The organism is Ruegeria sp. I1, from assembly GCF_056532675.1.
Map to the genome: position 1 here is coordinate 1 of NZ_JBQFNM010000002.1, position 114,179 is coordinate 114,179.

The window sequence follows — 114,179 nt, forward strand, 5'->3', positions numbered from 1 at the left end:
CCAACGCAAAGTGTCGCGGGATGGAGCAGCCCGGTAGCTCGTCAGGCTCATAACCTGAAGGTCGCAGGTTCAAATCCTGCTCCCGCAACCAACGTCAGAAAACCTCAGAACAGCCACGTCGAGCCACAAACAGTCAAATAAACTGTTCGCATCGCAATCAAACATCGACGCATCAGGGCTTGTCTACAAGTGATCGTAAGACTCGACTCTGTAAAGGGAGAAACTTAAAAGGAACAAAAGAAGAACACGGAAGCTAACATGTTCGATGAGATGCAGCGGCGCATCATTTCATTGTGGTTTCCCCGGTTGGCGACTGACCGGGTTTTGCGTCAGTGCCCGATGGACGGACCTTTTGTTCTGACCCTCAAGCAACGGAATGCCAATCGCATTTACTGCATGAATGTCGCGGCGGCAGAGCAAGGGCTGCATAATGGTATGGCGTATGCGGATGCGCGTGCTTTTTGCCCGACCCTGCAAAGCGGTATCGCTGATCCTCAGTCAGACTTGCGCTTTCTACATATTCTGCGCCGATGGGCGATGCGATATTGCCCTTGGGTGGGGCTGGAAGGTGACGACGGGCTGGTGCTGGATATCACCGGGTCGGCGCATCTGTTTGGCGGTGAGGCAGCGATGCTGGCCGATTTACGCGGGCGGCTTGCGCGCGCAGGGCTGTCGGTGCAGATCGGGGTCGGCGATACGCGGGGTGCGGCTTGGGCGCTGGCTCATTACGGTGAGGGGCAGGCACCTATCGGTGATATGTTGGGGGCATTGGCCCCATTACCCGTGGCGGCTTTGCGTCTGAATGAAGAGACATCGGTCACTTTGCAGCGTATGGGGTTGCGTACAATCGGCGCGCTGGCCGCCGACCCGCGCGCACCATTGGCGCGTCGCTTTGGGGCCGGGGTGTTGCTTCGGCTGGATCAGGCCTTAGGAGCGCAGCCGGAAGAAATTACACCTCTGGCCGAACCGTCCCGTTATGCCGTGCGTATGACCTTGCCAGAGCCGATCGGGTTGCTGACCGATGTTATGGCCGGGACCGAACGGCTGTTGGTGCAGCTCTGCGCCAAGCTGAAGGCGCAAGAGATGGGCGCGCGCAGGCTTTGCATGACATTGCGTCGGGTAGATCAGGGGCATCAGCAGGTTGAACTGCGTCTAGCCCGGCCCTTGCGCGATCCTCATCGCATTTTGCCCCTGTTCGAACGCGGGCTAGGGGAAATAGATGCGGGGTTTGGCATCGATCAGCTGCGGCTGGAGGCTGCGGAGGTCGAAGAGCTACCCGTGCAACAGCTCAGCCATGCTGTGGGGTGGGGGCAGGGTCAGTTAGAGGACCTGATCACCCGGCTAGGCACTCGGGTTGGGCTCGAGAATATTCAGCGGGTTTTACCGGCGGATAGCCACATCCCCGAGCGTAGCTTTATCATTGCGGCAGCAGCCTATTGTGAAGCCTCAAGGGGGTGGAGCAGCCAGCACCCGCGCCCCCTTTGCCTGTTCCCACCCGAGCCGATTGCTGCAACAGGTCCACAGCCACCCAGGCGTTTCCGCTGGCGGCGCATGTCGTTGACAGCAAGCCTCGCGACTGGACCAGAGCGCATTGCCCCTGAATGGTGGTTGGCCGATGAAAGCTGGCGCTCTGGCCTGCGCGATTACTGGCGGGTGGAAACCCTGCAAGGGCGCAGGCTCTGGCTGTTTTACACGCCGCAGAATCCGGGCTGGTTTGTGCAGGGAGAGTTCGCATGATCGAAGTGAACCGCACCCACCGTCCGGTAGAGGCCTTTCGCCGTGATACGCTGGAGGCCAATGCGCAGGGCACCGGGTATGCCGAACTGTGCGTCACCACGAATTTCACTTTTCTGACTGGGGCGTCACATCCCGAAGAACTGGTACTGCGCGCGGCTGAACTGGGGCTGTCCGCGATTGCCGTTACGGATCACAATTCGCTGGCAGGTGTCGTTCGCGCGTGGTCTGCACTGAAAGAGCTGAAGCGGCAGACGGGGCAGCCGTTACAGATTCAGTCTGAGCAATGTGTGGATTCATCGTCGCGGCAGGAGGTTGGACACAAGCAAGCCCTAGCCCGACCAGACTGCCCGGTATTGCCTAAGCTGATTGTTGGCTGTCGACTGGTGCTACGCGACAGTTCATTGGACTGGGTGGCGCTGCCCTGTGATCTGGCAGCTTACAAGCGGCTCAGCCGATTGCTGACCCTGGGCAAGCGACGCGCGGATAAAGGGGACTGCGAGCTGTATACGCAGGATCTGCTGGCAGCGTGCAAGGGCATGATGCTGATTGCGCTACCTCAGAGCAGCTTGCAGAAGGCCGCAGCGGATATACAGACCATGCGGCGGCATTTTCCCAATCATGTCTTTCTGGGTGCGGTGCCACGCTATGATGGTAGCGATCAGGCCTATTTGGCCGAATGCGCACGGTTGGCGCAAAGAACCTGCGCGCCGATGGTGGCGGTGGGGGATGTGCTGATGCATCGGGCCAGCCGCAGGCAATTGGCCGATGTGCTGACCTGTATGCGCGAACATATTACGATTGATCAGATAGGAACGCGCGCCTTGCGCAATGGGGAACGGCGGCTGAAGGCAGGCACCGATATGGCGCGTGTCTTTCGGGACCATCCTGCCGCGCTGCACCGCACATTGGAGATTGCAAGCCGCTGCAGCTTTGACCTGAGTGAACTGTCCTACGAATACCCGGATGAGATCGCAACAGACGAGCCACCTCAGGCTCGGTTGGAACGGTTAGCGCGTGAAGGGTTAAAACGCCGCTATCCTGATGAGCCGCCCGATAGGGTGGTCGAGTTGATGCACAAAGAACTGGCGGTGGTCGCCGACCTCCGGTTCCCAGCATATTTCCTGACCGTACATGACATTGTACAGTTTGCCCGCTCACAAGGTATTCTTTGCCAGGGGCGCGGGTCGGCGGCCAATTCGGTGCTGTGTTACCTCTTGGGCATTACGGATGTCCCTCCGGGTCAGATTGCCATGGTTTTTGAACGGTTTGTGTCAAAATACCGGGGTGAGCCGCCGGATATTGACGTCGATTTCGAGCATGAGCGGCGCGAAGAGGTGATCCAGTGGGTCTATGAAAAATACGGCCGCCACCGTGCTGGCCTATGTGCCACCGTGATCCATTTCCGCACCCGCGCGGCAATCCGAGAGGTCGGAAAAGTGATGGGGTTATCGCAGGATGTGACCGCAGGGCTATCTGGTCAGATCTGGGGTATGACCAATGGCGGCGTTGACCTGGACCGTGTGCGAGAGTTGGGGCTGGCCCCTGACGATCGTCGCCTGATGCAAACCCTCCGCCTGATAGGTGAGATCATCGGCTTTCCGCGCCATTTGTCTCAGCATGTCGGCGGTTTCGTGATCACCAAGGGGCGTCTGGATGAGCTATGCCCGATTGAGAATGCCGCGATGGAGGATCGCACTGTCATCTGTTGGGACAAAGATGACATTGATGCGCTCAACATCCTGAAGGTCGATGTTCTCGGGCTAGGCATGCTCAGCTGCCTGCGTAAATCCTTCGATCTTTTGCAAGCGCATGAGGGTGAGGACCTGAGCATCGCCAAGGTGCCGCAGGGCGACACGGCCACATATGACATGCTCTGCCGCGCGGATGCGGTTGGCGTTTTTCAGGTCGAAAGCCGGGCGCAAATGAATTTTCTGCCCCGTATGCGACCGCGCGAGTTTTATGATCTGGTGATCGAAGTCGCCATTGTTCGCCCCGGACCCATCCAAGGGGATATGGTGCAACCCTATATCCGACGACGGAATGGGAAGGAAAAACCGGAACCCTTTGGCCCGGAACTGGAACAGGTGACAGCACGCACGTTAGGGGTGCCTCTGTTTCAGGAACAGGCGATGCAGATCGCGGTGGTTGGGGCAGGCTTTACAGCGGAAGAGGCTGACCATTTGCGCCGTTCTCTGGCGTCGTTCAGGCGGATGGGCACGATCGGCACATTCCGGGATAAATTCATCAAGGGGATGCTGAACAAAGGTTATGACATTGAGGTGGCAGAGCGCTGTTTCTCGCAGATCGAAGGCTTTGCCGATTATGGGTTTCCCGAAAGTCACGCAGCCGCTTTTGCCATGCTGGCCTATGTTTCGGCCTGGTTAAAATGTCATCACCCGGCGATCTTTGCCTGTGCACTGCTGAACTCTCAGCCCATGGGGTTTTATGCCCCTGCCCAGATCGTGCGCGACGCGCGTGAGCACGGGGTCGAGGTGCGGCCCATCTGCGTCAATCATTCGGAATGGGACAATATTCTGGAACGCCGCCCCGATGGCGCGCTGGCCTTGCGGCTGGGGTTCCGCCAGATCAAGGGGTTCAGGGAAGAAGACGCAGGCTGGATTGTGGCCGCGCGTGGCAATGGCTACCCGGACCCAGAGGCGCTTTGGCTGCGTGCAGGGCTTCGTCCGGATGTGCTGACGCGGCTGGCCGAGGCGGATGCCTTTTCGGATATGGGCCTGACCCGGCGCGATGCACTCTGGCAGGTCAAGGCGATTCAAAGCCCGAAACCTCTGCCGTTGTTCAACGATCCAATCGACGGAGAAATGGTTCACGAACCGCAGGTCAATCTGCCGGTTATGCAACTGGGTGAAGAGGTGGTCGAGGATTATGTCTCAACCCGTCTGACCCTGCGGGCGCATCCTATGGAACTGCTGCGCCCCTCATTGCCGGGATTGGTCACACATGCCTCTTTGCAACAGGTGCCGCTGGGGCGGTACAGCGTGTGTGGCCTTGTCATCACCCGCCAGCGGCCCGGCACGGCCTCGGGTGTTATTTTCCTGACGTTGGAGGATGAGACCGGAGTCAGCAATGTGGTGGTCTGGCCCAAGGTTTATGACCGCTTCCGTCGTATTGTGATGGGGGCGCGTTTGCTGCGGGTGACAGGGTATCTGCAACGCGAAGGGATCGTCGTGCACCTGATTGCTCAGGACATTCAGGACTTATCGCATAAGCTGTCCGAACTAGGGCATCCACAGCCCGAGGCCCTGAGCACCGAAGCTGTCCGCACAGATGATACGCTCAAACGATCCCGCTATCCCGCGCGGGCAATGCACCCGCGGGATCAGGCAAAGCGATTGTTCCCAAGCCGGGATTTTCATTAACCGGCCATTCGTAGCGATTGCGGTATTCAGCACTCCTTTTGCACAAAGCCTGGAGGAAGGAAAAATTGTTGCGAAATTGAAAACAATTCAGGCTGTGCTTCACTTTACATGTAGAATTTTGACAGCATTGGCGATCTTAAGGCAGCTCTTAATCAAGGCAAAAAACGGTGAATTTCCCGCTACCTGAGATGCGTAAAAAACAATCACAGATTGAGCGCCCAAGTGGAATTGCGAAGTGTGTTAACACTTAATTAACTTGATCCTTGGAAAAGCGCGGCTCACTGGATAGGGTAAGACAGTAACCAGTCCAAAGAAATTGTCACCCGTGCCCAAAAATCAAAGCCTGTCGGCTCCGCTTCGCAAATCCAATATTCTTCTGACCTCATCCATGGCGCTTGCCGTCGTCGGCGCATATGGCCGCACTGCATATGGCGGCAGTTGCACGCCGTCGGGGGGCGGAACCTATTCTTGCTCGGGTCCAGCAACGGGTGGTGACGCAACCATTACGCTGAATTCAGGCGCATCCCCTCTGACAGTGACAACGCAGCCAGGGTTTGGGCATACGGTCTCAAGCGGGAATGGGCTCAATCTGCGTTCCAGTGACAGCATTTCGTTTACGGATGCCAATAACTCGGTCATAGCGGGGGCGAACTTGGGGATTTACTCGCGCAACACAGGAACGGGCGCGATGACAATCACGGTTACAGGTGTTGTGATCGGGACAAGCGGTACCGGGGTGTACGCGAACAACGCCGGAACGGCGACCGATATGACGATTTCTGCCGTTGATACAAACGGTGGAAGTTTCGGCATCACGGCGCGTAACAATGGCACCGGCGCTTTGACAATCACGTCCACAGGAACGGCTTCAGGCACCTCTTCGGATGGGATTAACGGGCGGAATGCGGGGACTAACCTAACGATTACCGCAGTCAACGCCAACGGCGGGCGCACGGGTATTTTTGCGCAGAACACGGGCTCGGGTTCGATTGCCATCACCACGTCAGGTGCCGTAACCGGCGGCACAGGTGCGGGCATTGCGACGCAGGCCGGTGCTGGCACGGCAGTCAATATCACATTGAATTCTGGCAGCACCATCAGTGCCACATCTGGTACGGCGATCACCAATGACCAGTCTGACGCCACAGTGACCGTAAACGCGGGCGCTGCGGTCACAGGTGCTATAACCTTGGGCGATGGCAGCGATACCTTAGACTTCACCGGTGGTGATTTCAGCGGCGTTACCCTTTTTGACGGTGGCGACGATTCCTCCAGTGGGGACGGCTTTGTCGACACGCTGCGCTTTGGCAGCAGCGGTGTACTGGCTGGGGCAAACGTGACCAACTTCGAAGTGATCGAGATTACCAATAATTCGACGATCACACTGACCGACAACAGCCTGACCGCGGGTGATGGCGGTGCCGGAACCGGGCTTACAGTTCAATCAGGCAGCAGTTTGCGTCTGAATACCGGAGCGACCAGCCTGACCGGTAACATCACCAATGGCGGTATGCTCTCGGCACAGAACGGATCGGTGGGCGATGTCATCACTGTCAGTGACGATTTTGTCGGCACTGGCGGAACGATCCTGCTGGATGTCGAACTTGGCGGTGACGGGTCGGCCACGGACATGCTTCAGATCGCAGGCGACACCTCGGGCACGACCTTTGTGTCGGTCAACAATATCGGTGGTGCCGGGGCCGAAACCATCAATGGGATTGAAATTATCCAAGTCGGTGGAGCGTCAAATGGAATCTTCACGCTGAATGGAACATCTCAGACAGCCACCGGCGAACAAATTGTGGTTGCGGGTCCGTTTGGCTATCGTCTTGTCGACACTGGCAGCGGCAGCTTTGTGCTGTCCAGCCTGGATGCGTCCGGCAATCCGATCCTTGTTGGATCTAGTATCGCCTCATTTGAGGCTTTGCCTTCAATCCTGCAATCAGTGAACCGTGTGCGCGGTTTCCAGGCGCGTACTGCCGCAAGAACCGCTGTTGCACCTTCTGGGGACGCGACCAGACAACGGGTTCGTGAATTTGGTACCGATGGTGATGTCCTGTCCTACCCGGATACCCCGGTCTGGCTGGAACTCACCGGACGGCGTAGCGAAATCGCGCCGGTTCGGTCGGACGCAGGGATCAACACGGTGCGGACGGACACCTATACGATAGCGGTTGGGGCAGATACGCTGCTGTCCGAATTCGCCAATGGGGCGCTCTACGGTGGGGTGGCGATCAGCTATGATGATGCCTCAAGTACGGTGCGGACCGATCAGGGCAACAGTGATATCGACACGACGTCGCTGGGCCTAACCCTTAGCGCCACCTGGCTGGACGCGCGTGGCTTTTATGTCGACACACAGCTTCAGTACAACGATAACTCCAGCGATACGCGCGATCCTTCCACCGGGCTAGAACAGAACGACATCGACTCCGACCAATACGCGATTTCGGTTGAGGTTGGTCGCCCTTACGAGGTGAAACCGGGCTTGGTCCTGATCCCTCAGGCGCAGCTGACCTATGCCTCGCTGGATGTAGACGACTTCACCGACAGTTCGGGCAACAATGTTGTCTTTGACGATGCCGACAGCGTACTGGCGCGGCTCGGGCTGTCCGCGAACAAATGGTTTGCCAACAGTCGCGGCACCGGCAGCTATTTTGGTGTCGTGAACCTTTATCACGAGTTTGACCCGACCACCCGGATTTCGGCCGGTGGGATGGAGTTTAACGAGGAGATCGACGATACCGGCATTGAACTGGGCCTTGGCGCGCGTATGATCCTGAACGAACGTTACGAGCTTTCTGGTTCGCTGAACTACCTTACTGGTCTTGATGATCTTGGGGATAGCTACGAACTGGAAGCCACATTGGGTTTGCAGGTTCGGTTCTGAATGATCAACATATCCAGGGTTCTGGCGTGGGGCGGCGGCGCTCTTGTCGCGGTGTCGGGCATGGGCTCGGCACAGACGACAGAAACGACATCCACGCAATATCAAAGCTGGACAGTGAACTGCACCCAAGAGGCTGATCAACGGCAATGCGCCATGAGCCAAAGCCTGAACCTGCAGAACCAGTCCGGCCTACTGCTGCGGGTTGAGCTGCAGCGAAACGCCGAAGGCGCGGCCTCGGGTATTGTGATCGTGCCATTTGGGTTGGACATCACCAAGGGTGTTTCACTGTCCATCGACGGTGGCCCCCGGTGGAATCTTCCGATGCGAACCTGCCAGAATTTCGGTTGTGTGGTACCCCTGACACTTGGGCCGGGGATTGTGGATCAGATGAAACAGAGTAACACGGTGCAAATCTCGCTCTATACGCTGGATGGTGGGCAAACGCTTGAAGTGCCTGTGTCACTAGCGGGTTTCACGGCAGCCTTTGATGCGCTTTGATCCGTTGTCGCTGACGCCAATCAATCAGATCAGACTGTTGGATGAATAATATGCCATCCCTGCTGCCAAATCGGGTTCTGTTGGCATCGAATACTTGTGTTGCTTGGCGTGCAAGCATGACTTTGGACGATGCAGTGGAGAGACCTGACTTAGGCTTTTGGGGTCGAAGGAGAATCCACAAAGGCGGGTACTCACTTCGCCAGCTGCAACGATATGGTGAGTAGCTCGCGGTATGAGGCAGTGTGCCTCTGAACAACAAGCGATTGAGCTGAGCTGATCACGTCCTTTGTCGTTGTAGTCGCGCTGGGCACAGGTGTGATCTATACGGTTGCTACTGGATTGGCGCGAGGGGCGAAAGGCAGCCCTGCGGCAGCGATGGGATGTACTTTGGGTATCGTTCCTCACTTGACGGCGGCAATCGTGAGATTGGCTGCGTTTTTGAACAAAAGTGCGGTTCTCTTTCATGTATTGAAGTGGGTTGGCACACAGTACTTACAATTCCATGCTTCGCGGATTTTGAGAGATGACGCCCTGTACAGTTTGATAGAAAGGACGAGCGAACACGTATCGCAAAGTTGCGACAACTGGGTTTCTGATCAACATTCTGAATCCGAAACTATCAGTATTCTTCCTAGCATTTTTTCACAATTCGTTCCTGCTGGCGTCTCGACACCTGTGCGTCATATGCTTGTCCTCAGCGTTGTGTTTATGGTCATGAACTTTGTGGTTGTAATCTGTTATGATGGGTTCGCCTCGGTGGTGCGCGCGCGTATCGAACGGACGCCTACGTCACTCATGTGGCTGAAACGTGGCTACGCTGCAACGTTCGTCGGCCTTGGAATGCGGCACGCGTTCGAGACACGCTAACCTCGGAAACAGAGGGCGGTTACGGTATCCCAAGTCAGCCGAATGAGACAAATACTATGATCACATCTGAGTTCGCAGCGACAATGTCCCGCTACAATCAATGGCAGAACCGATCACTCATCACCGCGGCGAATTCCTTAACCCATGAAGATCGATGGAAGGATCGAGGTGCGTTCTTTAGATCTATCGCACAGACATTGAATCACATTCTCTGGGACGATCGCATCTGGTTGGCTCGGTTTCGCCATGACAGCGGGATCGTTGCTGAGATCGCTGTGCGGCATCCGTATACAGACACTCCGGTCGATTGGTTGGACTATGTCGAACAGCGGGAAGCATTGGATGAACAGATCGTTGGTTGGGCCGATACGCTCACATCACAGGACCTCTTGTCCATTATCACGTGGAAACGGGGGCACGAACACGTTCAAACGACGCTGGGCTTCAATTTGGTGCACATGACCAATCACCAGGCACATCATCGCGGCCAGGTTCATTCGTTGTTGACACAGGCTGGTGCGACAACAGGATCTACGGACCTTCAGATGCTGGACATCGGATAACTAAAGGGGCCGACTTAATGCCAATGCCATGGACATACAGACATGCGTCTAAAGAGTGGCGGGCATTCCTTGATGACGCCAAAGAGCGCATGTCACTAGATTCGGACAATATGACCTACACTGCTGTAGACGCTGTTTTTCAAGTGTTTCGCCGACGCTTGACAGCTCAGCAAGGGATTGATTTTGCATCAGTTCTTCCAAGTGTGGCGAGGGCAGTCTTTGTCACAGGATGGAATGTCTCCGAGCCGCCGGTACCATTCAAGCCGCGCAAAGACTTACTGGCCGAGGCAAAGAACGTTCGCAAACATCACAACTTGACGCCGGATAACGCAATTGAGGCCACTGCTTGGGCAATCCGTCGTTACACAAATGCCAGCGATTTCGAGCGCGTTTTGGCGAAGCTACCAAAAGATGCTCAGGAGTTTTGGGAGGTGGACGTTGACGATCCTAAGGAGCTCAATCAGCGGGTCATTTGACTGTCGTTCATGGACCTCACACGTCATCTAGAAAACAGACCATTGTCAAATCGAACTGCGCACCAAACCACTTGTTCATAGGTCAAGGAGTAGACGTCTAGCTGACTCCGATACGGCCCGATCGCAGACATTCGCCGGCTTTGTCAACACTGCGGGTTATCTTTCAAGAGCGGGGGGTTGGTCGCCGCATTGCTGGACGACCAGTCACGGATACTCTTTCTAAACAGGTGCAAGGTTCGGCATCCTTGAACGATACCCGAAAGCCCGCAGGGTAAATCAAATTCGAAAGCTAGCGATTATTGTCGAGATACTTCCGAAGTTCTGCGAGATCACCCTTGGTGCGTTGCATGATTGCCAGTTGATCAGGCCCGATAAGATGCCCGAAGACCTCGCTGACGTGAACAATGGCTTGGTTCCTGAAAATGCGGCCCGCCTCGGTTAGATAAACAAGCTTTCCGCGCCCGTCTTCGGGATCAGGGCTTAAAACCGCTTCAGTGACGTTTATTGCTCCGGAGAGTTCATCGATGGGCTGCCCGCTCTTCGGTTTTTGGCAGATACCCCGGCTGCCTTCCAAGATGTTTGCCTCATGCCCAAAGCCAGATTTTCAAGCTAAGCTAACCCAAGCCGCATTCTTTGAAGAGCTTTGCACGCACGCGGCTACAAACTTAACCCCATTGAGCCCGTCATAAACCGTTGGATAAACAACGGACGCGCCAGGTGAAATCCCGTTTCGGAAGGCTTGGATCGCCTCAGCAGCCTCTCCATAGATATTGGCGAAACCTTCAAGATATCCCTCGGGATGTCCCGGAGGGACTCTGCTTAGCCGATTGGCAGCATCAACAGCTCCAGCTCCATTTCGGGTGATCAGACGCTTGGGTTCGTTGTATGGTGTGAACCAAAGGTAATTGGGATCTTCCTGGGCCCACTCCAGACCACCTTTTTCGCCGTAGACCCGCAAACGAAGTGCGTTTTCATTTCCGGGAGCCACCTGAGAAGACCACAACATACCTCGCGCTCCGCCTTCGAAGCGAAGCAATACGTGGGCGTTGTCATCGACTTTGCGCCCCGGCACAAAGGCCTGCAAGTCCGCCGCTAGGCTTTCTGCTGTCAGCCCGGTTACAAAGCAAGCGAGATTGTAAGCATGAGTCCCGATGTCACCGGTTGATCCGCCCGCGCCCGAGCGTTCGGGATCGGTTCGCCATTCAGCCTGTTTGAAATCCTGCTGCTCGGTCAGCCAGTCCTGCGGGTACTCAACCTGAACCACCCGGATCTTGCCAATATCGCCGTTGGCAACCATTTCACGCGCCTGCCGAACCATTGGATAGCCCGTGTAATTGTGGGTCAAAATGAATAAGGCATTCGCGCTTTCCGCTGCTTTGACCAGCTTTTTTGCATCGGCAAGAGTCGAGGTGAGTGGCTTGTCACAAATGACATGAATACCGCGTTTCAGGAACTCACGCGCGGCTGCATAATGGACGTGATTTGGCGTGACGATTGAGACCGCCTCAATCCCAGATTTCAGCCGGGCTTCCCTTATCGCCATTTGTTTGAAGTCTTCATAGACCCGTTCGAGCCCCAATGCCTGACCGCTTTCAAGAGATTTCTCTGGCGTCGAAGACAAGGCACCGGCAACCAGTTCGAATTTGTCGTCCAGTCGCGCGGCTATGCGATGAACACCGCCTATGAAGGCGTCGTTTCCACCGCCAACCATGCCAAGGCGAATGCGACCCGAGGTTTCTTCACTGCGTCCTGTGACCATCACTCAATCCCCAGCATTTTACGATTGGCGGCTTCGTCAGCGCCACCGTCGGCGAAATCATCAAAGGCTTTCTCGGTCACACGGATGATGTGATCGGATACGAATTGAGCTCCTTCGCGTGCACCATCCTCGGGGTGTTTGAGGCAGCATTCCCATTCGACAACAGCCCAACCATCAAAGTCATTCGCGGCCATTTTTGAGAAGACCGCACCGAAATCCACTTGGCCATCGCCCAATGAACGGAAGCGCCCGGCCCGATCAACCCAGCTTTGATATCCGGAATAGACACCCTGCCGCCCTGTTGGGTTGAACTCGGCATCTTTGACATGGAACATCCGAATCCGATCTTTGTAGATGTCGATATTGTCCAGATAGTCGAGACATTGCAGCACGTAGTGCGACGGGTCGTATAGCATGCAGGCCCTTGGGTGATTTCCCGTCCGTTCCAGAAACATCTCGTAGGTCACACCATCGTGGAGGTCCTCTCCGGGGTGGATTTCGTAGCAGACATCGACACCGCATTCATCGGCGTGATTCAGGATCGGCACCCAACGACGCGCAAGCTCATCAAACGCCGTTTCGATCAAGCCGGCAGGGCGTTGCGGCCAAGGATAGACATAGGGCCATGCCAGCGCGCCAGAGAATGTTGCATGTGCGGAAATGCCCAGGTTTTTGGATGCTGTCAGAGCCTTTTTGACCTGATCCACGGCCCATTCCTGCCGGGCTTTTGGGTTCCCTCGGACACTTTCGGCGGCAAACCCATCAAACGCACTGTCATAGGCTGGGTGAACGGCTACAAGCTGGCCCTGAAGGTGTGTTGAAAGTTCCGTGACTTCGACACCATTTTCCTTGGCCTTGCCTTTGAAGTCATCGCAATACCCAGCGCTGGATGCGGCCTGTTCGAGGTCGAACAACCGGCCATCCCAACTGGGAACCTGAACGCCTTTGTATCCACAATCAGCCGCCCACTTAGTGATCGCGTCCCACGAATTGAACGGCGCTTCGTCCCCCGCAAATTGCGCAAGAAACAAAGCTGGACCTTTGATCGTCTTCATAAAATTTCCTCCCCAAAACCTAAGCCTCTATGGCGGTAAATTTTCCTTCAGATAGATGTCGATACGGATACGTTCCTGCGCTTTGTTGAATGGAACCTTGTCCTTAGTTGCGCGCAATAGACGGACGGCAGAACGAACAATATGCCCGGTGTCTTGCGAGATTAAGGCGTCAAATGTGCCAAGCCTAAGCGCCTCACGACTGAGCGGAGTGAGCTCATGCGCTATGATCACCAGATCCTTGCTGAACCTGTTCTCTGAAAGAAATTGAATCAGGCCGGCATTGCCCGCTGCTGACGAGTATATTCCGACCAGATCCGGATAGGTTTCGAAGATCTCGGGCATCATCTTGTAAATCAGATCCGGGTCATCCCGGCCCTCAACCGACGCTACGACTTGGAGGTGCGGAAATTCCTCGGCCACAACAATATCAAAGCCTTGGCGACGCTCCAGGTGGTCACGCGCCAAACGGGATCCTGTAAGAACTAAGACCTTGCCGTCGCGATGGACAAGCCGCCCCATCAGCTGAGCGGCGGTTCGTCCTGCCGAAACGTTATCGATTCCCACAAAGTGGTCTCGCTCTGAACTGGGCAAGTCAGATACCAAGGCAACCACCGGAACGCCTTTGTCCCTGAGCCTTTTTACAGCGTCGCGGACAGAAGGCGTTTCGGGCCCAAAAACGGCAACCCCATCAACATCCAAACTGTCGACAGCATCCAAAATGTTGACGATATCTTGCGGCTCGAACGGAGCGACCTTCTTTATATCAATGCGAGTCCGCTCGATAAATTGGTCACGGGATTGTTCTGCGATCTGACTGCTGATTGCCTCCACAAACTCGTTGTCCGTGTCGGGCAGAACAAAGAGGAAGTTGTAAACCCGGTTTCGCGCAAGGTTAGCCGCAGCGGTGTCGCGCACATAGCCCAGCTCATCAATTGCCTTTTGTACTTTCTGTACGGTTACGGCCCGCACGCCGGGGCGTCTATTCAAGACCCGGTCAACAGTCGCGAGACTGACACCCGCGACGCGCGCGAGGTCGTTGACGGTTGGCTTTTTTACCAATTCTAGTTTTTGTTTTTGGTCTTCCACGTGTTCCTCAGCCCTCAATCTCCCGCGCCAAGCCTTCAAACAACAAAGCAACCGCCTCAGCACCGGGATCGTTATGTCCAACCAGGTTTTCTTCGGGAACATAGGCCGCGCGACCCGCCTTCGCACGACGAATATTTGCGGTGTTGTTCGCGCCTTCGCGGGCAGCCTCGGCCGCGTGTGTCAGACCAGATGGTAGCGCGGCAAGTGCCGGTGCCAGGGCGTCAATCATTGTCCGATCACCGACCTTGGCACCTCCGACCTGGCTGACACGGTTCAGGCCCTCGACAAGGGATTTGGGCACGGAGGCTCCGCTTGCACAGGCATCCCCAGCCGCGTTGAAAAAGATCGCAAGAATCACACCGGACGACCCACCCATGGTCTGGCTCAGTTCATTGCCCAACGCCGGAAACAGTTGCGTCAGATCAGCAAGCGGCATGCGGTCAAGGCTACCTTGCAATGCTCTTGCGGCAGTCGCCAATGTGCTTCCTGTATCGCCATCCCCAGATTTCGCGTCCAGCTCGTTCAGGTTCTTCTCAGCGTTGATGAGCAGTTCAGACAATCGGGTGATCGTTTCCCTTGTGGCGGGATTATTCGAAGGAATTGGATCGATAGGGGTCAAACCATCAGGCAAAGGCGCTACCTTTATCGGGTCGATGGAATTGATGCCGGGCCAAGCCGCCAGATCAACAGGAGCTGTAAGAGCCAATAAATCGTCCTGATCTACAGGCAGAATAGAAACAGAAAACCCGTGCATATCCAGCGATGTCATCATTGGAGCTGGGCCGATGACATGTTGGGCAATACCAGTCTCGGACAAGGCGTGCGCGAGGACAGCCATTTCTAGCGGAGTTGTAGAACCTAGGTTGTTGACCAACGCCACACAATCCCCAGAGCCCACCCTTTGCTTCAGCTTCTCCACCACTGTGGACATAGCTGATACAGCATTTGAGAACTCGACTTGCTGTACACCAGGCTCGCCGTGGATGCCTAAGCCTAGCTCCGCTTTGCCGGGTGCAATCCTGTCTTCTTTTGGAGATCCAGGAACGGTACAAGTGTCCAGGCTCATACCGATGCTGACGACCTTCGCTATGGTGTTTCTTGCTGCTTTGGTGACGGTGTCCAGATCAGCACCACTTTCTGCAAGCGCTCCGGCTATTTTGTGCACGAACAACGTACCTGCCACGCCACGTGGTTGCGGAAGGTCGGGCAGGGCGATGTCATCATCGACGACGACCATTTCAACCTTGCGGCCCAATGCACGGGCGCGTTCAGCTGCCAATCCAAAGTTCAATCGATCACCAGTGTAATTCTTGACAATAAGCAAGCACCCGACCTCACCCGTGACAGCAAGAATGCCCGCCAGAACCGCCTCGACCGAGGGGGAGGCGAAAACTTCGCCGCAGACCGCAGCTGTCAGCATACCGGCACCAACAAACCCTGCGTGGGCCGGTTCGTGACCAGACCCTCCACCGGATACCAGGGCGACCTTCGACTTGTCCCAGTCCGACCGGTAAACAACCTTGATATGCGGATAGCCGTCCAGCCGGGTTAGCTGCCCGCCGGAGGAAGCCAGAAGGCCGTCTATGGCCTCTGTCACCAGGGTTTCTTTTGTGTTGAGGAACTGGGCCATGCTTTTGCTCCTTAATTCACACGCGCGCCGGACGCGTCAAAATACAACGGGTTGTGGGGGCGGATTTTTATAATCTTTCCAGATGGGTAGTCCTGATGGACATCGATCAGGGTCACCACCGGGTGACCGTTCAGATCCAGATGCAGCCGTGTTTGGTCTCCCAGATGCTCGGCGCGTATCACCCGCGCCTCGCTGCCTTCACCTTCAATGATGTTTTCCGGGCGCAGGCCTATCTGCGGACCTTTGTGATCGCCTCCAAACAAATCGGAAGGTAGGATGTTGATCCGTGGCAGACCCAACCTGCTGGCTACGTAAACACTGCCGGGATTTTCATAGATGTCGCGAGGGGTGCCATACTGAACCAGCTTGCCGTTTTCCAAAACGCCGATATGTGTCGCCATTGTCATGGCTTCGACCTGATCATGGGTCACGTAAAGTAAGGTTGACCCCAGATCGGCTTGAATTCTCTTCAACTCGACTCGCAAATCAGCGCGAAGCTTGGCGTCCAAAGAGCTAAGCGGTTCATCCATCAGGAAAATCTGTGGGTCACGCACAAGCGCACGTCCGATTGAAACGCGCTGCATTTCACCGCCGGACAGTTCAGTGGCTTTGTTGTCCAGCTTGTGCGGAATTTGCAGGATCTCAGCGACTTCGTTAACCTTCCTCGTGATTTCATCCTCTGGTGTCTTCAGGATCGGCGACCGCAAAGGGAAAGACAGGTTCTCGCGCACTGTCATATGTGGGTATAGCGAGTATTGCTGGAAGACCATCGCCACATCGCGCTGGGCAGGTGTATCTGTACCGACGTCACGCCCGGCAATGCGTACTGTTCCAGAGTCCAGTTTCTCAAGCCCGGATATCAATCTCAGCGTCGTCGTTTTTCCCGCACCTGTCGGACCCAACAACACCACAAAGGCGCCGTTGGGGATCGTCATTGAGATATCATCCACCGCTTTAAGATTGCCAAATGATTTCGAGATATTCTCCAAAACGACTTCAGCCATTGCTTAGCACCTCGTCGTTCAAAGCGGACCTCAACGCGCGCCCGGTTGATTTTTCAAATAGGGTTACCGCGTGAGAGCGGAACTCCAATCCCACCGTCTCGCCGGGATTTACGACGTCGCGTGCATCAATCCGGGCTTTCAGCTCTCCGTTCGGGCTTTGCAGCGTCACGATCTGGGTGGTTCCCAAGTATTCTGCGGCCAGGACCTTGGCCCGGTATGCGCTCGCATCCGATAGAAAAACATGTTCGGGGCGAACGCCAAAAACCAAGTCACCTTCCGCCCCTTCCATCAGTTTGGGTACGGCTTCGTCGTGACCATTCAGTCGCACCATTTCCGAATCGGGCGCGACCTTTCCCTGAAAAGGCAGGAAGTTCATCGAAGGAGACCCGATAAAATCTGCAACGAACATTGTGGCTGGTTTGTCGTAGATTTCCTGAGGTGTGCCGAATTGCTCGATCACAGCGTTGTTCATCACTACGATCTTATCGCCCATTTGCATGGCTTCTAACTGATCGTGTGTGACGTAAACAGTGGTTGCGCCCATACGGTCATGAAGCGCGCGCAATTCTTCGGCCATATGCTCCCGAAACTCGGCATCCAAGGCGCCCAGCGGTTCGTCCATCATGAACGCTTTGGGTTCGCGAACGATCGCGCGACCCAGCGCCACGCGCTGCCTGTCGCCGCCTGACAACCCTCCTACGGGGCTGTCGAGGATGTCCTTGATCCCCAGAATTCCCGCGACTTCCTCTACTTTGGCTTTGACGGCGCCACGCGGCATGCCCTGCGATATCAGGGGGTAGCTTATATTCTTGCGTACGTTCATATGCGGATACAGCGCGAACATCTGGAACACGAAGGCAATGTCACGCTCTGATGGCGGTCGCTGGCTAATCTCTTCACCGTCCAGATAGATTTCGCCCGACGTTGGAAGCTCCAACCCCGCGATCATCCGCAGCGTCGTCGTCTTTCCGCAGCCAGATGGCCCTAGCAACATGAAAAACTCACCGTCTTCAATCGTGAACGAGCTTTCGCGGACAGCCGTGAAATCGCCGAACATCTTCTTTACGTTTTTGACTACGATCTGGGCCATTTCTACTCCGGGAAATGGCTGACGATGATGAACATGACGGTTCCGATCAGCGTGACGATGAAAGAGTAGGTGAAGGCCCAAAGGACAAAGGGTTGCATCAGCATGAAGACACCCAGTGCAATAAGGATGGTTGCGACCATCTCCCATGGGCCGCGGCGGAGCCGTAGTAATCCGGTAAGAAATTCGCTCATTTGCGTACGGCTCCGAATGTGATCCCGCGCAGCAAATGTTTGCGCATCAGGATGGTGAAAATCATGACAGGGATCAGGAAGATCGTCGCGCCAGCCGCTACAGCAGGCCAGTCCAAGCCGCCAATACCGATGATGGTCGGGATGAAGGGCGGTGCAGTCTGCGCGTTTGCGGATGTTAGCAGTACGGCAAACGCGTATTCATTCCAGGCGAAGATCAAGCAGAAGATTGCAGTTGAGGCTATGCCTGTGGCGGCTTGCGGCAGCACCACTTTGTAAAACGCCTGAAACCTCGTGTAGCCATCTATGAGGGCGGCTTCTTCGTATTCGCGTGGGATTTCGTCGATGAATCCTTTCAGCAGCCAGACCGCCAGCGAAATGTTCACGCCCGTGTACAACAGGATCATCCCAAGATGCGTGTCGCTCAGCCCAAGGTTTCTGAACATCAGGAAGATTGGGATGGCGACGGCAACCGGGGGCATCATCCTCGTACTAAGAATGAAGAACAGAAGGTCGTCCTTGAGTGGGACCTTAAATCTGCTGAACGCATAGGCGGCCAGCGTGCCAAGGAAGATACTCAAGAACGTTGAGCCAAATCCGATGATAACCGAATTCATAAAGCGCTCGCCGAACTTGGACGGCCCGACTATCACCATGTCGTACTGGCGGACAATCTCATCGGCCCAATTCTGCGGTGGGTTCGCTTCCAGAAACTCCTGCGTCTGCCGTGTGCGCGTGGTGAAGAGGTTGACGTAGCCTTCAAGCGTTGGGTCAAAGACCACTTTGGGTGGATAGCTGATCGCATCGGCCGGGGATTTGAAGCCTGTCAGCAAGATCCACACCAGCGGGATCATCGTGATCAGCGCATAAGTAATGACCAGGAAGCCTGCGATCCATTTGGACCGGTTCGAAGGTTCTGTGACGGAAAAACTGCTCATCTCTGTTTCACCTTGTTCAGGGCTTTGACGTAGATCGACGCAAGGCCGAACACGGTGACGAAAAGGATGATCGCATAGGCTGACGCATAGCCTGTACGCCATTTTTCAAAGGCTTCGCGTTTCAGGTTGATCGAAGTGAGTTCCGTAACAGACCCCGGTCCTCCGCCGGTGAGCTGAACCACCAGGTCGAACATTTTGAAGTTCTCGATCCCTCGAAACAGCACAGCGAGCATCAGGAACGGTAACACCATCGGGATGGTAATCGTAAAGAACTGCCGCAGCTTGCTGGCTCTGTCGATCTCAGCGGCCTCGTAGATGTAGTCAGGAATGCTGCGCAGACCAGCGAGACAGATCAGCATTACAAAGGGGGTCCACATCCAAGTGTCGACAATCACGATCGCCCATGGGGCCAACGTGACGGACCCCAGCATTTCAAAGCTCGATGGGTCCTTGCCGGTAAACCACGACACGATGTAGTTAAACAGGCCGATCTGAGGTTGATACAGGAACTTCCAGAAGTTCCCGACAACCGCCGGAGACAGCATCATCGGCAGCACGATAATTGTGGTCCAAAGATCGTTGCCCTTGAATTTCTTGTTGATCAGCCACGCCAGAGCAAACCCGATCAGGACCTGGAAAAAGATCGTCCAGAACAGGAAGTGTGCCGTCGCCTGCATATTCAGCCAGGTGTCAGAATCTGTCAGGATACGCTCGTAATTCCTGAGACCGACATCTTTGACTTCACGCCCGATCCGGTTGGCCTTGTAGTTGGTAAAGCTCAGTTGGATGGTCCAGATCAACGGAAAGATGTTGATCGCCAGCAATAGAAAAATCGTTGGGGAGATGAAAATCCAGGCGATCGCGCGGTCGGATAATCCCCGGATCTTTCGCGCAACTCGCTCGGGCGTTGCCTGCGCAACGCGATCTACGGTCCTGTCAGACATCTCTTTGCCAGTTCTTGTTGGTTTAGGGCTCACGGGTGAAGGTGGAGCGGGATTGCACCCGCTCCGGCCTGTGTCCGGATTACAGCTTGCCTTCGTCTTCGAAGACTTCCGTCCAATCTTCGATCAGAAGGTCCAACGCTTCCTGAGCTGTACCTTGGTCAGCAACCACGTAGTCATGGATGCGTTTCTGCATTGCCAGCAGAAGCTCTGCATAGGCAGGCTCTTGCCAGAAATCCTGCACACCGCCCATTGCTTCCAGGAAGTCACCGGCAAACGGTTGGCTGTCCACGAAACCGGGATCTTCCAGCACCGAGTTATGTGCGGAGTATCCGCCAAGCTCCCACCATTTGGCCTGCACTTCTGGCTGCGCGAACCACTTGATGTACTCAAGTGCGGCTTCCTGTTTGTCAGAGTAGCTGACGACAGAAATACCTTGTCCGCCCAGTGTCGAACCTGCCTGATTTTGGGGTGGGTTCACAAAGAAGTCGATCTTGTCACCGCCGGTATTGGGGTCGGCATAGAGACCTGGGAAGAACGCAAACCAGTTCATCGCCATGGCGACTTGACCGGACTTAAAGGCGTCCAAGCTCTCACCCATGTAAGAGTTGGTGTATCCCGGGGGCGTCGCTGTCTTGTAGAACTCCTTGTAGAATTCCAGAGCCTCAACCGCTTCGGGTGAGTTTACGGCGCCTTCCATGTCATAGGATCCTGGGGTGTTTTCGTATTTGAAACCCCAAGGATACAGCGCCCCAGTCACACCCATGGTGATCCCTTCCGAGCCGCGCTCGGTGAAGATTGCTGCCCCATAGACAGTCTTGCCGTCGATCTCACGACCTTGGAAGAATTGAGCGATCTGCAACAACTCTTTCTGAGACTGCGGTTCACGCAGGTCCTGACCAGTCGCCTCTTTGTATGCAGCCTGGATGTCGGGGTTTTCAAACCAGTCCTTGCGATAGAACCAGCCGTTTGCATCGCCCATCGCAGGCAGCGCATAGTAGTTTGGTGTACCCTTGGGCCAGGTCGAGTACGCGTAGACAGTGGCCGGCGCGAAGTCATCCATGCTGATGCCTTCAGCATCGAAGAACTCGTTCAGCTGGACATAATGACCATTCTCAGCGCCACCGCCGATCCATTGGCTGTCACCAATCAGCAGGTCGCAGAGCTTACCCCCAGAGTTCAGCTCGTTCAGCATCCGGTCCGCAAAATTTGGCCAGGGAACAAACTCGAAGTTCATTGTGTGGCCGGATTCTGCTTCGAATTCTTTCGATAGCTCAACAAGCGCGTTGGCCGGGTCCCATGCAGCCCAACATAGTGTCAGATCTTCAGCATTTGCCTTGGTAGAAAGAGTAGTAGCGGCAAGGACTATTGCGCTGGCCGAGGCCAGTTTTGTGTAAGTCATCCATTCCTCCCTTTTTGCGCCGTCAATCGAGGATGTGCGAATCGCGGCATACTTCCAAGGCTATTTGAGGTACGCACCTCAAGTCCAGAAATTTTTGAGGTTCGTACCTCAAGTGAACAAAGAAGGTCGTTAATTTCGCTTTGTAGCCATTGATTTTAAATGAGCTTTTTGGTTTGCGATGATGCGCATGTATTTTCAGCAGTGAGGCACTAAATGGTCAATTCGACTAAAATAAGCGCAGCTCACAATCGCGGCCAGCATGCGGCGACCGGCTTGGCGAACCCGCTAGCGATGCTCTGGCAGATTATTTGTTCGATACCTTTGAGGATTGGAGATAGCGTGCAAACTGCACGGACCACGCAGGATCGTGCATAATTCATTTGGTCAGGTGCAGTGATATGAACACGCTCTCTGTCGTAAGATTGAACCGCTACCCAATTAAAGACTTAGGTGCCGAGCATATGCAAACCGTGAAGCTGCGAGCAGGAGAGGTGATTCCGGGTGATGAACAGCCTCATCTGACTGATCCAAATTGATTGTTAGTACATCATCGACCTATGATCCATCGGGATGATGGTTTCGGGCGCTGGCGGGCGATAGCCCAGAGCACTGTGGGGGCGTTTTGTATTGTGGTGCGAACTGAAAGCAGACCTTCTCGCATTGAACAAAGTGTAAGCCAATTTCAGGACACCCTGCAGGTTGCAATGATGTCAAGGTTTTGTGGCATGATTTATCCTTAAGAACTTTCAGGAGGCCTCTTAAAGGCAGTTCAAGACCTCTATGAGTAGGCATTCGCGGCAACAGTTTGCGCTGCACAAAGTAGGGTCAGCGTCACAACCGACGGCAGTTTGAAAAGACCTCTGGTCAATCCGCCGCCGGTCAAAGGAAATGACCGGCAGCATCCTTAGGTACCTACGTTTCCAGCGCGGCGGTGACGCGATCCGGCGTAAACGGCATGTGGCGCAGGCGCTTGCCTTGCGCGGCATAGAACGCGTTGGCAATGGCCGCGGGCACCATCGGCGTGCCGACCTCGCCGACCCCGACGGGCGGTGCATCAACCTCCGCCATATAGATATCGGTCTTTGGCATCTGCCAGGCTCGGGTGATTTCGTAGTCCCAGAAATTGTTCTGAACCACCTCACCGTTTTCGATGTCGATCTTCTCGCTGAGAGCCATCGAGATACCGAACACGATGCCGCCTTCAATCTGATTGAGCGCGTTGTCCGGCGTGACGATCAAGCCCGCATCGATCGCGGCCCAGAAGTTGGTGATCTGAATCTCGCCGCTATCAGCGTCCACTTGAACTTCCGCAACACCTGCAGCCATGGATGAGCTGTAACCCGCGAACGAAAGCCCAAGGCTTCGGTCGCTACGATTGTGCCAATCGGACATCTCAGCCACTTTTTCGAGCAAATGCCGCCCGCGTGGGTTTTCAGAAACCAGATCTAGCCGGAACTCCAATGGATCCCGCCCGGCTTGTTCTGCCAGTTCGTCCATAAAGCATTCTGCCGCAAAGGCCGTGTAGGACGCACCAATACCGCGATAGGGCGCAAGGCGGGCGTGTCGGTCCATGATCAGGTGATCGGCGCGGAAATCCTTGATCCCATAGAACTTGCTCTCCGCACCCCTCATCGAGATCACATCGTTGGGGCTCACCGCATCCCAACGCAGCGGGTTAAAAAACCCGATCACCGTCGGCGTGGCGACCTTGTGATACCACCCGTCCAACTTTCCGTCCGCTGTCAGACCCGCCTCAAGTTTTTGGGCCGCAGCGGGGCGGAAAGTCCCTTGTTTAACGTCATCTTCACGCGGCCAGATCACTTTAACAGGGCGTCCAACGGCTTTCGAGCACAGCACCGCGTCGCGCACATAGTTCTGCATCAGAGCAGTGCGTCGACCAAAGCCTCCTCCCATTGTCATCATGTTCAGTCGAACGCTTTCGACTGGGATGCCCAGCACCTCGGACACGGTGCGCGCAGTCCACGACTGCGTTTGTGTGCCCGCCCAAATCTCAGCACCTTGCCCGTCCGCGCCGACATCAGCGACAGCCGCCATCGGCTCAATCTGAGCATGGTAAGCATAGTCCGACAGATAGAGCTGTGAATACAGACGGTCAGCTTTGCCAATGGCGGAAGGGGCGTCGCCTTTCTCGGCCCAGGTTGCCCCCGACGCTTCGGGAGCGCTGACAGCGGCGGCGTATTCGGCCAGCGTCTCTTCGCTGTTTGAGGTCCGGAAGGGTGAGGTGGTGGACCATTCGACCTCAAGCAAACCCCGTGCGCCCAAGGCAGACCACAGGCTTTCCGCGACCACGGCAACACCGTCCGGTACCGTCACGATATCAATGACACCCGGTACTTCGCGTGCGGCGTCGTCGTTGATGGAAAGCGGTACTTCGTCCTCGACTGGTGCACGTAGAACAGCCGCATAGGCCATATTGGGCACTTCCACATCAATGGCATATTCAGCCTGACCTGTGCTTTTGGCCGGAACATCGCGACGCGGCAGATCTTGCCCGATGATCCGAAACGTGGACGGGTCTTTCAGCGGCACTGTTGCAACGTCTGGCACCTTCACATCTGTCAAACCGAGCGCCGCCAGTTCACCATAGCTGGCCTGTTGGCCATCGGGACCCAAAACAACACTTGGTTCGGTCCTAAGGCTGGCTTTGTCCACAGCCCATTCACGTGCTGCGATTTGCAACAAAACGTCGCGCGCCTGCGCGCCCGCCTTGCGCATCGGGTCAAAATAGAACTGCGTTCCGGTGCTGCCAGCCGTATATAGAACACCGCCAAACAGCTGATTTCCAAAGCGTCGATCATCAGCATTTAGCTGTTCGATCTCAACGTCGTCCCATGCTGCATCGAGTTCCTCAGCAAGGATTTGTGGCAGTGTGGAGTAGCTGCTTTGCCCCATTTCGGTCGAGGGGAAGACAACGCGGATGCTGCCATCGGCCCGGATCGTCAACCAATGATTGACATCCAGCGTGCCAATTGCGGCCTCAGCCCGGACGGATGATATGCCACCCGTACCGATGAAAAACGTCAGTCCAGCAGCGCCTTGCAGAAACCCGCGGCGGTTCATGGTCATGGTCATCTCAAACCTCCTTGGCTGCGCGTTCGATGGCTTTGAAAATTCGGTTATACGTGCCGCAGCGACAGAGGTTCGCGCTCATCTCATCGACGATTTCTTCGCGCGTCGGGGATGGATTGTCCGCCAAAAGTGCTGCCGCGCGCATGATCTGCCCGGACTGGCAATAGCCGCATTGTGCGACTTGCTCTTCGATCCAGGCCTTCTGAACAGGATGCGAGCCGTCTTCGGACAATCCTTCGATCGTCGTGACTTGCGCATCCTCCACGTCGCTGACCGACATCTGACACGCAAAGCTCGCCACACCATCCACATGCACCGTGCAGGCCCCACACATAGCAGCGCCGCATCCGTACTTAGTACCCTTGAGTTTGAGCGTATCTCGAAGGACCAGCAGCAACATTTCGTCAGGGGGGTTATCAACCTCTACGGGTCGGCCGTTCAATTCGAATTTGATCATTTGGAACAGTCCTTGTGATGCCTGATGTTAATGGGATCTTGTGGAGTGGATTTCGTCATGGCCTGACCATGGAGTGGTCTTGCTCGGCGTCGGTGACTGGGTAGACCATTGGCGTGACACGAACTTTCATTCCCGGTCGAAACGTTAGGTCGGGGTTTATAATATCTGCCCAGACACGTATCTTTCCGCTGTTTTCATCGAACCAGACCGCCGACCCGGTGAGCACAATTGCATCTGACAGAACCTGGCCGATCTCTGTTTCAACACGAAACCGGCCGGAATTTGAAAACTCCGCTGAGCGCGTGTTGCTCCTGTTAAACCCTAAAACCCATTGGGCATAGGGAAGCTCGAACACAACGCGGAGGCGGTTCAGATTTACGAGTTGAAACAGAGGCGGGTCGCCGGAATTGAACTCAACCAGCGAACCCGGTCCAACACGCGGGTCTTCCACATGTCCCGAGATCGGCGCACGTATGAGGGTGTCTTCGTAGTTGGTTTGTGCGATCTCCAATTCGGTTTCCGCCAAGGTCCTTTCGGCCTCAGCCAAAGCCAGATTGGTTTCAGCGTCCAACAAAGCAACCTCTGTCGCCGCCCCGCGCGTTGAGAGTTGGGCCGCGCGTTCCAGCCTATCTCGGGCTTGAAGAAACAGAGCATCGGCCTTGGCCAGCTCTGCACTCGCAGCATCGACCGCCAGTCTTTCCAGATCGTTTCGTAGCTGCAGCAATGGTGTTCCCGCTTCGACATAATCACCTTGCTCAACCAGCACTTCTTCGACGATGCCCTCCGCCCGGCTATAGACGTCCGACCGTTCGACTGCTTCGATACGGCCTTCAAACTCCGCACCACCCGCGGATGCCTGTTCAGGTGAATGGGCCCAGAGCAGCGCCACAAGGACTGTGGTCGAAAGAAAGGGTTTTGTGATGACCAATGTCGATAGCATCTCAAATACTCTCATCATGGTGCGATCAGATGACGAACGACGGGCCCGCTTTCACGGATATCGAAGGCTGCGACTCTCTGTTGAAGGTCCCGATCCTGATGTGACACACGCTCATGCTGGGCCAGATGTTCTTCCCAAGATGAAACCATGAAGGCTTCGACCCATAGCTCAGGCTCTTCTGCACTTTGGAAAATGCGCCAGTCATAGGCTCCGTCGCGCCAACGCTCGCCTGACCACTCCTGAATCGCGGACAAGAACGCAGCTTCGTCCTCGGGTCGAATCCGATACTCAACTTCGACCATGACAGGGCCGCGGGATGCCAAGCCGTTCTCTTCAATGGCAACTTGCGGTGCGGGCCAATGTATAGAGGGCGTCAGGTCCAGATCTTCGCCCTGACCAAGCTGGAAATTGCGCGTCAGGGTCAAGCCGACGATCAAACCGCCTGCTGCCATCAGCAAGGTGACTGAAACAGATGTTGCCGTTGCCACTTGGCCCCAGAGCGCTGATCCAAACGCCATTGACCCGAAGAAGACCATTAGATTTACGGCCAATCCTCGGGCCCTAACCCAATTGGGCAGCGCGGTCTGCGCCGACACATTGAACGTGGTGAGAACGGCAATCCAGCTAAAGCCACCTAACAGTGCGGCGATATAGGCTAGTGGAGGTGTTGTCGCCGTTGCAAGTATTGTCATGGCAACGGCCGTGCCGATGGTGCCGCCTGCAGCTGTCGTGCTTGCATCAAGCTTCGCTCGGAACTGCGGGAGGGTCAAAGCGCCCACAACAGCCCCAGCACCGATCAAAGTCAGCAACAAACCATACAGCGTCGCCCCGCCAGCTTCGATCGTCCGTACGACCAGCGGCAGCAGAGCCCAATAGGCGGAGGCAAAGATGAAGAAGGCAAAGGATCGGATCAACGTGGCCTTGAGAGGGCCGTTGTGTGCGACGTGCCGCATGCCGGTCATCATCGCGTTGAAAACGGGCTGAGATGACTTCGATACACCACTTTCGTGCTTCCACAACAACAGAGCGCTAATGATCACGAGATAGCTGACCGCGTTGACCGCAAAAGGGGCCGCCAAGCTGACCGATGCAATCAAAACGCCCGCCAAGGCAGGGCCGATTGCGCGGCTTATATTGATGCCCATTGAATTCAAGGCAATGGCTGGCTGCAACGCGTCGCGCGGCACCAGAGTTGGCACGATCGCTTGCCAGGCCGGAGCCATAAAGGCGGTGCCAGTTCCGATGGCCAATGTGAACAGGATCAGGAGCGTCGGTGTTACCAGTTCAAGCTGAACCAGCACGGTGAGCACCGTCACCAGCACCAGAAGCACCACGTTCACCGTGATCAACAGCTTGCGTTTATCCAACCGATCCGCCAGCGTACCAGCGTATAAGGCGAAGATGAACACTGGCAGGGTTGTTGCCGCCTGCACGAGTGAGACAACTGCCGGAGATGAGTTGAGCGTCGTCATCAGCCACCCCGCGCCCACATCATGCATCCACGTGCCGACGTTGGAGATCAGGGTCGCGACCCAAAGGAGGGCAAACGCCCGATGTTTGAACGGAGCCCAAGCTGAGTTCGATGCCGCAGGTGCAGGTTTCGCGATGCTACCACTGGATGACATCTGCCAACTCCTCGCGGTTTCTTTCAGCGTAGGACCGTACAAACGGGCAAAGAGGCACAATGCGGAGACCCTTGTCGCGCGCGTCTGCCACAAGTTGCGCGACCAACGTCCGCGCCAAGCCGTGACCACGCAACTCTTCCGGGACAAAGGTGTGGTCCGCGATAACGAGGCTGGGCGTGACTTTTGACAGCGTCAGTTCCGCCTCGCTCACGATCCCGGACACCGAAGCGCCGTACCGTGCTTTTGTATCGCTTTCGCTGTAGGTGATTTTTAGTTTTTGGTCGTCCAACATGGGAAATCTCCTGAGGTCTTGCCGCTATTCAGCGGCAAGGCTGCCTTGGCTTTGCGTCGAAGCGCCGGGAGCGCCGAAAATCGGAACGGGTGACCAATCTGGAAGCTCTGGCAGCGGGGCCGGCGCATGCGCCGCAAAACGGGCCTTGGCATGTACGATCTTGCCGCCCGTAAGCGTCAGATCGGCCTCGATCTCGGTGATCTCATCCTCGGCGATCGAGAAATAATCCCGGTCGAGTACCGCGATATCCGCCCATTGCCCCGCTTTGATCTGGCCTTTCTTGCCCGCTTCCCGGCTGAACCAAGCCCCGGCGGCGGTCCAATGACGCAGCGCGTCGTGCCGATCCAAACGGTTCGCTGCACTCCAGATGATGTCCCCGCCACGACCTTTGCCAGAAACGGCCCAGTGAATGGCCAACCACGGATTGTAGGACGACACCCGCGTCGCATCCGTGCCAGCAGCCAGAGGCACACCCGAGGCCATCATCTTCTTGACCGGCATGACCTCGCGCAGGGCGTCTTCACCATAGCGATCACGATAGGCTGTGGTCTGAAACGCGATGCGGTTCTGATAGCTGATACCGCCGCCCAGGCGAGCAACCCATTCCATGGTGGATTCTGAGATCGTCTCACCGTGATCGAAGATCCAGTTCAACTCTTCCAACCCCTTGTCGCGCCCGACCTCTTCAATAAGGCTCAGCAACCGGTGTGCGCTTTCCTCGTAGGTACAATGGAAACGGATCGGCCAGCGGTTTTCGAACAGGAACTCGAGTACTGGCCTGAGGTCCCCTTCCATTCGCTTGGGCAGATCGGGGCGCGGGTAGCTGAAGTCTTCGAAATCATAGGCCGATGCGACCAGCATCTCGCCCGCGCCCACGCATTTCAGGTAGTCGTTGCCTTCGTCTGGCTTGACGATGTCGTTCCAGCGTTTGAAGTCGTCCAGTTCGAACATCGGGCGCTGCGCAAATAGCTGATAGCCGATGCGCACGGTTTGCTCACCGCGTTTGTTCAACTCGGTGATGACGCCGTAATCGTCGGGATAGTTCAGGAAGCCACCTGCGCAATCCAAAGCCGAGGTCAATCCAAGACCATTCAATGCCTTGAAATAGTGCTTGGTCGAGGTGACCTGCTGTTCGAAATCCAGCTTGGGGGCCATATCCAGAAGGGCGTAAAGCGGTTGCGCATTCGGGCGCGCCATCGCGAGACCTGTCGGGTTGCCCTGATTGTCCCGCTCCAGACGCCCTGAGACAAAGGGCTCGTAGAAGTGTTTGTCGATGCCGATTGCACGCAGGGCGGCTTTGTTCAGCCACGCCCGATCATAGAGGTGCAACACGTAGACAGGCACATCCGGGGCAACGGCATTGATCTCATCAATCGTTGGCAGCCGCTTTTCGGCGAATTGATCGACGGACCAGCCGCCAACCACGCGGATCCATTGCCCGGCAGGAGTGCGCTCTGCCTGCGCCTTTAGCATTCGCAGACCGTCGGCAAGCGACGGAACGTGGTCCCAGCGCAGTTCCATGGCGAAGTTGTTGCCTTGTCGGATGATGTGCGTATGGCTGTCGATCAAACCGGGAATTACACGCTGACCGCCCAGATCAATGGTCTCGGTTTCGGGGCCCGCAAGCCCAAGCATGTCCTTGTCCGTTCCAACGGCGGTGATCTGATCCCTTGAAATCGCCACGGCCGTTGCTTCGGGCCTTTCGGGATCCATTGTCGTGATCTTGCCGTTGAAGAGTATCTTGTCTGGGGCGGCCATGGTGCAGATCCTTTGGCAAAGCGGGAGTGGTCTACGCCCACCGGAGGGGCACAGATTGAGGGAGGTTTGGAAAGTCTCCCGCTCGGTTTCATGGGGAGGGATGAAGGGACCGAGCGGGCGTGGCGCGGCAGATTATTCTGCAGCGATACCTGCTTCCGAGGCGTGCTCACCTAAAGCCCACTTCGAGAAGCGAACCTGGATACCGTATGGCGTATGCGTTTTCAGGATATCCATGACGCCATCGTAGGTTTCGCCGCGTGCCCAGTCTTGCTGAAGCTCGAAGACGAACTGTAGCGCGTTCATCGGAACCGCCCCCGCCTGAACCAGACGATCCATTGCGCGCTCGTGGGCCTCGGGCGTGACGTCGCCGCACGCATCCGCCGGGATATAGACTTCATAGCCTTCACGCAGCAGGTCGAGCGTCGGGAACATGACACAGGCCTCAGTCCACAGACCTGCCAGCACGATCTTTTTGCGACCAGTTGCAGCAACTGCCTTGCGGAAATTCTCATCAACCCAAGAGTTGATCGATGTCCGGTCAATCACTTCCTGATCCGGATACAGATCGGTCACTTCAGGCATGAACGGGCCCGAGAAGCTGTCTTTCGCGACGGTTGAGATCACGGTCGGCAAACCAAACAGTTTCGCGCCTTTGGCAAGAATCTGAACGTTGTGCATCACCGACAGGCGATCATGGCTTTCGACGCCCTGGAACATCGCGGGCTGAAAGTCGATCAGCACAAGGGCCGCGTTCTCAGGTGTGATCATTTCGTGTTTCGACATTTGACTTCTCCGTTGTTGAGTTTGGATGGGGTTAAAGGGTATTGGGTTTGGTTGGTTGGCTCGTCTCTTCCGCCTGCGTCACGGCGAAGGATTTCAGATGCAGGGCCTGTGACACAGCGTCGGAATGACCCCTGATCCATTGCACAGCGGCTTCTCCGGCGAGCATGCCCAAGAGGCCCAAAAGCGCGATGATTGGTGGGGCGGGACTGCGGACTGCGATCAGGCCATAGATGACCCCAATCCCGAGGCCCGCTGCGAGCGATATGAGATATGGTTGCCAAGTCACGTCGGGTCTCCTTGCAATTCTGTTTCGATTGATCGGGTTTTGAGGGTTTTGGGTTCTTTCATTGCCGAGGGGGTTGGCATTTCGAAAACCAGCGCAGCCCCGTCGGTGTGCCACCGCAAAGTGAACTGTTCGGATCGCGGAACCTGTAGTCCGTCACCCGCGCTCAGACATTCGTGCTCGGCATTGGCAAGGCCATCCAGCAGATGAACGAAGCGGTCACTTTCGCCATTTGCAGAAAGCGCAAGTTCTTGTCCTTCGGTGAACCGACGAAGCGTCAGTCGCGCCCTTGATCTCAACGGGATCACGGGGTGCAATGAGGCGGGTCCAGCGAGCAGGACATCCCCTTTGTTCGGAACCGAGGCTTGTGTGTATGCAGGCTGACCACCCACCTGATCCGGGATCAGCCAGATTTGCAGGAATTTTGCGAGCTCCGATGTGGATCCGTTGTATTCGGAATGACGCACACCGGTGCCTGCAGACATTCCCTGCACTTCGCCTGCGCTGATACTGGTGACATTGCCCTGATCATCCTCGTGGCGCAGTTGCCCATCCAGAACCAGTGTAATGATATCCATATCCGCATGGTCATGCGCAGCAAAACCACCACCCGGGATCAGGCTGTCTTCGTTGATCACGCGCAGATTGGCGAACCCCATGCGCGACGGGTCTTGGAACTGGCCGAACGAAAACGTGTGATAGCTGTCCAGCCATCCGTTTTGCGTGCGTCCCCGCGATGCTTTTTCGTGGATCTTGATCATATCACTCAGTTCCAAGTTCTGTTGTTCTTCGATGTGGGGCGTAAATTTGATCTCGACAAAGTAGAAGTTCTGCGGTTATGCATTAGATAGGCTAAACTGTTTTTCTAAGCTGACATGCCGCTGTCCCGATTGCCTTCCTTGCTAAGTTTGCGCGCCTTTGAGGCCGCGGCGCGACGCGGCTCGATCAAGGAAGCGGCCTATGAGCTTTCGGTGACACCAGGTGCGGTTAGCCAACAGATCAAGGCGCTGGAGGCCGACCTTGGGGTGGCTCTGTTTGTGCGAAAGACCCGCGCGATCCATCTGACACCGGAAGGGCAACGCTTGCAGCCAACGATCAGCGAAGCGTTCTTGCAGATCCGTCAGGTTGTCGATGAGGTCCGACCCAAGAAGACGCCCAAACTGCGCATCAGTTCCAGCAATGCGCTGATCAGCAAGTGGCTTTTGCCGAGGCTGCACAAGTTCACCAAGAACCACCCCGACGTTCAGGTCCACATTGAGTCTGAAAACCCTGCGGACCACAAAACCCACGCGACCGCCGATATCGAAATTCGATACAGCAGTGAACCGCCTGAGGACCGGTATACAGAGTTGCTTCACCACGAGTTGATGCTGGTGGTCGCCAGCCCTGGTGTGCTGGATACGTTCGACATAAAGTCCCCTGACGACATCAAGGCCGCGCATGTTCTTTATGATACAACGCCGATGCTGGACGGGTCGGTTCCCAGTTGGGTTCTTTGGAGCCAACACGCCGGGCGTCCGAATGCGGTTGATCCTTCGAAAGCCATGCGGTTCGAAAGACCTCCGGGTGGCCAGATTGTGGACGCGGCGATTGCAGGCGCGGGTGTCGCGCTCTGCGGGTCGCTGCTGGCGTATTCCGCACTTTCGGATGGACGGCTTGTTTGCCCGTTCGGCCCGGTGGTGGAAACCGGGTTCAGCTATTTCATATGTTGCCACCCGCGCCGGGAACGTGAAGAGCATGTTCATGAGTTCATGTCCTGGGCGCGCAAAGAAGCCGCCGTCTTGTCTACGTTGAATGCGATGCGTGAACCTTCACCCGGCGCCGACATCCCCGTTGAAGTGGGAGGCTAGCGCCGTCAGTTCAGAGTTTCGCAGCTCGTGCCCGCCTTCATGGACGTCCGAAGTGACATCGGCACCATGTTCAGAAAGCCAACTGATCAGGCGTTCCGTCATCGGCCATGGCGTGATTGGGTCGCGTCGCCCGGCGGTCACAAGAACCTTTCGTCCCATCATCTTAGGATTTGCGTTCGGTTCCCACGTGACCATCGGATGCAAAAGGCCGACCCGCTCGAACAGGTCCGGGCGTTTTAGAAAGACCGCCGCCAGGATGTTCGCCCCGTTCGAATAGCCGAAGCCATAGACCAGATGACCGGGATGCGATGCGCGATGGGCTTCGATGAACGCAATCATCTTGTCCGTCGCACGGGCAAGGTCCTCCATGTCATACACACCCTCGGCTGTGCGGCGGAAGAATCGAGCGGCCCCCATCTCAGAGACATCGCCGCGCGGTGATACGATCCCGGCGCCAGCGACAAGAGTGCTGGCCAGTTCAACAAGCTGATGCTCATCCCCTCCGGTGCCATGAAAGGCAAAAACCAGCGGACGGGCGGGTTGCGGCGCATGCACAAGCGCCTGATAGAGATCTTTGGACATTTCAACCTCTGAAATCATGATGCAAGTGGGGGCAGGAGACTTTCGATCTTGCTGCGATGTGGCTCGTATCGAGTGGGCAGCTTGAGCGCCTCACCCAGATGGGCCGTGTCTTCATCGCGGTCGAAACCGGGCTCGTTCGTCGCGATCTCAAACAGCACCCCACCCGGCGTGCGGAAATAGATCGCCCAGAAATAGTCACGGTCGATGACCGGCGTGACCTGATAGCCTGTATCCATCAAGGCCTGCCGAACTCGCAGTTGCGCGGCGCGGTCCTCGACGGCAAAAGCGATATGATGAACGGACCCAGCGCCCTGACCAGCGGTCGGGGTACTTGACGATAGCTGCTGCAGATCGATCGTGTCCGCAGCATTGCCCCCTTCGATCACATAGCGAGTGACGTCACCTTCAGTTTCAGCCTTCTGGTATCCCATGAAGGTCAGCAGTTCACCCGTCGCATCAACATCCTTCAGAGCGAACCGCGCGCCCCGGAACCCAAGAATCGCGGCCTCATCGGGAACACCGCCCTGAGTCCAGGCTGTCCGGCCTCGCGCATCAGACTCGACCAATGCAAAGCTGTCACCATCGGGACCGTCAAAGGACAGACGCTTTTCTCCGAAGACTGTGCCATCGGCCAGCCCAGTCACGCCCTCAGATGCAAGACGTTGTTTCCAGAATTCGACACCGCCTGTAGGGATGGCAAACTCGGTCACACCTACCTCACCGGCCCCTCTGCGTCCCTTTGGCATCTGACCAAAAGGAAAATAGGTCATGACCGAGCCCGGTGTTCCAACCTCGTCCCCGTAATAGAGGTGATACACCTCAGGCGCATCGAAATTGACCGTCTTTTTCACTCGGCGCATGCCAAGTGTGTTGGTGAAAAAAGCGTTGTTGGCGCTGGCGTCTGCGGCCATCGATGTGACGTGGTGCAGCCCTTTGATATCTTTGATCATGTTCCGCTCCTGGGCGAGTGTTCAACTTGCATCAAAGATGGCGCATCTATTATTAAAGTTAATAGATAAGTATGTGGCTTTATTATTGTCGAAAACGGAATTATTAAGCTGACATGATCGAGCTTAAGCCCATCCGCGTTCTGCGCGCCGTATCAGACCTGAAAAGCTTTTCCCTAGCAGCGCGCGAACTGGGCATCGCGCCGGCATCAGCAACACGCATAATAGCGCAGCTTGAGAGAGACCTTGGCACACAGCTTCTGGTGCGTACGACTAGGCAAGTCTCACTAACAAGCGCCGGAGCAACTGTCCTGGCGCAGTACAGACCGCTATTGGAGGGGTTTGAAAAGGTCACACGAAATCTTCAAAGGGCCAATCAACCTTACAAGGGCCATCTGCGTCTGACCGCGCCTGTATCACTAGGCGTCACGTTGCTGCCGCAAGTGATCTCGGGGTTTCGTCTCGCCTATCCGAATATTTCAGTCGAAATCAACTCCACCGATACCCTGCTCGATGTGATCGAGGAAAACTGCGACCTCGCTGTACGTGTATCGGGCCCGCCGACCGACAAATCGACAATTTGGCGCAAACTGTGCGAAGTTCCGCGGCATATGATTGCTGCGCCGTCTCTGTTTGAACGCATACCCCGGCCTGATCATCCGCGCGATCTGAACCCAGACTTTCTGATGTCTTACAGCGCGCAAGGCCGCTCGGAAACTTGGGACTTCTCAAATGCAGGTAGCAACGTTTCAATTCAAGCAGGCCAAAAGATAATCTCCAACAATGGAGACTTTCTCTACGCTCTTGCGGTCGCGGGAGACGGCATTTGTGTTCTACCGGATTTCATTACTGACAAGGGATTGGCCAGCGGGCAAGTCGAGCAGGTGATGCCAAGCTGGTCTATTACGTCGTTATGGTTGACGTTGTACTACCCCCCGTACGAACAACTCCCACCGATCGTCGGAACGTTTGCCGAGTACTTTGAAGCGTTTGTGCAGAACCATCCGAATCTGGAAACAAACGTTTAAGCTATTCGGGCGGCAAATCAGCCGTGATTTTCTGGAAGTAAGTCAGATTGAACGGCACTGTTTACAGGAGCATGAAATGGGTTTGCTTACGATAGAGCGCTTAATGCGGCAGTCAGCTTTCGCGCAAATTGAAAGCTCTGCGCTTGGTTTCGTCTTCTTGTCTACCAACTTCTGCTTTCGGATGCTGCTGTGCAGCTCCGCTGACAGCGTTTAACTTCCGCTCTGGGCCGGTTTGATCTGGAAACTTACGGTTGGGTTTCAGTGTTGAGCGGCCGAGCTTTCTGCTTCAATTGGCATTCGTGAAACCTTTTTGAAATAGCCGATCTCGGACTGAGGCGCAGAACCGAAATTGGGCCCGCGCGAATTGCGATTTTCAGGTCCAAATGCAATGGAAACTGCGAAGAGCGCTCAAATTCGTTGACAGATAAGTTTATATAGCCTCTGCTTAGGTTTCTTGAGATCTTATTTTTGTGAGCCGGCTTCTGCATGGCGAAGAGGTTCTTGTGAATTTATTTGGACTTATAAACGACCTCATCATCCCGAAGAATTGACCAAGAACTATATTGAGGAACGCGGAAAACTGGCTCTGTCCCGTGCGCTCAGCATTGGCAGGGTGATCGGCTTTGTCGCATCGGGTGCCTCAGTGGGTTATGGCCAGCCAAGCTGGAGGGGGCTGGCTTTAAAGGCATATGACGAGGCCAAAAAGCTCAGCAAATCGGCACGCAATGTCGGGGCCAGCAAAAACCGCGATGGACCGGCTGCTCAAACTTAAGGCGACCGGCAAGCTCACTGATGACATCGTGCATGCTCTTGGTCTCGCAGAGCGGGTCGCGATCGACACTGGGAAAGAGCTAGAGTTTCGGCGTGAGATTGCGAGTTTTTTCGCCGCAAACCGCAGCTCGCAGCGCGATGTCAAGAAAGAGGAGAAGCATCGCAAGTCCGAACCGCTGCGCAGGATCATCATGGATTTGCGCATCTCGCGACTTTTGACGCTTAATTATGACAGTGAGATCGAAGATGAGACGTAGTACAGATTGTTGCAGTCTCTTGAGCGGTTCCACTTGACCTCCAAATTCACATGAAATAGGTGATGCTTTACTTGAGCGGGCGTTGTGTAGTGGTAAGACCTTAGCCTTCCAAGCAATGATGATCAATTTCACTGAGTATCGTGTAGTTGCTATATCTTTCATTTAGTTCAATAATATGTTGCATCACGTATCATGTGGTAACAGCTTGTATCTTACCATTTCCGACAAAAAGCCGATAAAATGCCAAAGCTCACAGAGACGTTCGCGCGCAAGGTTCCGCAGACAAAACAGGGTACCGCCAAGCACTGGGATGGCGAGATAAAGGGGCTAGTTCTCTTCGTCGGGAAACAGTCAAAGACCTGGTACTTTCAGAAAGATGTTGGGGGTCAGACGCGGCGGGTGTTGATCGGGCGCTACCCGATGATTTCCGCAGATACTGCACGCCAGACAGCACTGGGATATGCGCTGGACTGGGGCAGGGGGGCCGGTAAGCGTATTCAGATCGGAGCGCCGACGCTTGAGACAGCCATGGAAACCTATCTGGCCCGTCCCAAGCTTCGGTCTGAGGCCCACCGGTCAGGTGTGCGCCAGCAGTTTGAGCTGCATTTAAAAGATTGGCTGCGCCTACCGCTGGATGAGATCACCAAGTCGATGGTGGTAGAGCGTCACAGATCCATGGCAGCAACGCCATCTTCGGCAAATCATACGCTGAAATACTTTCGGACCGTCTGGAACCATGCGCGTCGTATTCACGATTTGCCGGAAAGCCCGACGATGGCCATCGAATGGTATGAAGAAAAGCCAGAAGGGGCGATCATCGAAGATCTACGCCTCTGGCGTCAAACAGTGGACGATCTTTACAACCCCATTCACAAAGTCTTCTACGAGCTGCTTTTGTTCACAGGCTTTCGCAAGACCGAGGCGTTGACGTTGGAATGGAAGCAGATCCAAGAAGATCACATCCATTTGCCGATAACCAAGAATGGACGCAGCTTTGATCTTCCCATCTCACAGGTGCATCACGAGATACTGGCTCCCGTGCGAGGCCTGCATCGGCAATGGGTGTTTCCGTCACCCAAATCACCTACGGGTTATCTGAAGGGACCTGAGCGTATGCAATGGTCCAGCCACGCCCATCGTCGAACCTTTGCAACAGTCGCAATGGAGGCCGGGATACTCGAAGAGATTGTTGGCCGTTTGCTGAACCACACACCACTTTCGATCACCGGACAGCGCTATGTGAAACCATCCCTCGACGCGCTCAGACCCGCAATGGAAACTGTGTGCGACGAGCTGAGCGTTCGCAGCGAGCGTGATCGGACAGCTATTTGATTGCCAAGGGGAGGTCACTTCCGTGTCACAGGGTAGAAAGATCGACCCAATGAAACCGTTGCGAGCGGACCTGGACGGGAAGCCAAATCGCAAACGAGGCCCGTTTGATAAGATCTTACGGGACTATGCAGCATGTGCGTTGGATAATCCGATAGATCGATCTTGCGGTCTTTCAAGACGTCATACGCAGGATCTGTCCGAATGGGCGTTTGGCGTCAGCGTTGGATGACCAGAGCTTGCAGTGGCATAGAGGTCTTGCCTCTCTGTGTCGCCCTGAGATTGAAGGCCAAGTTGGTGCAGCAGCAAAGCTCCACCAGGAGCACACTCAGCGGCTGTTTCTCAAATGGCGCGAGAAGGACTGCAGCTTCGAAGGCCGATACGACTCGCCTCCCGAACCCGGAAGCAAACGGCCAGCAAATCGCGGTGCGCATTTATGCCCGGGTCTGCCTATCCCATATCGAGAGTTCTTGAGCGAGGCCTATCTGTCGCAAGTCCTGCGGCCTTATGCGAGCGCAGAGTACGAATGTCGCCAGATGTTTTGGAGCCATTTGCAGGACGGGCACGCGCATGGTCATTGGATTGGGTTTATGCCAACAGATGTTGGCGTATATCTTCCGATGATGCCCGGCACGGGGTTTGGAGCTGGAGGTCACTATGAAATCGGCAGGGCGACCTATCTTCACAGCTTCGAAAAAGCAGAAAGTGAGCTCGGACTAGAAAACTACCCACATTCTGATCCATATCCGGGCCAGGGCACCTGGATGTTCATCGGCGCTGAGCAGGTACCGAGTGTCACTGAAAGCGCCAATAGCGGGTCTCGGGATATCAATCAGGCAAAGACTGAGATGGGTGTTTTGCTGTCGAACAACAACAATCTACCTTACAAGCGCGAGCGTGGGTTCGGGCGTGCCGATGAGAAATTCATTCTAATTGGCGTCGAACTTTGTCTTTCTGATCTAGCGCTTTCGATGAATCGAGCGGCTGAGAAGGTGGCGGCAAAACACGACAATGAGATCAAAGGGCATAGCTCCGAGGCCAAGGTTGTGCGTTTGAGAAAAGGAATCTCTTCTGCACTGAAACAGAAAGGTAAATGGGCGAAAAACGAAGAGCTGTCCAAACTGCTCCAAAAGTATCCAAACCAATCCAATGCGCCGTAAGCTGGGTTGTGTGATGCTCCAGGCAATGGGATCGCTATTGGAGCAGTTACATGAAACCTTATGATGAAAGACTTCTGTCGAGAGCAGAAGTTGAAGAGCGTTTTGGGATATCTAAACGATTTTTGGAGCTGAGTGCGCTTCGGGGTAGTGGGCCGCGTTTTGTGCGTGTTGGCCGCCTGGTCCGATACAAGCTCGCGGACATCCATTCCTGGATTGAAGAGAACAGGGTGTAGGTGGGTGCAGATGGAAAAGCCCAAGAATACCCCTGCGTTTGGCAAGTTGCGATTCGAATGGAAAAGGCGGGTCAATGAAGATGCAAACCTGTCGCGTGGTGCAAAGCAAATGGCCACCTGTTTGTGTGATAGCTTTGTGAACAAGGAAACGGGGCGCTGTTGGCCGAAGAATGCAACACTCGCAAAGCGCCTGGGCGTCGATAAGAGAACCGTGCAGCGATACATCAAGATGCTGGAACAGGCAGGGTATCTACGCCGGGTCAAAGTTCGGAATGCCGACCGGGCGCACCAGATCTGCCTGCCCGACCTAAAGGGTGACAACAGGGGTGACAGCCTATCACCCCGAGAGGTGACATTGCTGTCGCGCAAGGGTGACATGGCTGTCACCCCCTATAAGAACCAAGGAAAGAACATAAAAGACAGCAGCCTGGTTGATCGGTCGATGTCATGCCACCTGATTTCCGATCTTGAGAGCGGTGCTCTGGCGAGTTGGAGGCTCTGGTTCGAAAACCACTGGCCGGGTGACGACGTCGAGCTTCTGCAATTGCTGAGAAGAGCTGGGAACTACCTATTGCCTTCGCGCTTTCCGAAAGACGAAGACACAGCTCGCTACCTCGCATTCTTCGAATGGGTCACGGCGACGAATGGTCAAGAGCTCGGCTAGGACAGGTTACACAGTTTCATCGCCTTTCTGTGCTGAAACCGAGAGGGGGGAGTGTCAAAAGTTGCGAGCTTTAAGCCAAGGGACCGGCGGGGGTAACCAGATTTTTTCGCGCGAAAGTTATAGGGGGGGTGTCGAAGGAAAGGGCGGGAAGCGGAAGTTCGCTGCGGGTGCGAGATGGAAAAACGCTCCAATGTGTAGCGGACATTCAACGTGGATGGGATCGAGTTTAAGCAGATGCACAATATCTGGATGGAAGGTAGGCGGCTAAGCGCGCTTACTACTCGGATCCGAAGCGGCGAGCACCGAGAAATGGTAGTAAAGAACACGAAGCTAGATAAATCAGATGCGAACGGTTTCTGGGCCAGGGCGAGTTGTAATTGCTTGGGCAGTTATTGTCCGAGGTGGAGCTAGCCGGCACGGATACACCCTATTTTGGCGCGGCATTAACCGCGCAACGCCGCGCTAATTGCGCCGACGATATCCCCGGCACATTGGCCTTCGCGCAGGTCTACCATTTCTCTCAGTCCGACCAAAACTACTACGTTCACTTGCCCACAGCCACAACAGGGGTAGAAACTGGAGTTAAATGCGCAACACGATGTAGTTCAAGAAGGCAGTGATCCAAACGCCTTTTTGGTTCCGGTTGGTTTAGATCCCGTCGCGTTAGTCCGTCTTGGTGAAGACCTCTGCAGCTGAAACGCGGGTCTAACTACCAGACCATGTCGGATTCAATTGGTGCAGTTGGGGGCTCCGGCGGGCGCGATTAGTTTTACCTCGCATACGGCGGCGTGTGGTTGAGAAACCAGAATGTAGCGTGCGCCAGTGCACGGTCGCTTCCTGAGTCTTTGCTCCGAACCGTGCCTTGCCAATTGAGGCCATGCCCTCGAGAACGACCGAGAAACTTTGTTCAGAAGTACCGGGATAGTATTTCGTCCATGCGGCAAAAGAAGTCGTTAGAGCCGTCAAATCACGTCGCGAGATGGCATTGAGACACATATGCGCGGCGTACCATTCGGTTTGGATAGCGCGCGCTCTCATTGTTGCCAGAAGCGATACCATTCGCGCTGAAAAAGTCCGGATCGCTACGGCAACGAATGCGACCGATCCCAACATAAGCCAAAACACTTTGTGCAATTGCCATGCATTTCCGTCTTGCGCATTGTCAGAAGCTGCGCCGAGAATAGACACGTCAAGTGTCGGTAAGATCGCGGTTTCCAGCTGTTCGGTCTCGATGTTGAACCAATCAAGTGTCACTTCCGGCAATACGGCGGCCCCTTCGTACTGAGCGACATACGAGGTTGTTTCCGTGCGCGTCCCTCGCAGCAGACCCCGGTCTTCTTTCTCGTCGATTTGGGGATCTTTTGGATAGGCGCGCAGGCTGTCCCCTTCGGGTGCAGGAGATAGGCGAGGGATCATGATGGGCGAGGTGCCAGTGATCTTTGCTGTAATGGTCCTAGTCAGAGCCCCTCCAACAGCCATACTGGGATCTCCATCAATCTGTTGCTGGAGTTCGAACCCGCTGGCGATGATCAGTGGATCCAGCCCAGATGCCCCTTCGGGGATGGTGGCAGTGAAAGTCAGTTCTGGAAGTGAGCCAGAGAAAGTCACCGGTTCATTTGTGTCCGGGTTGGCATAGGTAACGACTACGTCTTCCGGCGGTAGGGTATAGCTGCCGCCTGCGAGCGGGTAGAGGCGATAGCTGCGGCGCACCCCCGACCAGGTTTCACCATCGATTTTTTCGCTGATCGGCCCCGAGGAACGCTCGGGCTGACGGACCAGAAGTGACGGAATTTCGACAGCCGGAAAGATCGGCGGTTCGGGCATCCATGTTGGCACAAGGATTGAAATGCGTAGCAGCAGCGGCTGACCGACGATTGTACTGTCGTTTTCCAACTCGGCCGTAACGCGCGGGTCTTGCGCCATGGCGATGCTGGCACCAATGCACAGGAACGATATCGCGATCAGAGTACGGATCATGTGCCCTTCTCGCTATTGTCGTAGAGGAACCGACTGCGCAGGAAATCCCCCATATCGGTGTCGATGCTGTCGATCCATTGGTCGGGAGACAGCGCCCTTGCCTTGTCCCTAGGTGCATCGACCTGCGTGGTAACTCCACGCTGAGCTTCGTTGTCGAATGTCATGTCATCTGCCCCGATGCCACTTTCCTCGCCAGTGTCGGATTGCTCACGAGTGGTTTCGACCTGTTCGACAATGGCCCAAGCGATTTCGGCGTTTTTGGCAGCAGCAGGAAAATCTGGCTGGCGGTCCAAAGCGGCTTCAAAGGCCTGCGCACCTGCGCGGTATTCGCGGTTGCCGATCCGTGCCAGACCTTCGGAAAAGGCTGCCTCGGCACTGTCCAACCCGCTGAATGACTCGGCAGCTTCCTCGTAGCGACCGGCGCTTAGCAATGCGTGACCTTTCCACATCGGGTCGGTGAACAGATCGGCAGCTTGCGCAAACTCCTTGTTTCGAAAGGCAATCTGCCCTTGTTGATCAGGTGTCAGAAACCAATCCTTCCATCCATCGGCATTTGCACTACCCGGCATTTGAAGTGTAAAGACAACGGCAAGTGCAGTGCTCCAGCGCATGGTCCAACCGCGGCGGAACCACAGCAAAGCAATGAGTGCAGCAGGCCATAGCAGCACCCAGCCGCGATCGTCCCATTCCAAACGCTCATCGTTCAGCTGTGCCGCTTTATGCACCGAGGTTAACTGCCGTTCGATCTCTGCGATATCCCGATCATCGGCAGTTAGTCCAACAGCCAAAACGTCTGCGAGCCCGGTGATCTGGGCGGGGATTTGCCCGGAAGGCACAGCAACTAACATCGACACCGGAGGCTGTTCAGGGTTGTTATTCATGAACGCTGCAACCGTTGCCGGGTCAAGGTCATCCAGCACAAAGAGGATCGCACCGGGCGTTTCTGCAGCCTTCAGTATTTCGCGCGCTAAATCCAATGCGGCAGCGGCATCATCCCCTTCAACCGGCATCACCTTGGGGTTCAGCCCTTGCAATAGCGGGCGCAGTATATCTGGGTCTTCGGTTAGCGGTGCGACCCGATGCGCGGTGCCTGCATAGGCCACAAGCGCAGTACGCGCGCCAGCCCGCGCAGCGATCAGATCCAAAATCTTGAACCTCGCTCGGTCTAGCCGAGTGGGTTCCAGATCGGTATCTTCCATCGAAGACGTTACCTCGAGCGCCACCACAAGAGGTGCGGTTTCCGCGACTAGCGGGTTGGGGATGCGGTTCCATGACGGACCAGCTGCGGAGAGTACCAGTAGACTCAAACAAAGCATGACGCTGTCAATTGGTTCAATACGCCGCTGGGCGTTTGAACCGACCTGCAGAGCCTTTGCCAGATGCGGGGCGATATGCCGGGTGTCATGTCTGTGCTGTCCGGGTTGTCGCCTTGTAATGTACCAAAGCAGCACAATAGCAGGTAAAAGCAACAACCAGAGGGGACGAAGGAAGTGGAAGGCATCAAAAAAACTGGTCATGCCCGCCTCCAAGTCCGTGAAGCGAGCAGAGCAACAAGCGTTGCTATCCCCAGCAAGGCGGCGAGCAGGCTGGCCACCCAAACGAGCGAATAGGTCGGCCGATAGCTGGTTTCTTCGACGATCCGAGGTGCCATGGCGTCGATCTGCTCATAGATTTGCGACAAAGCTGAGCTGTCATCGGCATAGAAGAAGGCGCCACCGGTGCGGGTTGCGACATTTTCCAATGCAGTCAAATCGACCCGATCTTCGCCTGTCCCTTCGGGGTCGCCCACGCCGATGGTTTGGATGACCACGCCTTTGTCAGCGGCAACCTCCGCCGCATTAACTGGCGAGACCCGGCTGTTGGTGTCCGCACCATCGCTGAGCAGGACGATCAGACGCTCATCGACATCGCTGCTGTCGAACATTCGGATTGCCAGACCGATTGCATCTCCGATGGCGGTGTTTGGCCCGGCCATACCCACCTGAGTCTGATCGAGGAATCCGTCAAGGCTTTGCAGATCTTCGGTGAAGGGAGCCTGTACGAAAGCGCGTGTGCCAAAGACAATCAGAGCCATACGGTCGCCATCGCGCTCTGCGATGAAGGTTTTGAGCACATCGCGTACAGCATCCAGCCTTTGCATCCTTTGCCCGTTTGCGCCGATTAAATCCCGTTGATCCATGGAACCCGAGATATCGAGGGCCAGCACAACGTCTCGCGCCGATTTTTCAATCACTATGGGATCGCCCAACCGTTGAGGTTGTGCCAGACCGATCACGATCATTGTCCAGACCAGTAGTGCAGTGATGATCTGAACTCTGCTCCGATACAGCACTGTTGCACCTTGCTCTGGCGTAGCACCCGCTGCTTCTGCCAACTGCCGGAAAAAGGGGATTCGGATCGCCGTGGCCTCTTCACGGTGTGGCGGGAGAAACCGCCAAACCAGCCAAGGTAGCGGCAAAAGGATCAAGAGCCATGGATACAATAAGTTGATCACTTCAGACCTCTTGCTTCGGCTGCTTGTGCGTCACGATCCAGTCGTGCGCCAAGCGGGTCAGCTCTGGAGAAGCCGGGACCGGGCGGTAGGGAGCTTGCGCAACGATGCGTCCAGGGCCATTCGAAAACCGGTCGTTGTCCATGGTCTGGTCGAGAAAGTATAGCCAGTCTTTGCCAGTCAATCCTGCAACCTCGCCGCGTGGAAATCCGCTCAATGCAGTGCGGCGTAGGATATCGGCGATGCAAGCCGGATCATCCTCTGCTTTGGCCAGCGCGCCCAAGGCTGCACGGCGATAGGCGTTGGCTTGGCGGTGTTTGATGGCTCGCCGGATCAACGATCCGGCCAACAGCGCAAGTGCGATCCCAAGCCAGGCCCACCCAACAGTTTGAGGCATCATCGAGATTGGTGAAGGTTGCGGCGCGGGCTCCAAGAGGTCGATCAACTCGACAAGGTTGAGGCCGTGCAGATCCGGGTTCATGACGCCCCCAACAAACGAGAGATTTGATCCAGCGCAGGGGATTGCGTCGACAGCGGCAGGAAGGGCAGTTGGTATTTCTGCGCCCAGCCGCGGATATGCGCCAGTCGGTCCTGTGCAAAGACTTCTATTTGTTTGTGAGTCTCGGCAGTAGAAGTGTCGATCTCTGCCTGCAAGGTACCGTCCGATATAGCGAGGCGTATATTTGCAGGAATATGCGCAGCCATCGGGTCGGCGATGTTGAACAGCATCACGTCATTGTGCCGGGCGAGGTTGCGGATCAAAGGCTCGGACGCGGCGTCAACACCGTCGAAATCGGAGAAGATCAGTATCAGATAATTTGTCTTGGCAATCCGGAGCGCGGAGCGCAACATCCGGTTGAATACGTTGGGCCGAACGACCCGACTTCTGGCCGATAACCGACTGTTGGCGTCAGCGATCGAGGCTAGCATCTGTCGCACGGACAGGGCCGAGCGCACGGGCCGGTGTTCGGCTACAGTGTCGTCCGAGAAGACCAACCCGCCGACCCGATCGCCTTGCGCCAACAAAAGATGCGCAGCAATGGCGGCGGCCTCGGCGGCGATGACGGATTTCATGTAGACTTGGCTACCAAAAAACATCGATATGCGTTGGTCTACCAGCAGCAGCGTTGGGCGGTCGCGTTCTTCGGTATAGACCCGGACATGGGGCGTGCCCGTGCGTGCTGTTACTTTCCAGTCCAGAGTGCGGATATCATCTCCAGGCAGATAGGCGCGCAGTTCTTCGAAATTCAGCCCCCGGCCGCGCAGTTTCGAGGCATGGCGACCGTTCAGAACGGAATTCGCAGGTTGCCGAGGCAGAAAGGTCAGTCGCGAGGCCCGTCGTCTGAGCGCGACCAACTGGTGCAGGTCGACATGAATACGGGGATCATGCCCAAGCTCTGTAATCGTTGCCGTTTGCTTCATTGGCATAACATCCTCGGCCGAAGGCCTGTCATCATGGTAGGGCAACCAGTTTGATGATCTCGTCGGTCACATTATCCTGCGACAGACCAGCGCCCTGCGCCTCATAGCTCAATGTGATGCGATGGCGGAATACGTCATGGGCAATGGCTCTGACATCGAGCGGATCGACATAGTCTCGCCCGGCCAGCCAAGCGTGCGCGCGGCTGCATTTGTCCAGAGCGATCGAGGCGCGCGGGCTGGCACCGACCTCGATCCAGCTGGCCAGTTCTCCACTCAGGGTTGCGGGGGTTCGAGTAGCGTACACCAGATCGGCAAAGTAACGCTCCATCGCATCCGCGACGTGAATGCCGGAGATTTCCGCGCGCGCATCAAAGATGGCCTGCTGCCGAATGGCGGAAGGCTTGGACGCGCTGGATCTTTTGGGCTGATTGGTTGACTGTTCCTCGCCCCGGACCAGTCGGATGACCTCAACCTCGTCCTCAACCGGGGGGTAGATGATATTCACGTGCATTAGGAACCGGTCCATTTGTGCTTCGGGTAGGGGATAGGTGCCTTCCTGTTCGATAGGGTTCTGCGTAGCCATGACGATAAAAAGGGGTTCCATCTTATGTGTCGTTCCCGACACCGTGACCTGGCGTTCCTCCATCGCCTCCAGCAGGGCGGCCTGCACCTTGGCGGGTGCGCGATTGATTTCATCGGCCAGCACGATATTTGCAAAGATCGGCCCCGGCTCGAACCGGAATTCGGACGTACTTCTGGCCTGGACGTATACCTCGGTACCGGTGACATCCGATGGCAGTAAATCAGGCGTGAATTGGATGCGGCTGAACTGTGCGTCCAGATTTTTTGCCATCGCTTTGACGGCGCGTGTCTTGGCCAATCCAGGCAACCCTTCGATAAGCAGGTTGCCATTGGCCAGCAAGCCGATCAGCAAGCGCTCGACCACCTCGGTCTGACCGATGATAGACCGACCCATCCTGGCTTTGAGGTCGAGGATCTGATCATGTGCGGACATGGGAATACTCCGTCATTACCCTGAACCAATTCTACACTCAAAGCTGAAGGAGGCGCACTTCCGCTCAATCTTTGAGAGCATTCGAAAAACACACTCCTCTGGTTAAAACATTGAATTAAATCCGCTTTCAAACCATCCAGAATATGACCGGAGTTGAACCCCGAACGCGATTCAGACTAATTTGAGCAATTCCATAAATCAATTTTTTAACACAAAGACTCAAATTTACGTGTAAGCTGTACGGGTTCCCTACTACTCATAAAAAAGGTTTGAAAACATGTTTGCAGCCTTTGAGCCTCGGCGCATCATCCGGCCATTAACAACTTTCACCTGCGCGATTTTTCTGGCCGTTTCCGCCACTGCGCAAGAGCAAAAGCCCAATATTCTTGTCATCTGGGGTGACGATGTTGGCCAGTCCAACATCTCGGCCTACACGATGGGTCTAATGGGGTATCACACGCCGAATATCGACCGAATCGCCGATGATGGCATGATCTTTACCGACTATTACGGCGAGCAATCCTGCACGGCTGGACGGTCTTCATACATCATGGGGCAGTCGGTGTTTCGGACCGGTTTGTCCAAGGTGGGCCTGCCGGGCGCCGAACTCGGGATGCAAGAGGAAGACCCGACAATCGCGGGGCTGCTCAAAGCCGAAGGCTATGTTACTGGTCAGTTCGGCAAAAATCATCTGGGCGACAAGGATGAGCATCTGCCGTCCAACCATGGTTTCGATGAGTTTTTTGGCAATCTTTACCATCTGAACGCCGAAGAAGAGCCCGAGAACGAAGACTATCCCGGCGATCAGGTACTGGCTGATGGCCGCACTTTCCGCGAAGCCTATGGCCCGCGTGGCGTGATCAAGTCAAAGGCCGATGGCACGATCGAGGATACGGGCCCGCTAACCAAGAAACGCATGGAAACAGTCGATGACGAAACTGTTGCCGCGGCTATCGACTTCATCAAGCGCTCGCATGAGCAGGGGCAACCATTCTATGTCTGGTGGAATGGTACGCGGATGCACTTCCGCACTCATGTGGCTGATGACCGGCGTAACCCGGGCAACGACGAATATACCGACGGGATGCTGGAACATGACATGCATGTTGGTCAACTGCTGGACCTGCTGGATGAGTTGGGTATCGCTGACAATACCATCGTTCACTATTCAACCGACAATGGCCCGCATATGAACACTTGGCCGGATGCCGCGATGACTCCGTTCTGGGGTGAAAAGAACACCAACTGGGAAGGTGGCTGGCGGGTGCCCTCGATGGTGCGCTGGCCTGGTTTGATTGAGCCTGGCTCAGTCTCGAACGAAATTATGCACCATATGGACTGGCTGCCGACTTATCTGGCCGCTGCGGGTCGTGACAATATCAAGGAGGAGCTGATTCAGGGCGGTGTTCAAGCCATCGGACGTGAATACAAGGTGCATCTGGATGGTTATAACTTCCTGCCCTATTTCAAGGGCGAGGTGGAAGAGGGACCGCGCAAAGAGATTTTCTATTTCTCGGATGACGGTGATCTAACGGCGCTGCGGTATGACGACTGGAAGCTGATTTTCCTTGAGCAGAAAGCATGGGGCACCCTGCGCGCCTGGATGGAACCATGGACCGAGCTGCGCATCCCCCTGATCATCAATCTGCGCCGTGACCCCTATGAGCGCGCCTACCGGACTTCGAACACCTATTATGACTGGTTGCTTAATAGGGCCTATTTCCTTGTCCCAGCACAGCAATATGTGGGCAATTTCCTGGCGACATTCCAGGAATTCCCACCACGCCAGAAAGCCGCCAGCTTCAATCTGGAACAGGTGATGGAAAAGATGACCGCCCCTGTGGGCGATTGATCCTGAATAATGAACCGATCCGGGCCGCCACAATCGTGGCGGCCTGTCTTCTTTGACCCTGCTAAGGTGCCAATTCATGCTCAGGTATTTTCTATTCCTTTCGCTGTTTTCCATCACTTCGGTTGTATTTGCAGACCCTTTGCCATCCTGGAATGAAACAGACAGCAAGGCGCGGATCATCTCGTTTGTTGAAAGCGTCACCGACCCCAATTCCGATGGTTATGTTACGCCGACCGACCGTATTGCAGTCTTTGACAATGACGGCACGCTATGGGGTGAGCAGCCGGTATATTTCCAACTGATCTATGCGGTCGAAGCGTTTCAGAAAATGGCGCAGGATGACCCTGAAGTGGTCAAGTCTGATGCGCTCAAGGCTGCTGCTGCAGGTGATTACAAGGCTCTGGCTGAGGGTGGCGAAAAAGCCGTGATCGAAGTTCTAGAGGCGACCCATAGTGGTCTGAGTGTAGACGATTTTCAGGCAAGTGTGAGCGACTGGGTTGCCACCGCAACTCACCCGGTTACGGGTCTGCGTTACGACCAGATGACTTACCAGCCGATGGTGGAGTTGTTGCGTTATCTGCGTGACGAAGGGTTCAAGACATATATTGTCTCTGGTGGTGGGATTCATTTCATGCGGGTCTTTGCCGAGGCCGCCTATGGCATCCCGACCGAACAGGTCATCGGCACCTATACCGAAACCACCTATGAGGTGATCGACGGTGTTCCTACCATCATCAAACAACCGGCGATCGGTTTTGTTGACGATAAAGAAGGTAAGCCAATCAATATCGACCGGATCATCGGGAAACGACCGATCATTGCTGGTGGAAACTCGGACGGCGACTATGCGATGATTGAATGGACCACGGCGGGCGACGGACTTCGGCTGGGCCTGATCGTGCATCATACGGATGGTGAACGCGAAGTGGCCTATGCTTGCGACAGCCATATTGGTCGGCTGTGCGATGGGCTGGAAAGCGGTCCCGATCTGGGCTGGCTCATCGTCGATATGGCCAGCGATTGGTCGCGCGTCTACACCGGTGTGAACCAGTAGCGGGAAGGATATAAAGATAGCCATTCTTTTATCAGCGCCCCTGATCAGTTGGGTTGCCATTGCTGGAACAACCTTTCTGGGGCTTCCCACCGTATCATCCGCTCAAGAGCTTGAATATGTAGGCTCTTCGCAATGCACCAAGTGCCATACCGAAGCCGCCGCTGCGTGGAGCGGTTCGCATCACGCGCTGGCATGGAGCGCTCCGGCGCCGAATACGGTGATTGCAGATTTCGATGGCACCTCCTTCAGCCATGATGGCATGAACGTCCGTTTCAGTACCGACGGAGTGCAGTATCGCGCCACCGTCACCGAAAAAGACGGTCTCACAACTGAATACCCGGTGCATTCCGTCGTGGGCATCGCTCCGCTTCAGCAATACCTGTTCGAAACTGAGCCAGGCCGGCTGCAAAGCTTCGACGTGGTCTGGGACGTGGAAAACGAACGCTGGTATCACCTCTATCCCGATCAGGACCTGCCGCCGGATGACGGATTGCATTGGACCGGGCCTTACAAAAACTGGAACGCTCGATGCGCCGAATGTCATGCTACCGGGTTTGAGAAGAACTATGATCCGAACACGCGTACTTACGCATCAACCCACGCTGAAATCGGTGTTGGTTGCGAAGCCTGCCATGGTCCCGGCTCAGCTCATCTCGACTGGGCCAAAGGAAGCGAACTTACCAATAGCAACGGGCAATTGAACACGCTCGGACTGACTATGGATTTCAACGCGGGCGCGGAGGCGACGATCCAGCAATGCGCCACGTGCCATTCTCGTCGTGAGGCGTTTGGAGACGGTAATCCGCTGCCTGGATCATCGTATCACGACAACTACAACCTCGCGCTACTGCGACCTGGTCTTTATCATTCGGACGGCCAAATATTGGACGAAGTCTATGTCTACGGTTCTTTTCAGCAGTCTAAGATGTATGCCAGCGGCGTCAGCTGCACCAATTGTCATAACGCACACTCTGCAACGCTCATCGCCGAAGGAAATGATGTATGCACCCAGTGTCATTCGCCAGCAGGGCGCGAAGAGTTTCCTGGCCTAACACGCGCGCTCTATGACGATCCGGCCCACCACTTTCATCCTATGGGTTCGGAAAGTGCAGAGTGCAAAAGCTGCCATATGCCAGAGCAGATTTACATGGGCGTTGATGGGCGCCGGGATCACGGATTTCGCATCCCACGACCAGATCTTACGGTAGAGACAGGGGCTCCGGATACTTGCACCGATTGCCATACGGATCAAACCTCCGAATGGGCCGCAAAGACTGTAGAGGCTTGGTATCCGCAAAGCGTAAATCGTGATGTACATTTCGCGCAGGTGTTCGCTAAGGCGCGCACCAGTTCGGGTGCGGCTAGCAATGATCTTGCCCAGTTAGCACGCGACACCGCCCAGCCTGCGATTGTTCGTGCAACAGCCTTGTGGTTGTTACAGCAGGACATGGCGGAGGATGTGAGAGATTTGGCTCTTGGACAGTTGGATGATTCCGATCCTATGGTTCGCGCCATTGCGGTGGGCTTGCTAACTGATGCCAACGAAAACGAGCTTTCAAAAATTTTGCCTTTGTTGGAGGATCCGTTCCGGAAAGTCAGGATTGCAGCAGCGCGGGCAATGCTGTCAGCGAATGGATTGCAAATGTCTCGCCAGGAACAAGAGCGATTGCAACAGGCCATGACCGAATGGAGAAGCTCGTTGCTCAACCGCGCAGATTTTCCAGAAACTCACTTGGTTCTGGGTGGGATGGCCTTGTCGATGCGCAACTTAGCTGCCGCACAAATGGCTTTTGAAGAAGTAACTCATCTCGATCCACAACGTGTTGATGCGTGGGTGATGCAGGTACGTCTCGCTGCCGCGACAAGCGATTTAAGTGCTGCAAGGCAGGTACTAGACCGCGCGCTTTTGATCAATCCAGATGACCCTTCGCTTTCTGCACTAGCTTCGGGTCTGCGATGAAAAAGAAGGGTGACGTGTATTGATCAGTTGCAGGATAAGCCTGATCCGTTTTGCGATTTATCGGCTCGATTTCAACTTGATACCTTTGGTGAGGTGATATTACCAAAAAAATCGCGCGGTACATCGATGACCGCTTATGAGATGCTATAATGCAAAGTCCAAACTGTAGTTAACGGCTGCCAAGGGCCGCCCTCGAAGACGGCCCGAATTTACTAGATTTCAATGGCCTCGGCGATTGCTAGCGCGTCCTCAAGTTCGACGCCCAGATATCGGACCGTGCTGTCCATTTTTGTGTGACCGAGCAGTAGCTGAACCGCCCGCAAGTTGCCGGTTTTTTGTAGATCTGGGTCACCTTTGTTCGCCTCATTGAATGCGTGCCATATGCGCTCGCTTCCAGACCGATCGATGTGACCCAATCTCAGACGATCCGTGCATATTGGCGTGTCGAGATATGAAGACGCTCATGGAAGCGACCCGGCCAAAGGTACTCAGAGCCGACCATGAGTTCATCCTCCATCCACTTCTCTACCGAGGTTCTTGTGCCTTCGGACATTTCAAAACGCACCGGTTTGTGCTTTTTGCTTTGCAACACGGAAGCCCGTTCTTTGATCTGGCCAGATGCCATAACGTCGACGACCTTCATCTTCACCAGGTCGCAACCTCTCAGCTTGCTGTCGATCGCCATGTTGAAAAGTGCGAGGTCGCAATGATTTTCTGCCAATTCAAGTCGAACACGGATCGCCCAGACATGCTTTGGCTTCAGCGGCCGTTTCTGGCCAACGATACGTCCTTTGTTCCAGGCTGGACGAAGCGCGCGAATGGCCGGTAAGTTTGGTGTTTCCATGACTGATCCTCCGATCCGCCATGCCCTCCACACCGACAACCCGACGTTGACGAGGTAACATATCACGAGATTGCTGCACCGCCTCCGAGGTTGGCTGTGAGCCCAACCTAGTCATTACAAATTCTTGCTGCACGCGCTCGCAGCAAGATTTGTTCTTAAGGCAAGCAAGTATTCGTGTCACATTGCAATGGAAAACCAGACGTTCCGCCATCGGATGAATTCAGTGCCTAATTTCACCGTACGCGAAATTGGCAGCAAGCAAACATCACATTTGACTAGCTGTTTAACGCTAGAAAGCAATTCGAAGGGAGCGTTTAACCATGCCGTAGCCACCCGCCATCAGGCCGGAAATTGTTCCATTCTCGATGTCCAGATCAACTTTTATCAAGCTCGGACTCGCCGGGTTCATAAACACCCCTTGTTCGATTTGAAATGATCGTTGAGATGATCCGACAAAGTCGTGCAATACACATGCTAAGGGCCCGGCAGCCATCCCCGTCGCGGCTTCTTCCTCAATCGCGTATCGGGGCGCAAACATGCGGGTTGTAGCGTCTCGGTCGGTCGCCGATGGGTCTCTTGTGAAGACGTAGTAGCCGATCAAATCCAGTCGTTCGCTGATTTGCGTGATTTTGGCAAAATCTGGTTTCACATTGGCAAGACTATCGGCATCAGCGAGGCCGATGACAATGAAACTGTTACCAGTATTGACTAAAATCGGTGGTATTTCCTGATCAAGGTGATGTCTGCTGATCCCAAGGGAGTTCAGTACATCGTCGATGCTTATACCTTTTGTCACCCATTCCTCTGGTATCGCGTATTTTGGGGCTAGCTGTTCCATATAGGCGGCGCCCTCCTTCATTAGTATGCGCCTTGGCCCATCAACTGTCTCCTTCGAGGTGTTGGGATTGGGAATCCGGCCCAGCGCGTCCAGATGAGAGAAGGCGGCAATTGTTGCATGACCGCAATGAGCGATGCGCCTGTTCGGTGTGAAGAAATCCAGTTTGAAGCCCTCAGTCTTGGACTGCGACACAAAGGCCGTTTCGGACAATCCAACCCTTGCCGCGACGGTTTGCATATCCTGTTCGCCCAATTTATCAGCGTCCAGAACGACGCCTGCGGGATTTCCACCGGCGCCACCGTCGACAAAGCCGTGTACGATTTCAACCGTTACCTGTCTGACAGTATTTGCTTGCGTATTCATTGGTTTTCTCCATGCGTCGGCCGCACCTTTGAGCATGGTGCGGCCAGTATTACGTCAGTTGCTGGCGGCGGTGATGCGGTTCAGAAAGGCGGTCATTTGCGCCGCAATCTCGGGCCCATATTCTTCCAGCGCGAAGTGACCCGTATCGAGCAGATGAAAATCGAGATCATTCAGATCGCGTTGATAGGGATAGGCGCCTTCGGCCGGAAAGATGTGATCATTTTTCCCCCACATCAGCAGTGCCGGGGGTTGATGCTCGCGAAACAGCGCTTGCCATTTTGGGTACTCTGCAACGTTGGTGCCGTAATCCAGAAAGAGTTCAAGTTGCACCTCTTGATTGCCATCGCGGTCAAGCAGGTATTGGACGTGCCAATAGTTATCCGGGCTGATCAACTCGGGTTTTTGAACTCCGTGGGTGAACTGCCATTTGGTGGCATCCAGAGTGAGGAATCCACGAAGCTGGTCGCCGTTCTCTTGCGATGGCTCGGCCCAATAGGCTTTGATTGGATCCCAGAACTCGCGCAGCCCTTCTTCATAAGCATTCCCGTTTTGAATGATAAAGCCAGTGACCCGCTCGGGTTGTTCCGCAAACATACGGAAACCAACCGGGGCACCGTAATCCATCAGATAGACCGCGTATTGATCGATACCCTTCCGGTCGAGCAACGCCGTCATCATTCCAGAGATATTTGCGAAGGAATACTCGAAGTTTTCGGCCATCGGCATGTCCGACGCGCCAAATCCGGGGAAATCGGGCGCGATCACGTGGTAGTTCTTGGCCAGTTCCGGGATAAGGTTACGGAACATATGCGAAGAAGTCGGAAAGCCATGAAGCAGCAGGACGGTGGGCCTGCTCGGATCTCCGGCCTCACGATAGGCGATAGCGATGTCGCCGATTTCTTCCGTGCGGAAGCTGACGGCTTGCGCAGCTTCAACTCCAGTCTCTACGGCGATTGCAGGCGCCGGAGCAAATGGCACAGCAATGGAAAGTGCGAGAATGCTGGCGCTCAGGATGGATTTCAAATTGCGCGACATGGGTATTTCCTTTCATTGGGTTACGGGGGGCGCGTCTGAACACGCCAGGATTGACACTGGTCAGATTTGCTGTCCGAGCGACGCTTCGAGCCTTGCGTTTCGTGCTTTCAGCGCTGCCAGCTCAGTGCGAAACGGGGCCAGATAATCTTCAAACTCTTCAAAGGTCAGGCGTTGGGGGATGTGCTGTGGGCAGTTCCAGTCCATCGCTTCAAGCTTGATCACAACCGCCCGCTCCGGGTGAGCGCGATAGTCCGGCGATCTCAGGCGCTGCATCAGGGCCGGATCGTCCTCGGCACCAATGATCATCGCCTGACCCCAGATCTTGAGACGCTTCTGATTGGGGTAGTCCATCAGAATCAGCGAGATGCGGTCATTGCCCAGCAGATTCCCAGTGCTGAGGTACTGCCGGTTGCCGCGGAAATCGGCGTAGGCAAGTGTCCGTTCATCCAACACTTTCAGAAAACCCGTTGGACCGCCGCGGAATTGCACATAAGGCCAGCCGGTTTCTGAGACCGTGGCCTGATAGAAGCCGTCCCTTTGCGCGATGAAGCTGGCCTCAATCGGGCTGATCAGGTCCTCGTCACGGGTGCCTTCCAGAAACTTCGCGTAACCGTTCGCTGAACCATTTTTGGCCTGCGTTTCGCGCACGGAAGGCGTGAAGCTGATCTCTGCAAAGGGTCGTGCCATTGAATTCTCCATCTCGGTCTGGGCGATGCCCTGGGACTGAGGTGAAGTTAATCAGAGCTTCTATGTTGCGGAATTCAGATACTTGGCAATATATTATTCCAAAAAGTGGAATAATGCTGTGGACAGATTTCACGCGCTAAACGTCTTTGTGAAGGTGGCCGAGTTGAAAGGTTTTGCCGCGGCGGCCCGCCACCTCAACATGTCACCGCCAACAGTGACCCGAATGGTTTCCATGCTTGAGGACAGCCTGGGGATCCGTCTTTTTGTGCGCACCACGCGCTCGGTGATGCTGACTGATAGTGGACAAAGGTTTTTTGAGGATGCCAGACGTATTTTGGCTGATCTTGAAGAGGCCGAGCGCGCCGCTTTCGGTTCCTATGCCGAACCAACCGGGGAACTAAGTGTCACCGCATCGGTCTTGTTTGGTCGTATGTTCATCACTCCGCTTCTGGGCGAATTTCTGGATCTGTATCCAAAGCTCTCAGCGCGCACGCTCTATGTGGACCGCGTGGTCAATCTGATTGATGAGGGTCTCGACGTCGGGATCAGAATTGGCAACCTCGCTGATTCCAGTTTGATGGCTGTCAGGTGTGGTACGGTGAGGCAGGTCGTGTTTGCTTCCCGTAAATATCTTGACCAATATGGCGAACCAGATACGCCCGATGATTTGTCCTGCCACGCGATCATTAATTCTACTGCCCTGAATGCATCCGCCCAATGGCATTTTCAAAGCGGTAGAAAGAGCATAACCAAACGAGTGAACCCACGCATCAGCATGAATACTAATGACGCCGTGATTGAGTTGGCGTTGCAAGGTCATGGGATCGGACGGCTTTTGTCGTATCAGGTGGCACCCTACATTGCAGATGGGCGGCTCAAGACTGTCATGAAGTCATATGAGCCACCCGAGGTTCCCATCCATCTTGTGCATCAAGAGGGTCGAACCGTGTCTGCGAAGGTACGCGCTTTTGTTGATTTTGCGGTCGAACGTCTCAAATCGGATTTCCTTATTGGCCAGAACCAAACTCAGGCCTAAGCGCAAGACCAACAATTAGGCAAAATCGCGCTATTCAGCCGCCGCCGCGGATGAGGCGGTCCATGCATTTGGGACAAACGCATCATCCAAAGCCGTTTCCGCCACATGGTTCGTATAGTTCGACAGGATTTTCAACGCTGTGCCAAGGATGACTTCCAGCATGGTCTGGCGGGTATAGCCAGCCGTCAGAAACGCCTCGACCTGTGCGTCGCTGGGCCAGCCTCGGCTTTCGTTGATCACGATGACGAATTTGCGCAGTGCTTCCAATTTGGGGTCGGCGATAGGGCTGCCATCGCGTAACGCTGCGATCACGTCTTCGGGGACACCGGCCATCTGTGAAAGAGTGGTATGGGCGGCCATGCAGTACTTGCACCCGTTCAACCGGTTGTTGGTCATAAGGATGATCTGGCGCTCAGTCTCTGACAGGCCGGTCTTTCCAAAGATGTTGGAAAGTGTCGTATAGCCTTCCAAAATTGCGGGCGCTTCGGCCATGGCCGCATAAAGGTTGGGCACAAAACCATATCCTTTCAGCGATGCTTCCAGAATTGGTTTCGCGGCATCAGGGGCTGAGGCGATTGTATAGGTCTCAAAATCAGTCATGTCTGGTTTCCTTTGGGAAGAGTTTTCGACGCACGCGAATTGTCATTGCGGACAGGGCGTCTTGGAGAAATGCCGGTCTTTTGGGGAGGGGAGAGGCAGCGGTGGCTCCGACCGGCAAAAGCCACCAAATTCCTCGATCAAAGGCTGCCGACAGGCGTGTGGTGGATGTCTGCCCACTTGGCATGGGCGCCTTGGATCACGGTCTCTTTGTCCTCAAGGTACTTCTTGAAGATGTCCTCATTCACAAAGAGATAGAGCTTGTCGTCCACGATATCGGCATACCGAACATCGCCATCAAGCTTCTTGCCTACATAGACGCCAAAGGCGCAGAACCCGCCGAATTGAGGCAGATGTGCCGTCGGATCCGCCTCGAATGTGGCTTGCGCTGCCTGCGACGCAAAATAGTAGTCCACTCCATCATGAGCCGATGTAAAAGTGGCGTTGCCCATTTCGGGTTTTTCGGCTTCAAACATCGATACAGGATCGACGCCATGCATGCCGAGGGGCTGCCCAGTCAAGGTAAGACTGTTCGAAACGTTGTATTCATCGTCAGCCAATGCCGCCGCCGCCAGGGCGAGAGTCAACGCTGTTGTAAGTGCGGGAAATGTGAAGATGCGTGTCATGATATGTCCTTTCAGGATGTCAGGATCAAATTTGAAGATCGATTTGCGTCAGGCCGATTGGCCAATGCGCTCAACCGCGTCGTCGGTCCACCAGACGCCGTTGGCGACCATTCGGAAGTTGATGATGGCGGCGAGATACCCGTCACCTTCAGGCACCTTGGCCCCGGCTGTGGCATCGCGAACGACAGCGACTTCGTAGCCCAGCTCCAGCAGCTCGTAGAGATGCGCCTGCGTACACAGGTTCGCCGACATCCCCGCGAGGATCACCTTGTCGATCTTGCGTTTACGCAATTGCAGGTTCAGGTCATTCTGAGCAGGGCTGTAAACCTTGTGTGGCGAGCAAATGATGGTTTCGCCATCCTCGATGTACTTCTTGTATTGCGGCATCCAGTCGGCACCTGAGCCCTCGAAGTTGTCCAAATTGAGCGGTCCCAGGCGGTCAAACATGCCGATGCTGTGCATCGTGGCTTCCAGAGTGCCCTCGAACTCCCACTTGTGGTCATGTGGGTAGTAATAGTGGGGCGAGATGAAGACCGGCATCCCCGCAGCCTTGGCGGCAATGAAAAGCCGTTCGATATTGTCGACCGTGCCCTGTTCGGTCACGCTTTCGCCAACGACACCCCACGTCACACCGTCCTCTGACAAAAAATCAATCTGGGGGTCGGTCACCACAAGCGCAGTACGCCCCGGCTCGATGGTCATGTCGATTTGGGGAAGGCCTGGATTTTCCGGGTCAGCATAGTAGGCGCGTGCTTCGTCGGTCGCGGCAAGGGCCTGCCCGCCAGCCACTATTGTTGTACCTGCCGCGGCCGCACCGGCGGCTTGTTGCAAGAGTCGCCGGCGCGCCATATCAACGCGTTCGGGCGTGACGTCGCAAGCGCAGCTTGCTCCATGTTTGTGGTCATGATTGCTCATTGCAGATTTCCTTTGTCTGAGAGGGGCAAATTGGTTTGCTTTACTCGGGAACGCCCCAGGTGGATCTGACAAAGAAAAAGTTAGGCGCCACGTTGGCCGAGGTATTGGCAGGCCCTGCCAAGGTTTTGACCGAACCTGCCATGTGGTCTTGAGGTGCGCGCCTAGTCGGAGGTCGCTTGCTGCCGGAATCGTGCCGGAGCCTGGCCAACCCAGCGCTTGAAGGCGCGGCTGAACGTGCTCTGTTCCGAAAACCCGGTCATAAATGCGATCTCGGCTATGGAAGCCTTACCGTCACGGAGCAGGTCACGAGCGAGTGCAACTTGTGCCTGACCAAGAACGTCGCGATAGGTCAGCCCTTCTTCGGCCAACCTGCGGTAAAGAGTGCGCTCGCTCATTCCCATCTCTTGGGCGACATGCGCTGCCTGCGGTGCGCCGTTACTCAGGGCCGGTGTAAGCCGGTGGACAATTGCTTGGCTCAGTGAGGTGTCGTCATCGCGAGAGTTGAACTCCTCATCCAGGTGCTTCGTCATGAAATCTGACAAGCCCGGATCGCCAAGACGATTTTCGCTTTCCAGCATAGCAGGGCGCATAGCAATGGCGTTGTGGGCGCTCCCAAATCGAACCGGGCACCCGAAATATTCGGCGTAATGTTCTGGCTCTTGTCTGCATGCATGCTGAAACGTGACATATGCGAGCGACAACCCATCACCCACAAACCGATGCATGTTCCTCGCAAAGGCCGCAAGCGCGCATTCGTTGCGCAGCTCCAAGGCGGCGCGATGTGGTGTTTGTCCTTCAAAAATCCAAAGAACCGGGTCGCCGGTTTCATCAAGTCTGTACACTGCGGTGTCCGTGACGAGACGAAAATAGCGCTCGATCCGTTGCAATGATTGCCGCAAGGTCGGAGCTGTCTTAACGGCCAGGCCAAGTACGCCGAGATCATCGGTCGCAATCGCGTTTGCATAGGCCTCAACTAACGCGGCCTCGTCCGCTTGTTGCGCACGAATCCAATCTATCAAATCGAAATACGCATCATCCGCCAATTGGCCGTGTTGAGCTTCTGGTAAACGCAGCACGACAGCGCCATTCGAAATCAGGGCGCCATCGTCGTTCAGCGTCATCCCGGCGGCGTTGGCCATCGCGCGGGCGAATGCGTAAGTTACACTTGCCATACAGTGAGATTAGCACTGGAAAGCTCTTTCACACCAGATCGTCCAACCCTGTGATAGGTATAATAAATAAAGACAGCCTCGATCTTCGGGCGCTTGAGGATAAATGCGCCAAACTGATAAAACTCGTCATCAGGTTTTCTGAACGGTATCGTCCGAAAGCGTGCGGAAGCATGCAGTCATAGAGGTCATGGTAGATGGGCGAAATTTTTATATCTGTGCTGCTGCCGCTTGCAGTTGTTGTCATCATGTTCTGCCTTGGCCTCGGACTCACAACGGCTGACTTTCAACGCATCGGACGACGTCCGCGGGCCTTTTGCGTAGGGGCTCTCAACCAGATCATTTTGCTGCCTTGCATCGCTTTGATGGTGACTTTTATCTTTGGGATTTCCGCTGAGACAGCCGTTGGAATCATGATTTTAGCGGCCTGTCCGGGCGGGGCGATCAGTAACATCGTGACCAAGCTTTCGAATTGGGATGTCGCTTTGTCCGTTACTCTTACAGCAGTCTTCAGTCTGACTTGTGTCGTTACCGTACCGCTCATCCTGGGGTTTTCGATGCAGATGTTCATGGGGGCAACTGCGCCCGCTATCGACATTTCGTCGACGGCTTTAGCAATGTTTTTTTTAACAGCTTCACCGATCCTAGTCGGGGTGATGGCGCGGTCCTTGGCGCCGCGAATTGTTGCCGCTGTCGAACCAATCTTTAGCAAGGTCTCCATGCTACTTTTTGCGGTGGTCATCGGAGGCGCGATCATTTCAAACTGGGTGGTGGTCGCGGACAACTACCTTAGGCTTGGGCCCGCACTTTTTGTTGTAGGTGCGTCACTCACGTTTATTGGCATCATAAGTTCAGGGATGCTCGGATGCACAGACATCGAGGCGAAGACGATTTCAATTGAGACCGGCGTTCAAAACGGAGCTTTGGGAATCGCAATTGCCACCTTGCTGTTGCCTAACACCAATGGGTTAAGCGAATATGCCATCCCATCCGCAATTTATAGCGTGGTCTGGATCGTAACAATGTTGCCTGTCTTCGCTTTCCTTGCGCGAAGAAGCCCAATTTCATGATCCTGACGCCTATTTGCTAGCTCTGATTATGCGCTGAGCCAAGCCCCTTTGTTTCCATGCCAGAGTGCCATCTAGTCAAAGAGCGATCAAGGAGCTCCCAAGCCTTCTGTGGAACGGCCGCTTTGGCGATTTTCCCTGTTGAAGGTATAAGCTGTTGCTGCCAGTGCGGTGGATCCTGCGTCAGCGAAGGTGTAGTCTCCAAGGTCAGTTTTGTCCGCGGACTGTGAGTTAGACCACCGCCGAATTGTGCTCTCGCAGCGAAAGTCCGGTTCGGTGAAGCTGCAATGCGGGGATGCGTGACCCGATGAACGGCTGGTAAGGGCCGTCCTCTATTACCGTTTGTTTGTCGACTGGAAAAGGCCATGCCGGCTCTGAATTACTTTGAGCGCATCGAAAAGGGCACTGCACGACGCTCCAGCGTCTTGGCCTCAACAAGGTGGGAGAACACGCACTACGGACAAGGCGGTTTCTGACCGCGTGGGTTTGGTCTGGAGTTAGGTTTGGACCAAGTGCCCCGAACGCCTGAGTGCTCTATTACAAGTCGCTGAATCAGGATGATCGTCTTCGCATCCCGAATTCTGCCATCTTCAATCATCGGCATGGCCTCTGGCAGCGGAACCTGCATCACTTCGATGTCTTCGCCTTCTGCAAATGAACCTCCGCCGATATCAATTTGGTCAGCGGCAGAGTATGTTCCCTCGAAGAATGCCAGGTATTCGGTGACGGATCCGGGGCTCATATACACGTCAAACACATGCGTCAGCTTGTCGACCTCAAAGCCGGTTTCCTCCATGAGTTCCTTGCGCATCCTTTTTTCGGGATGTGCCCCATCCAGAAGACCAGCCGGCGTTTCGATCAGAGCCTCGAACCCGCCATTCAGGAATGCGGGCAATCGGAACTGACGGGTGAGAAGAACACAGTTCTTGTCCGGATCGTAGACAAGGCAGGTCGCGCCGTTTCCGCGATCATAAACCTCGCGGGTTTGTTGTTACTACTCACCGCTGCGCCGCCGTAGCTCGAATTCTTGCTTCGTCAGGACGCCCCACTCGTCTGACAGCACAGTCTTGGTTATTGGGCGAAAATATTCATTCGTTTTCGTCTTCACTGCTCTACCCCACCAAATCCATGGACATCTCGAATTGGCTGACCGTAGATCGTGCTCCAAGTCGCGCAAGGAATGCACGCATGGCATCCGAGCCGCTGTCAACATTCAAGACACGCAAAGACCCGTTCTGGCGGCAGCGGTTGATCAGTATACTGCCTAGCCCGGTTCGGCGACGGTCCGCGCGAACGCCAATCTGGGCCAAAGTTGCGGTCCGCGGAATCAAGACAACGTACGCTGCAAGGCCGAGCGCATCGGAGATGGTCCAACATTCGACCTCGTTTTCGACCGCCTCAATTGCGGAGGCGCTGTTCTGCCAAGAGGACTCAGTTTCCTTCATTGCGTCCATAGCAGCGCGAATATCTGCCCAAGGCAGGCTACAAGCCGATGATGTGGCGTCAGCGGCTGCCGCTGCGGACAATTCATAGCAATCCAGGGTCCGCGCAACGGCCATCCCCAGAGATGCGTACAGATCAAATGCGTGCTTGTTGTCGCAAAGGACCTCGGTTTGAAAACGCCTGACCGAAAGCCGTCTCAAGTGCGCAGTGTTTTCCGTTGCCAAAAACCGGGCAAGCCCGCTGCGCCGGAAGCTGGGGCCGGTCCCGCTGGCAATCAGATAGGCATTGCCAGCGCGCAACGCCACAAGCCACACCGCCACAATTTTACCGTCCACTATGGCAACATGAGAGGATGCGCGGTCCAGTCCGCGCTGCCGCATCATGAACGAGAAAGCGCTCTGCGAAAGTTGCATCGGCACAGCATAGTCTGAGAACGCCGCGTTCATTGCCTGGCACAATTCCTCATCACTGAACTGTTTGGCGGATTTTATTTCTACATTCACTTGTCTGCTGACTTTCTTAGTTTTCGTGGCATCAAGCACCTTGGTTACATCGGATAATTTGTACGATCCGGTGGGGCGGGGTAGTCCATACCAATGTCCTTTTTCATGTGTCGCGACCAATGGCGAATGTCCTCTGCCTGTGGTCGCATTTTGAGCCGAGGAATGGAAACGGCCTTCACCGTTCGTAGTAAGCCTTTGGCAATAGAACTGGGTTTCATATCACCCTCATATTTGTTGAACTGATGGGTGAAGGAAGGTATTTCGGACAAACAACAGCGTATCCAATCAAACGCACGCTCATGGCATAAGGCAGTTCTATGGTATCACGGAAAGCCCTTCCCCCTTTGTCAGCGATCCGGGTTTTTGAAGAAGCCGCGCGCTGCAAGAACTTCACGCTCGCAGCGGACAAGTTGGGAATGACGCAGGCCGCTGTGAGTTATCAGATCAAAGTATTAGAGGAACGGGTCGGAGCACCGCTCTTTGTTCGCGAGGCGCGGGGTGTATCACTCTCGGAGATCGGGGCAGGATTCGCCGCAAGGGCGACCGAGGCATTGAATATTCTGAGCGACGGCTTCGCCGAAGCAAAAGGGACGTCCCAGGAGACATTGGCGATCAGCGTCATACCAACCTTCGCAACCAACTTTCTGGCCCAGCACCTTGGAAGCTTCCAAATGGAGAATCCCAATATCGCGGTTCGTGTCGAAGTCAGCGAGACACTTACGGATTTATCGTCAAGCGGTTTTGACGTCGGCATTCGTGGCGGCAGAGGTGATTGGCGTGGTCTGTCCAGCCACCTGCTCATCCCAAACCGCTACACCCCAATGCTAAGTCGAGACCTGGCAGACAGTATCGGAGGCGTCCGCACGCCCAAGGATCTGTTGCGCCTTCCGATCCTTTCCCGGTCAGACCCCTGGTGGGCCCATTGGCTGTCAGCTGCCGGGTTGGATGATGCTGACATGTCGAACGATGCCCGGCAGCATTTTGGGCCGCAGATCCTGGAAGCCAATGCCGCGATTGCAGGCAAGGGCGTGGCCATGCTGACGCCCGCGTTTTTTAGGGAAGAACTCTCAAGCGGTCGGTTGATACAACCGTTCGAGCTCACCTGTCAGGATGGCTCCGGCTATTGGCTCGTCTATCCCGAGAGCCACCGGCACTCGCAAAAGATAAGGACATTCCGGAAGTGGCTCTTAGCGGCGACAAAGGATTGGAGACACTGACACCCCTTAATCCAGCGGCGGCAACCGGGGTTCGAACATGCTGGACTTCACAATAGATGTGTTTGTTTCTGCCCTGTCATGAAAAGGCAGAAGGATCTTGTCCAGCTCTGCCACATCTTTCAACAGCAACCGAGCGACATAACAATCATCACCCGTGACCCGGTCGCAGGACATGAAGCGCGGCTGTTCTTCAATCATCTTCTCGACTGTGTGAAGCTGCCCGCTCCGCGGTTTGATCCGAACAAGCGCCTGTATGGAATAGCCGAACTTGCGCAGGTCGGTTCGCGCGCCGAAACCGGTGATATAGCCATTCTCCTGGAGGGCGCGAAGCCTTTCGCCAACGGCCGGACCAGTAAGCCCCACTTCCTTGCCAATGTCGGCAAGACTGCTTCGCCCGCGAGACTCGAGTATCTCGACAATCTGATGGTCTGTTTTGTCCAGCCCTTTCAACATGAAAGGTATATGCACTAGTTGGAACCGGAACAAAAGAGAATATCCGCTAGTGCCACTGATGTTGCCGGGACGGAGGGCCGAAGCGCGTACTAAAATGCCAAAAACGAGACACAGGAGCTTTCGATGGATGTTCAGCGCATTGCAGCGTTCAGTCAGGGATCACAGGGCGGCAATCCCGCAGGTGTGGTGTTGTCGGACGACGCGTTAGACGAAGATGAGATGGCACGGGTCGCAGCGGAAGTCGGATACTCCGAAACAGCCTTTGCCGCCGCACTGGATGACAGCGGCAAGACATGGCGGGTCAGGTATTTCTCTCCGGAATCCGAAGTTCCTTTTTGTGGTCACGCGACCATCGCCCTCGGAGCCGCATTGGGCGAACGTTACGGCGCCGGATCCTTCACACTGACATTGAACGACGCAACGATCACCGTGACTGCAGACGCAACATCGGACGGAATGAAGGCCACTTTGTCTTCACCACCGACAAAGAGCAGCGCGATAAACGAAAATGAGGCACGGGATGTCATGGCACTGTTCGGGCTGACACCGGACGACCTGGATCCGCGACTCCCCCCGGCGCGCATCCACGGTGGTGCTGACCACATTGTCCTACCACTAAAGGATCGCGCCAAACTTGCCGCAATGGCATACGATCTGGATGATGGGCGCACCGTCATGCGCAGACATGATCTGGTTACGGTGATGCTGGTGCACATTGAAGAAGAACAGGTCTTCGTGGCTCGCAACGCCTTTGCGTCCGGCGGCGTTCTTGAGGACCCGGCGACAGGGGCGGCAGCCGCTGCATTTGCCGGTTACCTGCGCGATCGCGGATGGCCCCACGGCGGCAAGTTCACAATCAGTCAGGGTGAAGACATGGGCAGCCCGTCTCTTATCGAAGTCGCGTTGAGCGATACCAAAGGCGCGTCGGTCGAAGTTTCCGGAAGTGCAAGGAACATCCGATGACCGCGATACCTGATGTGATTGAACGCTACATTGCGGCTTACAATGAAAAGAACATCGCGGCGATGCTGACGTGCCTCGCGGAAGATGTTGTATTCTTAAATGTTTCAGATGGAGCAGTCACGGCTGAAACCTCTGGCAAGCAGGCATTCGCTGAATTGGCCGAACTTGGCGCACAAGCCTTTGAAAGCCGCAATCAGAGGGTGACAAACGCAATTTCGGTTGGTGACACCACGTTGGCCGAGATCGAATTCTCCGCGCGTGTTGCTGCAGATCAGCCAAATGGATGGAAGGCAGGGCAAAGCCTGCAGTTCAACGGCGCTTCAGCGTTTCGGATCAAAGACGGACTGATAGTCAGCATCGTCGACGAAAGCTGAACGACCCAAAAGATGAGCTGATGGCAGACCTTGCGGTTTTGTTGGTCGCTATGGGGCCAACACTTTAGCCTCAGCTCACATTTCACAAGGCTACGAGGAACTCAGATGATCAAACGACTGACGCCCGCCGGATTGCGCGCCGTTCCTGAGCAATTCCAGGGGATTTATGTGCACGGCACACAGATCAACCAACCGCAAGCGCTAGTCTGCCTGTCCGGTCAGATTGGCGTTGCCCCAGACGGTACAACGCCAGCAGGATTTGAGCCTCAGTGCCATCAGGCAATCGACAATGTTGAGGCGCTTCTGGCCGACGCCGGTCTGGCGACATCCGACATTCTTCGTGTTGTCTACTACGTAACGAAAGCTGCAAATCTATCAATTCTATCCAAAGTGCGGCAGGCGCGCTGGAACGAAGGGCATGCCCCAGCCGTGACGACGCTCGTGGTCTCCGCCTTGGCGTCGCCCGAACTTCTGGTCGAGATCGAAGTGACAGCCGCCCGGTAAGTGTCATGCCAGACCAGTTTTGGGCCCTAGTTGTGTTTGCATTGGTGGCGACCGGTTCGCCGGGCGGAGCGACCACACTTGCGACTGCATCCGGAGCGCGGTTTGGGTTCAGGCGCACAGTGCCGTTGATCTTTGGGATTGCTTTTGCGCTTGCTTTGCTCATGGCCGTATCAGGAACCGGCCTCGCCGCCACGTTGAAATCAAACGCTTTTCTTGAACTCAGTGTCAAAGCAATTGGTTCGGTCTATTTGTTGTGGCTCGCCGTAAGGATAGGGCTAGCCGGCCCGCCCAAGAAAACGGAAGTCGACACCTCCCGGCCAACCAGCTTGCCTGGTGGAGCCGTGCTCCTTCTGATCAATCCTAAAGCCTGGGCTATGGCCATGGGAGTGGCGTCTTCATTCTCTGATATGGTTTCAGAACCCATCGTGCTCGGCGCTATCTTGGCTGGTACATTCGTGTTCGCGGCAAGCTTCTCGCTCTCTGTTTGGGCTTTGGCCGGTGGTGTGGTCGCGCGGTTGTTTAGTTTTGATTGGCACTGGCATGTGTTCAACGGCCTAATGGCAGTGTTGCTTGCTGTCACGGTGATACAATTCTGGTTCTGAGTAGGCTTCGAAGGTGCTGTGAAACTGACTTAGACTTGCAGAACACCGGCCATTCGCGCAGCTGCAGCTAATGTTTCCAATGCCATGCGGGCCGTGAGTTCGCCTGCTACCTGATTTCGCGAGCGCAGCGAATGGCGGCAATGCGGGCTGCGACCGCAGCATCCGCAGTCCACGCCAGACGGCGGCTTTGGGCCGGAAGGGTCTAACGTCGCAGGTCGGCAACTTCCGCTCCGTCTCGCAACGTGCATCTTGCAGGGATCGTCTTCATCGCTGCATGTTAGGGGAAAATGAGGGGCCAGCGCCTACAGATTCGAAATGCAGAAGCTCTCCCACCAGCAATCTGGCAATCTCGGCGAGGCCCTCGCGCTCGCAAAGCTAAATTCCTTAGGGGTCGCAGCCTATGCCAGTCCTGAGGGAGCACCCGGGCACGACCTAATAGCCGTGTTGAATGGCATGGCGCGCTCGATTGAGGTGAAGACCCGTCAGTTCCTCGAACGGCCGACCGAAATTTCTCGATGGCCAGTAGACATGGCTACGAAGGGCGATGCGGACTTTTTCCTCTTTGTTGAACTCGATCTGCGAACGCTCTCACCGACTTTCTACCTCTTGACGAACGAGCAGGCACGCGCGACGCACCGCGTCTCGAAGGGTCTCGGGAACTGTTATCCGTCGCACGTCCGCAAAGCGGTCGCGGAAAACGACTTCACGCCGCTTCTCGCCACGGGTGCGCCTTAGGCGCTGTCATGGTAAGTGCAGACGGCTGCTTTGCGGAAGCGGCGCCTCAGCATTGGCTCCCGTTTGAATGTCCGGAGTGGCCCGACCCTCAACATCAAATCCTTGGCCGCCTGGTTCAATGCTGCGCTGCATCCGAGGTCGGTTGAGAGCCCAGAGTGACTGATGCTGCATCCGCCGCGAACGTCCGCTTTAGCATGAACAAGGCCATATTTCACAATGCAGCGGGCACGACAGTACCGGAAGTCTCGCTAGTGCAACTGCCAAGGCTCAACAAACGGCGGTGTTGCGCACCCGCCACTCAATGCTACACGATTTCAAGACCGTCGTTGGATCATATCCGATTTTGCTTTGCAGAAATCCAAGATGAAATGATCTTGAGGCAATCAGTATTGTCGTAAATTTCACTGTGCTTAAGGCCCTCCCACCTATCTAAGACCACAACCTCCTCAGTGTGAGGATCGTAATATTCAGCGGCATTGCTTGAGATTGGCTCGACTAGAACACTTTCATACGATCCGGTGTTGGGCGTTGTTTCCGCCGAAACTAGGCAATTGGGATAACGAAAGGGGATGTCGAAACCATACAATGCCGTACAGAACAGGCGGAGTACGCCCAGCAGGAAGGGCAGACCTAGCACTATTCCGACGGTGCTCATGATGATGGCAGCACCGAAATCAACGTCATATCCAAACACCATAGGACCCAACAAAACCGGCAAGTAAGCCAAAACCAGAAACGACGCACCAAAAACAGTGACGATCCTGTAAGGGATTGTCGCTACACGAATTGAAATCCAGTTGATTAGCGATGCAGCACCCAACAAGCCGCTTGCTTCATCACCTATTGTGCGAACCGAAAGAAACTTTTTGCTGGGGATGTGCGGAAGCTCTGCGTCGTAGATTCTCTGTTTAAAACTCAGAGAAGCATCTTTGCTGACTCTGTAGAGTATGAAGAAAACAAACCAAATCAGAAGATTGAGGCTCTGTGAAAGCAAGAAGGCGGCCCAAGAAACTCCGTCAGAAAAGCTATCGCCGTAGTCCTTGTGTATGTCGGACAAGATGCCTTTCATGAACACAAAGATGATGATCGTTAGAGCGCAGCGCGCCAAAAAGCTCATGGTGTTTACGGATCTGTTGCTCCAGAAATGTAGGAATGGCGTCGACAGGCAGATGATACCGTCTATGTCGTCTTTGTTTTTCAATTGAGCATATGCGTAGAGTGCGACGTTTCCGCCATGGCTGTGGCCGATGATGTAGTGAGCTACTTTTTCTCCGCTTTGTTCGTGTTGCGCTTTCAGCGACTCCACATGCAACTTTAGGTCTCGAGCTGCAGTTAGCCTCGCTCGAACTTTGTTTTGGCCTCGCCAAGAGAAGGAATGAACCGAAGGTGGGTTTGGAAGATTTTTTGTCAACCAAGAAGCCAAAGATGAGCCTGACTTTATCCAACTGGCATTGGGGGCAAACGTGCCATTAACCAAAGTAATCAATATCTTAGAATCGCCCAATTTTCACCTCCGATTTCGTAAACTTGACGCCGACCGTATTCTTCTTGTTCCTACTTGTCATTGTTGATGTATGGGCCCTTCGCACCTCCACGTTTGCATGCGTACGTCATGGAAACTCAGCTTTTTTGCAACGAGGCGTAGATAATATCTCAACACGCTACATCTGAGCGTACTGGCGTGGCTGGCAAAGAGTGCTCTTCCGCGAAGGCAGACATTGAAGGAACTCTTGTCGATGTCTCCTTCGTCCCGCGGACTGTGAGTTTGGATGTCGCCTGACTTAGCACTCGCGGCGAATGGCTGGTGTGCGGGCTGCACCCGCAGCATCTGGCCCGGTCGGTGGACGGCGGCTTTGGGCCGCCTGTGAAGGCGACCCATGATGGTCAAATTTCAATGGCTTCTGCGATGGCCAAAGCATCTTCCAGTTCGACGCCGAGGTATCTGACGGTGCTGTCCATCTTCGTGTGGCCCAGCAACAGTTGAACGGCGCGCAGGTTGCCGGTTTTTTTGTATATTTGCGTCACCTTCGTCCGCCGCATCGAATGCGTGCCATAGGCACTAGCCTCCAGACCAATCGACGTGACCCAGTCGCGAACTATCCGGGCACACTGGCGGGTCGAGATATGCAAGCGCTCATGAAATCGACCTGGCCAAAGATACTCTGAACCAATCATGAGTTCGTCTTCCATCCATTTCTCGACGGATGCCCGAGTGCCTTCAGAAATTTCAAAGCGCACTGGCTTTTGCGTTTTGCTTTGCAGCACCGACGGCCGCTCCTTGATCTGGCCGGATGACATGACATCGACAACTTTCATCTTGACCAGATCACAACCGCGCAGCTTGCTATCGATGGCCACGTTGAACAAGGCTAGATCGCGGTGATTTTCCGCAAGCTCAAGCCTGACCCGAATGGCCCATACATGCTTGGGTTTCAATGGGCGCTTCTGGCCGACGATGCGGCCCTTGTTCCAGGCCGGGCGAAGCGCACGAATGGCAGGTAGGTTGGGTGTTGGTTCCATGGCTGATCCTCCGATCCGCCGCACGCCACCACATCGTCAATCTGCTGACATGAAAGAGTACCACACGCGGAGATATTGAAAAATACCGAATATTGGTATAGATGACTGGTAGGAGGTAACGGATGGCCAAAAACACTTCGATGTCCCTCGGGGACCACTTCGCGGGGTTTATCGAAACTCAGGTGAGCAATGGACGCTACGGATCGGCAAGCGATGTCGTGCGGGCTGGACTGAGGCTACTCGAGGAGCACGAGGCCAAGGTGCAGGCCCTAAAGGAAGCCTTGATTGCCGGCGAAAATTCGGGGGAACCCCGATCGTTTGACCGTGAGGCATTTCAAGCTCGAATGCGTCAGAAGAACAGCAACTGATGTCGCTGACTTATATGCTGTCGCCGATGGCGGAAGCTGACCTCGAAGACATTTGGGCCTACACCGCGGAAACATGGTCCGCTGATCAGGCTGAGATCTACACCAACGATGTAATCAATGTGTTTGAAGAACTCGCCGAAGGCCAAAAGAAAGGCAGACCAGTCGAAGTCCGGGAGGGATATCTAAAGGCGCTGGTCGGTCGGCATGCGATCTATTTTCAAGTCCGAGGCGAAGTGATCGCAATCATAAGAATTCTGCATCAAAGCATGGATGTCGAACGGCATTTGTAGCCACGACGAATGTCCGGAAAGTGGGCGGCAGCTGCAGAAATCCGGGGTCGAGTCGAGTGACCGGTATGGGCCGGATAATCTTCACTCCTTGAGAAGGAATTCGGCAATTTCCTCTAGAGTGCCTTCCCAACCCGGATCTATCTGGGAAAATGCGTTGTTCCGCGACGGAATCTCCCTGAACACCGCTCCCGGAATTGTGTTGGCAACAAGCCGCCCGTGCTCGATCGGGACCGCGTGATCGTCATTGGCATGCAAGATGAGCGTGGGGATCGCGAGCTTGCGCAGTGTGTCGTTGTAGTCAAAGTCGGCAATTGCTTCGATCATTTGAACCGACGTTTGCGCGTCGATGGACTGTCGAAGGTAGTCGTCGAACCATGCAGAGATCGCAGGGGGCGCGTCCCCGACAACTGCCTTTACGGTGAGGCGTCGAAAAGTCGGTTCCTCCGAGTCCCAGCCCAAGCGTGCCACTGCCATGATGGCTTCTGTCCTTTCGGTAATCTCGCCCCATTCCGGGTGGCGCCAGCCAGTGGAGCAGCCACCAAACAGGGCTAACCGAGACACGCGGTTCGGATGTCGGCTCATGTACTCGAAGGCTATTGCCCCGCCGTGGCTCATTGTGAACAACGCGAAACGGTCCAGTTCCGCCGCTTCGACAACGGCCGCCAAGTCCAGAGCGAATTCCCGCAGACTCAAGTCGTCAATGTCGCGTTCGGATTGGCCCATGCCGCGATGATCGAACTGGATGAGTGTGAACTGCTCTGCGAGCCGCCGAACGATATCGCTGGACAGCGGGTTCTTGTGATCCAGGGCAAGGTTTCCGAGCCATCGAACGGATGCCAAGAGCGGCGGACCGGATCCGATGCGCGACCACGCGATGCGCACACCGTCTTTCGCCATTGTGTACTGGATTGGGTAGGCATTGGCTGAGGCGCTTCGCACCGGGGCAACCTGAGAGCGTGGCTGACGCGGGCCTGCGCCCGTGAGGCCTGCGCTTTTCAGAGCAGTCGCATAGGCCTCACCCAGTCCAGATTTGAACGGCTGACGTGCAATGGCCTCATCCACATCATGGTCCGGGAGGAGCCTTAGAAGAGTGCTCGCTGCGCGTCTCGCCTCGACATCGCGCCCGAGGCAGGCGAGCGAGGCGCACTTCATTCTGTGCCCCGAGGGATGGTCGGGACTGAGCGTGATCAGTTCGCGCGCCGATGCGAGCGCCCCGTCAAAGTCGTTCAACCCGAATTGGGCCACACCACGCCCGGTCAGCCAGAGTCCACGGCGACGATCATTCGGGCTAAGGGCCATCGCATGATCAAACGCAACCAGCGCGTCGTCATAGCGGCCCGAGTAGGCCAGAACCCAGGAATGGCAGCCGTAGGCCATCGCAGAGGCAGGATCGATCTCGATGGCTCGCTCGGAGTCGGTCATTGCGGCTTCGAAGCGCCGTAAAGTGAGTTTGCAGATCGCCAGTATCGACCACGCCCAGCCATCATCGGGCGCAAGTGTCAAAGCGCGCTCTGCATCCCTGGCCGCCGCTCCGAGTGACAGTTCCGCATTGTCCGACCAATCGTATTTGTAGTCCCAGAGATGCGTCATCGCGAGACCGGCGTGGATACGGCCTGATCCGGGCTCAAGCGCCAACGCATGCTCGAAGTGTTTCCGTGCAGTTTCGTTCGCGGTGCGGTCTGGCGACGAGACCAGATGCTGGCCAAGGACGAATTCCTGCCAGGCACTGCGCTCGGTGGGGTCTGTGCCTTTGGCCTTGTGTCTCTCGGCGTTCAGAAGCTCGGGCTGGATCGTCGCTGAAACAATGGTCGCGACTTCGTCCAACAGCTTAAACAAGCCGCGATAGGTTAGGTCATGCCTTGAGACGTGGATGTGAAGCGCCGGTTCTGTGTCGGTCAGTTGCAGATGAAGGCGCACATCATCGCCATCGCGGAACACGCCGCCTTCGACAAGGTATGTTGCCCCGAGACCTTTGAAGGGATGGCGTGCGTCAGCGGGTAGTTCAAGGAAGGTGCGCACGCGGTTGCGGGCGATGAGTGGGAACCAACGTGTGCGGGCGAGAGCGGCCATGACTTCTTCCGTGATCCCTTCGCCGAGGCCGCTGGCATCAAAAGCATCGCCAACGATTTCGAATGGCAGCACCACGATCGCCGGCGCGCCTTCGACTCGAGGTTTCAACTGGTTTGAGGTGTCACGCATTGCTTCGCTCACAATGTCGGGACCGGCAATCTCACGAACTTCTGAGCGGAAGATGAAGCCCCGGCCGTGACGCGTGGCGATGATGCGTTGCGCTTCGCCAGAGTCATTCACCAGTCTTCGCGCCGACCTTACCAGCGTGGAAAGTGCCGCGTCAGACACAACGCGGTCAGGCCAGAAAGTTTCGTGCAGCGCCTCCTTCGAGACCAGTTGGCCCCGGTTCCGGATCATGTGGATCAGGAACTCGAGGGCCTGCGGCTCAGCGTCGATGAGCCCGTCGGGACCGGATAACTGAAAGCGATCGGTGTCGATCGTGAAATTCTCAAAGGCATAGATCATCGCGTTTTTCGAAGGCCGGGCAGGCCCGAACTTAAAATACCAGAAACAACAGTGAATTCCTCAGGAAACGCTCAGGGCTCCGTCAAGCTTCGCTGTCCCCGATGGGTATAGACGCTTCCCGTGACGGGCCGCAAGCACGACCCTTCAAGGGAAAGTGCCGGGAGCGGTTCGTCGCGAACCGGCAAGAGGCGGCCTCTGGATGAGGCTTGATTCGACACTAAAGGAACTGAAATGCTGAAACATCTTTTTGCAACCACGACCGCGCTCTCGCTTGCGTCCTCGCTGGCATGGGCCGAAGGGCACAGCGAGACCGTGAAAATCGGCGTGCTGATGGGCTTCACGGGCCCCGTCGAGTCGCTGACGCCCGATATGGTATCCTCTGCAGAACTCGCGTTCGAAGAAATAAACACCTCGGGTCTGTTTCTCGGCGGCAGGAGCATCGAGCCCATCCGAGGCGACAGCACCTGTGCCGATGCCGCCGCCGCGACGGCAGCTGCGGAACGACTCGTCGGTGACGGTGTCGCCGCTATCCTCGGTGCGGCTTGCTCCGGTGCCACGGGATCGGTCGTAACCAATGTCGCTGTTCCGAACGGGGTGCTGGCGCTGTCGCCGTCCGCGACCAGCCCAGGTCTAAGCGACATCGACGATCGCGGGTTGTTCTTTCGAACCGCTCCTTCCGACGCTCGCCAAGGTGAAGTGCTCGCTGAACTTACAATCGCACGAGGCATCAACGAAGTTGCTGTGACCTATACGAACAACGATTACGGCAAGGGCCTGTCGGATGCCTTCTCGCGCGCCTTCGAGTCCCTCGGCGGTACCGTGAGTGTCGTTGCCGCTCATGAAGACGGCAAAGGCGACTACACTGCCGAGGTCTCAACGCTCGCGTCGTCGGGCGCGTCCGAACTTCTCGTGATCGGGTATGTGGACCAAGGCGGGCGCCAGATCATCCAGACAGCGCTCGACCTTGGCGCTTTCGATCGCTTCATCCTGCCGGACGGCATGATTGGCGACACGCTTCTTGATGATCTTGGCGATCAACTCGAAGGGTCCTTCGGATCTGTTCCCGGCTCGGAAAGCGACGCAGCTTCGGTCTTTGATGGACTGGCCGCAGAGGCTGGGATCACCGGTGTCGGCCCGTTCCGGGGTGAAAGCTACGATGCGGCAGCCCTGATCGCGCTGGCAATGCAGTCCGCCGGGTCCGCGGAGCGGAGCGAGATCGCCGAACACCTGATGCGCGTTGCAAACGCACCGGGCACGCCGATCGACGTCGGTGAGTTGGCGGAAGGACTCCGAATTCTCTCAGAGGGTGGCGACATCGATTATGTCGGCGTCTCCAACGTCGAGTTCGACACGGGCGGCAACGCCTCCGGCACTTTCCGTGAAATCGAAATAAAGGGCGCGGCCTTCGAGACCCAGCGTGTCTGGTAGCGGTGACCTCGAACGCCTCACCGAGTCAATCGGTGGGGCAGCAGTCAGGAACAGGAAAATGACATTTCAGAAAGCCATAAACGATACGCCGGTCATCGGGGTCCGGCGTGCCACATTTGAGGATCGTCCGGCGCTCGAGGAGATGAAGGAGTTGTCGATCTCGACACTTCTCGATCCGCTCATGACACCCGAGCAACGCCACGAAATGCGCCAGATCACGCCCTTTGACCCGGCGCTGATCGCGGACGGAACCTATTATGTTGCGACCGTGGACGGCTTGATCGCGGCAAGTGGCGGCTGGTCCTGCCGCGCGGCTCTGTTCAACCCCGATGCGCACGGCGCGGATGAAGCGCCTCTCCTGAACCCTGATATCGACGCCGCCGGCATTCGAGCGATGTACACACATCCCGATTTCGCCCGGAGGGGTCTTGGGTCTCTGGTTCTTGCCACAGCACTGGCAGCAGCGCGGTTTGCGGGCTTCCGCGAAGCACAGCTTCTAGCAACGATCGCGGGCGAGCGGCTCTACCGCGCTGCGGGATGGCAGACCCAAGAGCACGTCATGGTCGGTTCGGGTGGTAGGGCGATCGTGCCTGGCTACCGTATGTCGCGAGATATCTGATGAAGATCTTCTACACGCCCCGTCCTTGGAAGCGTCAGAAACAGTTTGGCGTGCAGCAAGGCGCGTCGGGGCCCGAACCGTGGATCAGGTCGCGCTATCGAAGAAACAACGATAGAATGCCAACCACCATTTGCGACGGATGCTCGGGTCGCTTCGCTGAAACAGATGGCCCAGTCCACGACTACCTCACGGTTTCCGCGGGGTGCTGGGCGCGCTTTGGGCAGGCCCTTGCATTGCACTACTCTGATCACCGTTATTGGCCGGCCCATCAGCTTTTGACGGATGCCTACGTGCTCCAACACAGTCAAGGAGCAGGCCTGCGCAGCATTCGTTCGGTTCACGTCCATCTCGCCGCGCTTTACGCTCAACTGTGCCTTGGCCAAGCCGAAGCGCGTGTCGTCGCCCTGCGCCGTGCTCTCTCTGAATTCGATTTCAAACCGCTTGGACGGGCTTGGCCGCGTTCAAGCCATTCGATCGCAATCGTCGACCTTTCAGTGCCGGACAGACACCTTTCGACAACGAAGGACTATGCTTGGAGCGTATTGGAAGATTGGGAGCCCTATCACGAGCTGGCGGACAGGCTTTGCAGGGTATGAGCATCATGAATAGGGACGCATTCAAAGCCTGGCGAAGACCGCTGACAAAACCGAAAGTCCTGTCACCGGGTGATCGGGTCGCAATTGTGACGCCCTCGTGGGGAGGACCCGCCTGTTATCCGGACCGTTTTGAGATGGGCCTTCGGTACCTAGCTGAAGAATTTGGGTTGGCGCCCGTGGTCATGCCGCATGCCCGAAAGCCCGCGGATTGGCTGTATTGCAATCCAGAAGCGCGTGCCGGAGACCTGATGCAGGCCTTCGCAGATCAAGATATCGCGGCCATTGTCGCATCCATTGGCGGGGACGATGCCGTCCGGCTGGTTCCACATCTCGACCTCGACGTCATCGCCGATAATCCAAAGGTTCTTCTTGGCTATTCCGATGCGACCGTCCTGCATTTCGCTTGCCTAAAAGCGGGCCTGTCGAGTTTCTACGGCCCAACAGTCATGTCTGGTTTTGCCGAAAACGGCGGCATGTTTGATTTCGGGAAGAATGCAATCCGGCGCATCCTGTTCTCGGCCGAGCCAGCCGGTGAACTGCCGCGCAGCTTCGAGGGTTGGACCGATAAGCGGCTCGACTGGTCGGTGCCAGGTAATCATCTCAGACAACGCCGCTTGCAGCCTTCGATCGCACCAAGACTTTGGCAGGGTTCCGGCAGGGTCACTGGCCACCTGATCGGGGGCTGTGCCGAAGTGCTTGAGATGCTGAAGGGCACAGAACTTTGGCCGCCCTCGGACTACTGGGACGGTGCAATCCTCTTCTACGAGACGTCCGAAGAAGCTCCTGCGCCTTCGGTCGTCACCCGATGGATGCGCAACTTTGGTGCTCAAGGGATCCTCAACAGGCTGTCCGGACTGATTGTCGGTCGTCCTGGCGGCGTTGCTGTCGAGCGGCACGATGACTATGGTGCTGCGATCGCCAAAGTTCTGGGCGAGTACGGCGCTGATAGCATCCCGCTGATCACCGGGCTGGATTTCGGCCATACCGATCCGATGATGGTGTTGCCGTATGGCGCCAACGTGGAGATCGACTGCAGCGGCGTCAGCCTTTCAATTGTCGAGGCAGTGGTCGCCTCACGCACTGCACTCGGGGGCGAAAGTGCATGACAACTGATGCGGCCAGAAAACCTCCGATCCTGCTTCTGCATGGCCTCGGCGGAACGGGTGAAACCCTTGCACCTTTGGCGCGGGTGTTGGAGTCGTTCGGCCACCGGGTTGCCCATCCCACTCTCGCGGAACAAGACCGGCTTCGGAACACGTCTGAAGGTTCACCACTGAAATCCACACTCCTTGACCTGCTCGATGAGGCAACAGGCCACGCCAGACATCTTGCCGAAGAGCATGGCAAGCCGATTGTCTGCGGCCATTCCAATGGCGCTCTGCTAGCATCGGTTTTGGCAGCAGAGGGCATCAGTTCCCATTTGGTTCTGCTTGCGCCGGTGCCACCTCCTTCGGTTTCATCTGGTTTTCCGCTCTGGCTGCAGAGGCTGTTCTTCAGGATATCTTTCGGCCGCGACTGGGCATCGGGCGTTCTGCACTTCGACAGTCAGCACCGCTTCGAACCCGATCCGCCCCCTCCAGTAGTTGCCCGTACTCTCCTTCCCGACAGTGGTCGTGTTCTTTTCGACGCTATCACGCTGACGTGCGGAGGGCGCTTTGACCCGGAACTGTCCGGAAAAACAGCAGTGACAGTTATCGCCGGAGACCGGGACAAAATTGTTTCATTGGCAACAGCCAAACGGGTTGCCGCGCGACACGGCGCGAATTTGCACGTCGTCCGCAACGGAGGGCATTGGTTTCCGGCTGAGGCGCAATTCGCCGACGTCGTCGTGGGATACATCTTGCGGGGCGTGGCCGACAGAACGCAAAGGCATAGCATATGACTGGGCTCACCAGATCGACACGCCACGAGAACGTTTCAGGAAGTCTCTGGATGGTGGCATCTATGGTTGCGTTTTCTGCGGAAGACGTTTTCCTGAAGTTGGTGGGAGGTGCCGCCCCCGTGTCGCATGTCATGGTTCTATTTGGTGTCTTCGGCATGGTGTTCTTTGCAGTGCTCTGCATCGCAAAGCGGCAATCGCCCTTCACGCGGGCCATTTGGCATCCAAGCATTATCATACGCTTCTGGTTCGAGGTCTTCGGACGCCTGTTCTTTACGCTGTCGCTCGTGTTGACAGCCCTCAGTTCAACAGTTGCGATCCTCCAGGCCGCGCCACTGGTCGTGGTCGCTGGCGCCGCGTTCCTTTTTCACGAGCGAGTCTCCATCGGTCGCTGGATCGGAATAATCGTCGGCCTGATTGGCGTTGCGTTGATCCTGCGTCCCGCGACCACAGATTTCACAGCGATGTCTTTGCTCGCGGTCCTCGGCATGCTCGGCCTCGCGCTGCGCGATCTCGCGACCCGCGCCGCACCTCGAACGATCCCAAACGCGGTCTTGGGGTTTCATAGCTTCGCGTCGGTTGTCGCGGCAGGGCTGGTTTATGCGATCTGGGAGGGCGTCCCTGCGCATCACTTCAACCTTTTGGAGGTAGCGACTCTCGTGGCCGCAGCCGTTGCCGGAGGCATTGGATATGTGGCTCTCACCGAAGCCATGCGGACAGGAGACATTTCCGTCGTCACGCCGTTCCGTTACACGCGACTGATCTGCGGAGCAGTGATTGGCATTGTGCTTTTCCGTGAAACACTCGATGCAATCGACGCCATTGGCGCGGTGCTGATTATCGGATCAGGGACATTCGTGCTTCTGCGTAGTGGCAGACAAGCTGTCGCGTGTGACGCCGATATTGGGAAAGTACCAGCGAAGACTCAGCGCGCAGGAGCAAGAGCATGAGCCAAGCGAGAAGCAGTAAGAACCGGTCATGCATCCTCGTGGATAAACGGATCTCCATTGATGCACCGATAGAAACCGTGTGGGCGGCAACCATCGATCTCGCCTTTTGGCTGACCTGGTCCCCAACAGTTAAGGATGCCATTCTGCTCAACACTGAGACGATTGCGGAGAATGCGTGCTTTCGTTTGCGACAACCGTTCCAACGCCCGCGGGTCTGGAAGGTGGAAAAGCTGCTCCCTCCAGATATTGCCGTGTGGCGCACCGTTGATGTGGGTCGGCAATTCCGCGCCGTTCACATTTTGCAGAGGAGGCGCAATGGAACTCGTTCAGGGCTCCAACTTTCAGCATCTTTTGAAACTCGGTTATTTGGGCTACTCGCCAAGCCAGCTCTCAATGCCGCTCTTTCTCTTGAGATTGTGGCTTTGAAAAGCTGGTGTGAAACGCACCATGCAGAAACCTAGATTTTCAGAGCGCCGCTTTAGGCGTCTTGCCGTTCAATCCATGCCACATCGCATAACACTGATGGCAAATCGACGTCTCTGCCGGGTTAAGGCCAGTCCTATCCATGCAGCAATCCCCCAGGGCGAAGCTTTTCAAAGGGCTTTCTTCGAATGGCTGCTTTCTGGATCGCAACTGCAGCATGAGCACGTGGCGCCGAGAGTCCGCAATGGGCCGGCCTTGTAGGGCTCAACGTGGGGGTTTGGCGAAGATGTGACGGTGCATACAACAAGCAACTTGGCAATACCCAGTAGATGATTGTCTGGGTGGAATTATCGTTATCCGCAACTTGAAAGCGAATACCTAATCCTTCTGAACGACTATCCAGCGGAAGCTGACTCAGGTCCAGGGTCGAACTGAGGCGACAACTCGTCCGCCAGACCGATCAATCACTTCGACGCATAGTGCTTCTCCGACATCGACCGATCCGAGTCCAGCTTTCTCAAGTACGTTTGTGTGCAAGAAACAGTCTCTGGTGTAATCGAAGACATTGACGAAGCCGTAGTTCTTTTCCTTGCAGAACCACCTGACCCTTGCAGGCAGCATTGAAGTCGGCTTGATGGGTTGGAGTCCAATTTGCTTGTTGTGCGGGACTGTCCAGGAAGCCTCCGACCGGATGCTCAGGATCTCAACGATTTGGAGTCCTCTCTGTTTGACACTTGCAAATGCCTCTAGTGTGCAGCCGTTTGCGATTGATGTCTGGCTAAAATCATGCAGCGCGTTCTGATGCATTAAGGCATCCTCGCCCGACACATTGCAGGTCACAAAACCGTATCCTTTCATGGCCGAGAACCATTTCAAAGTTCCCTCAATATGCCGCAGTGTGGCATCCCCACCAATTGTTGATCCGTCCAAAACCAAATTACCTTCTAACGTTACAAGTTTCACGGGCTTACCCTTGTTCGGAAACGTGAAATTTGTTTGTCAAATTTATTAAGCTTTGTGAAAGGGTTGGGTGGCTACTTTCTGAGGCCAGAGAGTTCTGATTTGCTTGCCCATGTGTTTGCGTATTCGGACAACAAATTAGTCTGCTCTTTGTGGAGTGCCATCAGAACACATGCCGCCCACATGGCCGCGCCATACTCTGCATCGCTGTCATGCAGTCGTAGAGCATTCAATATAGCAGTTTCTGGGGTTGATGGTTCATGCACCGATTTTAGTGTCCTTGTTCCTAGGCATTATTGAAGCTCGCAAGAATACCAACATTGATCTAAGTCGAAGCAGCACTGAAAGTCAGCAAAAAGTCTAACATCCGATCCCCTTAGCGCTCCCATTTTCTGGTTTTGCAGTCTTGTCGCCAAAGCGAACAATTCTCAACATGCAAAACTGCCATTGAATGGATGAGAAACACTTCGTTAACATTCTATTCATAAATTCCCACGAATTGTGAAGAGTCTCGTTGGATCTATGGGATTGCTCAGACTAAACACATATCTTCTGCAGAAACTGCCATATGCGGCAATAACACATGAGATTACCGGTTGTGTCGCAAATTTTTATAACGACCGGAGCTAGCGCGATGCCAGTTGCTGCTATCCTGCGATATCAGCAAACATCAGAAAGCTGGAAATCGTATCGTATCGCTAGAGAATTTCTTCTTGCGGATCTTGTTGGCTACCTCAATGCCATCCAATGTTGCGGAAGCCGATCCGAAAGACTTGAACCAGCACATGTGCCGTACGCGCCGTTTGATATATCTGCGATCCTGTTCTGTAAAGTTGTTCAAATATTTGGACCTGATCGTCTGTATTTTGGCTTGATTGCCGAACCACTTCAGCATTCTCTTTTGTGCTTAACTTCGAACTCTTTGAGGACATCGAACAAGGATGCAACGTCAAAGGCGATCAGGGCCAACTCGGTGTCCCATCGGATGAGTCCCACGCAGACGCCTGCGCCAATGGTATCGCTTAGAACGGTCAAGTCGGGTTCAGGCACTTGGGGAGCTACTAGTCCTTTGACCGAGAGAAGTTGCTCAAGCCTGTTTTGCTGGAAATCCCTTAGATCAGAGAGCAAGCCTTCTGGGCCATTGGCGTGCTCTGTCCGCTCCATGCCAAACTGCAAGGATGCTAATGTAAGATTCTGCAACCTACGTAAGACGACATTAAGCATTGAGCCGTGGTCATTGGGATTAGCCACACTAAGAATTCCTCGACGGATTGCCGCGACCGATACCATTCCGGAAACACCGTACAAATCGGAACGCAATGGTCCTGGGATCAAAGCGAAATCAGACGCGGGGCCAATTGCGTCGGTGAAACTAACGATCAGATTCACGATGTCGTCGGAATTCACGATAGGCGTCTGGTCAATGATCTCTTGAAATCCCGGATTACTGCAGTCCGAAACTAGAACCACTCGGCGGCCTGTGACCTGCAATTCCAGAATGTTCTCATCGGATACGAACCTCAGTGTTGTCCCAAGCACAGCGTTTTCGATTTCACGCAGAATTGCGGCCATTGGATCAGCAGCCTCCAACGGCAGCCTTCCATTTAGAAACGGAAAGCGGCATGTCGCTAACTTAGACAAATTGCCTTGAAAATCGGTCAAATCAGGCATCGGGTTTCTCCGATTTGACCCGAGTTCTGGATCAACATGTCCCACTCGTCTGCGTCCAAAAGCTGAAACTCTGTGACACAGTTGCCGCTGTCTTCGACGTTCAAGTGCAGTGACATTAGAACCGAGGTCCAGGGGTTAACGTCCGATAGCTGCAGACCCGGCTTGCCCGCCATTGCATTGACTAGGAATGTTTTGTCGGATTTGATCTGGCCGATGAAAGTAATCTCAGGCATAAAATTCTCAAGATCGCGTGACATCGATCGCAGTTTCTTTAACGTGTTTCGACCGCCGAGGCTTGCAATATCTAACAGTCTTTCTTTGCTAAACTGAATGTAGCTGCTGAGATCGTTCAAGGGGCCCAAACCATCATTCAGCAAGACCTGAGCTCCAGTAGCATTTTGATCGGAACTGACTTGACTACCTGTCCGCACAACCATGGACATAACCATCACCATCTTTAACACACATGATGATTTTAAGGTTCAATAGGTAAGTAATATGACTATATCGGGGCATCTTTCGTATTTTCTGAGATCTTGACGCGAGATAATTCTCTCTTTAGCTGAATTGTGGCCATGATGGTCTCGGTCACATCTGCCCGTTCTGCTTCGATCCGGAACAGCTCAACCAGGTCTACAAGCTCGCGCAGCATCTGGAATGCCCCCCGCATGTTCACGTCATCCGACCACGCGTCCAGATCGAGTTCAATCTCTTCCAGAACCTTTGCCATTTCGGTCAGAAAATCAGAGTTTGAAAATACGCTGCCTAATGCGGGAGAGTCACTCAATCGGGACAGTTTGTTAATTGCGTCATCTAAGTCGGGGGCCGGAATGGCATCTGGAATAGGACTAGCGGCAAGTGTTGGTTCCCCCACCGGCCGCGTAGGATCGGTCACCGTATTTCGAGCATCTTCAATACTAGCGTCGTCGGGACCCAAAAGGCCAACCTTACCTTGCAGGAACAGTTCAGCCTGCCCCGTAGCGTGCTCTCTCGCCGCGTCAATGTCGCGCCTTAGAATCGAGATCAGTTTGTGCCCGCCTGATGCACGAAACAGGATCTTGTCCAAACTAGAGCCCGACCGGGCCTGCGAGGCGTCCTCAGGTGAAAGGCAAACAAAGTCCAGAAACTCAGACCCAAATTCAGCGCAAAGGCGCGCTTCGGTTTCATCGCGCTCGCGTCCCGAGTTGATCGAAACCAGGATTGCGTGATCCTTCAACTTATTGGGCATCTGTGCCCAAACCCGTTGATCTGTATGATCAAAATCATGGGTACACCAAATCGCAATATCTGTTTGCAGGGCTAGCCATTCAATAGATGCACCTGTTAGATCCGCTGCCGCAGTGGCCAAAACAGATATCTTCGTCAGGGCCCTCAGAGGCAAAGCCAAATTCACTTCAGTGGCATCGGTTTCTGCCAATGCAATTAGATCGAAGGGCGATGGGTAGTCGACCTTTGCTCCGTCACGCTTCACAACCGTCAATTCTTCTTGCACGGCAAAGCTTAGGCGAACGAGGTCGCACATGACGGTCTGCGGGAGCACGGCTTGCCCTATTATAAAATTTACCAGGTTGGCCCGATCGAGATACGTCGGAGCCAATATGGAAACGCGAATGGGTCTTGTGAGTGCTGCCAGATGCGCGCGTGCACGCGTCGCAACGTCTGCGTTTGCTCCGCCATTTGTCGCGGCAGCCTGCAGACGCGAGTGAAGGTCTAGCTGCGGGCATGATGGACTATTCATCTTACACGCCATTCCAGCAGGGTACCGACGACAAGGTCAGAGAAAATCAACCACGTCCTCATCGTCATCTCCCACAATCCAGTTGAACGTCTTGTCGCACAACGCTTTGAACATCATTGTTGTTTCTCCGATAGATATGCGATCACCGTCGTTCAATTTTTCGGTCGAGATGATTGGTTTACCCTGCAGGCGAACAAGGTTTGTCTTGCCGCCGTGACCGAGGAAATAGCCGTTCTCTTCGGGGTCATAAGCAATCGCGGCGTGATTGTCGCGCGAGACCGCCATATCTCCGAAATCCAGACAAATGGTCTGATCAGGGTTACGGCCGATCCGGGACAGCCCGGATCGAAGTGTGAATGCGTAGCCCCGACCGGGACCACTGACAATCACAAGCCACCCTACCGGCAAGGTTTGTTCAGGTTCAGGCGCATTATCCGGGCTGAACAGATCCTTGGTTGTACCTTCGGATGTGTCAAACCCGATCAGACGCGTACGCGTGTCGCGCGGGTTGGCGCTGACGGGTTTGGACACAGGTGCGGAGACAAGCTCTTCCATTGGTGTCTCGGTCATCCGCTGGAAAGGCTCCGCGCCAACATTCGGAGCGATGTCAGCGACACCGACCGCGCCAACCGAATGGTTAGGAGACATCAGACGCTGTCTCAAGTTCCGGGCGTGTTGGTCGGTGTCGTCTTGTGGTGTAGTTGATATTGCAGATGATGCGTCTTCAGCAGGCAGCACCGACTCGGTTGCAGGCCTGCGGCGACCGTTCACTAAGGTATCGAACATACTCATATGCAACATCTTTCCTTTAAGAACTGGCCGTTAGACCAGTTCGGTTGATACGTCCTGCAGAAAGTCGAGCAGGCTGTCGGGACTGACCGCTTCAGGGTTGACGGAATTCGATGGAAAGTACCGCAGGAAGATACTACGTGTTTCGCCTTCCATGCCTTCGTGGTGGCCCATCGACCAGGTCGGGAAAATCCGCTCGCGCACATCCTGACATGAGATCAAGATGATGTTCAGGTGCCGTGGGTCGGCAGAGATCCGATGATAGATCGAGCTGACCTCGGCGCGTCCGCCTTCCAGAACCTGCAGGAAGTAGTTGCCGTTAAAGTGAAGCATGCCGGTGACGTTCATTGCTGCGTTATTGCGTTTACAGACTTCCAGCAACTCGCCCAGATTCAGGCTCATGGATGGGTTGCGCTGGCTGTAGTAGATGAGACGAGTAAGATTCATTTTTCCACTCCGTTGAGAAACAGGTTTTCATTCGACGCGGCAGCCGTTGCCGGGATTGGATCAACGGGCCGGGTCTTGTTGCGGTTCTGTGTTGTTGGTTTGAAAGGCACCGTACCCGAAGAGGCCGACTGTGCCGGACGCCGTTCGACTGGTTCGAGACGCCACCGTGTAGCACCCCGGCTCGAGTGCCCTTGATCGCGCAAAGCACGACGTTTGCGCTGTCGTTCGCGTTCCAGTTCCAGATGGGCGCGGCGCAACTCGCTGCGGGCTTGATGCGCGCGGCGATTGGCTGTCAGAAGCTCTTTCTGATAGGCTCCGACGAGGTCGGTTTGCACCCTGTTGATGCCCTTACGACCAGACCGGTAAAGCGCCAGCAAAAGGATCACAAACACACCCAGCATCAAATAGTCAGGCAGCGGCGCTTCGAAGGCCTGAATATCTGCAAGCAAAGCCTTGGCCGGTGCTTCCAGTTGGGTGATTTGTTCAAGTATTTCCATAACTTCGACCTCTTTTACTGAACAACAAATTCGATTGACTGGTCCGAGGCGCTGGCCACTTGTAGGTCGGCATCAGGATTGCTGCTGTCGACGACAGCCAGGTCCAGGGTCCATGTTTCAAGGTTCCAGCTGACGCGCAGATCGGCGAATCCGGTGCCCGCCAATTCAAGGCTGCCAATGACTTGCAGACCTGCGTGCGAGCAGTCCAACGTGGTCTGGACAAGCTGGCTGACGTCATTCACCCGATTGTTCCATTCAGGGCCTGAAAGCGTTGCTGCGTGCAGCGACACCAAGCGTGACTCAATCCTTTGGATACAGTAGGGATCGTTCGCGTTGTCACCAACCATGGCCAGGAGGCGGCCTTCCTTTGAGGGCTCTGCCGGGGGTTCGATGGCCTCGGCGACGGGCGCTGTTTCAACCTGCGCTCCAGCCACAACAGCGGTTGTCTGTTCTATCACAGGGGCCGGTTCGGCCACGGGTTCCGCAAGTGCGACCGGCCTTTTTGATAAGTCCAGCACGGGTGCGGTGTCAGAGTTTTCTGAATTATTGAAGAATTTGTTTAACGCGGTATTGCCTGGTGTCACCCCAAGCGAAACGATTGCAGCCACGGTCAGCAACCCGGTTGCCACGATAAAGTTCGGCCCGCGACCCTTTTTGGCCTCGGCGTTTTCTGCAAGTCGGTTGGCTCGAGCCAGTGGCAAGCCAGCGCGTTTGCCGGGAGCACCATCCATTTGGCGTGCCTTAGACATCATGCTTTCCTCTGAAATCTGAACAAAACGCTGCCGTTATTCGCTGCCAGCTTTTTGACATCGATGTTCATACCAGCCGCGACTTCGGTCAAAGTCTGCTCGTTATCCACCAGCGACACCGGTGAATTGTCGTCGGACAAAATCAGGTCTAACCCAAGTTCGACAACCATCTGCTGTAAAACGCCTTGAAGGCGATGAGAATAAAGGATCATTTTCAGTGTTTCCGGTTGCTTGCTGTTTCATCTGAAAATGATGCTGGATAGTGTCATAATTGAGAAAAATGAGAGGCAATTACCAACAAAAGAGAGGTTTTATTGTGAATACCTCTTTTTTTGGTGTGCTGAGATACTGAAAAATTAGAATTTTTTCGGGCACCTCTCATGCTTTAGGTTTTGCTGAGTCTCGTGGGCAAAAAAAACCGGACCTGAGGCCCGGTGTTTCTTTTTGGTTTTATCGCTGGATCATGGGACCGATGGCTCAAAAGATCACCCCTGAACAGTGCTTTCGATCCAGACCTCGACCCGCCGATTCTTAATCCGTCCTTCCTGCGTTAGGTTGCAGGCGGCGGGAGCAGTTTCGCCATATCCGACTGAGGATAATTCGATGCCCGGAAGCTGATCGGCCGCTTCGGTATTCAAGTAGGCCGCAATCCGATTGGCCCGGCGTAGAGACAGGCGTCTGTTGCTGTCAAAGGTTCCGACATCGTCGCTGAAACCGACCAGTTTGATCTTGGTTCCGCGCGGTTGATCCTTGAGGAATTCTACCAAACGGGTGAGTTCTGCGGCCCCGCGATCATCCAATCGAGAGGAACCCGAACGAAAGTGAAAGGTGCTGGACAAGCGATCAAACTTACCCGCCGTTTCCAGCATTTCATCAACGACACTTTGCTCATAGGCGTCAGTTCTTGACGAGCGCAGGGTTTCACCGCGCAATCCAGCCATGTGTTGCGGCAGCCTGCCGACGCTAAAGCTGGTGAAGCCAGCGACCGAAATCGCATCCTCGGCTTCTTCCGATTTGGCGAAACTCAGCAGATTCCGCGCAAAATCGTTGTCCAGATCGCTACGGTTATACAGATAGACCCGACGCACGAAGGGGTATTCCTCAGTCTTGGCAAAAAAATCATTGGGTTCTGTTACTACGCCACAAGCGTCGATGATATTCATTGCCTTGGTGCCGCGCTGCACTCCGAACGGCAGGAAGCTGATCGCGCCGGGATTTTCCATGACCTGCGTTGCGGCTTCAATGTCGGAACCCACCGCCGAAATACCGGAAGGTGTGATGTCCGTGTCGTCTAACAAAACAGATTCAAATAACTCGCGCGAGGCGGTTTCGGCGTCGCGACCGATAACCTGAATCGGCATGTCCGGGCCATTCAACTGGGACCAGTTGGTTATGTTACCCAGATAGACATCGCGCAACTGTTCCAGCTCAATCGCCGAAACCGGGTTGTCCGGATGGGTCACGATTGCGATGCTTTCCAGCGCCAGCAAGTGTTCCTGACCAACAGATGTCATGTTGCCCGCACCATCGGCGGCAAGGCCGCGTGCTTCTTGGTTCTCAACGCGTCGGGTCGACATGCCAATTTCGGCCTCTCCAGTTTCCAACGCATCAAAGGCGTCTCTGGAATCCGAGGGGATCACAAGGACGCTGTCCAGATCATCCCCGAACGCTTCGGCGGTGACGAGGTTAAGCAGTTTGTTCTGGCTGTTGGGAAGAAGCTGCGTCGAGATGTCATTGCCTGCATGCGCCGCATACCCGGCTATCAATAGGGGCATCAACTCGGTCGCTATGACACCTGATCCAGCGATCCGCAGGCTGACATCGCTGGTGTCGATTGTGGGGCAGCCTTCACCATTGCAACTCACCCGATCGGTGCTAACGCGCATCTCGCCAATGGGCGTTTTGATCAGATAGTGACCGTCAACGAGGTCCAGAAATTCGCCGGACAAACGCAGCGATCCATCGGGGGCTGACAATTCCACTTGTCCTGCTGCGGCAATCGTTGGCAGGGCACTGGCGATGGCAATGGCGCTTGCAACGCTTTTGCTTAGCTTAATGATATTCGTCATAGTCAGATCTCCGTCTTCTATGGTTCGCAGTCGGGGTGCGCGACGCTCGCTTCGGCGCGCCCTATGCTTGGGTCGTTCGCTTCGTGGCTTGGCATATTACAGCGCCATGGCCTGATTGATGATGTCCGGTGCCTCTTCGATATCCGGCACCAGCGCTGCCAGAATGGCATCCTCTTCGGCCGACCGATGGACAGGCTGGGTTTCAATCTGTCGTTCGGTTTTTGGCTCGTGGGACATCTCGGGCATTTGGTCGATTTGCAGCACCATGACCGAGATATTGTCTTGTTCGGGCATTGCCGCAGCTTCGACCGCAGACATCAAGTTTTGGGTCGCCTTGGCGCTGCTTCTGGCCGCCGTTTTGTTGGCTAGTCTCAGTATTGTGCCGTCGGTCAGGGTCTGCAGACCATCGCTTGCCAGAATCAGGATATCGTCCGGCTCAAGAGTCATGGGCGTTTCCGGACAATCGATCCGCGGAATTTCCTGACCCAGCACCGCCGAAGTCAGGCAATTCCGGTCCGGATGTAGTGCGGCAACCTCAGCGCTCAGCTGGCCTGACGCTACCATGGCGTCAATCTGCGGCGCCATCGAGTGATCTTCGTTCAGTTTTTGGATTTCACCATTGCGAATCAGGTAAAGGGGGGAATCCCCGACAGACAGCCAATAAAGCTGATTGTCACGTATAACGGTTGCAATCAGAGTCGCCCCCATCCCTTTTGAATCGGGGTTGTTCTTGATGAAATCTGACATGGCCATATTGGCCTCTTCCACCGCTTTTTTTAACAAAGCGGGAATGTTGGCGTCGTCGGATTTCAAGATATTCCGGCGCAATTTCAACGCGGCAAACACCTGGCTGACCACCAATGCGCTGGCCATATCGCCCGAGGCATGCGCGCCCATTCCATCGGCAAGCACACCGATGCCACAGGACTCGCACACTGGGAAATCCGCCACAAGACAGTCTTCCTGATAGTCGCGTGCACCGACATCAATTCCGGTTGAAACGTCGAAACACATTTTAGAACTGGCTTTCATCGCCGTCCTCCATATGGCTGGTCATGTCCCATTGGAACGCGGTGTCACACAGCGCTTTGAAGCGCAGTTTGGTGTCTCCAATCTGAATCTCTGCGCCGCTTTGGATCGGTGTTGTTTTTGTGACCGGCGCACCATTCATGCGGACCAGGTTGGCCTTGCCACCGTGACCCAGAAAAAACTCGTTGGTGCTGGAGTCGTAGACAATGGCCGCGTGGTTATCCCGTGAAATCGATCTGTCGCCGAAATCCAGACAGACCGCCTGATCTTTGCCCCGTCCAATCGTCGAAAGGCCCGCCATCAAGGGAAAGCTTTGACCGCGCCCCGGCTCGGTCGTTACGACCAACCAGCCGACGGGTATATAGCTTGGGCGTTCGACGCTTTGCTCGGCCTCTGGCGGCCCGAAGTCTTCTGGCCTGTTGCGGGTGTCAAATCCGATCAGCCGTGTCTTGCCCACGTTTTCCTGCGGACGCGAAACAATGGCGGGCGAGGTCGTCTGTGCCGTCGAAAAGGTGATCGGCTGTTCCATGATCGGGCTTTGCCACAGGTCATCGTTTTCAATCGGCAGAGACCGGCTGGGATTCGGGCTTCGGTTTTTGTCCTTCTTGAGAAATCGCATCAAGATGCCTCCGCCACGCGAATGCGAGTGATCATTGTCAGGCTCCTGTCTCGATGCGTTCAACCCACATTGTGCCCGCCCGGCTGACCGCCAGACGCACCTGACCCTGACCGGATGTGATTTCCTGTGCCAGCAATCGCGCCATTGTGGCCCCGTCCGAAATACGTTCGTTGTTGCCAACCATGGCCACCACCGTGTCGCCCGCCTTGAGCCCGCTATCGGTGCCGGGTGCAACATCGATGACCTGCGTCAGCCAGACAGAGCCATCAAAATGGGTCTGAAAACGAAACCCGTTCTTTAGGTCGGTCAAATAGATGATCGGCGCGGATACCTGTGTATAAAGGCGGGCACCCGTTTCGGGGACTTCGGCGACAACGCGGAAATTGATCTGCATGCCATCACTTTGCCTGGCCAGTGTTCTGAGCTGGACGTCAAGGTCGGTAGCCGGCGTGCCCTCAACTTCCAAAATACGGCTTCCTATCGGTAGTCGATTTTCCAGGCTCTGCGGTACTTGCAGGACGAAGTTTTCCTGATCTAGACGAAACGGCAGATCCAGCTTCCAGGACGCTTCCACCTCTCCATCCGCATAAGAATGAATGAAGTCCTGCAGGACTGGGTCTACTGTCACCTTTGTTGCTGCCGGCGTGTTTTCCGGAACAATAGCGGGCTGCTCGACGGGCACAGTCGCTGCGGGTGCCGTAGTTGAAACTGGAGTGACAGGCGGCCGAGTTTGATCGAGCGTCTCTACCGAAGCCATCTCTTGCTGAAGTAGGGGAGTTGTCTCTGCGGTGACGGTGCCGAGTTCAACCTGATCCTGGTTCAGTAGAAGATAGGCCGATCCCCCGATGATTCCCGCTGCAATGGCAATCGCCGATGCACGCGCAACCAACTCTGATGCGCTTTTGACCGGCTTGACTGGAGCTGCGGTCGCTCGGTTTGCAGGACGGGTGGATTTGCGGCGCGCAGATTTCAATTGCTTGGAAACGCGGCTTGAGATCGTTTTGACCGGAGTCTCCATCAGCAGAGACCACTCCGCTGACGTTTTCATCCGGTCTTTGGGTAGAATGGCCATGGCTTTGTCGATCGCGGCGCAAAATGCCTCATCATAATCCGAGGTCAGCTTGCCAAGCGGGATATAGGAATCCGGTTCTTTGGCCACATGCGCCGCGATCCGAACCTGGCTGTCCGGTGGGCGCTGTCCTGTGATCGCATGATAGAAGCTTGCCGCTAGTGAATAAAGGTCACTGCTAGGGTCCTGTTCACTGCCAGCGATATAAAACTCTTGGGGTGAATACCCGTCCTTGACCACGCGCAGGGCCGATAGCGCGCGTGTGGCTTTGGTGGCCTGATCCCGTGCTGCGCCAAAATCGATCAGCACTGGGGTCAGCTCATCGGTTACGATGATGTTGTCCGGAGAGATATCCCGGTGCAGCATTCCGGCAGTGTGCACAAATCCGATTGCATCCAGCAATTTACGAAGGATCGCGCGAACCTGATCTGGCCGCAAAAGCATGACCTTCTGTTCAATAATGGCAAGCAGATCGTGGCCCTTAACGAAATCGATCGCCATATAGGCGGTATTGTTCTCTTCAAAGACTTGGTGCACGCCAACGATATAAGGGTGTTTGAGTTTCGCCAGCGCTCTTGCTTCTTGCGAGAAGAGCCGAACAATTGAGCGAAGCTCACCGACATAGGCCTCGGACCGGGCCTCTATCTGGCGCCCGCTGCGGCGGCAAAACGACTGGGGAAAACACTCCTTGATGACGATCTGCCGATCCAAACTGTCTGTTGCCAAATAGGTGATGCCAAACCCGCCGGAGTTCAAATATTGCGTGATCTTGTATTGACCCCGCATCAACTCGGTGCCGGGCTGAAGTTCGTCCCCGGCCGTGTGGTAATCCTGCTGCCGTGCGTCATCAACCATGGTCTTCCTCACAATACGAAACTCTTTGCTCACAGAAGATGATTGAGCTCCAATTCAGGCGAGAAAATGTTAGATAGCGGTCAAATTTAAGAAAAAATCTCGCAAAGTGAGGTTCTCATCATCCAAATTTAGAACAAGTGCGCAGTACGCCCATGTTTTGGGAAAATTCAAAAGGAGGATTGGAACTACGACATAGTTGCGCGAAAAACTCTCTGACAGATTGTTCGTATCGCGCAAGCTTGGTAAATAGTCGTCACATTGATATCTCTAAATCATTCAAAAGGCGGGTCCGATGAGCGCAAAGGAAGTGGTATTTCTGAAAGAGGCTCTTTCATCCGAAGATGTCTATGGGCATGTCGGGCAAAGACTGCGCGGATTGCGGTCTGAAAAGCGTATGACACAAGCGGAAGTCGCGCGCCTCCTGGAAATCAGCCCTCAACAGTATCAGAAGTATGAAGATGCACAAAGCAAGTGCAGCTTGCCATACCTGATGAAGCTTGCCGCATTTTATCAAGTCCCTATTGAATCTCTTCTCCCACAATCTGAAAGCTCGACCAACATGCCGAGCCCAACGGCAGAAATTCCTGTCGAGGCAGACTTGCTGGCCCGTTTGGTTAGTTCATTCGTGAAACTCGCAGACGTGAACGAAAAGTTGAGGTTGGTACAATTGGTTGAAGCGATTGTCTCTGCCGAACAGAAATAGGGGACTCGATGGAACAAAGTGACTTTAAACGGTTTGTAAAGGATCGCGGAGAAGAAGGTGCAAGCGAAGCCATCGGTTCGCATTCAGCGGTTGTTTGCCTCGCTCAACCGGGCGTTCCTGTTATCTACGTGTCCGACGCATTTGAGTCCCATACCGGCTATCGGCTTGAAGACGTAGCGGGGCGTAGTCTCGGGCTACTGCAAGGCCCTGATACCGAGCCAGAAGCGATTGACCACTTCAGAAACCTAATAAAAAACGGCCAATCGGGAACAGTCCGCATCACAAATTATCGGAAGAATGGTGAACGTTTTGTCCATGAATGTGAGTTGCGCCCGGTTTTGGATGATGGGAAGAATGTGACACATTTCATCGCAATACAGAGACCGGTTTAGCGCTGGTTGTACCGAGAAGTCATACTTGCCCATGCTCCTTGCGATTGCAGGCCAAGTTCCGCAATCAACGTGGAAAGTTAACGGCGTTGCTGCGCAAATTGGTTTAGATCAGTTTGAGACAAGTGTTCGTTTTTCTTATAATCATCGACTGATGTTTTCGGCGATTCAACTGCTCGCGGTAATTCTTTCGCAAAATGGTTCCTAAAACAATTCAAGATCGTTCGTTAGAGGAAACCAACAATGGATAGTGAGCGTCTCTTGGTTTCACGCCTAGGATAACGCGAGGCCGCACTACCCTCTTTCAGGCGCCCTCTCGTCGAGCCACTACTGCCCAATCAGGTATCGGGTTCTGATAACAACAATTATGATGAGACATAATACAGATTGTTTGCAGACTCTTGAGTGGTTCCACTTGACCTCCAAATTCACATGAAATAGGTGATGCTGTACTTAAGCGGGCGTTGTGTAGTGGTAAGACCTTAGCCTTCCAAGCTAATGACGCGGGTTCGATTCCCGCCGCCCGCTCCAAGATTTATTTTCCGACACAAGACCTGCAAAACTTAGGAAATAGATCCTGCAACAATTTGATTTGTTGAATTAAAATTGAATCGAAACGCTTGCCTTCCAAGTATGCTATGTCGGTTCGTTTCCGACTACCCGCTCCAGTTGCTTCCTTTGCGAATTCTGCGTCAAATGGCCCTGAGGCACGGGCAATTTCATCGCGTGAGCTTGACCCCGGATGCCACTGCCTCCAAGAAGCAGAGACCCATAATTGATCAGGAAACACAGGCCCGACATGGCAAGACAGACTGCGACCGGTCAGACACCATCATCACCTCCTGGGGCCAGTGAAGAGCGTGCTACCTCGAAAAAGCTGAGTGTTCTAAGGGCGCTTTGGCCCTTCATGCGCCCTTACGGCGCGCTGATGTTTGGTGCAACGCTTGCATTATGTCTGACCGCAGGGATGACGCTCACCTTGCCGTTGGCCGTGCGCCGCGTGGTCGACAATTTCCGCATCCAGGATGGGGAACTGCTGGATTGGTACTTTCTTGCGGCGCTGGGCATCGCTGGTGTTTTGGCGGTAGGCACGGGCATTCGGTATGCGCTGGTCACGCGGTTGGGCGAACGCGTGGTGGCCGATATTCGCAAAGCCGTGTTTGACCGGGTCATCGGCATGAGCCCTGCGTTTTATGAACGTATTTTGACTGGCGAAGTGCTCAGCCGGATCACGACGGACACGACCCTGATCCAATCGGTTTTGGGTTCATCCGTTTCGATCGCGCTGCGCAATATGCTGATGTTTGTGGGTGGTTTGGCGCTGATGCTGCTGACATCGGCAAAGCTGACAGCGCTTGTCCTGCTTTTGATCCCTGTGGTGATCGTGCCGATCCTGGTTCTGGGCCGTCGCTTGCGCGCCATTAGCCGAGAAAATCAAGATTGGATCGCGGCGTCCTCCGGTAATGCGGGTGAGGCGTTGGGCGCTGTGCAAACGGTTCAGGCCTTTACCCACGAACGGGCGAGCCGAGAGCAGTTTAGTGAGATGACGGAAACCTCCTATATCGTCTCGCTGCGCCGCATCCAAACCCGTGCTATCTTGACCGTGATCGTCATTTTTCTGGTGTTCTCGGGTATCGTCGGCGTGCTTTGGATGGGGGCCAATGATGTCCGCAACGGGGTGATGACAGAAGGGGTGCTGATCCAGTTCGTGATCTATTCGGTGATCATGGCTGGATCAGTCGCCGCGCTGTCCGAAATCTGGAGCGAGTTGCAACGCGCCGCCGGCGCGACCGAACGACTGGTTGAGTTGCTCAATGCCGAAGATACGGTCCTCGATCCTGTACGGGCCAAAATGCTGTCGCAACCGGTTCGTGGTGAGATCCGGTTTCAAGATGTCACTTTCCGCTATCCTGCGCGGCCCGATGTGGTGGCGTTGGACAGCCTGTCCCTGCAAGTGAACCCCGGCGAAACCGTAGCCTTTGTTGGCCCCTCTGGGGCTGGCAAGACAACGGTTATTCAGATGATCCAGCGGTTCTATGACCCGAACTCAGGGTGTGTTCTGTTGGATGGGGAAGACCTGACCGGTTTGGATCGGACGGATTTCCGCCGCCATATTGCCCTTGTCCCGCAGGACCCGGTAATCTTTGCTGCCTCAGCGCGCGAGAACATCCGGTTTGGCCGCCTTGATGCCTCGGATGCCGAGGTCGAAGCTGCCGCGAGGGCCGCCGCTGCACATGAGTTCATTGCGGCACTGCCCGAAGGCTATGACAGTTTTGTAGGCGAGCGTGGCGTGATGCTGTCGGGGGGGCAAAAACAACGCATCGCCATAGCCCGGGCCATACTGCGGGATGCGCCGGTGTTGCTGCTGGACGAGGCGACCTCGGCCCTGGATGCGGAAAGCGAACGGGCGGTGCAGGGGGCGGTTGACCAGATGCGCGCGGGCCGGACGACCCTGATTGTGGCGCATCGTTTGGCCACGGTGAAGAAGGCGGATCGGATTGTCGTGATGGAAGCGGGGCGCATTGTTGCGCAGGGCACGCATGACGATCTGGTGGCGCAAGATGGGCTTTATGCCCGCTTGGCGCGCCTGCAATTCACCGATGGGGTAGCCGCAGAATAGGGTGACGTAGGGACAGATCAGTTTCCGCCGTAGCGTTATTCTACATTTTCAAGTTTTCCAGCGCTAAGCCCTTGCTTGTGTCAGCCGGGTTGTGATCCCATCTATGTGAGGATCAAAACCGCGTGAGACACGTGGGAGACTACAAGACGGGGAGGAGCCACATGGCCTTTGTAGGGCGTGAAGACAAACTGCGTATCGAACAGGAAATGGCGTGGGAGGATCGTGATCTTCCGGTCACCTTCCATCAACTGTTGTCTCGGACAGCAGAGAAGTTTCCCAATCACAACGCGATCAGTTTCCAATTGTTTTCCGGTCCGACAGACAAGGCCGAAACGCTGACATGGTCTGATTTGCTGGGGCAGGTCAATCAGGCGGCGAACCTGTTCCGCTCGCTTGGCGTGGGCGAAAACGACGTCGTTGCCTACGTGTTGCCCAACTGTAATGAGACTTTGGTCACTATGATGGGTGGCGCGGTTGCAGGGATCGTGAATCCGATCAACCCACTGTTGGAGCCCGAACAGATCGCCGCGATCTTGCGGGAAACCGAAGCCAAGGTTGTGGTGACGCTGCGTTCCTTCCCAAAGACGGATGTGGCGCAAAAGGTGGAAGAGGCTGTGCGCCATGCACCGAAGGTGCATACGATCCTTGAGATTGACCTGAACCGCTATCTGACCCCTCCGAAATCATGGATCGTTCCGCTGCTGCGCCCCAAAATGGGCGACAAGGAAAAGCTGGCTCATGCGGATTACAAGAATTTCAACAAAGAGCTGGCGAAGCAGCCCAAGACGCTGACTTTTGCAGACAGCACCGAAGATCGCGTCGCATGCTATTTCCATACTGGTGGCACGACCGGTATGCCGAAAGTGGCGCAGCATAAATATTCGGGCCTCATCTATAACGGCTGGCTTGGGCATACGCTGCTGTTTGATGAAAATGACGTCATCATGTGCCCGCTGCCGATGTTCCACGTCTTCGCAGTACATGTGATCATGATGGCAGCGGTCTCATCTGGGGCGCATGTGATCTTCCCGACACCGCAAGGGTATCGCGGCGATGGTGTTTTCGATAATTTCTGGAAGCTTATCGAACGCTGGAAAGTCAGCTTTATCATCACCGTGCCCACAGCGATTTCTGCGAAAATGCAACGCCCGGTGGATGCAGATATCTCAAGTGTCAAAACTGCCTTTTCGGGGTCTGCACCTCTGCCGGTTGAACTGTTCCGCCGTTTCGAAGAAGCAACCGGTGTGACCATCGTCGAAGGCTATGGCCTGACTGAAGCGACCTGCCTGGTCTCGTGCAACCCGGTTGATGGTGAGAAAAAGATTGGGTCTATAGGCATCCCGTTCCCCTATACGGATGTCAAAATCCTGATGGACGGGCCGGATGGTCCCAAGGAATGCGCCGCTGACGAAATCGGAGAGATCTGCATCTCGAACCCTGGTGTCTTTCCGGGTCACACCTACACCGAGGTCGACAAGAACGAAAACCTGTATCACTTCGAAAAATACCTGCGCACAGGTGATCTGGGTCGTTTTGATGAAGACGGGTATCTTTGGATCACTGGGCGCGCGAAGGATTTGATCATTCGTGGCGGACACAACATTGATCCGGCTGAAATCGAAGAAGCCCTGTTGGGGCACGAGGCCGTGGCTTTTGCCGGAGCCATCGGCCAGCCCGATGCGCATTCAGGTGAATTGCCCTGTGCTTTTGTCGAACTGGTCGATGGCGCCTCGGTCACCGAAGAGGCATTGTTGGAGTTCTGTAAGGTCCACGTGCACGAACGTGCAGCGCAGCCCAAACATATGACCATCCTTCCGGAACTGCCGAAAACAGCGGTTGGCAAAGTGTTCAAGCCGGACCTGCGCAAAAACGCGATCACGCGTGTCTATAATGGTGCGTTGGAGGAGGCTGGGGTCGAAGCTCGGGTGGTTTCGGTCATTGATGACAAGAAACGCGGACTTGTTGCGCAGCTTGACGCGAACGGTTCATCCGAAGACGATGTCAGCAAGGTGCTGGGATCGTTCACCCGGCCGTGGGAGTGGGCTGCCTGACCGGGAGGTAACATGGATTATGAACGTCTGATCGATGAAGAAACATGGGCGTTCATAAGACGCACGGCAGAAAGCTATCCCGACAACGCGGTTGATCTGTCGATCGAGGAGCAACGCAAGGTCTATAACGCGATGTGTCAGACCTTTCGCCAACCGCGCCCGAATGGAGTTGAAACAGAAGACCGGTCCGCCAATGGCGTGCCGGTCCGCGTTTATACAGCGGGCGATCCGACCCGCGTAGTCATCTATTTTCATGGCGGCGGCTTTGTCGTCGGCGGGCTGGACAGCCATGATGATGTCTGCGCTGAAATCTGCGCCCAAACCGGGTATCGCGTTGTTTCAGTGGACTACCGGCTATGCCCAGAACACGTGCATCCTGCGCAGTTTCAGGACAGTGTGGCAGCGGTCGACTGGGCGGTTGCCGAATACGGCGTTCCGATTGTGTTGGCGGGTGACAGTGCCGGTGGGAATCTGGCTGCGGCGGTTGCCCATCATATGAGGGGCCAACCGGGTGACGTGTTGGGGCAGGTTCTGATCTATCCGGGTCTGGGCGGAGACAGCTCTGCTGGGTCTTACTTGGAGCATGCGCAGGCGCCGCTACTGACCCGCGATGAGATATTGTTCTATGAAAAGGTTCGATGCGGCGGGGCAGCGCCCGAAAGCGATCCGACCTTTGCACCGCTACACGATACCGATTTCTCGGGCCTGCCTCCAACTGTAGTGATCACCGCTGATTGCGATCCGTTACGCGATGATGGAGCTGTTTATTGTGAACAGATAACTCGGGCAGGCGGTCGGGCCTATTGGATCAACGAAGCGGGTCTGGTGCACGGCTATCTACGCGCCCGCAACAGCGTGAAACGCGCAGCTGATAGTTTCGAACGCATATCCGTGGCCATCGAAGCATTGGGGCAGGGCATTTGGGCCTATGGTTAGGCCCTGATCACTTCAGGAATGGTTCGCCCTTCATTGTGTCCGCAATCGGTGCGCCCATCCGGGTCAGGATTGTGGGGGCCAGTTGCAACTGGTCAATCACCGCTTCGGCCTGCGGGCCGTCGGCATCGCCGAAGTAATACAGGGCCGTTTCCTGCTGCAAAGCGCCCCGCCCACCGTGGTGGCCACGCTCGTCCTGTCCGTGATCGGCGGTTACGATGACCTCGTATCCCAACTGTCGCCAGCGGGGAATGAAAGGGGCCAGCATTTCATCGGCGACAAAACAGGTATGGTCCATTTCCTGACAATCGTGGAAAAACCGATGGCCCATACTGTCCAGGGTGCAGGTGTGAAGTATGCCGTAGTCCAGACCAAAGCGCAGGCACAGGTTGGTCAGGGTGGCAAACAGATCAACGTCCGAAGGCGTCATCTGGTTATCCTTGCCATAGCCCGTCATTGTGTGGAACCGGCCGTGGTTTATGGTTTTGCTATCCGGTTCGTCATATTCCACATCGCGGACATAATCGAACGGGTGCCGGTTGAAGAACTGGGACCAATAGCTATGCGTGACGGCCCCGGTGACACCGCCCGCCTCGCGCACTTGGCTGAATATATCCTTGTGGCTCAGGCGGAACACATTTCCGTTGCCGGTACATCCATGTTCCTGCGGTGTGACGCCCGTATGGATTGATGCATAGCAACTGGCCGAGATTGAGGGCAGCACAGCCCGCAGCTTCCAAACGCGCGCCTCACCGCTGTCCACCCAACCTTCGAGGTTGCCGAACAGGCGGCGGAAATTGCGCCAGGGGACGCCGTCCAGGATGATCAAAAGAAGTTTGCGGTCCATCAGCCTACCCATCTGATTTGGTGTTCTACCGACCCTAGCGGAATCACGGTTTCACGGCCGTTCATTCGCGCCCCAAATATCAAAATCCCGACACCTGCAACGGAGCAAGGTGCCGGGATTTGGAAACTTCATGGAACTGTTACTGTGTGTTCAGTTCCCGGCGCTCTCCATCTTGCGGTGGGCGACAACCTCTTCCAACCAGCCCAGATGCATCTCGGGGACCGAGCTGAGCAGCAGGTCCGTATAGTCATCGAAGGGCGGGCTCAGCACCTGGCTTTTGGGCCCGTAGCGCACAACGCGGCCCTGATACATCACTGCGATGCTATCGCTAATCGCGCGGACCGTCGCCAGATCGTGGGTGATGAACAGGTAAGCCACATCCTCGATCTTTTGCAGGTCCAGCAGCAGTTTGAGGATGCCGTCCGCGACCAGCGGATCAAGCGCCGAGGTGACCTCATCACAGATGATCATCTTGGGCTTTGCCGCCAGCGAGCGTGCGATACAGACACGTTGTTTCTGACCGCCCGACAGCTCAGCCGGGTAGCGGTCGATGAACTTCTCGCCCAACTCGATCTCATCCAGCAGTTCGACAACCCGCTTGCGCTTTTCTGCGCCGCGCATGTTGAAGTAGAACTCCAGCGGTCGACCAATGATGGTGCCGACGGTCTGGCGTGGGTTCATCGCGACATCCGCCATCTGGTAGATCATCTGCAACTCGCGCAGGTCCTCACGCGTACGGCCTTTCAGATCCGCAGACAGTTTGCGCCCGTTGAACGTGATCTCACCATCACGCGGTGGCAGCAGGCCGGTGATCACACGGGCAAGCGTAGACTTACCCGAGCCGGATTCACCCACAACCGCCAGTGTCTGCCCCGGATGAAGTTCGACATTGATGTTGTGCAGCACGTCGAAGTTCAGCCCCTTATAGCGCGCGGTGATCCCGTCGACGCTTAACACTGGTTCCGATGTTGGCTGTTTCTCTTCATGCTCGATGGACCGAACCGAGACCAGAGCCTTGGTATACTCCTCTTGCGGGTTGTTGATGATCTGATCGGTGTTGCCATATTCGACTGTATTGCCCATGCGCAGCACCATGATGTCGTCGCTCACCTGCGCCACGACAGCAAGGTCGTGCGTGATATAAAGCGCGGCAACACCGGTATCTGCGATGGCTTCTTTGATGGCCATCAGAACATCGATCTGAGTTGTCACGTCCAGCGCCGTGGTCGGCTCGTCAAACACCACCAGATCAGGTTCGGGGCACAACGCCAACGCGGTCATGCAGCGCTGCAGCTGACCACCCGAAACCTGGTGCGGATAGCGATCCCCGATGTTGTCCGGATCGGGCAGACCGAGCTTGGCAAACAGTTCGCGCGCACGGGCCTCGGCCTCTTTGCGGCTGAACTTCTTGTGCTCAACAGCCGCCTCTACAACCTGATCCATGATCTTCTTGGCGGGGTTAAAGGACGCGGCGGCAGACTGCGAGACATAGCTGACTTCGCCACCCCGCAGGTTGCGAATATCGCCAAGGGCGGACTTCATGATATCGCGCCCATTGACCCAGACTTCGCCGCCGGTGATCTTCACACCGCCCCGGCCATAGGCCATCGAGGCCAGACCGATGGTGGATTTACCGGCCCCGGATTCACCGATCAGCCCCAGCACTTTGCCGCGTTCGAGGTCAAAGCTGACCCCGTGCACGATTTCGATGTCATGGGGCTTTTCGCCCGGCGGATAGACGGTCGCGCCGATCTTGAGGTCGCGGACCTTGAGAAGGGTATCACTCATCCCCGGCCTCCTTTCAGCGATGTGGTGCGGTTCAGGACCCAGTCAGCCACCAGGTTGACCGAGATGGCCAATGTCGCAATGGCTACCGCAGGATAAAGCGCTGCGCCGATGCCATAGACGATGCCATCCTTGTTTTCCTTCACGATGCCACCCCAGTCCGCCAGCGGCGGCTGTACGCCCAGACCCAAGAAAGACAGGGTCGAGATGAACAGAACCATGAAGATGAACCGCAGGCCGAATTCAGCCACCAAGGGCGACAGTGCGTTGGGCAGGATTTCCCGGAAGATAACCCAGCCGCGGCCTTCGCCACGCAGTTTGGCAGCCTCGACATAGTCCATCACGTTGATGTCCACGGCGACAGATCGTGACAGGCGATAGGGGCGCGTGGCGTCCAACAGACCCATCACAAGGATCAGGATCGGTACAGTCACCGGAACGATTGCCAGTATAACCAGCGCCAGGATCAGTGTCGGAATCGACATGACCAGATCAACTGCTCGGCTTAGCACCTGATCGGCCCAACCGCCGAGAACAGCCGCCAAAAGGCCCAGAGAGGTGCCGGTGACGAAGCTGAGGATAGTGGCCGCCGCCGCGATAAAGATCGTGGTGCGCCCGCCATAGATCATGCGGGTCAGCAGATCGCGCCCGATATTGTCGGTGCCCAGCAGATGCTCGGCGCTGGACGGCTCCCACACATCGCCAACCACTTCGGCCATGCCGTAGGGGGCGATCAACGGGGCTGCGAAAGCGATGAAAAAGTACAATCCTGTAAAGAACAGACCGATCATTGCCGAAATAGGAATATTCTTCATCATTTCGGATGCCTCAGTCTTGGGTTGGCCAGGATCGAGACGATGTCAGCCACCATGTTCAGCCCGATATAGACGGCGGCAAAAACCACGCCGCAAGCCAGAACAACCGGTACGTCACGCTTGGTCACCGAATCCACCAGGTATTGACCCATGCCGGGATAGACGAACACCACCTCGACCACGACGACGCCGACGACCAGATAGGCCAGGTTCAGCATCACCACGTTGACGATGGGTGAGATTGCATTCGGGAACGCATGGCGCGCGATGACCTGAAAATTCGACAGGCCCTTCAGCTCGGCCGTCTCAATGTAAGCGGATTGCATGAGGTTCAAGATCGCCGCACGGGTCATGCGCATCATCTGCGCCAGCACGACCAGAGTCAGAACAAAAGCGGGCAATGCGATTGCGTTCAGTTTCTCTCCGAACGACATCGAGTCGTTGATCATGGCCAGAGACGAGAACCAACCCAGTTTCACGGAAACGAAGTAGATTACCACGTAGCCGATCAGGAACTCCGGGATCGAAACCGTTGTCAGCGTGATGGCAGAGATCAGCTTGTCCGGCCAGCGGTTGCGGTAACGCACGGCCAGCAAACCCAGAAAGATGGCAAGGGGAACAGAGACAACAGCGGCAGCACAGGCCAGAAACAGGGTGTTGCCCAACCGTTTACCAATGCTTTCAGCAATGTCGAGCTTGTTGGTCAGGGACTGACCCAGATCGCCCTGCACAATACCACCCAACCATTCGGCATAACGGGTCAAGGCCGGGCGGTTCAGGCCCATTTCTTCGCGCAGGTTCTCCAGCGCCTCTGGGGTTGCGGATTGTCCAAGGACCGCTTGTGCCGCGTCCCCAGGAAGAGCTTCGGTGAGGCCGAAAATCAGAGCCGATGCACCGAAGAGAAGCAGGAGTCCCAGCGCGAGGCGCTGGGAAACCAGTTTGATGATAGGATGCATGATCCGTGGCCCGAGTTACGCGAACCACATCTTGCGGGACATGTTGCCGTTCATCATCTCTTGGGTCGGGTCAGTTTCCCAACCGGCCAGATCATTGCTGACACCTTCAACAAAGTCGTTGAACATCGGGCAGATCAGGCCGCCTTCGTTGCGGACCATCTGGCCCATCTGGCTGTAGATGTCCTTGCGCTTGTCGTTGTCCAGCTCGGCACGTGCAGAGAACAGCAGCTCGTCGAAAGCGGGCACTTTAAAGCGCGTGTCGTTCCAGTCCGCACTCGACAGATAGGCTGTCGAATACATCTGATCCTGCACCGGACGACCACCCCAATACGAGGCGCAGAACGGCTGAACGTTCCAGACCTCGGACCAGTAGCCATCATTGGGTTCGCGCTTGATCTCTAGTGGGATGCCTGCCTGTGCGGCCGTTTGCTGGAACAGGGCTGCGGCGTCCACGGCACCCGGGAAGGCTCCATCAGCAACACGCAGGATGATGGGCGATCCATCATGGCCGGATTTCTGGTAATGCTCGGCGGCTTTTTCCAGGCTGAACTCACGCTGCGGGATCGAGCCGTCGAACAACGGATACGCGGCGTTGATCGGCATGTCATTCCCGATCGAGCCATAGCCACGCAGTACCTTGTCAACCAGTTCCTGACGGTTGATCGCATGCTTCAGCGCCAAGCGTAGTTCGTTTTCATCGAACGGTGCAGTGTCACAATGCATAATGAACACATAGTGGCCACGGCCAGCTGTCGAATGCACGGTCAGGTTGGGTGCGCGTCCCAGCAGATCGGCCACCTTGGGCTCGACACGGTTGATCGCGTGAACCTGACCGGATTGCAGCGCGGCAGTACGAGCAGTCGCGTCGTTGATGACGACGATTTCAACGCCGTCAAAATGTCCAAAATCAGAGTTCCAGTGGTTTGCGAATTTTTTGTAGGTATGACGAACGCCAGGCTCGTTGACCTCGACCTGATAAGGACCGGTGCCGATGCCAGCACCTGGATCTTCCATGCCACCATCGGGTTGGACGATCAGGTGATAGTCGGCCAACAGATAGGGCAGGTCAGCATTTGGCTCGTTCAGGGTAACTTGGAAGTTGTCGCCATCAGCCTTCATCGACTCGATGCCACGCATGATACCCAGCGCACCGGATTGCGAATCTTCGTTCGAATGGCGCTGCATGGTCTTCAGCACGTCTTCGCTGGTCATGGTCTTACCGTTGTGGAACTCAACGCCCTGACGCAGTTTGAAGGTCCAGACTTTCGCATCGGCGCTGCCTTCGACGCTCTCCGCTAGTCGTGGTTCGATGGTGCCATCCGTTGCAACTTCGACAAGCTGGTCGCCAAACTGCTTACCGTTCTGAAACGGAACCGAGCTTGCATAGGTGGCCGGATCGAGCGAGTTGGTGGATTCGCCGCCCTGAAGGCCGAATTTCAGAACGCCACCTTTCTTCGGGCTGGCGGCACGCGCAGCATCGGCGAACATCGTGCTGGCGACAGCGGCCGACACGCCCAGAGCGGCAGCTTTGCCCATGAACTCACGGCGCGTCAGTTTCCCCGCTGTGACCTGGCCTGCCATATGGGTTAGTTGTTCTTTCATCTGTAATCTCTCCCAGTTGAGTGAATATTGCCCTTCAAGGGCTTGTTATTGACGCATGAGTCAACGTTGGCGCATTTGGGCCAGCCCGGCAAGATTTAATATCTCACTTGGACGTGTGGCGCATGGCGCTGTGTTTCTTTGATTTTGGCCATTCGAACATGTAGCTGACGGTGCCGTGGGTAGCGATCAGACAAAGATGGCGAATGAAATCTGCTTGGTAGCATGAGAAACGCCAAATCAGTCGCGGATTGCGACAATCAGGTCCATTACATTGGTTCCGGTGGGTCCAGTCACCAACAGCGCATTGGCCTGTTCCAGATAAGTGCCGCTATCTGCTGCATTCAGGGCACCTTGGGCGCTATCTGTCCAGGTCGTTCCAGTCACAACACCGCCTGCCGCTTTGGTGGGACCATCTGTGCCATCTGTTCCGCCCACAACAACGGTAAGCCCTTCCAGACCAGCGATTTCTTTGGCCAACGCCAGCGCCAACGCCTGATTTCGACCGCCCCGACCGGGGGTGGGAGGCAGAACAACAGTGGGCTCACCGCCAAACACCATCGCACCGCTTTCCATGCCGCGCAGTTTCGATCCCACATCTGCCGCAACGGCCAGATAATCATCATGCAGGGCTTCTTCATTTGCCCATACCTGCAGGCCCGCTGTCTGTGCGGCCTTTGCAGCCGCCGCCCGGGCATGGGCGTTTGAGGCGACAATGCGGGCGGTTGCGTCGAACTCATAGGTCTGGGGCAAGGTGCCGATACCTGACCCGATCACATTCACATCGTCGCCGGGCACATCAGAAATCGCCAGCACTGTGGCTTTGGCGCCTTTGAAATGGGATAGCAGCCCGCCCCCTTTAACCCGCGACAACTTCCGCCGTTCGGCGTTCATCGCCACGATATCCAACCCTTTCGCCAGCAACTGGCGGTTCAATTCGGCAAGGTCTTCAAGCGATTTCCCCGGCACCAGATCTTCGGCCAGCGAAGACGCCCCCCCCGACACCAACAGCAATAGATGAGAGCCAGCTTCCATCGCCTCAACCGCTTCACGTAAGGCGCGGCCACCGTTCAGGCTGCGTTGATCCGGCACAGGATGCGAGGCTTCGATCACCTCGACACCTACGGGTAGATCGCGCCCATGATCATCTTTGGTGACGACAAGCGTCGGCACGTCCCAAAACTGATCCAATGCAGCACGCGCCATTGCAGCGGCGGGTTTTCCAACGGCGAGGATGCGATCGGGCTGCGCGACACCGGGCAAGGCTGTCTTGGTGGCTGTGAAACCATCAACCGCCGCAACGCCTGACTTCCAAAACTCGATTGCTTGTTCAGTGCGCGTCATCAGTTTTCCATCCAGATCGTAACCGGGCCGTCATTGACCAGTTCAACTGCCATATCTGCGCCGAATTGCCCGGTCTCGACGGCAATGCCGTGAGACGACAGGTATCGCGCGAAGGCAAGATACAGACGCTCACCATCTTCGGGAGGTGCGGCGTTGGCAAAGCCTGGGCGATTGCCGCGTGAGGTGTCTGCGGCCAGCGTGAACTGGCTAACCACTAAGGCGGACCCTCCGGTATCGAGGATCGAGCGGTTCATTTTGCCTGCCTCATCCTTGAATATACGCAGCTTGGCAATCTTTGCAGCCAGCTTTTCCGCATGCTCTTCGGTATCGCCCTGCATGGCGCAGGCCAAAACCATCAGCCCCGGACCAGATTGTCCGACAACTGCTCCATCAACCGAAACGCGGGCCTGTGAAATGCGTTGTAGAAGCGCACGCAATAGCTCTCTCCCCAGTATTCCCGGTGGGTTTAACCGCGCCAATCGACAATGTCACCCAACGCGGCACGATCTGTCCGAAACCTGTTGGCCGGGTGGTCCGGGTCGGAATACCCGAATGAGAGTGCACATAAGATCAGGCGATCCTCGGGGATATCAAAATATCGATGCAGAAACGGCCCATAAGCTGCAACTGCTGCCTGCGGAATGCTTGCAATGCCAAGCGCTTGGGCTGCCAGTGTGAAAGCAGTGACAAAGCCGCCGCAATCCATAGCGCCATAAGGGCCAAGCTCGGCCGGGCTGGACAGAATCGCGCAATGGGGTGCCCCAAACAGCGAATAGTTTTCCATCATTTGCTTTGCGGATCCTTCCCGGTCGCCACGCTCGACGCCGACCGCCTCATAAAGAGCCCAACCGCAGGCGCGGCGACGGTCCTTATAAGGGCCGGAATAGGAGGTCGGGAAGGGCAGGTCAGGGGCGGGCTGCCCGGTTGCAACCTCGTTTTGCAAGGCTTGTCGGAAGCGGTCTGTTTCCTCAGCTCGTGTGATCACCAATTGCCAGGGCTGCGCATTGCACCAGCTGGGCACGCGCACGGCGCTGGCAACGATCTGCTCTATCTGCTGCGTGGGAACCGGGTCCGGGCGAAAAGCCCGGCAGGAATGTCGCTGCTCGAGCAAATTATTCAAAGCAGACAATGTCATAAACGCGCTCTCCTTTGCAGAATTCCGGCTGAAGATGGCCGCAGCCCCGATCCTGCGCAAGGGGGGCTATTGCTGACCCGTCGCCACCAGATAGCCAACACCGGCCGCGACGATCAGGCCCAGCCCCACAGCAATCGCGATCTTGACCGTAGACCAAGGCCGTTCGCCCTGGACGCGCCCGGTGCGACCGTTGACGACAAAACGGTAGGTTTCACCCCGGTACTTATAGGCGGCCATCCAGACCGGAAGCAGGATATGCTTGAAGGTCACATCTCTGACATCGGTCTCAACCGAATGAATGCGCTGTCGGTCTCCACCAATGTCAAAGCGCACATCCCGCTCGATCACGCGGGACATATGATGGCGCGCTTCGGTATACCCATCACGCAACTCGACTGTGTAGGCCTCGGCCCGGAACCCGGCCAGGTATTCGGGCTGATACGGTTCCAGAGCGGGCAGATCCCAGGGCTCCAACGCATCTGTATAGCTTTTGGGTAAGGAATGAGAGGCCAGCACCAGAACATCGTCAAAGAACCGCGCAACCCGACCGGATTTGGGGGTCCAGCGGACCTTGGGCACCTGTTGCTGAACCCGTTTGCCATCGCGCATCACTGTGCGGGTTTCGTAATAGACCACCCCGCGCTCGCCGCGATAGCTGGATTTGGTATCCGCATCGAAGGTCCAGTAGGGCACATAAATACCCTGCATCTTGCGCCCTTTGCGTGCGTACTCCTGCAATCCATTCGGTGCAAACCACAGCTTGCCCAGCCAATCATTCATGGCTTTCTGGGCTGTACGTTCATCCAGCGCAAAAGGCAGCACGCCCTTTGGTTTGATATGGCGGTTCACCCCGGTATCTGTCACTACGGGTGTCGCGCAGAACGGGCATTCAGCGGCGTGAGTGTTTGGGTCAAACTCGACCTGAGCGGCGCAGTTGGAACAGGTCAGAACCCGCGTTTCTTCGATCTCACTGTCGGGCAGCCGATCCGCAAGCGCGGCATCAAAATCCAGCTCGCGTAGGCTTGCACCGCCCCACGGCCCCGAGCCAATTGGCTCGGAATGACCGCAATGATCACAGGTTAGCGTGCCATCACCCGGACTGAACCGATAATCCGCGCCGCATTGGGCGCAGGGGAAACGGTGTTCTTCGGTCATCGTGCGGCTTAGGCTCCGGGCGGAGGAGGCGGCAAGATGGTAAACAACTGCGCCAGTTCCTGCACGTCCCCGGCCTTTTTCCAGCCATCCTGACCGGCTGTCCAGACATGGGTGTCGCGCGTTAGCTCTCCTTCAGCGGCCATGCGGCCCATCTTGGCCTTGGAAAACGGCCCGGTTGTTTGACCGTCTACTGCGATATGCCACACATGCTCAACCGGGGGCGGGGGAGGCGGTGCCATCTGTGCAGCCGGTTGTGGGGCAGCGGGGGCGGAAGATCCCCACGGGCCGCTCGGTTGGCCCGCTGCCATGTTCGCCATTTGATTGGCCATCGCCATGCCCATTCCCATGCCAAGGCCCGCACCCATGCCGCCACCCTGACCGGGATTATTGGCCGCTGCCGTCATAGCCTCAGCTGCTGAATACTGGGTGAACTTGCCCAGATCACCCGCCAGTCCCATCGAGGTGCGCTTGTCCAAAGCGGCCTCGACGGCGGGTGGCAATGAGATGTTCTCGATGTAGAACTCGGGCATTTCCAACCCGTAGCTATCCAACACGGGCGACACCTCAGCCGCGATCAGCTTGCCCAGGTCGGCGGTATTGGCCGCCATATCCAGAACCGGGATGCCCGATCCCGCGATCACGCGGCTAAATTCCTGCACGATGATGTTGCGGATCTGAAAGCTGATCTCGTCCATGGTGAATTCACCATCGGTACCGACGATCTCGACCAGAAATTTGGCCGGGTCCTTCACCCGCACGGTATAGGTGCCATAGGCCCGGATCCGCGTCGGGCCGAACTCCGGATCGCGCAGCATGATCGGGTTCTTCGTGCCCCATTTCAGGTCGTTGAACCGGGTGGTGTTGACGAAATAGACCTCGGATTTGAATGGCGACTGAAAGCCGTGATCCCAATGCTGAAGCGTCGTCAGGATTGGCATGTTGTTGGTCTCAAGCATGTAAAGACCCGGCGTGAACACATCCGCCAATTGCCCCTCGTGCACAAACACTGCGGCTTGCCCTTCGCGCACGGTCAGCTTGGCACCGTACTTAATCTCGTGCCCCTCACGCTCGAACCGCCAGACCATGGTATCGCGGGTGTCATCCACCCAATGGATGACATCAATGAACTCTCCGGTCAAAAAATCGAAAATTCCCATTTGGGGTCTCCTGTCTTTAGGGGTCAGAGCGGCTGACCCATCAGTTCACGCGCAATGATCCGCACCACGGGGCGGGCCTGATCGACCGATACACCGGGCTTGAGGCGCGGATCGTAAAGCATTTGCAGCAGTTTCTCATCATGACTTGTCAGCAGTGCGAACTCGTCATCGTCGTTAAAGATGGACGGGCGCGCGGCGGGGCTGTCATTGGACAGGCCCAGACCTTGCGCAATCTCTTCATGGATACAACTGAGCCGCACCAAGTCGGGCAGCTCGGACCGTATCAGGGTGACCGCTCGCACATATTTGTTAGGCGATGAGGTATTCGCCGAGGCGAACACAAAACAATCGAAATTCGAACGAGGGTTGGCCACCAGGTCAAGCGAGGCTTGGCTTATGTTTGGAATCAACTGCCTGAGGCGGGATACCACATAGGCGCTGTCATCCTTGCCTGCGAAGAATACGTGGAAATTGGGCTTGCGGGTGACGATCGAAATCGAATGCCCGGTGAGCCGCGCCAGTCGCGCCGCATAAGATTGCACATCTGCGGCATCTTTCTGGCGTGTGGCTGGCAGTATCGATGGTCCAAACTCGGTTTGAACGCGAACGGGGCCAACCCAACGACTGAGCTGCCCGTCAGTCTGGCGCGATCCGATTGAAATACTGTGGTTCGGGTATTCACTATAGAATGCAATCGTCTCGAAGTTACGTTCCAGATCGCTCGCATCATACGGCGTATCCGGGCCGCCCCCGTCAGTTCGTAATAAACCGCGTGCCAACAAGTCGCGCTCGATACGTTGATAGAAACGCGCCAGATCCTGACTGGCGGCAGACGGCGGCACATAGGCATTGGCCGCTGGCGGCGGGAGCACTGGGCGCGGTTCCGGCGCGGCAGACGGCGTCAGGACCTCTTCACAGCCGACCAGTGTCAGCAGCGCAGCGACCCCGAGGCCCAGCTTTGTATGGGTCAAAGGCCGCACCCCTGCCTGCCTTATCCTGGAACGGCCGTTCCGGCGTTGTCGCCAGTTCCATCACGCCGGGCTTTAGCTGCAGCAAGCGTGTCGCGCAGTTCGGTTTCCATCTTCTTGAGCTCTTCCTCGGCTGCCGCGCGCTTTGCTTTGCCCTCATCGGCAATGGCAAGGCTTTCATTAATCGTTCCGATTAGATCGGCGTTGGCCTGTTTGACGGCCTCGATATCAAAGACACCACGCTCCATCTCTTCGCGGATCATCTTGTTGCTTTCGCGCAAATTGGCGGCGTTTGCGGTCAGAAGTTCGTTGGTCAGATCATTGGCATCCCGCACAGCAGCCGCAGCTTCGGCGCTGCGCTGAATGGTGACGGCCTGTGCCAGCTGGGTTTCCCACAGAGGCACGGTGTTCACCAGGGTCGAGTTGATCTTGGTGACCAGCGATTTGTCGTTCTCCTGAACCAATCGGATTGATGGCAGCGACTGCATTGTCACCTGACGGGTCAGTTTCAAGTCATGTACCCGGCGTTCAAGATCGTCACGCGCGGCGCGCAGATCACGAAGTTCCTGCGCCTTCATCACCTGTTCTTCCTCAGGCGCGGCCTGAACCTCGACTTCCTTTTCGGGAATGTCATGACTGTCGAGCTCGGTCAGCTTCTCTTCGCCCGCTGCAATATAAAGCGCCAACTCGTCATAGAAACTCAGCGTCTTTTCATACAGCAGGTCCAGTGATTTGATGTCTTTGAGCAGCGTATGTTCGTGGCTCAGCAGATTGTCCGTGATGCGGTCGATCTGGCTTTGAACCTCTTCGTATTGCGCGGTGAACTTGGCAAAAGGCGCGGCCTTGCCCAGCAGTTTTTCCCACCAACTGCGTTCGCGTCGAACATCCAGTTCGCTGACTGAGAACCCACGGATCGTGGTCACAATATTGCGCAGGCTATCCCCGGCGGGGCCCACATCCTTGTTGCGCACATCGGCCAGCATGGCCTGGCTGATTTCCTGCAACTCGGCCTGAGCAGAAGATCCGAAAGACACGATCGAGTTGGTGTCATCCATGTCGATTTCGCCCATGCGTTTGCGAATCTCAGCCCCGACTGGTTCGTCGGCTTCTTCCAGCGAGACAAGCTCGGTCGTTGGTTCGGGCAGGGCGACGGCAGTGACTTCCTGCACCAGGGTTTCGGCTTCGACCGCCTTGTTCTTGATCTCATCGGACATGGGGATGTTCCTCGCTTACTGTGTGGCCGGTCAGTCCAACCGGACGCCTTCGCGCTGCAGCCTGTCGCGCAACACGTCAATTTCGACCGTCAGATCACTGCGGTCATCCAATAGCATTTTGCGCGTGCGCGCGGCGAAATTCTGTTCCAGATCATCCAGAAGAGCCGAATAGTCAGCCAGGGCCTGACCATCCCGGGTGCGGGCATAAACATCGGCGAACTTAATGGTCGCATCGCGTGCACCTTGCAAATACACAGTCAGATATTTTCGCGCTCCAGCCAGATCGCGCGGGTCTTCTTCGACCGTGCGAAACAGATCGCGGGCTGTGTCCTGAAACCGTTCAACCCGCGCTTCGATCCGGCGATCACCGGCGCGTTTGATCGCATCGGTCATCTGGGTCAGATGCTTTTCGGCATCATCAACCACGCGGGCCACGCGATCTTGCTGAAATGTGTCGATGCCTTCCATGCCTTTGTGCTTCAGCGGATCAAAGCCAAAGGAGACCGAATGCAATACAGTGGCCGCTGTGCCGAACAACACTGGCGCCAACAGGCTGGCATGGCCAACGGCCTGGGCATCCAGATACTCGCTCCGATAAGCGGCCAGCGCGGTGCCGAGACCGGTCAGTATGCTGGCAAAGATCTTGCGCGGAAAGGCCGGCCGGCGGGCGGTTTTGCGTGCGTTGTAGGCAGCTTCGGCTCGCAACCCCTCACGTAGCAAGAACGCCGCAGCGGTCAGCAGGCCAGCGGCCACAAGGCCCATGGTCATGCCAATTGCGCCATCATTCAACGACAAAAAGACCAACGGGATCGCTGGAATGAACAGGACGTTGGCCCGTGCACCAGCAGGCTCAACCCGCGCCCCATCAAATTGGCCGCGCGGCGGTGGTCCATCTGGTTCAGACCCGCCCTGCGGGCTGTATTTGCCGCCAAACCGTTTGGCCATGGCTACAGCCCTCCCAGCAGCCCGGTGCAGACGCCGAACAACAGCACCAGCAGGGCCGCATAGGCCAGTTTTTGCACTCCGCTCCCGGACATTCAGCCCCCCAAATCGCAGCGTTCCCAGAAAATCTAGGGGATACGCAGGCTTGGCGCTAGGGGGAAGGTTGCTAAACCCGCATCACTTGCGGGGTTTCTTGCCGATTGCAGGCCGTTTGCGTTGCGGGCGAGCGGCGCGTTTGGCGGTGCCCTCGGGTTTGGCTCCCCCATCCAGCCCCAGTTGATCGCGCATAACACGGCGGCGGACTTCTTCTACCTGGCCGGGTTTCAGGTCACCCAGCTGAAAGGGGCCATAAGAGACGCGGAGCAGACGGTTTACGGTGAAACCGACATCTTCTATCGCGCGGCGAATCTCTCGGTTCTTGCCTTCGCGCAGACCGATTGTCAGCCAGGCATTTGCGCCTTGCTGGCGATCCAGTGAGACGGTCATAGGCTGGAACCGCTCTCCGTCGATCACCAGCCCTTTGCGCAGGGGGGCGAAATCCTCTTCCTTGGGGCGCCCGTTGACCCGCACGCGGTATTTGCGCAGCCACCCGGTTGAGGGCAGTTCCAGTTTGCGCTTGATGCCGCCGTCATTGGTTAGCAACAGCAACCCTTCCGAGTTCAAGTCCAGCCGGCCCACGGACATCACACGCGGCATATCCTCGGGCAATTCGTCGAAAATCGTCGCGCGGCCTTTTTCGTCCTTCGTCGTTGTCACCAGTCCGGTCGGCTTGTGATAGAGCCACAGGCGCGAGGGTTCGGGTTCAGAAACCGGTTTGCCGTCGACGGTGATCTTGTCTTTGCCGGTCACGTTCAGGGCGGGGCTGTCGATCACCTTGCCGTTCACCGTGACGCGGCCTGCTTCGATCATACGTTCAGCCTCACGCCGCGAGGCGACGCCTGCACGGGCCAGCACTTTGGCGATCCGGTCGCCGGGAGGGGGGGTATTGTTCATGGTCCCGGCCATACCTCATCGCGCCCGCTTGCGAAAGGCAGGTTTCTGAGGCAGTCAGAGGCATGGCGTTCAAATCACATATGGACAAGGCGCTGGCCGAGGCGCGCGCAGCCGCCGAACGGGGTGAAGTTCCCGTTGGTGCCGTTATCGTCACTCCCGATGGTCGCGTCGCGGCGTCCGCAGGGAACCGGACGCGCGAATTGAACGACCCGACGGCCCATGCCGAAATACTGGCCTTGCGCGCCGCCTGCGCCGAAGCTGGCTCAGAAAGGCTGCCTGGGCATGACCTTTATGTCACGCTGGAACCTTGCGCGATGTGCGCTGCAGCGATGGCCGCGGCCCGTATCCGGCGCATTTACTATGGCGCGTCCGATCCGAAATCGGGTGGTGTTGCCCATGGTGCGCGGGTGTTTTCGCACCCGCAGGCGCATCATCAGCCCGAAATCTATGACGGTATCGCCGCAGAGGAATCCGCCGAATTGCTGAGAAGTTTTTTCGCGGCGCAACGCGCTTAAGGCTTCACCACAATCTCGCGTGGGATATCGGCCAGTGGTTGCCCGCCATTGGGGGTCACGACAAAGCTTTCGGTAATCGCCAAACCCCAATCCGGTGTCCACAGACCTGGCATCAAATGAAACGTCATGTTTTCCTGCAGTTCCGTTGTGTCGCCGGGCCTCAGGCTCATGGTGCGTTCTCCCCAGTCGGGTGGATAGCTGAGCCCGATCGGATATCCAGTGCGGTTGCGCTTCTCATATCCGGCACGGGCAAAGCTGTCATAAACGCAGGCGGCGATTTCCTCGCATGTGGTGCCGGGGCGGGCGGCTGCCAAAGTTGCCTCAATCGCGGCCAGAACTGCTGCTTCAGCCCGGCGGATATCGTCTGGTGGGTTACCCAGGAACAGACTGCGGCTGGCTGGACAGTGATAGCGGCGATAGCAGCCCGAGATTTCGAAATAGGTTGCCTCGCCACGTGCCAAAGGCCTGTCGTTCCAAGTGATATGCGAGGCCGAGGCTTCGCGGCCCGACGGCGCAATTGGCACAATCGCAGGGTAGTCCCCAGCCAAGCCGGGAAGTCCGACAATGCCTGCCGCTTGCACTTCGGCAACCAGTTGGTTTTTGGGAAGACCTTCACGAAATGTCGCACGCAATACTTCGTGCATATGCGCCGTCAACTGACCC

General features: G+C 55.8%; 109 protein-coding genes, 2 tRNA genes and 2 pseudogenes (1 of these 113 running past the window's edge). 42 read left to right on the forward strand and 71 right to left on the reverse strand.

Annotation, left to right across the window (positions count from 1 at the left end; all coding sequences use genetic code 11):
* Window positions 1-14: 14 nt before the first annotated feature.
* The 8 genes from ACR0DH_RS03775 (at window position 15) to ACR0DH_RS03810 (ending at window position 10,411) form a co-directional block, all read left to right on the forward strand.
* A tRNA-Met gene (locus ACR0DH_RS03775) sits at window positions 15-91 on the forward strand.
* A gap of 167 nt (window positions 92-258) precedes the next feature.
* The gene (locus ACR0DH_RS03780) at window positions 259-1,737 is read left to right on the forward strand and encodes a Y-family DNA polymerase (protein ID WP_480551615.1); all 1,479 of its coding nucleotides are present in this window, start codon (window positions 259-261) and stop codon (window positions 1,735-1,737) included.
* The gene (locus tag ACR0DH_RS03785; protein ID WP_480551617.1) at window positions 1,734-5,117 is read left to right on the forward strand and encodes an error-prone DNA polymerase; all 3,384 of its coding nucleotides are present in this window, start codon (window positions 1,734-1,736) and stop codon (window positions 5,115-5,117) included. The genes ACR0DH_RS03780 and ACR0DH_RS03785 overlap by 4 nt, the downstream gene beginning before the upstream one ends.
* Window positions 5,118-5,442: 325 nt before the next feature.
* Window positions 5,443-8,007: an autotransporter family protein gene (locus tag ACR0DH_RS03790; RefSeq protein ID WP_480551619.1), complete on the forward strand. Its 2,565-nt coding sequence runs from the start codon at window positions 5,443-5,445 to the stop codon at window positions 8,005-8,007.
* The gene (locus ACR0DH_RS03795) at window positions 8,008-8,505 is read left to right on the forward strand and encodes an invasion associated locus B family protein (RefSeq protein WP_480551621.1); all 498 of its coding nucleotides are present in this window, start codon (window positions 8,008-8,010) and stop codon (window positions 8,503-8,505) included.
* A gap of 276 nt (window positions 8,506-8,781) precedes the next feature.
* Window positions 8,782-9,372 (forward strand): LysE family translocator, encoded by a 591-nt coding sequence (locus ACR0DH_RS03800; protein WP_480551685.1) that lies wholly within the window; start codon window positions 8,782-8,784, stop codon window positions 9,370-9,372.
* A gap of 56 nt (window positions 9,373-9,428) precedes the next feature.
* Entirely contained in the window at window positions 9,429-9,935 is a 507-nt protein-coding gene (locus ACR0DH_RS03805) for a DinB family protein (RefSeq protein WP_480551623.1), read from the forward strand.
* Window positions 9,936-9,952: 17 nt separating this feature from the next.
* Window positions 9,953-10,411 carry a DUF2267 domain-containing protein gene (locus ACR0DH_RS03810; RefSeq protein ID WP_480551625.1) on the forward strand — a complete coding sequence of 153 codons (459 nt, stop codon included), beginning with the start codon at window positions 9,953-9,955 and terminating at the stop codon, window positions 10,409-10,411.
* A gap of 289 nt (window positions 10,412-10,700) precedes the next feature.
* On the opposite strand, the gene ACR0DH_RS03815 is transcribed toward ACR0DH_RS03810, so the two are convergent.
* From ACR0DH_RS03815 to ACR0DH_RS03910, 20 genes are all read right to left on the reverse strand, one after another.
* Complete coding sequence (locus ACR0DH_RS03815) at window positions 10,701-10,985, reverse strand: hypothetical protein (protein WP_480540310.1); 285 nt, start codon at window positions 10,983-10,985, stop codon at window positions 10,701-10,703.
* Between the two features lie 30 nt (window positions 10,986-11,015).
* Window positions 11,016-12,170 (reverse strand): Gfo/Idh/MocA family protein, encoded by a 1,155-nt coding sequence (locus tag ACR0DH_RS03820; RefSeq protein ID WP_480551627.1) that lies wholly within the window; start codon window positions 12,168-12,170, stop codon window positions 11,016-11,018.
* Window positions 12,170-13,225 carry a sugar phosphate isomerase/epimerase family protein gene (locus ACR0DH_RS03825; protein WP_480540314.1) on the reverse strand — a complete coding sequence of 352 codons (1,056 nt, stop codon included), beginning with the start codon at window positions 13,223-13,225 and terminating at the stop codon, window positions 12,170-12,172. Before ACR0DH_RS03825 ends, ACR0DH_RS03820 begins: the two co-directional genes overlap by 1 nt.
* A 27-nt stretch (window positions 13,226-13,252) precedes the next feature.
* Window positions 13,253-14,311: a LacI family DNA-binding transcriptional regulator gene (locus tag ACR0DH_RS03830; RefSeq protein WP_480551629.1), complete on the reverse strand. Its 1,059-nt coding sequence runs from the start codon at window positions 14,309-14,311 to the stop codon at window positions 13,253-13,255.
* 7 nt (window positions 14,312-14,318) lie between these two features.
* Window positions 14,319-15,941 carry a dihydroxyacetone kinase subunit DhaK gene (locus ACR0DH_RS03835; protein WP_480551631.1) on the reverse strand — a complete coding sequence of 541 codons (1,623 nt, stop codon included), beginning with the start codon at window positions 15,939-15,941 and terminating at the stop codon, window positions 14,319-14,321.
* Between the two features lie 11 nt (window positions 15,942-15,952).
* Complete coding sequence (locus tag ACR0DH_RS03840; protein WP_480551633.1) at window positions 15,953-16,945, reverse strand: ABC transporter ATP-binding protein; 993 nt, start codon at window positions 16,943-16,945, stop codon at window positions 15,953-15,955.
* The gene (locus tag ACR0DH_RS03845; protein WP_480551635.1) at window positions 16,938-18,035 is read right to left on the reverse strand and encodes an ABC transporter ATP-binding protein; all 1,098 of its coding nucleotides are present in this window, start codon (window positions 18,033-18,035) and stop codon (window positions 16,938-16,940) included. Before ACR0DH_RS03845 ends, ACR0DH_RS03840 begins: the two co-directional genes overlap by 8 nt.
* Before the next feature lie 2 nt (window positions 18,036-18,037).
* Window positions 18,038-18,226 (reverse strand): hypothetical protein, encoded by a 189-nt coding sequence (locus ACR0DH_RS03850; RefSeq protein ID WP_155150119.1) that lies wholly within the window; start codon window positions 18,224-18,226, stop codon window positions 18,038-18,040.
* Entirely contained in the window at window positions 18,223-19,161 is a 939-nt protein-coding gene (locus ACR0DH_RS03855) for a carbohydrate ABC transporter permease (protein WP_010442361.1), read from the reverse strand. Before ACR0DH_RS03855 ends, ACR0DH_RS03850 begins: the two co-directional genes overlap by 4 nt.
* Window positions 19,158-20,105, reverse strand: coding sequence for a carbohydrate ABC transporter permease (locus ACR0DH_RS03860; protein WP_155150124.1), 948 nt, complete (start codon window positions 20,103-20,105; stop codon window positions 19,158-19,160). The genes ACR0DH_RS03855 and ACR0DH_RS03860 overlap by 4 nt, the downstream gene beginning before the upstream one ends.
* A gap of 79 nt (window positions 20,106-20,184) precedes the next feature.
* The gene (locus ACR0DH_RS03865) at window positions 20,185-21,504 is read right to left on the reverse strand and encodes an ABC transporter substrate-binding protein (protein WP_480551637.1); all 1,320 of its coding nucleotides are present in this window, start codon (window positions 21,502-21,504) and stop codon (window positions 20,185-20,187) included.
* Window positions 21,505-22,416: 912 nt separating this feature from the next.
* The gene (locus ACR0DH_RS03870; RefSeq protein ID WP_480551639.1) at window positions 22,417-24,597 is read right to left on the reverse strand and encodes a xanthine dehydrogenase family protein molybdopterin-binding subunit; all 2,181 of its coding nucleotides are present in this window, start codon (window positions 24,595-24,597) and stop codon (window positions 22,417-22,419) included.
* A 1-nt stretch (window position 24,598) separates the two neighbouring features.
* Window positions 24,599-25,051: a (2Fe-2S)-binding protein gene (locus ACR0DH_RS03875; protein ID WP_475220593.1), complete on the reverse strand. Its 453-nt coding sequence runs from the start codon at window positions 25,049-25,051 to the stop codon at window positions 24,599-24,601.
* A gap of 55 nt (window positions 25,052-25,106) precedes the next feature.
* Entirely contained in the window at window positions 25,107-26,009 is a 903-nt protein-coding gene (locus tag ACR0DH_RS03880) for an efflux RND transporter periplasmic adaptor subunit (RefSeq protein ID WP_480551641.1), read from the reverse strand.
* On the reverse strand, window positions 26,006-27,616 hold the full coding sequence (locus tag ACR0DH_RS03885; protein WP_480551643.1) for an MFS transporter: 1,611 nt from the start codon (window positions 27,614-27,616) through the stop codon (window positions 26,006-26,008). The genes ACR0DH_RS03880 and ACR0DH_RS03885 overlap by 4 nt, the downstream gene beginning before the upstream one ends.
* Window positions 27,600-27,908, reverse strand: a complete 309-nt coding sequence (locus ACR0DH_RS03890; protein ID WP_480540338.1) for a GNAT family N-acetyltransferase — start codon at window positions 27,906-27,908, stop codon at window positions 27,600-27,602. The genes ACR0DH_RS03885 and ACR0DH_RS03890 overlap by 17 nt, the downstream gene beginning before the upstream one ends.
* Before the next feature lie 24 nt (window positions 27,909-27,932).
* A complete protein-coding gene (locus tag ACR0DH_RS03895; protein WP_480551645.1) occupies window positions 27,933-29,666 on the reverse strand; it encodes an amidohydrolase in 1,734 nt (577 codons plus the stop codon).
* Between the two features lie 132 nt (window positions 29,667-29,798).
* Entirely contained in the window at window positions 29,799-30,449 is a 651-nt protein-coding gene (locus tag ACR0DH_RS03900; RefSeq protein WP_475220598.1) for a hydrolase, read from the reverse strand.
* 31 nt (window positions 30,450-30,480) lie between these two features.
* Window positions 30,481-30,735, reverse strand: a complete 255-nt coding sequence (locus tag ACR0DH_RS03905; protein WP_480540342.1) for a DUF1427 family protein — start codon at window positions 30,733-30,735, stop codon at window positions 30,481-30,483.
* Window positions 30,732-31,493, reverse strand: a complete 762-nt coding sequence (locus ACR0DH_RS03910; protein WP_480551647.1) for a pirin family protein — start codon at window positions 31,491-31,493, stop codon at window positions 30,732-30,734. Before ACR0DH_RS03910 ends, ACR0DH_RS03905 begins: the two co-directional genes overlap by 4 nt.
* A 114-nt stretch (window positions 31,494-31,607) precedes the next feature.
* On the opposite strand from ACR0DH_RS03910, the gene ACR0DH_RS03915 reads away from it, so the two are divergent.
* Entirely contained in the window at window positions 31,608-32,582 is a 975-nt protein-coding gene (locus ACR0DH_RS03915; RefSeq protein WP_480551649.1) for a LysR family transcriptional regulator, read from the forward strand.
* On the opposite strand, the gene ACR0DH_RS03920 is transcribed toward ACR0DH_RS03915, so the two are convergent.
* Complete coding sequence (locus tag ACR0DH_RS03920) at window positions 32,544-33,164, reverse strand: alpha/beta hydrolase (protein WP_480540348.1); 621 nt, start codon at window positions 33,162-33,164, stop codon at window positions 32,544-32,546. The genes ACR0DH_RS03915 and ACR0DH_RS03920 overlap by 39 nt on opposite strands.
* Window positions 33,165-33,178: 14 nt before the next feature.
* On the reverse strand, window positions 33,179-34,114 hold the full coding sequence (locus tag ACR0DH_RS03925) for a VOC family protein (RefSeq protein WP_480551651.1): 936 nt from the start codon (window positions 34,112-34,114) through the stop codon (window positions 33,179-33,181).
* Between the two features lie 113 nt (window positions 34,115-34,227).
* Between ACR0DH_RS03925 and ACR0DH_RS03930 the strand changes: the two genes are divergently transcribed.
* The 6 genes from ACR0DH_RS03930 to ACR0DH_RS03955 all read left to right on the forward strand — a co-directional run bounded on the left by ACR0DH_RS03930 (window position 34,228) and on the right by ACR0DH_RS03955 (window position 39,553).
* A complete protein-coding gene (locus ACR0DH_RS03930) occupies window positions 34,228-35,139 on the forward strand; it encodes a LysR family transcriptional regulator (protein ID WP_480551653.1) in 912 nt (303 codons plus the stop codon).
* 547 nt (window positions 35,140-35,686) lie between these two features.
* Window positions 35,687-35,911: a hypothetical protein gene (locus ACR0DH_RS03935; protein WP_480540354.1), complete on the forward strand. Its 225-nt coding sequence runs from the start codon at window positions 35,687-35,689 to the stop codon at window positions 35,909-35,911.
* A complete protein-coding gene (locus ACR0DH_RS03940; RefSeq protein WP_480540356.1) occupies window positions 35,889-36,167 on the forward strand; it encodes a hypothetical protein in 279 nt (92 codons plus the stop codon). Before ACR0DH_RS03935 ends, ACR0DH_RS03940 begins: the two co-directional genes overlap by 23 nt.
* A 240-nt stretch (window positions 36,168-36,407) precedes the next feature.
* Window positions 36,408-37,499 (forward strand): tyrosine-type recombinase/integrase, encoded by a 1,092-nt coding sequence (locus tag ACR0DH_RS03945; RefSeq protein WP_480551655.1) that lies wholly within the window; start codon window positions 36,408-36,410, stop codon window positions 37,497-37,499.
* 467 nt (window positions 37,500-37,966) lie between these two features.
* Window positions 37,967-38,656 carry a hypothetical protein gene (locus ACR0DH_RS03950; RefSeq protein ID WP_480551657.1) on the forward strand — a complete coding sequence of 230 codons (690 nt, stop codon included), beginning with the start codon at window positions 37,967-37,969 and terminating at the stop codon, window positions 38,654-38,656.
* A gap of 243 nt (window positions 38,657-38,899) precedes the next feature.
* The gene (locus ACR0DH_RS03955) at window positions 38,900-39,553 is read left to right on the forward strand and encodes a helix-turn-helix domain-containing protein (RefSeq protein WP_480544796.1); all 654 of its coding nucleotides are present in this window, start codon (window positions 38,900-38,902) and stop codon (window positions 39,551-39,553) included.
* A gap of 705 nt (window positions 39,554-40,258) precedes the next feature.
* Here the strand turns inward: ACR0DH_RS03955 and ACR0DH_RS03960 are convergent.
* Genes ACR0DH_RS03960 through ACR0DH_RS03985 form a run of 6 tightly spaced genes read right to left on the reverse strand, consistent with a single transcriptional unit; the run spans window position 40,259 to window position 46,458 of the window.
* Window positions 40,259-41,530, reverse strand: coding sequence for a hypothetical protein (locus ACR0DH_RS03960; protein ID WP_480551659.1), 1,272 nt, complete (start codon window positions 41,528-41,530; stop codon window positions 40,259-40,261).
* A complete protein-coding gene (locus ACR0DH_RS03965) occupies window positions 41,527-43,047 on the reverse strand; it encodes a VWA domain-containing protein (protein WP_480551661.1) in 1,521 nt (506 codons plus the stop codon). The genes ACR0DH_RS03960 and ACR0DH_RS03965 overlap by 4 nt, the downstream gene beginning before the upstream one ends.
* Window positions 43,044-44,024: a VWA domain-containing protein gene (locus ACR0DH_RS03970; RefSeq protein WP_480551663.1), complete on the reverse strand. Its 981-nt coding sequence runs from the start codon at window positions 44,022-44,024 to the stop codon at window positions 43,044-43,046. The genes ACR0DH_RS03965 and ACR0DH_RS03970 overlap by 4 nt, the downstream gene beginning before the upstream one ends.
* A gap of 1 nt (window position 44,025) precedes the next feature.
* A complete protein-coding gene (locus ACR0DH_RS03975) occupies window positions 44,026-44,502 on the reverse strand; it encodes a DUF4381 domain-containing protein (protein ID WP_480551665.1) in 477 nt (158 codons plus the stop codon).
* A complete protein-coding gene (locus ACR0DH_RS03980; protein ID WP_480551667.1) occupies window positions 44,499-45,443 on the reverse strand; it encodes a DUF58 domain-containing protein in 945 nt (314 codons plus the stop codon). Before ACR0DH_RS03980 ends, ACR0DH_RS03975 begins: the two co-directional genes overlap by 4 nt.
* Before the next feature lie 31 nt (window positions 45,444-45,474).
* Window positions 45,475-46,458 (reverse strand): AAA family ATPase, encoded by a 984-nt coding sequence (locus ACR0DH_RS03985; protein ID WP_480551669.1) that lies wholly within the window; start codon window positions 46,456-46,458, stop codon window positions 45,475-45,477.
* A gap of 277 nt (window positions 46,459-46,735) precedes the next feature.
* Here ACR0DH_RS03985 and ACR0DH_RS03990 point away from each other — a divergent pair, with 277 nt between their 5' ends.
* From ACR0DH_RS03990 to ACR0DH_RS04000, 3 genes are all read left to right on the forward strand, one after another.
* Entirely contained in the window at window positions 46,736-48,310 is a 1,575-nt protein-coding gene (locus tag ACR0DH_RS03990; RefSeq protein ID WP_480551671.1) for an arylsulfatase, read from the forward strand.
* Window positions 48,311-48,386: 76 nt separating this feature from the next.
* Entirely contained in the window at window positions 48,387-49,364 is a 978-nt protein-coding gene (locus ACR0DH_RS03995) for an HAD family hydrolase (RefSeq protein WP_480551673.1), read from the forward strand.
* 76 nt (window positions 49,365-49,440) lie between these two features.
* Entirely contained in the window at window positions 49,441-51,324 is a 1,884-nt protein-coding gene (locus tag ACR0DH_RS04000; protein ID WP_480551687.1) for a multiheme c-type cytochrome, read from the forward strand.
* 212 nt (window positions 51,325-51,536) lie between these two features.
* Here ACR0DH_RS04000 and ACR0DH_RS04005 read toward each other — a convergent pair.
* The 4 genes and pseudogenes from ACR0DH_RS04005 to ACR0DH_RS04020 all read right to left on the reverse strand — a co-directional run bounded on the left by ACR0DH_RS04005 (window position 51,537) and on the right by ACR0DH_RS04020 (window position 55,091).
* Window positions 51,537-52,168 (reverse strand): annotated as a pseudogene (locus tag ACR0DH_RS04005) (tyrosine-type recombinase/integrase).
* Between the two features lie 289 nt (window positions 52,169-52,457).
* Window positions 52,458-53,369: a PhzF family phenazine biosynthesis protein gene (locus ACR0DH_RS04010; protein WP_480551675.1), complete on the reverse strand. Its 912-nt coding sequence runs from the start codon at window positions 53,367-53,369 to the stop codon at window positions 52,458-52,460.
* Between the two features lie 54 nt (window positions 53,370-53,423).
* On the reverse strand, window positions 53,424-54,404 hold the full coding sequence (locus ACR0DH_RS04015) for an alpha/beta fold hydrolase (protein WP_480551677.1): 981 nt from the start codon (window positions 54,402-54,404) through the stop codon (window positions 53,424-53,426).
* Window positions 54,405-54,464: 60 nt separating this feature from the next.
* On the reverse strand, window positions 54,465-55,091 hold the full coding sequence (locus tag ACR0DH_RS04020; protein ID WP_170668236.1) for a pyridoxamine 5'-phosphate oxidase family protein: 627 nt from the start codon (window positions 55,089-55,091) through the stop codon (window positions 54,465-54,467).
* 82 nt (window positions 55,092-55,173) lie between these two features.
* On the opposite strand from ACR0DH_RS04020, the gene ACR0DH_RS04025 reads away from it, so the two are divergent.
* On the forward strand, window positions 55,174-56,127 hold the full coding sequence (locus tag ACR0DH_RS04025) for a LysR substrate-binding domain-containing protein (RefSeq protein WP_480551679.1): 954 nt from the start codon (window positions 55,174-55,176) through the stop codon (window positions 56,125-56,127).
* A gap of 30 nt (window positions 56,128-56,157) precedes the next feature.
* Here ACR0DH_RS04025 and ACR0DH_RS04030 read toward each other — a convergent pair whose 3' ends face one another.
* The 4 genes from ACR0DH_RS04030 to ACR0DH_RS04045 form a co-directional block, all read right to left on the reverse strand.
* Window positions 56,158-56,727 carry a carboxymuconolactone decarboxylase family protein gene (locus ACR0DH_RS04030; RefSeq protein ID WP_113789122.1) on the reverse strand — a complete coding sequence of 190 codons (570 nt, stop codon included), beginning with the start codon at window positions 56,725-56,727 and terminating at the stop codon, window positions 56,158-56,160.
* Window positions 56,728-56,864: 137 nt separating this feature from the next.
* On the reverse strand, window positions 56,865-57,350 hold the full coding sequence (locus ACR0DH_RS04035; protein WP_480551681.1) for a YHS domain-containing (seleno)protein: 486 nt from the start codon (window positions 57,348-57,350) through the stop codon (window positions 56,865-56,867).
* Window positions 57,351-57,398: 48 nt separating this feature from the next.
* A complete protein-coding gene (locus tag ACR0DH_RS04040; RefSeq protein WP_058282012.1) occupies window positions 57,399-58,265 on the reverse strand; it encodes a cysteine hydrolase family protein in 867 nt (288 codons plus the stop codon).
* 161 nt (window positions 58,266-58,426) lie between these two features.
* On the reverse strand, window positions 58,427-59,404 hold the full coding sequence (locus tag ACR0DH_RS04045) for an AraC family transcriptional regulator (protein ID WP_480551683.1): 978 nt from the start codon (window positions 59,402-59,404) through the stop codon (window positions 58,427-58,429).
* Window positions 59,405-59,631: 227 nt separating this feature from the next.
* On the opposite strand from ACR0DH_RS04045, the gene ACR0DH_RS04050 reads away from it, so the two are divergent.
* Complete coding sequence (locus ACR0DH_RS04050) at window positions 59,632-60,504, forward strand: bile acid:sodium symporter family protein (protein WP_480551880.1); 873 nt, start codon at window positions 59,632-59,634, stop codon at window positions 60,502-60,504.
* A gap of 451 nt (window positions 60,505-60,955) precedes the next feature.
* Here ACR0DH_RS04050 and ACR0DH_RS04055 read toward each other — a convergent pair.
* Window positions 60,956-61,477 (reverse strand): annotated as a pseudogene (locus tag ACR0DH_RS04055) (NUDIX domain-containing protein); the annotation flags it as partial.
* A gap of 136 nt (window positions 61,478-61,613) precedes the next feature.
* On the reverse strand, window positions 61,614-62,390 hold the full coding sequence (locus ACR0DH_RS04060; RefSeq protein WP_480547316.1) for a GNAT family N-acetyltransferase: 777 nt from the start codon (window positions 62,388-62,390) through the stop codon (window positions 61,614-61,616).
* 374 nt (window positions 62,391-62,764) lie between these two features.
* Between ACR0DH_RS04060 and ACR0DH_RS04065 the strand changes: the two genes are divergently transcribed.
* The gene (locus ACR0DH_RS04065) at window positions 62,765-63,664 is read left to right on the forward strand and encodes a LysR substrate-binding domain-containing protein (RefSeq protein ID WP_480547318.1); all 900 of its coding nucleotides are present in this window, start codon (window positions 62,765-62,767) and stop codon (window positions 63,662-63,664) included.
* A gap of 6 nt (window positions 63,665-63,670) precedes the next feature.
* Here the strand turns inward: ACR0DH_RS04065 and ACR0DH_RS04070 are convergent, their stop codons facing one another.
* Window positions 63,671-64,132: an Lrp/AsnC family transcriptional regulator gene (locus ACR0DH_RS04070; RefSeq protein ID WP_480547320.1), complete on the reverse strand. Its 462-nt coding sequence runs from the start codon at window positions 64,130-64,132 to the stop codon at window positions 63,671-63,673.
* A gap of 108 nt (window positions 64,133-64,240) precedes the next feature.
* Between ACR0DH_RS04070 and ACR0DH_RS04075 the strand changes: the two genes are divergently transcribed.
* From ACR0DH_RS04075 to ACR0DH_RS04095, 5 genes are all read left to right on the forward strand, one after another.
* Window positions 64,241-65,080 (forward strand): PhzF family phenazine biosynthesis protein, encoded by an 840-nt coding sequence (locus tag ACR0DH_RS04075; protein ID WP_480547322.1) that lies wholly within the window; start codon window positions 64,241-64,243, stop codon window positions 65,078-65,080.
* Window positions 65,077-65,454, forward strand: coding sequence for a nuclear transport factor 2 family protein (locus ACR0DH_RS04080; protein ID WP_480547324.1), 378 nt, complete (start codon window positions 65,077-65,079; stop codon window positions 65,452-65,454). The genes ACR0DH_RS04075 and ACR0DH_RS04080 overlap by 4 nt, the downstream gene beginning before the upstream one ends.
* 105 nt (window positions 65,455-65,559) lie before the next feature.
* Window positions 65,560-65,958, forward strand: coding sequence for a RidA family protein (locus ACR0DH_RS04085; protein WP_480547326.1), 399 nt, complete (start codon window positions 65,560-65,562; stop codon window positions 65,956-65,958).
* 5 nt (window positions 65,959-65,963) lie between these two features.
* Entirely contained in the window at window positions 65,964-66,560 is a 597-nt protein-coding gene (locus ACR0DH_RS04090; RefSeq protein ID WP_480547328.1) for a LysE family translocator, read from the forward strand.
* A gap of 315 nt (window positions 66,561-66,875) precedes the next feature.
* Complete coding sequence (locus ACR0DH_RS04095; RefSeq protein WP_480547330.1) at window positions 66,876-67,295, forward strand: hypothetical protein; 420 nt, start codon at window positions 66,876-66,878, stop codon at window positions 67,293-67,295.
* Between the two features lie 331 nt (window positions 67,296-67,626).
* Here ACR0DH_RS04095 and ACR0DH_RS04100 read toward each other — a convergent pair whose 3' ends face one another.
* Together ACR0DH_RS04100 and ACR0DH_RS04105 are read right to left on the reverse strand one after the other, a co-directional pair.
* On the reverse strand, window positions 67,627-68,799 hold the full coding sequence (locus ACR0DH_RS04100; RefSeq protein ID WP_480547332.1) for an alpha/beta fold hydrolase: 1,173 nt from the start codon (window positions 68,797-68,799) through the stop codon (window positions 67,627-67,629).
* 380 nt (window positions 68,800-69,179) lie between these two features.
* Entirely contained in the window at window positions 69,180-69,815 is a 636-nt protein-coding gene (locus ACR0DH_RS04105) for a tyrosine-type recombinase/integrase (protein ID WP_480547334.1), read from the reverse strand.
* A 122-nt stretch (window positions 69,816-69,937) separates the two neighbouring features.
* Here ACR0DH_RS04105 and ACR0DH_RS04110 point away from each other — a divergent pair, with 122 nt between their 5' ends.
* Window positions 69,938-70,183, forward strand: a complete 246-nt coding sequence (locus ACR0DH_RS04110; protein ID WP_480547336.1) for a type II toxin-antitoxin system ParD family antitoxin — start codon at window positions 69,938-69,940, stop codon at window positions 70,181-70,183.
* A complete protein-coding gene (locus tag ACR0DH_RS04115) occupies window positions 70,183-70,473 on the forward strand; it encodes a type II toxin-antitoxin system RelE/ParE family toxin (protein WP_480547338.1) in 291 nt (96 codons plus the stop codon). Before ACR0DH_RS04110 ends, ACR0DH_RS04115 begins: the two co-directional genes overlap by 1 nt.
* Before the next feature lie 81 nt (window positions 70,474-70,554).
* On the opposite strand, the gene ACR0DH_RS04120 is transcribed toward ACR0DH_RS04115, so the two are convergent.
* Window positions 70,555-73,008, reverse strand: coding sequence for an alpha/beta fold hydrolase (locus tag ACR0DH_RS04120; protein WP_480547340.1), 2,454 nt, complete (start codon window positions 73,006-73,008; stop codon window positions 70,555-70,557).
* A 231-nt stretch (window positions 73,009-73,239) separates the two neighbouring features.
* Here ACR0DH_RS04120 and ACR0DH_RS04125 point away from each other — a divergent pair, with 231 nt between their 5' ends.
* The 7 genes from ACR0DH_RS04125 to ACR0DH_RS04155 are packed head-to-tail and all read left to right on the forward strand — an operon-like array spanning window position 73,240 to window position 78,941.
* Entirely contained in the window at window positions 73,240-74,436 is a 1,197-nt protein-coding gene (locus tag ACR0DH_RS04125; RefSeq protein ID WP_480547342.1) for an ABC transporter substrate-binding protein, read from the forward strand.
* A 58-nt stretch (window positions 74,437-74,494) separates the two neighbouring features.
* Entirely contained in the window at window positions 74,495-75,055 is a 561-nt protein-coding gene (locus ACR0DH_RS04130) for a GNAT family N-acetyltransferase (protein ID WP_480547344.1), read from the forward strand.
* Complete coding sequence (locus ACR0DH_RS04135; protein ID WP_480852344.1) at window positions 75,055-75,651, forward strand: DUF5946 family protein; 597 nt, start codon at window positions 75,055-75,057, stop codon at window positions 75,649-75,651. The genes ACR0DH_RS04130 and ACR0DH_RS04135 overlap by 1 nt, the downstream gene beginning before the upstream one ends.
* A 5-nt stretch (window positions 75,652-75,656) precedes the next feature.
* Entirely contained in the window at window positions 75,657-76,757 is a 1,101-nt protein-coding gene (locus ACR0DH_RS04140; protein ID WP_480547348.1) for a S66 family peptidase, read from the forward strand.
* Window positions 76,754-77,533 (forward strand): alpha/beta fold hydrolase, encoded by a 780-nt coding sequence (locus ACR0DH_RS04145; RefSeq protein ID WP_480547350.1) that lies wholly within the window; start codon window positions 76,754-76,756, stop codon window positions 77,531-77,533. Before ACR0DH_RS04140 ends, ACR0DH_RS04145 begins: the two co-directional genes overlap by 4 nt.
* The gene (locus tag ACR0DH_RS04150; RefSeq protein WP_480547352.1) at window positions 77,530-78,480 is read left to right on the forward strand and encodes a DMT family transporter; all 951 of its coding nucleotides are present in this window, start codon (window positions 77,530-77,532) and stop codon (window positions 78,478-78,480) included. The genes ACR0DH_RS04145 and ACR0DH_RS04150 overlap by 4 nt, the downstream gene beginning before the upstream one ends.
* The gene (locus ACR0DH_RS04155; RefSeq protein WP_480547354.1) at window positions 78,477-78,941 is read left to right on the forward strand and encodes an SRPBCC family protein; all 465 of its coding nucleotides are present in this window, start codon (window positions 78,477-78,479) and stop codon (window positions 78,939-78,941) included. Before ACR0DH_RS04150 ends, ACR0DH_RS04155 begins: the two co-directional genes overlap by 4 nt.
* A 376-nt stretch (window positions 78,942-79,317) precedes the next feature.
* Here the strand turns inward: ACR0DH_RS04155 and ACR0DH_RS04160 are convergent, their stop codons facing one another.
* From ACR0DH_RS04160 to ACR0DH_RS04225, 14 genes are all read right to left on the reverse strand, one after another.
* Complete coding sequence (locus ACR0DH_RS04160) at window positions 79,318-79,866, reverse strand: cold-shock protein (protein WP_480547356.1); 549 nt, start codon at window positions 79,864-79,866, stop codon at window positions 79,318-79,320.
* A gap of 667 nt (window positions 79,867-80,533) precedes the next feature.
* The gene (locus tag ACR0DH_RS04165; RefSeq protein WP_480547358.1) at window positions 80,534-80,758 is read right to left on the reverse strand and encodes a DDE-type integrase/transposase/recombinase; all 225 of its coding nucleotides are present in this window, start codon (window positions 80,756-80,758) and stop codon (window positions 80,534-80,536) included.
* Complete coding sequence (locus tag ACR0DH_RS04170) at window positions 80,752-81,534, reverse strand: hypothetical protein (RefSeq protein ID WP_480547360.1); 783 nt, start codon at window positions 81,532-81,534, stop codon at window positions 80,752-80,754. Before ACR0DH_RS04170 ends, ACR0DH_RS04165 begins: the two co-directional genes overlap by 7 nt.
* The gene (locus ACR0DH_RS04175) at window positions 81,522-81,767 is read right to left on the reverse strand and encodes a hypothetical protein (RefSeq protein WP_480547362.1); all 246 of its coding nucleotides are present in this window, start codon (window positions 81,765-81,767) and stop codon (window positions 81,522-81,524) included. Before ACR0DH_RS04175 ends, ACR0DH_RS04170 begins: the two co-directional genes overlap by 13 nt.
* A gap of 269 nt (window positions 81,768-82,036) precedes the next feature.
* Window positions 82,037-83,056, reverse strand: a complete 1,020-nt coding sequence (locus ACR0DH_RS04180) for a hypothetical protein (protein ID WP_480547364.1) — start codon at window positions 83,054-83,056, stop codon at window positions 82,037-82,039.
* A 252-nt stretch (window positions 83,057-83,308) separates the two neighbouring features.
* A complete protein-coding gene (locus ACR0DH_RS04185) occupies window positions 83,309-84,064 on the reverse strand; it encodes an FHA domain-containing protein (RefSeq protein WP_480827803.1) in 756 nt (251 codons plus the stop codon).
* Between the two features lie 30 nt (window positions 84,065-84,094).
* Window positions 84,095-84,508 carry a BLUF domain-containing protein gene (locus ACR0DH_RS04190; protein WP_353011559.1) on the reverse strand — a complete coding sequence of 138 codons (414 nt, stop codon included), beginning with the start codon at window positions 84,506-84,508 and terminating at the stop codon, window positions 84,095-84,097.
* On the reverse strand, window positions 84,505-85,005 hold the full coding sequence (locus ACR0DH_RS04195) for a hypothetical protein (protein ID WP_480547368.1): 501 nt from the start codon (window positions 85,003-85,005) through the stop codon (window positions 84,505-84,507). The genes ACR0DH_RS04190 and ACR0DH_RS04195 overlap by 4 nt, the downstream gene beginning before the upstream one ends.
* Before the next feature lie 14 nt (window positions 85,006-85,019).
* Window positions 85,020-85,754 (reverse strand): hypothetical protein, encoded by a 735-nt coding sequence (locus ACR0DH_RS04200; protein ID WP_480547370.1) that lies wholly within the window; start codon window positions 85,752-85,754, stop codon window positions 85,020-85,022.
* Complete coding sequence (locus ACR0DH_RS04205; protein ID WP_353011555.1) at window positions 85,754-85,966, reverse strand: hypothetical protein; 213 nt, start codon at window positions 85,964-85,966, stop codon at window positions 85,754-85,756. Before ACR0DH_RS04205 ends, ACR0DH_RS04200 begins: the two co-directional genes overlap by 1 nt.
* Before the next feature lie 273 nt (window positions 85,967-86,239).
* Window positions 86,240-87,823, reverse strand: a complete 1,584-nt coding sequence (locus ACR0DH_RS04210) for a phosphate ABC transporter substrate-binding/OmpA family protein (protein WP_480547372.1) — start codon at window positions 87,821-87,823, stop codon at window positions 86,240-86,242.
* Between the two features lie 96 nt (window positions 87,824-87,919).
* A complete protein-coding gene (locus ACR0DH_RS04215; protein WP_480547374.1) occupies window positions 87,920-88,855 on the reverse strand; it encodes a PP2C family protein-serine/threonine phosphatase in 936 nt (311 codons plus the stop codon).
* Window positions 88,839-89,471: an FHA domain-containing protein gene (locus ACR0DH_RS04220; RefSeq protein ID WP_480547376.1), complete on the reverse strand. Its 633-nt coding sequence runs from the start codon at window positions 89,469-89,471 to the stop codon at window positions 88,839-88,841. Before ACR0DH_RS04220 ends, ACR0DH_RS04215 begins: the two co-directional genes overlap by 17 nt.
* Window positions 89,472-89,508: 37 nt before the next feature.
* Window positions 89,509-91,395: a serine/threonine-protein kinase gene (locus ACR0DH_RS04225; protein ID WP_480547378.1), complete on the reverse strand. Its 1,887-nt coding sequence runs from the start codon at window positions 91,393-91,395 to the stop codon at window positions 89,509-89,511.
* Between the two features lie 292 nt (window positions 91,396-91,687).
* Here ACR0DH_RS04225 and ACR0DH_RS04230 point away from each other — a divergent pair, with 292 nt between their 5' ends.
* From ACR0DH_RS04230 to ACR0DH_RS04255, 6 genes are all read left to right on the forward strand, one after another.
* A complete protein-coding gene (locus tag ACR0DH_RS04230) occupies window positions 91,688-92,098 on the forward strand; it encodes a helix-turn-helix domain-containing protein (RefSeq protein WP_480544876.1) in 411 nt (136 codons plus the stop codon).
* A gap of 8 nt (window positions 92,099-92,106) precedes the next feature.
* Window positions 92,107-92,490, forward strand: coding sequence for a PAS domain-containing protein (locus tag ACR0DH_RS04235; protein ID WP_480544877.1), 384 nt, complete (start codon window positions 92,107-92,109; stop codon window positions 92,488-92,490).
* Between the two features lie 454 nt (window positions 92,491-92,944).
* Window positions 92,945-93,018, forward strand: a tRNA-Gly gene (locus ACR0DH_RS04240).
* A 268-nt stretch (window positions 93,019-93,286) separates the two neighbouring features.
* Entirely contained in the window at window positions 93,287-95,107 is a 1,821-nt protein-coding gene (locus ACR0DH_RS04245; RefSeq protein WP_480547380.1) for an ABC transporter transmembrane domain-containing protein, read from the forward strand.
* A 161-nt stretch (window positions 95,108-95,268) separates the two neighbouring features.
* The gene (locus ACR0DH_RS04250) at window positions 95,269-97,158 is read left to right on the forward strand and encodes an acyl-CoA synthetase (protein ID WP_480540360.1); all 1,890 of its coding nucleotides are present in this window, start codon (window positions 95,269-95,271) and stop codon (window positions 97,156-97,158) included.
* A 12-nt stretch (window positions 97,159-97,170) separates the two neighbouring features.
* Complete coding sequence (locus tag ACR0DH_RS04255) at window positions 97,171-98,094, forward strand: alpha/beta hydrolase (protein WP_480547382.1); 924 nt, start codon at window positions 97,171-97,173, stop codon at window positions 98,092-98,094.
* A 7-nt stretch (window positions 98,095-98,101) separates the two neighbouring features.
* Here ACR0DH_RS04255 and ACR0DH_RS04260 read toward each other — a convergent pair whose 3' ends face one another.
* The 14 genes from ACR0DH_RS04260 to ACR0DH_RS04325 form a co-directional block, all read right to left on the reverse strand.
* Window positions 98,102-98,938 (reverse strand): alkaline phosphatase family protein, encoded by an 837-nt coding sequence (locus tag ACR0DH_RS04260; protein ID WP_480547384.1) that lies wholly within the window; start codon window positions 98,936-98,938, stop codon window positions 98,102-98,104.
* 150 nt (window positions 98,939-99,088) lie between these two features.
* Window positions 99,089-100,726 (reverse strand): ABC transporter ATP-binding protein, encoded by a 1,638-nt coding sequence (locus ACR0DH_RS04265; RefSeq protein WP_480547386.1) that lies wholly within the window; start codon window positions 100,724-100,726, stop codon window positions 99,089-99,091.
* Window positions 100,723-101,538: an ABC transporter permease gene (locus ACR0DH_RS04270; RefSeq protein WP_170533053.1), complete on the reverse strand. Its 816-nt coding sequence runs from the start codon at window positions 101,536-101,538 to the stop codon at window positions 100,723-100,725. The genes ACR0DH_RS04265 and ACR0DH_RS04270 overlap by 4 nt, the downstream gene beginning before the upstream one ends.
* On the reverse strand, window positions 101,538-102,494 hold the full coding sequence (locus ACR0DH_RS04275; protein ID WP_170531799.1) for an ABC transporter permease: 957 nt from the start codon (window positions 102,492-102,494) through the stop codon (window positions 101,538-101,540). The genes ACR0DH_RS04270 and ACR0DH_RS04275 overlap by 1 nt, the downstream gene beginning before the upstream one ends.
* A gap of 15 nt (window positions 102,495-102,509) precedes the next feature.
* A complete protein-coding gene (locus ACR0DH_RS04280) occupies window positions 102,510-104,096 on the reverse strand; it encodes an ABC transporter substrate-binding protein (protein ID WP_170531801.1) in 1,587 nt (528 codons plus the stop codon).
* 237 nt (window positions 104,097-104,333) lie between these two features.
* Window positions 104,334-105,437 carry a DUF4147 domain-containing protein gene (locus ACR0DH_RS04285; RefSeq protein WP_480547388.1) on the reverse strand — a complete coding sequence of 368 codons (1,104 nt, stop codon included), beginning with the start codon at window positions 105,435-105,437 and terminating at the stop codon, window positions 104,334-104,336.
* The gene (dtd, locus tag ACR0DH_RS04290; RefSeq protein ID WP_480547390.1) at window positions 105,437-105,874 is read right to left on the reverse strand and encodes a D-aminoacyl-tRNA deacylase; all 438 of its coding nucleotides are present in this window, start codon (window positions 105,872-105,874) and stop codon (window positions 105,437-105,439) included. Before dtd ends, ACR0DH_RS04285 begins: the two co-directional genes overlap by 1 nt.
* Before the next feature lie 29 nt (window positions 105,875-105,903).
* On the reverse strand, window positions 105,904-106,572 hold the full coding sequence (locus tag ACR0DH_RS04295; protein ID WP_480547392.1) for a nitroreductase: 669 nt from the start codon (window positions 106,570-106,572) through the stop codon (window positions 105,904-105,906).
* A gap of 66 nt (window positions 106,573-106,638) precedes the next feature.
* A complete protein-coding gene (locus ACR0DH_RS04300; protein WP_480540375.1) occupies window positions 106,639-107,727 on the reverse strand; it encodes a TFIIB-type zinc finger domain-containing protein in 1,089 nt (362 codons plus the stop codon).
* 8 nt (window positions 107,728-107,735) lie between these two features.
* Window positions 107,736-108,884, reverse strand: a complete 1,149-nt coding sequence (locus ACR0DH_RS04305) for an SPFH domain-containing protein (RefSeq protein ID WP_480540377.1) — start codon at window positions 108,882-108,884, stop codon at window positions 107,736-107,738.
* A gap of 23 nt (window positions 108,885-108,907) precedes the next feature.
* Window positions 108,908-109,864, reverse strand: coding sequence for a DUF2927 domain-containing protein (locus ACR0DH_RS04310; RefSeq protein WP_480547394.1), 957 nt, complete (start codon window positions 109,862-109,864; stop codon window positions 108,908-108,910).
* Between the two features lie 11 nt (window positions 109,865-109,875).
* A complete protein-coding gene (locus ACR0DH_RS04315) occupies window positions 109,876-111,066 on the reverse strand; it encodes a toxic anion resistance protein (RefSeq protein WP_480547396.1) in 1,191 nt (396 codons plus the stop codon).
* Window positions 111,067-111,096: 30 nt separating this feature from the next.
* Window positions 111,097-112,011, reverse strand: a complete 915-nt coding sequence (locus ACR0DH_RS04320) for a 5-bromo-4-chloroindolyl phosphate hydrolysis family protein (RefSeq protein ID WP_480547398.1) — start codon at window positions 112,009-112,011, stop codon at window positions 111,097-111,099.
* A gap of 174 nt (window positions 112,012-112,185) precedes the next feature.
* Window positions 112,186-113,001 carry a pseudouridine synthase gene (locus ACR0DH_RS04325; RefSeq protein ID WP_480547400.1) on the reverse strand — a complete coding sequence of 272 codons (816 nt, stop codon included), beginning with the start codon at window positions 112,999-113,001 and terminating at the stop codon, window positions 112,186-112,188.
* Window positions 113,002-113,063: 62 nt separating this feature from the next.
* Between ACR0DH_RS04325 and ACR0DH_RS04330 the strand changes: the two genes are divergently transcribed.
* Window positions 113,064-113,516 carry a nucleoside deaminase gene (locus tag ACR0DH_RS04330; protein ID WP_480547402.1) on the forward strand — a complete coding sequence of 151 codons (453 nt, stop codon included), beginning with the start codon at window positions 113,064-113,066 and terminating at the stop codon, window positions 113,514-113,516.
* On the opposite strand, the gene ACR0DH_RS04335 is transcribed toward ACR0DH_RS04330, so the two are convergent.
* Window positions 113,513-114,179, reverse strand: partial view of a M24 family metallopeptidase gene (locus tag ACR0DH_RS04335; RefSeq protein WP_480547404.1) — the 3' portion only. It continues 500 nt past the right edge of the window; 667 of the gene's 1,167 nt are visible here — the last part of the coding sequence; its start codon lies beyond the right edge, outside the window; its stop codon occupies window positions 113,513-113,515. The genes ACR0DH_RS04330 and ACR0DH_RS04335 overlap by 4 nt on opposite strands.

What these genes read in the sequence shown, in the direction of transcription:
- ACR0DH_RS04210 (WP_480547372.1), bottom strand. Translation starts at nt 87,823, where the DNA reads ATGACGAATATCATTAAGCTAAGCAAAAGCGTTGCAAGCGCCATTGCC.
- ACR0DH_RS03895 (WP_480551645.1), bottom strand. Translation starts at nt 29,666, where the DNA reads ATGGCCGCCCCAGACAAGATACTCTTCAACGGCAAGATCACGACAATG.
- ACR0DH_RS04115 (WP_480547338.1), top strand. Translation starts at nt 70,183, where the DNA reads ATGTCGCTGACTTATATGCTGTCGCCGATGGCGGAAGCTGACCTCGAA.
- ACR0DH_RS04265 (WP_480547386.1), bottom strand. Translation starts at nt 100,726, where the DNA reads ATGAGTGATACCCTTCTCAAGGTCCGCGACCTCAAGATCGGCGCGACC.
- ACR0DH_RS04125 (WP_480547342.1), top strand. Translation starts at nt 73,240, where the DNA reads ATGCTGAAACATCTTTTTGCAACCACGACCGCGCTCTCGCTTGCGTCC.
- ACR0DH_RS03920 (WP_480540348.1), bottom strand. Translation starts at nt 33,164, where the DNA reads ATGTCCAAAGATCTCTATCAGGCGCTTGTGCATGCGCCGCAACCCGCC.
- ACR0DH_RS03975 (WP_480551665.1), bottom strand. Translation starts at nt 44,502, where the DNA reads ATGAACCCGGATCTGCACGGCCTCAACCTTGTCGAGTTGATCGACCTC.
- ACR0DH_RS03910 (WP_480551647.1), bottom strand. Translation starts at nt 31,493, where the DNA reads ATGATCAAGATCCACGAAAAAGCATCGCGGGGACGCACGCAAAACGGA.
- ACR0DH_RS03945 (WP_480551655.1), top strand. Translation starts at nt 36,408, where the DNA reads ATGCCAAAGCTCACAGAGACGTTCGCGCGCAAGGTTCCGCAGACAAAA.
- ACR0DH_RS03860 (WP_155150124.1), bottom strand. Translation starts at nt 20,105, where the DNA reads ATGTCTGACAGGACCGTAGATCGCGTTGCGCAGGCAACGCCCGAGCGA.
- ACR0DH_RS04155 (WP_480547354.1), top strand. Translation starts at nt 78,477, where the DNA reads ATGAGCCAAGCGAGAAGCAGTAAGAACCGGTCATGCATCCTCGTGGAT.
- ACR0DH_RS04225 (WP_480547378.1), bottom strand. Translation starts at nt 91,395, where the DNA reads ATGGTTGATGACGCACGGCAGCAGGATTACCACACGGCCGGGGACGAA.
- ACR0DH_RS03915 (WP_480551649.1), top strand. Translation starts at nt 31,608, where the DNA reads ATGCCGCTGTCCCGATTGCCTTCCTTGCTAAGTTTGCGCGCCTTTGAG.
- ACR0DH_RS03925 (WP_480551651.1), bottom strand. Translation starts at nt 34,114, where the DNA reads ATGATCAAAGATATCAAAGGGCTGCACCACGTCACATCGATGGCCGCA.
- ACR0DH_RS04200 (WP_480547370.1), bottom strand. Translation starts at nt 85,754, where the DNA reads ATGTCTAAGGCACGCCAAATGGATGGTGCTCCCGGCAAACGCGCTGGC.
- ACR0DH_RS04205 (WP_353011555.1), bottom strand. Translation starts at nt 85,966, where the DNA reads ATGATCCTTTATTCTCATCGCCTTCAAGGCGTTTTACAGCAGATGGTT.
- ACR0DH_RS04045 (WP_480551683.1), bottom strand. Translation starts at nt 59,404, where the DNA reads ATGGCCAACGCCGCCGGGATGACGCTGAACGACGATGGCGCCCTGATT.
- ACR0DH_RS04255 (WP_480547382.1), top strand. Translation starts at nt 97,171, where the DNA reads ATGGATTATGAACGTCTGATCGATGAAGAAACATGGGCGTTCATAAGA.
- ACR0DH_RS04295 (WP_480547392.1), bottom strand. Translation starts at nt 106,572, where the DNA reads ATGACATTGTCTGCTTTGAATAATTTGCTCGAGCAGCGACATTCCTGC.
- ACR0DH_RS04320 (WP_480547398.1), bottom strand. Translation starts at nt 112,011, where the DNA reads ATGGCCAAACGGTTTGGCGGCAAATACAGCCCGCAGGGCGGGTCTGAA.
- ACR0DH_RS04215 (WP_480547374.1), bottom strand. Translation starts at nt 88,855, where the DNA reads ATGAAAGCCAGTTCTAAAATGTGTTTCGACGTTTCAACCGGAATTGAT.
- ACR0DH_RS03880 (WP_480551641.1), bottom strand. Translation starts at nt 26,009, where the DNA reads ATGATGAGAGTATTTGAGATGCTATCGACATTGGTCATCACAAAACCC.
- ACR0DH_RS04245 (WP_480547380.1), top strand. Translation starts at nt 93,287, where the DNA reads ATGGCAAGACAGACTGCGACCGGTCAGACACCATCATCACCTCCTGGG.
- ACR0DH_RS04090 (WP_480547328.1), top strand. Translation starts at nt 65,964, where the DNA reads ATGCCAGACCAGTTTTGGGCCCTAGTTGTGTTTGCATTGGTGGCGACC.
- ACR0DH_RS03785 (WP_480551617.1), top strand. Translation starts at nt 1,734, where the DNA reads ATGATCGAAGTGAACCGCACCCACCGTCCGGTAGAGGCCTTTCGCCGT.
- ACR0DH_RS03850 (WP_155150119.1), bottom strand. Translation starts at nt 18,226, where the DNA reads ATGAGCGAATTTCTTACCGGATTACTACGGCTCCGCCGCGGCCCATGG.
- ACR0DH_RS04010 (WP_480551675.1), bottom strand. Translation starts at nt 53,369, where the DNA reads ATGAATACGCAAGCAAATACTGTCAGACAGGTAACGGTTGAAATCGTA.
- ACR0DH_RS03835 (WP_480551631.1), bottom strand. Translation starts at nt 15,941, where the DNA reads ATGGCCCAGTTCCTCAACACAAAAGAAACCCTGGTGACAGAGGCCATA.
- ACR0DH_RS03985 (WP_480551669.1), bottom strand. Translation starts at nt 46,458, where the DNA reads ATGTCCGCACATGATCAGATCCTCGACCTCAAAGCCAGGATGGGTCGG.
- ACR0DH_RS04150 (WP_480547352.1), top strand. Translation starts at nt 77,530, where the DNA reads ATGACTGGGCTCACCAGATCGACACGCCACGAGAACGTTTCAGGAAGT.
- ACR0DH_RS03930 (WP_480551653.1), top strand. Translation starts at nt 34,228, where the DNA reads ATGATCGAGCTTAAGCCCATCCGCGTTCTGCGCGCCGTATCAGACCTG.
- ACR0DH_RS04230 (WP_480544876.1), top strand. Translation starts at nt 91,688, where the DNA reads ATGAGCGCAAAGGAAGTGGTATTTCTGAAAGAGGCTCTTTCATCCGAA.
- ACR0DH_RS04185 (WP_480827803.1), bottom strand. Translation starts at nt 84,064, where the DNA reads ATGAGTATGTTCGATACCTTAGTGAACGGTCGCCGCAGGCCTGCAACC.
- ACR0DH_RS03870 (WP_480551639.1), bottom strand. Translation starts at nt 24,597, where the DNA reads ATGACCATGACCATGAACCGCCGCGGGTTTCTGCAAGGCGCTGCTGGA.
- ACR0DH_RS03940 (WP_480540356.1), top strand. Translation starts at nt 35,889, where the DNA reads ATGGACCGGCTGCTCAAACTTAAGGCGACCGGCAAGCTCACTGATGAC.
- ACR0DH_RS03965 (WP_480551661.1), bottom strand. Translation starts at nt 43,047, where the DNA reads ATGACCAGTTTTTTTGATGCCTTCCACTTCCTTCGTCCCCTCTGGTTG.
- ACR0DH_RS04315 (WP_480547396.1), bottom strand. Translation starts at nt 111,066, where the DNA reads ATGTCCGATGAGATCAAGAACAAGGCGGTCGAAGCCGAAACCCTGGTG.
- ACR0DH_RS04165 (WP_480547358.1), bottom strand. Translation starts at nt 80,758, where the DNA reads ATGCTGAAGTGGTTCGGCAATCAAGCCAAAATACAGACGATCAGGTCC.
- ACR0DH_RS04095 (WP_480547330.1), top strand. Translation starts at nt 66,876, where the DNA reads ATGCAGAAGCTCTCCCACCAGCAATCTGGCAATCTCGGCGAGGCCCTC.
- ACR0DH_RS03780 (WP_480551615.1), top strand. Translation starts at nt 259, where the DNA reads ATGTTCGATGAGATGCAGCGGCGCATCATTTCATTGTGGTTTCCCCGG.
- ACR0DH_RS04145 (WP_480547350.1), top strand. Translation starts at nt 76,754, where the DNA reads ATGACAACTGATGCGGCCAGAAAACCTCCGATCCTGCTTCTGCATGGC.
- ACR0DH_RS04285 (WP_480547388.1), bottom strand. Translation starts at nt 105,437, where the DNA reads ATGACGCGCACTGAACAAGCAATCGAGTTTTGGAAGTCAGGCGTTGCG.
- ACR0DH_RS03805 (WP_480551623.1), top strand. Translation starts at nt 9,429, where the DNA reads ATGATCACATCTGAGTTCGCAGCGACAATGTCCCGCTACAATCAATGG.
- ACR0DH_RS04120 (WP_480547340.1), bottom strand. Translation starts at nt 73,008, where the DNA reads ATGATCTATGCCTTTGAGAATTTCACGATCGACACCGATCGCTTTCAG.
- ACR0DH_RS04250 (WP_480540360.1), top strand. Translation starts at nt 95,269, where the DNA reads ATGGCCTTTGTAGGGCGTGAAGACAAACTGCGTATCGAACAGGAAATG.
- ACR0DH_RS03875 (WP_475220593.1), bottom strand. Translation starts at nt 25,051, where the DNA reads ATGATCAAATTCGAATTGAACGGCCGACCCGTAGAGGTTGATAACCCC.
- ACR0DH_RS03995 (WP_480551673.1), top strand. Translation starts at nt 48,387, where the DNA reads ATGCTCAGGTATTTTCTATTCCTTTCGCTGTTTTCCATCACTTCGGTT.
- ACR0DH_RS04195 (WP_480547368.1), bottom strand. Translation starts at nt 85,005, where the DNA reads ATGGAAATACTTGAACAAATCACCCAACTGGAAGCACCGGCCAAGGCT.
- ACR0DH_RS04325 (WP_480547400.1), bottom strand. Translation starts at nt 113,001, where the DNA reads ATGAACAATACCCCCCCTCCCGGCGACCGGATCGCCAAAGTGCTGGCC.
- ACR0DH_RS03825 (WP_480540314.1), bottom strand. Translation starts at nt 13,225, where the DNA reads ATGAAGACGATCAAAGGTCCAGCTTTGTTTCTTGCGCAATTTGCGGGG.
- ACR0DH_RS04035 (WP_480551681.1), bottom strand. Translation starts at nt 57,350, where the DNA reads ATGACACGCATCTTCACATTTCCCGCACTTACAACAGCGTTGACTCTC.
- ACR0DH_RS03810 (WP_480551625.1), top strand. Translation starts at nt 9,953, where the DNA reads ATGCCAATGCCATGGACATACAGACATGCGTCTAAAGAGTGGCGGGCA.
- ACR0DH_RS04050 (WP_480551880.1), top strand. Translation starts at nt 59,632, where the DNA reads ATGGGCGAAATTTTTATATCTGTGCTGCTGCCGCTTGCAGTTGTTGTC.
- ACR0DH_RS04330 (WP_480547402.1), top strand. Translation starts at nt 113,064, where the DNA reads ATGGCGTTCAAATCACATATGGACAAGGCGCTGGCCGAGGCGCGCGCA.
- ACR0DH_RS04135 (WP_480852344.1), top strand. Translation starts at nt 75,055, where the DNA reads ATGAAGATCTTCTACACGCCCCGTCCTTGGAAGCGTCAGAAACAGTTT.
- ACR0DH_RS04190 (WP_353011559.1), bottom strand. Translation starts at nt 84,508, where the DNA reads ATGAATCTTACTCGTCTCATCTACTACAGCCAGCGCAACCCATCCATG.
- ACR0DH_RS04270 (WP_170533053.1), bottom strand. Translation starts at nt 101,538, where the DNA reads ATGAAGAATATTCCTATTTCGGCAATGATCGGTCTGTTCTTTACAGGA.
- ACR0DH_RS04180 (WP_480547364.1), bottom strand. Translation starts at nt 83,056, where the DNA reads ATGTGCGACCTCGTTCGCCTAAGCTTTGCCGTGCAAGAAGAATTGACG.
- ACR0DH_RS03795 (WP_480551621.1), top strand. Translation starts at nt 8,008, where the DNA reads ATGATCAACATATCCAGGGTTCTGGCGTGGGGCGGCGGCGCTCTTGTC.
- ACR0DH_RS03960 (WP_480551659.1), bottom strand. Translation starts at nt 41,530, where the DNA reads ATGATCCGTACTCTGATCGCGATATCGTTCCTGTGCATTGGTGCCAGC.
- ACR0DH_RS03885 (WP_480551643.1), bottom strand. Translation starts at nt 27,616, where the DNA reads ATGTCATCCAGTGGTAGCATCGCGAAACCTGCACCTGCGGCATCGAAC.
- ACR0DH_RS03840 (WP_480551633.1), bottom strand. Translation starts at nt 16,945, where the DNA reads ATGGCTGAAGTCGTTTTGGAGAATATCTCGAAATCATTTGGCAATCTT.
- ACR0DH_RS04305 (WP_480540377.1), bottom strand. Translation starts at nt 108,884, where the DNA reads ATGGGAATTTTCGATTTTTTGACCGGAGAGTTCATTGATGTCATCCAT.
- ACR0DH_RS04130 (WP_480547344.1), top strand. Translation starts at nt 74,495, where the DNA reads ATGACATTTCAGAAAGCCATAAACGATACGCCGGTCATCGGGGTCCGG.
- ACR0DH_RS03820 (WP_480551627.1), bottom strand. Translation starts at nt 12,170, where the DNA reads ATGGTCACAGGACGCAGTGAAGAAACCTCGGGTCGCATTCGCCTTGGC.
- ACR0DH_RS04080 (WP_480547324.1), top strand. Translation starts at nt 65,077, where the DNA reads ATGACCGCGATACCTGATGTGATTGAACGCTACATTGCGGCTTACAAT.
- ACR0DH_RS04015 (WP_480551677.1), bottom strand. Translation starts at nt 54,404, where the DNA reads ATGTCGCGCAATTTGAAATCCATCCTGAGCGCCAGCATTCTCGCACTT.
- ACR0DH_RS04175 (WP_480547362.1), bottom strand. Translation starts at nt 81,767, where the DNA reads ATGCCTGAGATTACTTTCATCGGCCAGATCAAATCCGACAAAACATTC.
- ACR0DH_RS03900 (WP_475220598.1), bottom strand. Translation starts at nt 30,449, where the DNA reads ATGTCGAAACACGAAATGATCACACCTGAGAACGCGGCCCTTGTGCTG.
- ACR0DH_RS04220 (WP_480547376.1), bottom strand. Translation starts at nt 89,471, where the DNA reads ATGCGATTTCTCAAGAAGGACAAAAACCGAAGCCCGAATCCCAGCCGG.
- ACR0DH_RS03865 (WP_480551637.1), bottom strand. Translation starts at nt 21,504, where the DNA reads ATGACTTACACAAAACTGGCCTCGGCCAGCGCAATAGTCCTTGCCGCT.
- ACR0DH_RS04075 (WP_480547322.1), top strand. Translation starts at nt 64,241, where the DNA reads ATGGATGTTCAGCGCATTGCAGCGTTCAGTCAGGGATCACAGGGCGGC.
- ACR0DH_RS03955 (WP_480544796.1), top strand. Translation starts at nt 38,900, where the DNA reads ATGGAAAAGCCCAAGAATACCCCTGCGTTTGGCAAGTTGCGATTCGAA.
- ACR0DH_RS04040 (WP_058282012.1), bottom strand. Translation starts at nt 58,265, where the DNA reads ATGAGCAATCATGACCACAAACATGGAGCAAGCTGCGCTTGCGACGTC.
- ACR0DH_RS04020 (WP_170668236.1), bottom strand. Translation starts at nt 55,091, where the DNA reads ATGGCACGACCCTTTGCAGAGATCAGCTTCACGCCTTCCGTGCGCGAA.
- ACR0DH_RS04105 (WP_480547334.1), bottom strand. Translation starts at nt 69,815, where the DNA reads ATGGAACCAACACCCAACCTACCTGCCATTCGTGCGCTTCGCCCGGCC.
- ACR0DH_RS04170 (WP_480547360.1), bottom strand. Translation starts at nt 81,534, where the DNA reads ATGCCTGATTTGACCGATTTTCAAGGCAATTTGTCTAAGTTAGCGACA.
- ACR0DH_RS04280 (WP_170531801.1), bottom strand. Translation starts at nt 104,096, where the DNA reads ATGAAAGAACAACTAACCCATATGGCAGGCCAGGTCACAGCGGGGAAA.
- ACR0DH_RS03980 (WP_480551667.1), bottom strand. Translation starts at nt 45,443, where the DNA reads ATGAAGCAAACGGCAACGATTACAGAGCTTGGGCATGATCCCCGTATT.
- ACR0DH_RS04235 (WP_480544877.1), top strand. Translation starts at nt 92,107, where the DNA reads ATGGAACAAAGTGACTTTAAACGGTTTGTAAAGGATCGCGGAGAAGAA.
- ACR0DH_RS04260 (WP_480547384.1), bottom strand. Translation starts at nt 98,938, where the DNA reads ATGGACCGCAAACTTCTTTTGATCATCCTGGACGGCGTCCCCTGGCGC.
- ACR0DH_RS03845 (WP_480551635.1), bottom strand. Translation starts at nt 18,035, where the DNA reads ATGGCCCAGATCGTAGTCAAAAACGTAAAGAAGATGTTCGGCGATTTC.
- ACR0DH_RS04060 (WP_480547316.1), bottom strand. Translation starts at nt 62,390, where the DNA reads ATGAACGCGGCGTTCTCAGACTATGCTGTGCCGATGCAACTTTCGCAG.
- ACR0DH_RS04140 (WP_480547348.1), top strand. Translation starts at nt 75,657, where the DNA reads ATGAATAGGGACGCATTCAAAGCCTGGCGAAGACCGCTGACAAAACCG.
- ACR0DH_RS04275 (WP_170531799.1), bottom strand. Translation starts at nt 102,494, where the DNA reads ATGCATCCTATCATCAAACTGGTTTCCCAGCGCCTCGCGCTGGGACTC.
- ACR0DH_RS04110 (WP_480547336.1), top strand. Translation starts at nt 69,938, where the DNA reads ATGGCCAAAAACACTTCGATGTCCCTCGGGGACCACTTCGCGGGGTTT.
- ACR0DH_RS03990 (WP_480551671.1), top strand. Translation starts at nt 46,736, where the DNA reads ATGTTTGCAGCCTTTGAGCCTCGGCGCATCATCCGGCCATTAACAACT.
- ACR0DH_RS04065 (WP_480547318.1), top strand. Translation starts at nt 62,765, where the DNA reads ATGGTATCACGGAAAGCCCTTCCCCCTTTGTCAGCGATCCGGGTTTTT.
- ACR0DH_RS03855 (WP_010442361.1), bottom strand. Translation starts at nt 19,161, where the DNA reads ATGAGCAGTTTTTCCGTCACAGAACCTTCGAACCGGTCCAAATGGATC.
- ACR0DH_RS04030 (WP_113789122.1), bottom strand. Translation starts at nt 56,727, where the DNA reads ATGACTGATTTTGAGACCTATACAATCGCCTCAGCCCCTGATGCCGCG.
- ACR0DH_RS03890 (WP_480540338.1), bottom strand. Translation starts at nt 27,908, where the DNA reads ATGTTGGACGACCAAAAACTAAAAATCACCTACAGCGAAAGCGATACA.
- ACR0DH_RS04300 (WP_480540375.1), bottom strand. Translation starts at nt 107,727, where the DNA reads ATGACCGAAGAACACCGTTTCCCCTGCGCCCAATGCGGCGCGGATTAT.
- ACR0DH_RS04085 (WP_480547326.1), top strand. Translation starts at nt 65,560, where the DNA reads ATGATCAAACGACTGACGCCCGCCGGATTGCGCGCCGTTCCTGAGCAA.